This is a genomic window from Oligella ureolytica DSM 18253, assembly GCF_000373745.1.
Classification (GTDB): Bacteria; Pseudomonadota; Gammaproteobacteria; order Burkholderiales; family Burkholderiaceae_B; genus Oligella; species Oligella ureolytica.
The window spans coordinates 57,672-158,824 of record NZ_KB892279.1 but is presented as its reverse complement, the minus strand read 5'-3'; the positions used below and the strand labels follow the sequence as shown (position 1 = coordinate 158,824).

The window sequence follows — 101,153 nt, the reverse complement described above, 5'->3', positions numbered from 1 at the left end:
CGATAATGCATTGGCTGAAACGGTTAACGGGCTTTATAAAACAGAGGTGATTGAATATTTAAAACAGCAGTGGCGGGATGCGTGTGATGTTGAATTAGCAACCCTTGAATGGGTCGATTGGTTTAACAAAACTCGCATTCATAGTACGATTGGTTATGTGTCGCCTTTTGAGTTTGAGAGACGATACTATGATAGTCTTACTGAGTCAGACAAAGTTGCCTGACTCAAGCAATCCACTCTCCGATATACTCGGGGCGGTTAATATATTATGTCACCGGCTTTAATTACGATACTCATACTTCTGCTTGCAGCGATTCTGTTTCTAACAGAAAAGCTCCCAGTGGCGGTTACTGCAATGCTTACAACGGTTCTTTTGTATGTGACCGGGGTGATTGATGCGAAAGTTGCGTTTTCAGGATTTACCAATAATGTGGTGATTTTAATTACCGGTATGTTTGTTATTGGTGCTTCCTTATTTGAAACGGGGGTTGCCAAAAAGATTGGTGGTTTAATCATCCGGTTTGCTAAAACTGAGAAGCAGCTGCTGTTTGCGATTATGCTGATTACAGCGTTGTTATCTGCGTTTTTATCAAATACCAGTACGACTGCAGTGATGATGCCCATCGTGATGGTCATTGCAGCAAGTGCAGGCTATTCTAATTCCCAATTTTTAATGCCTTTAGCCTATGCATCGGCATTTGGTGGAATGATTACCTTAGTAGGTACCAACGGTAACCTCGCAGTACAAGGAGTGATGGAAAATCAAGGGGTCGAAGGATTTGGATTCTTTGAGTTTGCCTATGTAGGGATACCATTAACCCTAATTGCTACTATTTATATGATGACCATCGGTCGTAAATTGATTCCTGATCGCAAGGGCGAGCTGGATGTTGAGATGTTCAAGGCAAGTAGTGAAGAGGGTGAAAACAATCCTAACCACACGCCAGTAAAGCAAATTATTTCCGTTTCCGTGCTTGCATTAGCCGTGTTTTTCATGGTTTTTGAAAAGCAGATCGGTATCCCACTGCATATTGTTTCTGTGATCGGAGCGCTAATTATTGTGATCACCGGTACGATGACAGAAAAACAGGCCTTTCAGTCATTGGATTTATCGACCATCATTCTGGTCGCTGCCATGATGCCATTGGCAACCGCTTTGGATCAAACGGGCGCGGCAGTGATGATTGCTGACTTTGTCCTGGGTTTAATCGGTGAAACGGGCGGGCCTTATGTGATTACTGCGGTTATCTTTGTAGTCACTGCGCTATTGACCTCCATTATGTCTAATACTGCCGCAGCCGCATTAATGGCACCGATCGGTTTGGTGTTGTCAGTTAGTCTGGGAGCTGATCCAAAAGCTATCTTGATGACTGTGTGTATTGCCGCCAATGCAGCCTATGCATCGCCTGTAGGATCACCGCCTAACACCATGATCTATGGCCCGGGTAATTATAAATTTACTGACTATATCAAAAATGGTGTGCCAATTTTAATCATTCAACTCATACTTTGCGTATTTGTTGTACCTATGATTTGGCCTTTTTATTAGTTAATATCTCAACGCTCCACTTTAAATCGATTATACCGACGGTTTAGAGTGGAGTTTTTTTAAACTTGAATATGCTGTGATTTGGCCCACAAACTATCGACCAATGACTGGGTGTTATGGTAGTTTTGTTTAGCTATCCAAGCAGCCACCTCTTCGGCTACCGATGGAAAAATCGCACGCGGGTGATTAGGGCGTGCTAGCCATTCCTCGAGTGGTGCCGTCTCAAATTCAGTAAACACAACGGCGCGGTTTAAGTCTTCCAGGATCCTGCCGTTTGAGTACTGCTCAACTTGCTTAGCCAGTGCTTTAGTGTATATTTTTTTGCCCAACACCATGGCTTCACTACATAAACCAAAGCCGGTGTTACAGATGACGCCGGAACAGGCGCGTAGATCGTTAGGGAAATTTGTACGGCTCAGAGGTTTTAATAAAACGTTTTTGTCCTGTACGGCTTCGTCTGTCTGGCAATAATATATAAACTGCTGTTGTGGGATTTTTTGTAGCCAATTGACGACGGTTGTGATGTCTTCAAACGGCAAATACACCATGATAAAGTCTTCTTCGCTCGTTGCCTGCTCATGATTCATAGAGATGAGCGGAGGAATGATCGGGGCATTATAAGCGGCCCAGTGTACGCCTAAATAGTATTTGGCCGGCGCGAAGCTTTTGATGGCCGGCGCTAAGAGTGGTGATTTCTCCGTACCGGGGATAGGGTAGCACAAGGCATATTGATGTGCTAAACCGATGGACGGAACTCCTTGCAGTCTGGCAGCCCATGCGCTTAGCGGTTCAAAATCGGTGAGCACTAAGTCATAGCTTTTGACATTGAGATCTTTCAGGTCGGTCAAGTAGCGAACCGGAGAGGCTTCTGTGACTGTTTTGAACCAATCCACTGAGCCTTGGTGACTATAAAATGAAAAGCCCTTATAAGCTTGATAATCACCGAACATGTCCATATCGAAGTAAGCGTCTTGATCGCGACCACTAAATATAAAATCAACCTCGCAACCGGCTGCTTGTAGTGCGGGTAGCATCACGCGTGCACGTGTAATATGACCGTTGCCCGTACCCTGTACACCATAAAGAATCTTCACTTGAACAACCCAGAATAAAAATTATTATCCAATCACCAAGGCTAATGCGGCCCATGAACAGGCTAAGCCCAACACCATACCGGCTAAAATATCACCGGGATAATGTACGCCCAGCATGACTCGGGAGAGGCCGACTAAGGTTGCAAAAAGATAGAGCGGTATGGACAATGAGGGGAAAAATGCCACGACAATATTGGCAAATACAAAGGCTGCGGCTGTATGACCCGAAGGAAAACTAAACTTGTCGGAAGGGGTGATTAGACTGACAACATCGACAATCTTATAACAAGGGCGATCACGTTTGATGCTGTTTTTGAGTATGTAGTAAATCGGCAGTTCAAAACAATAAGCGATAACACCGGCGTAAAATAAAGTTTTGCCACTATCGCCACCCCACATCCACAAGCTCATACCGATGAGTGCGTAGAGCGGACCATTACCCATGGTAGAGAGGATCTGGCTTAAGACAGCGATGGCTCTTTTTTGGTTATGTGCCGATAGCCAAAAAAACAACCTCGTGTCTGTGTCACCCAGTAACTCCAGTTTGCTCAGCTTCATTAAAGACTCCTGTCATGTTGACTAATGCCCATTAATAGAGAAGATAATAGCATTATGTAATGACAACTTCATGACATCTATAAATTGTAATAAAGTGAGCCCGGCAAAACAACTAATCTTCTAACTGTCCGTGGTATTTGGTTTTTCCATCGTCATTGTTGGTAAATCGCACTTCTTCAGGGTATGGATAGAAGTCATCCATTTGGCCGAGCATGATACGCTCTTTTTTGCTTTGCCAAAACTCAGCAGTGAGGAGGTCACGATGATGCTGCATAAATGTCTTGCGAACAACCGGATCCCCTAATAAAAAGGTGCCAAACTCTTCCGGAAAAACATCATTTTTATTGACCGGATACCACACCTCGCCGGACATTTCTAATTCAGGATAGGGGGCAGGAGGAATTTCTCTAAACTGACAGTCCGTCATGTATTCAATTTCGTCATAGTCATAGAAAATCACTCGACCAAAACGAGTGAGACCGAAGTTTTTAAAGAGCATATCACCGGGGAAAATATTGGCTGAGGCAAGCTCTTTTAACGCATTACCGTAATCGATAATGACTCGTTCTTTTTCAGTATCCGTAGCGTCCAGTAAGTAGAGATTAAGTGGCTTGAGGCGTCGCTCAACGTAGCAATGCTTAACAATAATAAACTCGTCTGTCTCCTCTAATTGTGAGGGGGCCAATTGGCGCAGCTCCTCAATCATTTCTTCGCTGCAGCGATGGCGGGGAATAGCGACATTAGAGTACTCCAGAGTGTCAGCCATACGACCGACACGGTCGTGTTTTTTGACTAAGAGGTATTTGTCACGTACATAAGCTTGGTCAAAATTTTTATTTGGTCCAAACTTATCTTTGATCACTTTAAATACAAACGGAAATGATGGCAAAGTAAAGACCGTCATGACTAGACCCTTAATTCCGGGAGCTAATATAAATTGATCTTCAGAATAATGTAGATGCTGTAAAAAATCGCGCCAGAAGATGTTTTTACTCTGCTTATGTAAACCCAGCATGGCGTACATATCTGCTTTGTTACGCATTGGCATCAATTGCAGTAAAAAATTCACATAACCTGAAGGCACATCCATAGACACTAGAAAATAAGCCCTAGCAAAGGAGAAAAGCACAGAAATGTGTTGGGGGTCAAAGAGTACCGCATCGACAATTAATTGACCCTCAGCGTTGTGCATAATCGCAATAGCAAAAGGATGTCGAGCATGACCATTAATGATTTGCCCCATGATGTAGGCGCATTTATTACGGAAAAAGGGTGACTGTAAAACCTGTACATGCAGATTGAGCTCATTTAGGAGGTAGTTATTGCCTAAATGATTTAAAAGTGCGTCGTTAATTTTATTAACATCACTTTCCTTGTGTGCAAAGGGCACCTGCCAATCAAAGAAATCTATCGCTTGGCTAAAGCAGCAATGTAATTGACTGCTTTGCGGATAAAAGGATTTAAACGTACCGCGATCAGAGTCAATGTATTCTGTGGCTGCTGCAGGTTTTACAAAAATAAACTGATTGCGGTAGTAGGCTTTGTCTAGGAGCTTGGTAGATACTGAATTAAAAAAGGTTTCAGCAAGTTCCGGTTGGTGGTGATCAACTAACAAAGCGATATAAGCGGTCTTCGCAAAACGCCAAGTCTCTTCGTTTAGAATAACCTCCGCAAAATTTTCCCGTAATTCAATAATCGTCTCGGCAACGCGCTGATCGTAGATTTGGATCCGGTCGGCGACCAAGCGTTGGATATACTGCCAGTCTTGTGCTTCAAAAGCCTCCTTAGCGCGCGCCGAAAACGATCGAAAGATACGATAGTGCTTATTAAAGCCACGCATCATTGTTTCGGCAATCTCATGCGTCGTGTTTACAAACTCAGGATCAGCGGTGCAGTGTTCGGGTAATGTTTTGATAGGCATATAACCACTAATAAGAAAAGCTGGTTTTTAATCATAGGTATTTAATGTAAGTCATCATAGTAGATCACATCGGCTAAGCCAATTAGTATTTGTCTGTACTGCATTGCACCAAATTTATCAAAAGAACCGGTGATGGCTTGTTTTTACTGCGCTCAGTGATTGAAAAAAGTACGACGATAGGCAGAAGGGGAAGTGCCGAGTAAGCGTGCCATGTGATTTGCCACCTCAGGGCCATGTCGTTGTCGCACCAAATGCAGGCAACAATCAATGGCAGCGACAGTGCCGGCAGAGGTCACGATATTGCCGTCGTCTATATAAAGAGCATGAGAAAGAAATAAGGCGTTTGGAAAGCGTCGGGCAAAGGCCTCTCGTGCAGCCCAATGGGTTGTGGCCTGTTCTGGATCGCTCCATGCAGGGATAATGACGATATCCGCATCTGCTACTACCTCTAATCCGTGATTGACCTAAATTTATCGTAGTGATGGTTTTGTGTCAATTAAACATAGTCGATAGTTAGTTAAAGGTACCGGAGGAGGGTAGTCAGTGTCATGCTCTCACCATCGATAATGGCGCAAAATGATTTATTAATGGCTTATAGGCCACTTTTTATACTTCTCTGCCGTGCTTAAAATACCTCTATGCTTATGATTTTGTGTTAAGCAACTTTTTAAAGAACGATAGGAGTGATGAAATGAAAATTAAAAAACTAATGGGTCTGCTAGCCTTAGGTATGAGCTTGATCTTTACCGGGGTGTCTTCTTATGCGTCAGACAGACGCCGCACCGGCAGCAACTGAGGAAGTGCAGTTGCAACAGATTCGCAATGCGACCGTAAAAATTACCTTCGGTGATACAACTTTTTTGATTGTCCCGTTGCTATCAGTCAAGGGTGCCTATCCTGGCTTTGATGATACCTACCGCAGTGAGTTGCGGAATCCGCTCGTGGAGCTGCCCATGTCTGTTGACGAGGTAATAGATGGTGTGGATGCTGTGGTGGTTACGTATACGCATCTTGACCACTGGGGTGATGCAGCATAAGAAGCCTTGCCTAAAGATATTCCACTATTTGCACAACGCCAGGCGGATGCCGACCTGATTTGTAGTCAGGGCTTTACTGATGTTCGCTATTCCTGAACTAGCCGGATTCTTAGTTGAGGCCATGGGCGTAGTGTTTGAAGCACCGACGTATAAGTCATTGTATCTTGTGGGTGATACGAACTGGCGTAATGAGGTGGATCAGGCGTTGGAGTAGTACACCCCCTGAGGGTTTTGTGTCCAATAAACTCATAATAGATCACTGCCATCTAAAGAAGTTTTTACAAACGACAAATCGTTATATCAATACATTAAGTGTTTTTTAATAAATCAAGGTTCAGATTTAACATGCTTGAAGAGATTTAAGGCACTAAAGACTAAATGATAAAAACGTCGATTCTCAGCAAAGAGCTTCTCTATAATCCACCAATCTCCTCTAATTTTGATAGACTACTGTTGATTAAAGATCCTTTTGTCCACCTCTTCATTTTTCGGAGTATTTATGGCTATTTACGAAGTAAAGCATCCTCTAGTTCAGCATAAACTTGGTTTGATGCGAGATATTAATTTAAGTACAAAGAGTTTTCGTGAATTAGCAGGTGAAGTAAGTACGTTACTGACTTATGAAGCGACTAAGGATTTCCTTTTAGAAGAAACCGAAACCCAGGGTTGGAATGGCCCGGTTAAAGTACAAAAGCTTAGTGGTAAAAAAGTGACTGTGGTCCCGATTTTACGTGCAGGTATCGGTATGTTAGATGGTGTTTTAACCTTGATTCCGAGTGCTAAGGTGAGTGCGGTTGGTATTGCCCGTGATGAGACAACATTTGAAGCTGCCACGTATTTAAAAAAGCTAGTAGAAGACTTAGATCAGCGTTTGGCTATTATTATTGATCCGATGCTGGCGACAGGCAGCTCAATGGTGGCGACGATTGATATGCTTAAGCAAGCCGGCTGTAAAGATATCCGTGCCCTAGTATTGACAGCGGCTCCGGCTGGTGTTGATGCCGTGCTCTCTAAGCATCCGGATGTACAGATTTATACCGCTGCTATCGATGATGCCTTAGATGAAAATAACTATATTTTGCCGGGTCTGGGTGATGCTGGTGATCGTATTTTCGGTACCCGCCAAAAGGATTAATTCGTTGCCTTATTAGCATGTCAGTAAATATTGCCAAGGGTAATAAAATCATTAATTACTTGATAAGTTAAACGATTCTGCGTTACAACTATAACTGTAGTCATTTACATTAAACTTCTAAGGAGAGTAAAAATGACCAAACAAGATGTACGAGCAACTGTAGAAGATATGAAAGACACTGTTAAGCAAACAGAAGAAGAGCTCTTGGCAAACTTACAAAATGCGATTAAAGACGCTGAAAAAATTCTTGTCCAAGCTAAAAAGTCTAATGAAGAAACAGCGAGAGAGTTACGTCAACAGGCACGTCAAACCTTAGAGGCTGCTTATCAGAGTTTTGATGGAGCCAAGGAGAACCTCTTGGACCAAGGTAAGGAATTGGTAGGCGAAGGAAAAGAGTGGGCCGAAGGGCGTTATCAGCGCGGTCGTCAGGCGGCTCAACGACTTTACGAACAGGGTCATGACTATGCCGATGAGGTTTATGAGCATGCACTGGAGTTCAAAGATGATATGGTTGAGCGCGGTCAGTATTTAGCCCAAGAGGCTGATGAATACGTACACCGTAACCCGTGGTCAACTATTGGTATTGCCAGTGTTGCCGCTTTGTTATTGGGCGTGATTATCGGTCGTCGCTAATCTTTTTTACTAGATTCAGGTAGCTATACTGAAACAAAATAATTAGATTTCCGTAGATAGCTAAAAAAGCGCCTTAGTAGGTCTAGGTTTCTCTAGATAGACTTGGCGCTTTTTTAGTACTTTAGAAAGAGTTAGTGATTATGTCTCTAGGTCAGAATTCAAAAGAATTGTTAGGTACCGTGGCAGCCATGCTTAGTAATCGGGTGGAGTTGATTAGCCTAGAGCTTGCTGAGGAGCGTGAGCGATTAGTATCGGTTGTTATGTATGCGATTGCGACAGCAATCTTAGCGGCTTTTTTTCTCTTAGGCTTATCCTTTTTAATCTTGATGTTGGTCTGGGATAGTCCTTATCGTTTTGCTGTAATTGGCGGAATGACAGTGTTTTATGCTATTGTCGCCATGTTTTGCGTGGCAAGGGTGAAGAGTTTGTTTGCTGAAGCAATCCCATTTGCCAGTAGCATCCAAGTGTTTAAAGACGATGCCGCAAAAATTAAAGGTGAGTTGTTGACAGCACCTCCATTTACAGAAGACTCTCCAGCTGCTAGATCAACTTCAGCGTCATCAAGCAATGACAATCGTTCTAAGGAGTTTTAGTTATGTCTAATAATTCTACCCTTAGTCCCCAAGAGCAGAGAGCCAAGCACAAGGCTTTGTTGGTAGCAAAAATTTACGCAGAGCGTGAATTGATCAGCTTGCAGGCGCGAAGAATTGTCAACGATGTGAAGCCATCCACAATCAAACAGAATGTCATTGATGCGGTAGTGGCCAAGGTACAGGGAACGAGTATTTCGCATGGTTTATTTTCATATATAGAGCGCCACCCTAAAGTGAGTTTATTAGTGGCTCAGTTCTTAATGCGTGGGGTTAAAAAGTCAAAGTATTCGCGTTCTTCACCTTGGTGGGCACCTTTGGTTATCGGAGCTGCAACTTGGTTTGTTACGAATCGTCGAAAGCAAAAATGGTCGTCGTATCACCAAGCGAGTGCTCGACCTAAACCTAGATCTCAGCCTGAACACAGGTATCGAAGCAAGTCTCCGCTTCAAGCTAGGGCTCCAGCCCAATCCACGGCTAATCCTCAAGCAATGAAACGCACACGAGTTAGAGCACAATCGAGGCCGGTAAAGTTTATTGTTGATGGCCCTAGTCCTACGATGATAAGAAGGGAATCCCCAAAAAAATCGCCACCAAGAAGGGACCGCCGTCCATTGCGTCGCCATATGTTTTAGATTGCGGGCCAAATAAAACAGCTGCTAAAAATACTTAGCAGCTGTTTTTCTTATATCACTTTATGTCACTATATCAATGCTTTATTGATTATTAGCCAATCACTTCAACCTGTGCTTCGCGCTTAGGCTCATCCGGAAGGATGCGAGCAATAAGGGCTTTTTCTTTGCCCATCATACCCGGAATTTGTACGAAGATACCGCTACCTGCAGCAACATCGGTAGGCTCACCATTACGTAGCATTTGCTCTAGGCGGACGGTTTGATTACCGCTAGGGTGGATGATCTCGATTTCATCGCCCACGCGGAAGTGGTTTTTGACATCAACCAGCGCCCAACCCTCATCATTGATCTCAGTGACTTGACCAACGAATTGACTACGCTTGGAGCGCGAGTGACCGTCTAAGTAGTTTTGATAATCTTGCGTTTGGTGACGCTCTAAGAAGCCGCTGGTATAACCACGGTTGGCTAAACCCTCGAGATCAGCTAATAAGCTGTAATCAAATGGTTTGCCGGCGATCGCGTCATCAATTGCGCGGCGATATGCTTGGGCTGTTCGAGCGACGTAATACACTGATTTTGTGCGCCCCTCAATTTTTAGAGAATCTACACCAATTTCCGCTAGCTTAGCGACGGTTTCGATAGCGCGCAGATCTTTTGAGTTCATGATGTAGGTGCCATGCTCATCTTCCATGATGGGCATGTAGGAACCGGGACGGTTTGTCTCTTCGATAAAGTAGACATTGTCGGCAAGCGGGTGACGCTTTTGGCCATTAATTCCTTCAAACTGGCTATCTGCTTCTTCTTTGGCTTTTTCAAAGTCAAAGCCTTCAAGGGCGGCTGGTGCCGGTGTACCCGTATGATCATTTTCAGAGTCATACATGGTGTAATTCCAACGACAGGCATTGGTGCAGGTACCTTGGTTAGGATCGCGGTGATTGAAATAACCGGATAATAAACAGCGACCGGAGTAGGCGATACAGAGAGCACCGTGCACAAACACTTCCAACTCCATATCAGGCACTTCCTGACGAATTTCAGCAATTTCTTTGATCGATAACTCACGCGATAGAATAATGCGCTCAATACCTACATTTTGCCAGAAGCGTACACCCCAATGGTTGGTGGTGTTGGCTTGTACTGATAGGTGAACGGGCACCTCGGGCCAACGCTCGCGCACGGTCATGATGAGGCCGGGGTCAGCCATAATTAGGGCATCAGGCTTCATTGCAATAAGGGGTTCCATATCGCTGATGAAGGTTTTTAATTTGTTGTTGTGCGGAAGCGTATTGACCGTTAGGTAAAACTTTTTACCACGCTGGTGCGCTTCTGTAATCGCTTGCTCTAACACGCTTAGTTTAGCGAATTCGTTGTTGCGCACACGCAAGGAATAACGTGGGCTACCGGCATAAACGGCATCAGCGCCATAGTCGTAAGCTGCACGCATGCGCTCTAAACCGCCGGCGGGTAATAATAATTCAGGTGCTTTCATGTGTTTGAGATTGTCGCTTCTTAGGTGACAAAAATTTATCTATTATGAGGTTCTTGGGGTAAAGCATAAAAGCGCTTGGTCCCTAAGATGAGTTTTTAGGTGCTAAGCGCTATATTTTAATTTATGCTGACGCTGGTTTTGGTCTAAGCTCTTGTTTTTAATAAAAATAGTTTAAAAACCGAGCTTCTGCCAAAGGTCGTCGACTCGATTTTTGACCTCTTGATCCATGGTAATGGGGATGCCCCATTCTCTATCGGTTTCACCAGGCCATTTGTTGGTGGCGTCCATACCCATTTTACCCCCAAGTCCCGATACAGGGGAGGCAAAGTCCAGATAATCAATAGGGGTATTTTCAACTAACAGTGTGTCACGAGCAGGATCCATTCGTGTCGTCATTGCCCAAATGACTTCCTTCCAGTCACGAGTATCGACATCCTCATCGACGATCACAATAAATTTAGTGTACATAAATTGACGTAAAATACTCCATACTCCGAACATAACGCGTTTGGCGTGTCCCGCATATTGTTTGCGGATGGAGACAACAGCCATACGGTAACTACAGCCCTCGGGTGGTAGGTAGAAGTCGACAATTTCCGGTAGTTGCTTACGCAATAAGGGGACAAAGACCTCGTTTAAAGCAACCCCTAAAACAGCAGGCTCATCAGGCGGTTTGCCGGTATAGGTGCTGTGGTAGATAGGCTCTTTGCGCATGGTGATGCGGTCAACGGTAAACACAGGGAACCAGTCTTGCTCATTGTAATACCCTGTGTGATCACCATAAGGCCCTTCTAATGCCACTTCGTATTCAGACAAGAAACCTTTGTTTGGCATGGGCGGCATGCCCTCAGTCCACTCTGGCGTGACAGCGTCGGGGTGATTGCGTGGTAAGATGTGACCCTCTAAAACGATTTCGGCGCTGGCAGGAACATGTAAGTCGTTGCCAATGGATTTAATCAGCTCTGTACGTGAGCCCCGCAATAAGCCGGCAAACTGATATTCTGACAAGCTGTCAGGGACAGGTGTGACGGCGCCTAAAATAGTCGCCGGATCAGCACCTAAGGCAACGCTAATAGGAAAAGGTTTACCCGGGTTGGCAAGTGCATGATCTCTAAAATCCAGTGCGCCACCGCGATGTGATAACCAGCGCATAATGAGCTTGTTGCGACCAAGTTGCTGCTGTCGATAGATGCCAAGGTTTTGACGTTTCGCATTGGGGCCTTTGGTGATGACCAATCCCCATGTGATGAGTGGTGCCGCATCGCCGGGCCAACAGGTCTGAATAGGGATTTGACTTAAATCGACCTGATCGCCTTCGAGAACGACTTCTTGACAAGGCGCCGAGCGCTGTACTTTAGGAGCCATATCCCAAAGCGCGGATTTAAGCATGGAGACTTTAGAAAAGGCATCTCTAAGACCTCGTGGAGCTTGAGGTTCGCGTAAGTCGGCTAACAGCTCCCCGACCTCACGTAGAGCTGTGGTGTTATCGGCACCCATGCCCCAAGCGACTCGCTCCGGTGTGCCAAATAGATTGGTCAATACCGGCATGGTGGCTTTTTGTCCGTCGTGTTCAGCGTGATTAAATAAGAGGACCGGCCCTTCAGCACGTAAAACGCGGTCACTGATTTCTGTCATTTCCAAATGAGTAGAAACGGGAATATCAATGGTTTTTAATTGACCACGTTGCTCTATTTGTTTAAGGAAGTCTCTGAGATCTTTATATTTCACTTAAAAAGTCCTCTAGTCGTTGAACAGCTATTTTTAATTGCTCAATACTGGTTGCATAAGACAGTCGTAGCATTGTTTTAGCATAGGTTGGGCCAAAGTCCAGACCGGGAACGGTGGCGACACCGGCTTTTTCCAAGAGTTGATTCGCAAAATCAACGCTATCGTCGCTGTATTTACTAATGTCACAGTAAATATAGAAAGCACCGTCAGGTTTCACCGGAACATGTAGGCCTAAGCGCTCAAGTTCAGGGAGTAAATAATCACGACGCTCTTTAAAGGCTGCGCGTCTTTTATTGTAAAGTGCAATAGATTCAGGTGCGAAACACGAAATGGCGGCATGCTGTGCCAATGTGGGGGCGCAAATGGTCAGACTGCTGGATATTTTTTCAAAGGCAGGCACTAATGACTCCGGTGCGATAATCCAGCCTAAGCGCCAGCCGGTCATATTAAAGTATTTTGAGAAGCTATTAATGACAATGATGTCAGGATCAAAGGCCAAACCCGATTTGGCTTGACGGTCATAGCTTAGGCCCAAATAGATCTCATCCAAAATCACGATACCGCCGAGAGACTTGACGGTCTTACAAATCTTTTGTAATTCCTCATCGGTGATGCTGGTGCCGGTCGGATTACTGGGCGAAGCAATTAAGACCGCGCGAGTATTGGGCCCCCAGTTGGCTTTGATCTTTTCAGCTGATAATTGGAAGCGCTCTTCGGGGGTGCAAGGTATTAATTTAGTGCGCCCCCCGGCCGTCAGGATAAAGTTGAAGTTAGCCGGATAATAGGGATCCGGCATGAGTACCTCATCGCCCGGGTTTAACAGTGTTTGGGCAGTTAGTAACAGCGCACCGGAAGCGCCGGTAGTGATGATTACTTGATTATGACTAATATTTGCACCGAATTGCTCATTGTAATAATCAGCAATGCATAAACGCAAAGGCGCTAGACCAAGCGTCGGGCTATAGCCGCTAAGTCCACTTTGTGAGGCCTTTGCCAAGGTCTCACAGACTAGTGGAGGAGCAGTAAAGTCAGGCTCCCCAATACTTAAACTAACGATATCGCGTCCGGATTCACGTAATAACTGGGCTTTTTTTGCAAATTCAACCGCATGGAAAGTGACGGATTCTGCAACACGATTAGCTGGTTTCAACATATTAATATGCCTGATGGTAAATAAAGATATACTAGAACTAGTAACAGTATGACATTTTTAAAACAAAAGCAAAAAGGCATTATACTTCTTAGTCTAAATGCTTGGCTTTAGATGGCTTGTTTTAACGATTTGATTTACAAAGCAGATGGATCGACGCTCCTTTTTTAATCTCAAAAAAAACTTATCAGACGACCCTTGGTCAATGTTTTGTACACGCTTGCGGCGTTTTGCCCAAGGGCAGTGGGAGGTTTTGCCGGATAGTGCAGATGGCTTTCCCCAAGCTAGATTACAGCTGGAGCGAGAGATTGAGTTTGAGCATGCCAGAGCGCTAGCCGCTGAGTATGATATTGCTTTGGTGCTCGACGGTACATTACCTTTTGGTCGTTTGACCGGTCGCCCCGGCCTATGGCTAATACATTCACCTGATTTAGAGCAGGTGGATTTCTTTAGTGAGGAAGCTTGTTTAGCTCAAGCAGGCACCTTGGTCGGTACCTTGGTTGCACAGGGTTATGAGCAGTTTATAGGTGTGCCGTCGCATCTGCGTTTGGCTCAATGGTTTGCTGACCCGCAATATCATGACGCCCGACCGGGACTTAGCTTTTTATCCGGTGTGGAGCGTATTCAGGGTGTTTTTAGTAATGGTGATGCGGCGGTTGTTGGCGGCTTCGGCGTCAATGATGCATCGCCATTAAGTATCCCGTTACTAAACAAGGCCATTCCACAGCTATTTGAATTGTTGCAAAAAAGATCTGTGCAAAATGCATTAACTGCCAGCTATTGGCCTTATGTCTATCGATTTGATGCGCTGCATAAAAGCATAGTCGATCCAAATATCGCCAGGGTATTTTTAGGTCATCGAGGAAGTTTGCTATGGGTGCAGTCGTTGGTTATTCGAAAAATACCCAAAACTGAGCGTTTTTTGTTGACGTCTGAGCAGTGGAACGAGGTTTATGATAGTGGTGCTTGCGGCAATGCAAAGGACAGCGACATCAAGAGTTTATTCGATCCTTCAGGACAATACCCCTACTTAGACGAGCTGTTTAAGCCATTTTAGCTGTAATCGAGTGAAGAATCAGTTAGTATTAGAATTCATTAATTCGATCGACTTAAATTGCTCGATACATAAGAAGCAGACGGTTGATGCGTTTTTTTAAAGTTATCACTCAATCATCCAAAGGTATTTAAAGGAAAGTCAATGGACGAGAATTTACGGGAAGCGGCGTTGCGTTATCACCGTCAAGGTAAACCGGGCAAAATTTCAGTTGAACCAACCAAAAAGCTAGCTAATCAACGAGATTTGGCTTTGGCTTATTCGCCGGGTGTTGCTGCAGCTTGTGATGAAATTGTTAAGGATTCAGCTAATGCCAGTTTGTACACGGCTCGTTCTAACTTAGTCGGGGTAATCACCAACGGTACAGCAGTACTTGGTTTAGGTGATATCGGTGCTTTAGCCTCAAAACCGGTGATGGAAGGTAAGGCCGTATTATTTAAGAGCTTTGCGGGCATTGACTGTTTTGATATCGAGATCAATGAAAAGGATCCCGAAAAGCTAGTTGAAATTATTGCTGCCTTAGAGCCGACTTTTGGCGGTATTAACTTGGAAGATATTAAAGCACCGGAGTGCTTTATCGTTGAGAAAAAGTTACGTGAGCGTATGAAAATTCCGGTTTTCCATGACGATCAGCATGGTACGGCGATTTGTGTTTCTTCTGCTTTTATTAATGGTCTTACCGTTGTCAATAAAAATATCAACGAGGTCAAGCTGGTTGTTTCCGGCGCCGGTGCTGCTGCTTTGGCATGTTTGGACTTGTTAGTAGATTTAGGCCTACCCCTAGAAAATATCTGGGTGAGTGATATTGAAGGTGTGGTGTACAAGGGCCGTACCTTGCTCATGGATGAGAAAAAAGAGCGCTATGCACAGGACACTCCGCTCAGAACCTTAGATCAAATTATTGACCAAGCGGATGTTTTCTTGGGTCTGTCAGCAGGTGGTGTACTGAAGCCTGAGATGGTCAAGAAAATGGCCGAAAATCCATTGATTTTAGCGCTGGCCAATCCTGAGCCTGAAATTTTTCCTGAGCTGGCTAAAGAAGTGCGTCCTGACGTGGTCATGGCGACTGGTCGTTCTGATTACCCTAATCAGGTAAATAACGTGCTTTGTTTCCCATATATTTTCCGTGGAGCATTAGACGTCGGTGCGATTGCTATCACCCGTAACATGGAAATTGCGTGTGTGCACGCTATCTGTAATTTAGCTAAAGAAGAGCAAAATGAACGTGTAGCTGCGGCTTACGAGGGCACAGAGATTTCTTTCGGTCCGGAGTACTTGATTCCTAAGCCACTGGATCCGCGTTTGATTACACGTATTGCCCCGGCGGTTGCTAAAGCTGCGATGGAAGATGGTGTGGCGACTCGTCCTATCGAGGACTTTGATGAGTATATCGGCGTTCTCAAAGAGTTCGTTTACCACTCTGGTGCCTTTATGCGTCCATTGTTCGCCATGGCCCGTGAGTTCAATATCGAAGAAAATAAAAAATCTCGAATTGTCTTTACTGAAGGTGAGGATGAGCGTGTTTTACGTGCAGTACAAGTGTTGCTGGACGAGAAAATTTGTGCGCCGATTTTAATTGGACGTCCGGAAGTGTTGGCCAAACGCATCAAACGCTATGGTTTACGTATTGATCTGGAAAAGGATGTTGAAGTCGTGAATCCTGAGATGGACGAGCGTTATAAGCGTTACTGGCAAGCGTATTGGGAGATGCGCAAACGCCTGGGCGTCAGCAAGGATTTGGCACGTGTAGAAATGCGTCGACGAATGACCTTAATTGGTGCTATGCTTATGCACTTTGGTGAAGCAGATGGCATGATTTGCGGTACATCCGGTCATTATGCCGGTCATCTGTACTGGATTGATCAGGTACTCGGCATGGATGAGAGTGTCACCACTTATGCTGGTTTAAACCTGTTAATTCTACCCGAGCGTATGATAGCGATCGCTGATACGCACGTTAATCCTGATCCTAGCGCAGAAGAAATTGCCGAGATCACTCTAATGGCGGCAGAAGAACTGAAGCACATGAAAATCGAGCCTAAGGTGGCTTTATTATCTTCTTCAGATTACGGTACAGACTATCCTGTGTCCGGTTCTAAAATGCGAGAAGCCTTAGAAATTATTCGTGAGCGCGCACCTGATCTTGAAATTGATGGTGAGATGCATGGTGATATGGCGCTTGACGAGCGTTTGCGTTTGGAGCGTATGCCTGATTCTCCACTAAGCGGCAGTGCGAATCTAGTGATTTGCCCTGATATGCAAAGTGGTAATATTGCATATAATTTATTGAAATCTTCTGTTGGCAGCAATGTTGCAATCGGACCTTTCTTACTAGGTTGTAAAAAGCCGGTGCACATTTTGACATCAAGTGCTACAGTCAGAAGAATTATTAACATGACGGTCTTAGCCGTAGTTGACGCCAATACGCGTTAATCTACTTGGCGTTTCGCTGCTGGGTCGTTTTTAATTTAAACTATCTTGTAATTTGTATGTTTGAGGAGATAAGATGGTCAAACAAAAGGCGACAAACTTAGAGCAGGTCTTTGAGGTTGGCGGCGAAATCCCGGAGTCGCTTGCGATGCTTGATGCTGTTAGTGAGCTAGCAGCATCAAAGGGCATTGCCTTTTTTAATGTGGATTGCGATCGGGCGCGTAATGTCTCCGCCGTATTGCGAGCGATCGCTAAAACGGTAGATTATCCTTCTTTTTTCGGATCGGATGTCGAAGCTTTACTTGACTGTCTTAATGAAACTAATTCAGATCAGAGAAAAGGCATGGTGCTTTGGTTAAATCAATTACACTCCGCTGATGAGGCCTTAAAAGAATTTGCTCAGCAACTGACTGTCATTTTGGAAGATTCAACTAAGTTTGCTAAAAGCAAAGGGCTTCAGTTTGTCTATTATGTTGAGCACGTAGGACCTCATGAAGCGCCTGAGCCCGGCAAGGCCCCTGCGCGTTACGGTGAGATTAGCGAAGATTAAGTGCCAAAGTAGTAAATATAACTAGCTATTATTTGATTCGTAAGCGTCTTAGTTCCAGTCAAATATAGCTAAGCATGCTGAAGCAAGGGCGAGGGCCGCCGTTTCTGTTCTGAACACCCGTTCTCCCCAAATGACTTTTTGTAGCGAAGCTGGGTGTGTAGAGGCGTGGCGTTCAAATAAATTTAACTCATTATCAGACCAGCCACCTTCGGGGCCTATCACTAAGCAAATATTGGGCTGTTGAGATATGCCGTTTTTTAGGTGGTCAGCCAAATAATCCGTGAGTTTAGTGCCATTTTCATGGTGGCATACGAGTACCAGATCGTAGCTTTGCTGTTCTAAAAATTGAGCTACTGAGCTTAAGTCGTTTACTTTTAGTGGAATGTTACGACCGCATTGTTCGGCAGAACTATTTGCGATCGCTTGCCAGCGTTGTAAGCGCTTCTCCAGTCGATGACCGCTGAGTTGGAGTATGCTGCGCTCGGCTTTAAGAGGGTGGATGGAGTGAAGCCCCAGCTCGCTGTTTTTTTCAATAATCCAATCCATTTTATCGCCGCTTGGCAGTGCTTGAGCAATACTGATATTTCCCTGAGGTAATCGATTGCATTGTGTGAAATCAATAATTTTTGCCATGGCAACGCCATCATCGAAAAACAATTCAGCATTGTATTCACCACCCGAACCATTAAATAATGTGATTGTGTCGCCATCACGCAAGCGTAAACTACGACCGGCATGATTGGCGATTTCTCTTGGTAATTCAACGACTTGTTCAATAGCTAAAGAGACAGGGTAGAAAAAGCGAGGGAAAGACATAAAGCTCCAAGCAGTAACCTATAAATGATAGAATTATAAGTCAATTTAAAGAACGAAATTTCTGAATTAGGATGGATATGAACTCTTCCTCAGGTATTCAACCGACGGATTTAGCAAACGCAATTCGCGCGCTTTCAATGGACGCTGTTCAGCAGGCCAATTCGGGACACCCCGGCGCCCCTATGGGTATGGCAGAGATAGCTGTAGCACTCTGGACACGTCATCTTAATCACAACCCCAATAATCCACTTTGGCCTAATCGCGACCGTTTTGTTTTATCAAATGGTCATGGCTCAATGCTGATCTATTCATTGTTGCACCTCAGTGGTTATGATTTGCCAATTGATGAAATTAAAAACTTCCGTCAATTGCACTCCAAAACGCCCGGTCACCCCGAAAATTTCGTGACTGCAGGGGTCGAAACGACGACCGGTCCTTTGGGGCAGGGCTTAAGTAATGCGGTCGGCTTTGCGTTAGCCGAGCAATTGCTCGCTAAAGAGTTTAATCGTCCACAGCACAAGGTTGTTGATCATAGCACCTATGTGTTTGTGGGAGATGGTTGCCTTATGGAGGGTATTTCTCACGAGGCCTGCTCTTTAGCCGGTACGCTTAAGCTGAGTAAGCTTATCGTACTCTACGATGATAATGGTATTTCTATTGATGGTGAGGTGCAGCCTTGGTTTAGCGAGGATGTCGCCAAGCGTTTTGAGGGCTATGGCTGGCAGGTAATTCCTGAGGTCGATGGTCATGATGTCGAGGCGGTCAGTGCTGCGATTGAGCAGGCTAAAGCTTGGGCAGCCGAGGATGATCGCGGTCCTACGTTGATTTGTTGCCAAACAGTGATTGGTAAGGGTTCACCTAATGTAGCCGGTACAGCTAAGGTGCATGGCGCGCCGTTGGGTGCTGATGAGATTCAGGCGACCCGCGAAGCGATTGGCTGGGATGCAGAGCCATTTGTGATCCCTGAAGCAATTCAAAGCGCTTGGGATCAACGTGCCAAGGGTGAGCAGCAGGAAGCTCAATGGGCTGGTGTTTTTGCTGATTATGCTAAAGCTTACCCGGAATTGGCCGCTGAGTTTGAGCGTCGCACCAAGGGCGAGCTGCCTACTGATTTTGCTGAGCGTTTTCAGGTTTTCCTTGATGAAACAATTCAAAAAGCCGAAACCGTTGCTACACGCAAGGCATCTCAATTCGTGATTCAGTCTTTGCAAGACATCTTGCCTGAGATGTTGGGCGGTTCAGCAGACTTAACCGGCTCTAATTTTACTGATTGGAAGGGTGCTGTTGCGGTGCGAGCGGGCAAAGATTCACCGGTTGGTCGCCATATTAATTACGGTGTGCGCGAGTTTGGTATGGCCGGCGTGATGAACGGTCTTGCCTTACACGGCGGTTATTTACCCTTTGGCGGTACATTTTTAACTTTCTCTGATTACTCACGCAATGCCATTCGTATGGCCGCTCTGATGAGACAGCGTGTGGTTCATGTCTTTACGCATGATTCAATCGGTTTAGGCGAAGATGGACCGACCCACCAATCAATCGAACATGCCAGCAGTTTGCGACTCATTCCAAACTTAGATGTATGGCGTCCATGTGACACGGTAGAAACTGCCGTAGCTTGGCAGTCCGCTGTGACACGTCCGGTGACCATAGGCAATGAGGTTAAGCAGGGTGGTCCCAGCGCCTTATTGTTATCTCGTCAAAACTTACAGTTTATGTCACGTGATAGCGAGACTGTGGCTCAAATCGCCAAAGGTGGCTATGTGCTGAGCGATGCTGACAATGCTCAGGCCGTTATTGTAGCGACAGGCTCTGAGGTTGAGATTGCTAAAGCAGCTCAAGATCAGTTGGCGGCTGAAGGTATTTCTGTGCGTTTAGTGTCAATGCCTTCAACTAATGTGTTTGATCGTCAAGACAAAGCCTATCGTGACAGTGTTCTGCCTAAGGCATTACCGACTGTTGCAGTGGAAGCCGGAAGCTCTGACCTTTGGTATAAATATGTCGGTCGTGATGGCGCTGTGGTGGGAATTGATACCTATGGTGCTTCAGCACCCGCCGGTGAGCTATTTAAATATTTTGGCTTAACTGCTGAAAAAGTGGTTGAAGCCGTTAAGAATCTTTTACAGGGAGAATAATTAAAATGACTATTCGTGTTGCTATTACAGGTTTTGGACGTATTGGCCGTAATGTCTTACGTGCCCACTATGAAAACAACAAAAAGCATGATATTGAAATCGTAGCTATCAATATGTCGGGCGATTTTGAAACTAATGCTCATTTATTAAAATACGATACAACTCATGGTCGTTTTAATGCGGATGTGCAATTAGACGGTGACCATTTTGTGATTAATGGCGATCGTATCCGTTTGTTTGCGACGCGTGATCCTAAGGAATTACCTTGGGGTGAGCTTGATGTTGACGTCGTGTTAGAGTGTACGGGTGCTTTTACCAGCAAGGAAAAAGCTCAAGTTCACTTAGCATCCGGTGCCAAGAAAGTGATTATCTCTGCTCCGGGTGGTGATGATGTTGATGCAACAGTGGTTTACGGTGTTAACCATGACGTATTAAAAGCTGAGCACACCGTGATTTCTGCGGCTTCGTGCACCACTAACTGCTTAGCACCATTGGTCAAGCCTTTACAGGATGCTATCGGTATCGAAAGCGGTTTGATGACGACGATCCATGCGTATACCAATGATCAGGTGTTATTAGATGTACGTCACAAAGATCTACGTCGCGCTCGTTCTGCTACCATGAACTTAATTCCAACTAAAACCGGCGCAGCTAAGGCTTTAGGTCTCGTGTTGCCTGAGTTAAACGGTAAGCTTGATGGCTATGCTGTACGTGTTCCAACCATTAATGTATCCATGGTTGATTTATCTTTTATTGCTAACCGTGATACGACCGTTGAAGAAATTAATCAGGTCCTCAAAGGGGCTTCTGAAGGGGCACTAAAAGGCGTATTGGGATTTAATGACGAGCAATTGGTTTCGAGTGACTTTAATCACTCTAATGAGTCCAGTGTCTATGACTCAACCTTAACCAAGGTGTCGGGTCGTTTGGTCAAAGTATCAGCTTGGTATGATAACGAGTGGGGCTTTTCACAGCGCATGCTCGACAATACTGTAGCCTTGATGAATGCTAAGTAATCAGGTTTTGTTTTGTTGGTGATATAAAAAATCACTCAATTAAAAGCGGCATTTCAATGCAATGATTGAATGCCGCTTTTGTTGTATTGGAGCTTTTGATGTTTAAAATTAAAACACTTTCTTCCTTAGCTGAACGTGGCGAACTCAAAAATAAGCGTGTTTTTATCCGCGCTGATTTAAATGTACCTTTTAATGACAAAGGGGAGATTACTGAGGATACGCGTATTCGTGCTTCAATTCCGGGGATCAAATTAGCCTTAGATGGTGGTGCTGCCGTCATGGTTAACTCTCATTTAGGACGACCTACTGAGGGTGAAGCGGTCCGTGCCGAAGACAGCTTGGCGCTGGTAGCTGAGCATTTGGCTATGTTATTAGGCCAAGAGGTGAAGTTGGTGCAGGATTGGGTCGATGGTGTTGACATTGCGCCCGGTCAAGTGGTCGTTTTAGAAAACTGTCGTGTCAATGTCGGTGAAAAGAGCAACTGCGATGAGCTTTCTCAAAAAATGGCTCTACTTTGTGATGTCTATGTTAATGACGCTTTTGGTACGGCTCATCGTGCTCAGGCATCTACCCATGGTATTGCCAAGTATGCTCCTGTTGCATGTGCCGGTCCGTTATTGGAGGCTGAGTTGACTGCACTGAGCGTTGCCTTAGAAAATCCTAAGCGACCATTAGTGGCTATTGTAGGCGGTTCTAAGGTGTCGACTAAGTTGTCTGTGCTTGAAACGCTGGCAGACAAAGTGGATCAACTAATTGTTGGTGGTGGTATTGCCAATACATTTATGTTGGCAGAAGGAATGGCCATTGGTAAGTCATTGGCTGAACCCGCTCAGATTGAGCAGAGTGTGTCTGTGATTCAGAAGATGCGTAGTCGTGGTGCTGATGTGCCGATTCCTGAAGATGTTGTGGTCGGCAAGGAGTTTTCCGCTGATACACCAGCGACCACTAAGGCGGCAAATGAGGTAGCGGAAGATGATATGATTTTCGATATTGGTCCCAAGACAGCCGCGACATTAGCCGGTATTTTGAATAATGCAGGTACTATTGTTTGGAATGGTCCGGTCGGTGTGTTTGAATTTGATGCCTTCGCCGGTGGTACTGAAGCTATTTCAAAAGCAATTGCCGAAAGTGATGCTTTTTCAATTGCCGGTGGCGGTGATACATTAGCGGCCATAGCTAAGTTTGGTGTGGCTGATAAAATCAGTTATATCTCTACCGGTGGCGGCGCCTTTTTGGAATTTTTAGAGGGCAAAAAGCTACCCTCATTAGAGATTTTAGAGCGTCGTTATGAGGACTAATCCTCTTTAGTGATTACTCATTCAAAAGAGCAAAAAGCCTGATAATCATGATTATCAGGCTTTTGTCGTTTGCTTTAGAGAAAGTTAGTTGTTGTGCGTCATATCAATAGGCACAATGTACTTATCAAACTCCTCATTGCTTAGATACTCTAAGGCCAAAGCAGATTCGCGTAAGCTGAGCTTTTCTTTGTGCGCTTTTTTAGCAATTTCAGCCGCTTTGTCATAGCCAATGTGCTTATTTAGAGCAGTAACAAGCATTAGATTCTTGTCGAGATTTTGTTGAATCTTTTCCAGTTCCGGCTCAATGCCGACAGCGCAATGGTCATTAAAGGCCAAAATAGAATCACTCAAGAGTTGAATGCTTTCAAGTACGTTATGAACCATTACCGGTTTATACACATTTAGCTGGAAGTTACCTTGGCTATTAGCAAAGGCGACGGCCGCGTCATTACCAAAGACCTGTACGCAGACCATGGTTAGAGCTTCAGCTTGTGTAGGGTTGACCTTGCCGGGCATGATGGAGGAGCCGGGTTCGTTTTCAGGAATGCTGATCTCGCCAATACCACAACGTGGACCACTCGCTAACCAACGTACGTCGTTTGCCATTTTCATCAGGCCGGTTGCGAGAGTACGTAAAGCGGCAGACGTAGAAGTAAGCGCGTCATGAGCAGATAGGGCAAAGAACTTGTTTTCTGCACTATGGAAAGGATAATTGGTTGCTTCAGCAATTTTAGCGGCACATAGTTTGCCAAATTCCGGATGTGCATTTAAGCCAGTACCAACCGCAGTACCGCCAATCGCTAGATCATAGAGACCTTTCATATTGCGTCCTACAGAAGCCATACCATAATCAATTTGCGCAACCCAACTGGAAATTTCTTGGCCCAAGGTGATGGGCGTGGCATCTTGTAAATGGGTACGGCCTGTCTTAACAATATTCTTATAAGCCTCCGCTTTGTCAGCTAAGGTATCACGCAACACCTTAATTGCCGGGAAAAGCTTTTCATTTAGCTCCAGCACGGTAGCAATATACATTGCTGTAGGAAAAGTGTCGTTGGAAGATTGACCGCGGTTAACGTGATCATTAGGGTGTACAGGTGACTTAGAACCCATCTTGCCACCGGCTAATTCGATGGCTCGATTAGAGATGACTTCATTGGTGTTCATATTTGACTGAGTGCCTGAACCCGTTTGGAAAACGACTAGTGGGAAGTGCTCGTCTAATTTGCCCTCAATGACCTCATCAGCGGCCTGGACAATAAGGTTGGCGATGTCTTTGTCAATTTCCCCTAATTCGCCATTGGCCAACGCAGCAGATTTTTTAAGAATGCCGAGAGAGCGAATCATGGTACGACCCCACTTGAATCTCTCTACGCCAATGGGGAAGTTATGAATAGATCGCTGTGTCTGCGCTCCCCAATACTTGTCTTCAGATACCTCGATACTGCCCATCGAGTCAGTTTCAATTCTCATGTTTTCCTCTCTATCTTAAGGGTTTCAAGGGTTGGAATAATAATTGTTACCGATCAGTGTACTCCTTTTGAACGCTTTAGGACTAAATTAACCCTTAGTGAATTACGTAAATGTTGACTGTAAGTGTTGATTTTTACAAAATATTAGTGCTTTCCCTAACTGTAATATATAGAAATATAACGTATAGTACCTACATGCAGGTGAGGAGACGCGCTCTGCATGAGCATAAATCCCAATCGTAGTATTTTGGGTCTGCGTTACTAAGCATATAAATACAGGAAGTACGAGACAGCTTCAGATAAGTTAGTAGTGCGGTAGAATAAAAAACATTATAAAAATAAAAGGCGGATTCATGTGAGTCCGCCTTTTGTTTTTTAGCTTTATTTTTTAGCTTTATTTTTGACTTGTTAACTGTCAACCTTCTATTTGTGCTGAAGCAACACAATGACAGCGCCGGCGCCACCGATATTTTCCGGTGCTGTGATATAAGCAGTAACAGCTGCAAAATCACGTAACCAGCTACGAACAGCATCCCTGAGTACGGGTTTGTTGTCTTTGGATCCAAAGCCTTGTCCATGAATAATACAAACACAGCGCACTCCATGCTCAATACAGGTATGGATAAAGCGGTCAAAGCGCTCAGCTGCTTCGTCCAAGTTGGCGCCGTGCAAATCTAAGCTAGCTTCAACCGGCCACTGGCCTCGTCGGAGCTTTTTGATGATATCCGCTGCGTCGGGGTTACGTAAAAAAGCACCATCGTCAAGGTGTTGGCCAAGTTTGCTTGCATGAGCTGCTTCAATTCTTGTTGATGCCTGCGCATGAGCGGGGAGCGTGCGGCCAGCGGTAGTGTCTGCATGACTGCGACGACGTTCGCTGGCTAATATATCTCTGCCCTCGGCCTGTGCGCGTTTTTGTTTGAAAAACTCTGCCTCTCTGGAGTTGAGTGGAGCAGCAGAGGATTCAATGCGATTGGCGCTTGCTAGGCGCTTGGTGCCACGTATTGAGGCTAAGAATATCTTACGATCCTCGTCGGTGACTGCTGACTGAATGCGTTGACGCTGTTTTGCGGCAGTTTGCTTAGCCTTTTGTTGACTGGCTTGCTCTTTGGAAAATTGCTTGCTGAGCTTTTTTAAGTCTTGAAGAGAGCCTTTAAGATTACTTTTCACCTTCTGTATCCAACCAACGTTGAGCATCCAGTGCAGCCATACAACCAGTACCCGCACTCGTGATTGCCTGTCTATAAATATTATCGGCCACATCCCCCGCAGCAAAAACGCCGGGAATTGAAGTCATGGTTTGTAGCTGAGGGTTGGATTTAGTAATAATAAAACCGCCGTCCATCGCTATCTGACCTTCAAAGATGTCGGTATTTGGATGGTGACCAATCGAGATAAACACACCATTCACAGCGAGCTCTTTTTCTTCACCGCTCTGTGTGTTTTTTAAACGTACGCCGGTCACACCGTCGTTTTGATTGCCTAGCACTTCTTCCAGTGTGTGGAATAGCTCTAATTTGATATTGCCACTTTCGACTTTTTCCATGAGCTTGTCGACTAAAATCGGCTCTGCGCGGAATTGATCGCGGCGGTGGACTAAGGTGACCGTTGAGCAAATATTAGAGAGATAAAGAGCTTCCTCAACTGCTGTATTACCACCGCCAACAACGACCACCTCTTGGTTGCGATAAAAGAAGCCATCACATGTGGCACAAGCAGAAACACCTTGACCTAAATAGCGTTGCTCGCTCTCTAATCCCAGGTATTTGGCTGAAGCACCGGTTGATATAATCAGGCTGTCACAGCTATACTCATTACCCATATTGGAGTAGAGTTTAAACGGACGCTCCGAAAGATCGACTCGATCAATTTGGTCAAATACAATGTTGGTGTTAAAACGCTCAGCATGCTTAAGAAAACGACTCATTAGCTCAGGGCCGGTGACACCATCCCAGTCGGCAGGCCAGTTATCTACATCAGTCGTGGTCATTAATTGACCCCCTTGGGCATGGCCGGTGATTAGCATCGGCTTAAGATTTGCCCTTGCTGCATAGATGGCAGCAGAGTATCCGGCGGGGCCGGAACCTAAAATAATTACTTTTGCGTGGTTATCGTTATTCATCTTTAATATCATTAAAATGGATTTTTTAAAAAAATAGAATAAACCAATTATAATATACGGCTATGGCTAAAACTTCTAAATCCCCTATAACAGGACGCGGTAAGCGTAATGTTCGCATGCGTTCTCCAGAGCAGGTGTTGATGAACTCACGCTTTGTGATGATGTTGCGCGAAGCACGTTGGGTGCTTTATTTGATTGCAGGTTTATCGTTGGCAGTGATGCTATTTACGTGGCATGCCACGGATCCGGGGTGGGTCAGTACCTCCGGTTCCGGTGAGATTCAAAACGCGTTTGGCGCTTTTGGTGCTTACTTTTCAAGTATTTTACTGTATTTATTCGGCTTTTCAGCGTGGTGGTTCGTTGTTCTTTGCTTGCAACGTTTGTATGTAGGCTATAAGACATTAATGAGCCGCTTTGCTAAAAACTTAGATCCTGAGCTGGTGCTGCCGAGTATTAAGTGGCAGGTTCCGGTAGGTTTTATCATGTTACTGCTGGGCTCGGTTGGCTTAGAGAGTACGCAGATGCAAGGCATCGGGCAGCAGTTGCCGGGCCAAGCCGGGGGCGTTTTAGGGCAGTTGTTTTCCGGTTTGTTAGCTCGTTATATTGGTGCGACACCAACCATGTTCCTGATGGTGGCCATGCTTTTCTGGGGCTTTAGCCTGTTTTTTAATTTTTCATGGTTACATATCACCGAGCGAATCGGTGGCGCTATTGCCGGTATATTTACTAAGCTTGATAGGCTGAGAGCGGAGCGTGTCGACCGACGTATTGGTGAGACTGCTCAAGAAGAAATGGCAGAGCAAATTACTGCCCATAAAGAGCAGTTGCCGCCGTCTGACCGATCACTAAAAATTGAGCCTGCCATTAAAGCGTTTCCGGTATCTGAAAAAGCTGTCGCAGCTAAGCAAGCTAAACTGTTCGAGCCTGAGCCGAAAGTAGTGCGCAAAGCAGGTACAAAAGTTGTTATTTCCGGTGATGTTCCGGGCCTGGAGCTTTTAGACCCGCCTTCAGACTATGTAGAGCCTGTGGGTGAAGATGCTATTGAGTACAATTCGCGCTTAATTGAGAAAAAGCTGAGTGATTTCAATGTCCAGGTCGAGGTTGTAGCGGCACAAGCAGGTCCTGTGATTACTCGCTATGAAATTGAACCCGCGTCAGGGGTCAAAGGTGTACAGATTGTTAATCTGAGCAAGGATTTAGCCCGAGCCTTAAGTTTGATTCGTTTGCGTGTGGTTGAAAACATTCCGGGCAAAAATCTCATGGGTATTGAGTTACCTAACCCGCGTCGCCAAGTCGTGCGTCTGTCTGAGATTATCGGTTCACAAGCGTATGATAAAAGCAATTCACTGTTAACCGTTGCTTTGGGTAAAGACATTGCCGGTAATCCGGTGGTAGCTGACTTGGCAAAAATGCCTCATTTATTGGTAGCGGGTACGACCGGGTCGGGTAAGTCGGTTGGTATTAATGCCATGATCTTGTCTTTGCTGTATAAAGCAGATCCTTCTCAAGTCCGCTTAATTTTAATTGACCCTAAGATGCTTGAAATGAGTGTTTACGAGGGCATCGGTCACTTGTTGGCGCCGGTGGTCACTGATATGCGTCAAGCCTCAAATGCACTAAACTGGTGCGTTGGTGAAATGGAAAAGCGCTATAACTTGATGAGTAAAATGGGCGTACGTAATATCGCCGGTTTTAATAATAAGGTCAAAGAGGCAGAAGCACGTGGTGAAACGATTGACAATCCATTTAGTCTGACTCCTGATTCACCGGAGCCCTTAACAACCTTGCCAATGATTGTGGTGGTCATTGATGAATTAGCCGATCTCATGATGGTGCAAGGTAAGAAAATCGAAGAGTTGATTGCGCGCTTAGCACAAAAAGCGCGAGCTGCGGGTATTCATTTGATTCTTGCGACCCAACGACCGAGTGTGGATGTGATTACCGGTTTAATTAAAGCCAATATCCCAACACGTATTGCTTTCCAAGTCTCTTCCAAGATCGACTCTCGTACGATCTTAGATCAAATGGGTGCGGAGTCTTTATTAGGTATGGGTGATATGTTGTATATGCCGCCGGGATCAGGTTTTCCTCAGCGAGTGCATGGCGCTTTTGTTTCTGATGATGAGGTACACCGAGTGGTGGATTATCTCAAGGAACAGGGAGAGCCGGATTATATCGATGGCGTCTTAGAGGGGGGCGTGCCGGGTGAAACCGGCGATGGTTTAAGCAGTGTGACCGGTTTTGCCGATCCTGAAGCAGACCCGTTATATGATCAAGCCGTAGATATTGTATTAAAAACACGTCGCGCTTCTATTTCTTCAGTACAGCGTCAGCTACGTATTGGCTATAACCGTGCTGCGCGTTTATTGGAGCAAATGGAGCATGCAGGGATTGTTTCTCCAATGGGCTCTAATAATAGCCGTGAAGTTTTAGCTCCGGCCAATACTGGCGCTGATGAAGCGGATCTTGAGGCTTAGCAGTCACTTTGAATCCATCACGGTGTTCTGAAATTTACTTTACGCTTGGTTACCAATAGTTCAAGCTTAGGGTAAATAGTAGTGTTACAAAGTGAATGAATTCAACCATTAATTATCATGGGTTTTAAAATGAATAAATTCAAAAAATTAAGCTTACCTATCGTGTTTGCCTTGTCTTTTGGTAGTACTGCTGCGCTGGCACAATTTACCGTTAGTCCTGATGCCTTCAAAGGGGGCGTCGGAGAGGCCATTGATCTTAGTAATATGCAGTTTACTAAAATCCCTGATGTTAAAAACACAACGCAAAGTGACGCTAAGCAGCAGCTGCGTGATTTTGTTAAGAATATCAAGTCGGCTACCGGTCAATTCGCACAACAAAGTGGTGGCGGCGCTCAAGGCAAGGGAGTCCAGTCCGGTACCTTCAGTTTTGAACGTCCGGGGAAGTTTGTGTGGCATATTAGCAAGCCCTATGAGCAAAAAGTTATCTCTGATGGTCAAAAGGTCTATCAGTATGATCCGGATTTAGCGCAGGTAACTATCCGCAATGTGCAGGATTCAGTCGGTGCTTCCCCGGCGTCGATTCTGTTTGGTAATAATGATTTAGACGATACCTTTAGTGTTGAGGTATTACCCGAACAAGATGGTATGGTTTGGTTAAGAGCAACGCCCAAAGTAGCAGATCAGGGCATGAGTTATATGGATATTGCCTTTGCCAATAACTTACCGGCTGAGTTGAGAATTCGTGATTCTTTTGGTCAAACCACGACCATTAAATTACGAAATTTTAATGCCAATGCCCGCATCTCGGCGAGTGAGTTCAGTTTTACTGCGCCAAAGGGCGTTGATGTCGTTAATATGTGATTAATCTGGATGTATCTTGTCTGATTTATTAACAGAAGCCTATGCTAGCCTTCATGCTCCCTTAGCAGAGCAAATGCGCCCAACCACCTTAGATGAGGTCGTTGGGCAGCAGCACTTATTGGGAGAGGGGAAACCTCTACGTGTTGCCTTCGAGTCGGGTCGACCGCACTCAATGGTGTTTTGGGGGCCCCCGGGTGTCGGTAAGACGACGCTTGCCCGTCTGATGGCGAATGGCTTCGATGCGCAGTTTATTGCCATTTCTGCTGTTTTAGGCGGAGTTAAGGATATTCGGGAGGCAGTAGAAAAAGCACAGATCGCTCAAAGCCAAGGCCGTAAGACCATTCTTTTTGTTGATGAGGTGCACCGATTTAATAAGGCGCAGCAGGATGCGTTTTTGCCTTATGTAGAAAGCGGTTTATTTACCTTTATTGGTGCCACGACTGAAAATCCTTCCTTTGAAGTTAATTCAGCTCTGTTATCGAGGGCGCGTGTTTATGTGCTAGAGGCGATTGCTGAAGCAGACTTAAATGAGCTGTTAACTAGGGCGTTAGCGATTTTTAATCGACGATTAGTAAATGATTCTCAGGACGACGGTATCGATTCTTCTATTCTCATAACACCTGAAGCAGCTGAGCAGATGGTGGCTTGGGCGGATGGTGATGCCCGTCGTCTGATTAATGCAGTAGAAATCGTGCTGGAATCTGCAGAAAATGCGCAGATCTCTCTCATTGATGAAGCTTGGTTGGAGCAGTCGTTACCTAAAAATCTTCGACGATTTGACAAGGGTGGTGATGCTTTTTATGACCAAATCAGTGCCTTACATAAATCAGTTCGGGGGTCCGATCCGGATGCTGCTCTTTACTGGTTTTGCCGTATGATTGATGGTGGTGCCGATGCGCGCTATTTGGCGCGGCGAATTGTGCGCATGGCGTGGGAAGATGTTGGTTTAGCGGATCCCCGTGCCATGCAGATTTGTAATGATGCTGCTGCAACCTATGAGCGTCTCGGGAGTCCTGAAGGCGAATTAGCCTTGGCTGAGGCAGTGATTTATTTGGCGATTGCCGCTAAGAGTAATGCAGCTTATATGGCTTACAACAAAGCAAAAGCCTTTGTTCAACATGATAAGAGTCGACCTGTGCCGGTTCATTTGCGTAACGCACCGACTAAGCTGATGAAGGAGCTTGGCCATGGCAGACAGTATCGATATGCGCATGATGAGCCTCATGGTTACGCCGCCGGAGAGCATTATTTTCCTGATGACATGAGGCCACCCGCTTGGTATCAACCGGTCAATCGTGGCTTAGAAATTAAGATTGCTGATAAATTGGCGTTTTTACGCGAATTAGATCGAGAGCATCGCCGTAAAAAAGATAAAAAATAACTGAATAGCCCTGTTAAACTAAGCCGTTAGGACTCATTTAATTTATATGCATTCTATGTTTAATATCAAAAATCTTAAGTTTTTACTGCTCGGTGCCGTGCTTATATTGACAGCCTGTTCAAGTAGTCCAAGACACGGGTTCTTCGACAAAGGAAGTCGCAAGCAGGTTGAGCGTGTGGCTTTTAATCCGGCTGACATAAAGCAGGGCTCGGCTTATGCGCAGCTTGTGGGGCGCGCCTATATTAGCGACTACAAAAGCTTTGGTGAACGCACCGGCGCATTGGTTGCTGTGATATTAAATCCGGTGTCGGGGACCAGCACCCAATGGTTCGAAGAGGTTTGTCGACGTGGTAATGTATTAACCGGGCCGGCAAATGAGCATTATCGTTCTAAAATTCGTACGGTCAAGACCAATCAATACGGGCAGTTTGTTTTTACCAATGTGCCTAGGGGTGAGTATTATCTTTCTGCCAGGATGTATTGGTTAGATACTCAGCCTTTTAGTGGGCCGGTGGAGTATGGTGGGTTAGTAGCCAAGCGAATTAAGCTGGATAGCTCGATTCATACGATTGATTTAAATGATTTTGATCGCTGTGAGCATTACTTTAATTAATTATTTTTATTGATTTAAAGGGTCAAAGTAAAAATTTATGTTGATTTTCTTGGCTTTCTTGTATAATTCAATTCAGTTAAGGTAAAGATTTAATATTGTCGTCTAACTAATTGAAATTTAAACTATTTTTTTGTTCTAATAACTTTAGAAGCTGTAGAGAGGATAAACTGATGTTTTCTAAAAGCGCTTTAAAAATTGCTGCACTATCAATGGCATTGTTTGGTTTAACTGCTTGCGAAACCTTTGCACCTAAGACCAATGGAGCATCCAACACAGAACAGTCGACTGTCGCTGCTAACGCGCAGCAGACCGCAGTGCCAGTGCTTGTTAAGCGTCGCGGTGAAAATGCCTTGGAAATTTATGTCGGCAGCACCGACGCTAAAAAGCTTGATAAAGAGCAGCGACTTAAAGCGGGAGATATCCATTATTACACCAATGGCATTACTTTAAAGCGCGAAGATATCCAAAATGCGTTTGTTGCTAAGACAATGGATGATCAGCCTGCCTTGGCATTGCGTCTAAAGCCTGATTCCATCGCTAAGTTATCCCAAGCTCGCAAGGGCTATAGTCACATTTTAGCCAGCATTAATGGCAATGTTGTTTCAACCGTTGAAGGTCGTCAGGGCGAATTGATGGATGGCGTTTTACTCATGCCAATGCCTACACTAGTCAGTGCGCGTGATGCAGCCGATTTGATTCGTCAGTAATCATTAGTGGACTTCGGCAGTTGTGTCGTTATAATGAGTTTAACGGTCTAAGCGGTAGTGGTCTGGCTTAGGCCGTTAAACTTTGAACACATTGTTTTATCATTCTTAACTTGAATAAATATTTTGGATGATGTAACTTTAAATTGTTTTGGTGTTACTGCAGCGATTAGAGCAGGCCAAACTTTTTAGTCTATAAAATCAAAGAGGACGCTTATATTATGAAATTATCTCGCAAACTAGGATTAGCGATTTTGCCCTTAGCTGTTGTTTTAGCTGGTTGCCAGACGACAGGTTCGACTTCTGGCTCAGCTGCTGATACGCAAGCAGTAGTTGAAGCCCAAGCCGCTTTACAAGTATACCAAGCCTCTGTGACTCCAGTTCAAGGTTTCCGTCCTGTACAAATTAGTGAGCAGCAAACTATCTATGTTTCAGCAGCCCCTGTGTTCACAGCTGCTGACGTTACTTCACACGATATTGTTGCCGATCAAAACAATAACGTCTACGTTGCTCTTAACGTGAGCGAGCAGGGTAAAGTAGCGTTAGATGCAGTGCCTGCAAATCGTGGTTACGCCGTTGCTGCTCTTAACCGTGCTTCTAATCAAACAGAAGCCGTTTCTTTCAGCGGTATCCGCCAAAGCGATAACTTATTCCTGTTCCGCGTAAATAGCGAAGAAGTTGCATCTGCTGTCGTAAATTCTGTATGGCCAGAGGCCAAACAAGCTGCTGCACAGTAATTTACACATTGCTCAGTTAGCAAAACAGCCTGTCAATTTGATTGAACAGGCTGTTTTTGATTGTGTATCAACGGCTCTATGGTTGGTTTAATTAGATAGGGCAGCTTCGCATTGCAATCTAAATTGTTCGACCATTTCTTGACGTGGTAAAAGCTGATCGCTTGGCGCATCTTCAATGCTTTGAGCAATCTGACTATACATTTCTATTTCTGTTTGACTATAGGCATCCAGCCCTGCTAAGTATTGACTGATCTCAGTTGTAGACTTGCCCTCGATGTGCATATCGTAAATTGCTCCAATCGTCTCTCCTGCGTTTTCACAACTGATCTCAGCGTCTTGCGCTGCCATGTTGTCTGATGTCGTGCCAAACGCTTCCTCAGGGCTGATTGCTATCGGTGCTTCAGGAGTCGGTTGTGGCGCTGCCGGTATGCCTGTTTCTTCTTGTGGCGGTACTTGTTGTTCGGCATCAGCGAAAAGGGTTTTGTCGAGAGCTGACCAACCCAAAAATCCTAAAATAGCGACAATTAGGACCAGAATTAGGAAATTGATAAGGGACTTCATGGGGTATCCTGTGAACTATATTTATAATATGTGTGCAAGCGTTGTGCAAACTTTGCTAGATTATAAAGTATGCTTAGACGCTATGGCTACGGTTATGAATAAAAATCATTACAACCTATGAGACAGCCTATCTAAATAATAATTCCCATATTTAAATTAAATTACAGGTTACAGGATAATGTCACAGTCTATTATTTTCAATAGGATTTTCTTAATTTTTATCAGTCTATTTATATTTTTTAATATGAGTAGCACCTATGCGATGGGGCGAGTGCAGTCTGATTTTGACGGAAGTGATTTGCCTTCATTAGAAGAAGCGAATCAGCGTTGCGAGGTCGTGTTGGCGATATTTAATCTTGAGAAATTGGATGGTCTGATTAATGTCATCGAGCTAAGCGGTATTGTCCGCTCACTGAGAGATGAGAATAAGCTGCCTGCTAAGTTTGTCACTAAGAATCAGGCACGAGAGTTGGGATGGCATCCGGGGCAGCCGTTTAATGAGATTGCCAAGCTTAGGGGCAAGTCTATCGGTGGTGATCACTTTGGAAATTATGAAAGACGCCTACCTGAGGGCAATTACCGTGAAGCTGATTTAGATTATTTGGGTTTAAAGCGTAATGCTAAGCGTTTGGTATATCAAGGGCATGAGGCTATGTATGTCACTATTGATCATTATGAGAGTTTTGAGCAGGTGCCGGTATGTTATTAAAATTATCGACAAAAAAAGCGCGTCGCTATAATGCACGTCAACTTAAAAAATGGCATGCGAAGAATCAAGCGGTCGCTGCCTATATAAAAACGCGTCAACAGGATTTAAAGTCAGATAGTGCCACGAAGTCAAGTGAGGATAGGGTGGCAATTGATTTAGACGGTATCCAGTCGCTAGATGATTTTTATCAGCGCTTAGTGGCTAAGGTTAAATTGCCAACTCATACCGCTATTAATTTGGATGCCTTGCATGATGTCTTGCTGGGTGATGTTGCAGAGTCGCTAGAGTTTCAGTGGGGGTCTGTTAGCGAGGATATGACTCGGACATCCGGGGCTTTAGAGGGTTTGAAGCGTATGCTGGATGATCTTACTAAAGCCCGAACAGATATCACGATTAATTATAAGGGCTATTCAAGCTAAAGCGACCGGCACCAATTAGCATGAGGCACAGTGCAGATGCTAAAAACATGTACTCGAGCCCAATGACTGCGCCACCGCTACTATTCAAGGCGGTGAGTCGCGGTGTGTGTACAAAGAAAATGGCTAATAACATACTAAAAGCAATGACTCCTGCTGCAGGTCGGGTGTAGAGACCGATGATAATCATGAGTGGAGCAATTACTTCGCTAATGTATACGCCATAGGCCAGAAATGGCGGTAGGCCGTATGAGTTGAGTGTATGGGGGATATGTCCTAAGCCGTATTTAACCTTATGGAATCCATAAAGTAATATTAAAATACCTAGTGTGACTCTAAGGATTAGTCTTCCCAAATCATATCCCATCTCAGTTTTCCTTTAGTTTTTCAAATGGCTTTAAAAATAAAACAATACAATAATAAACAAAAGAGGACCATAACAGGTCCTCTTTTTTGTCGTTACAGCAAAATTGAACGAGCTCTTATTTGCTATAAGTCCTAGATATCTTCAGCTTTTTTGCTGACAGACTGTAGCTTAGAGTCTACTACGCCTTCGGGTACTTTAGTTTCTCCCTGTGCGTCAGCCGCTGCTAATGTAGCCATATTAATAATGCGACGTGTTGTGGTGCTCGTGGTCAGAACGTGAATAGGCTTATTGCTGCCTAATAAAACGGGACCCAACACAATACCGCCACTCGTCATTTTGAGTAAGTTATAAGTGATGTTGCCGGCATCAAGGTTAGGCATGACTAAGACGTTGGCTTTGCCGCTAAGCGTACTATTTGGCAGTGCGGTGTGACGGATGCTTTCGGAAAGTGCAGCATCTGCATGCATTTCACCATCTACCTCTAAATCCGGTGCGATATTGGCAAGAATTTCTCGTGCCTTGGCCATTTTGATTGAGGAGGCAGTGCGGTGGTTACCAAAGTTAGAATGTGAAACTAGCGCAACTTTGGGTACCATGCCGAAGCGTTTGACCTTTTCAGCGGCCATCAAAGCAATTTCAGCAATTTGTTCTGCTGTCGGGTCTTCATTAATGTGGGTGTCACATAAGAAGAGCGTGTAGTCTGTCGTGAAAATCACGTTCATGGCTGCCATGGTGCCACTAGATAAAGTACTGCCATTGATGTCGCGAATGAAGTTGACTTGATTGTTAAAATCAGTACTGACGCCGCAGATCATGGCATCAGCATAATCAAGATCAATCATCAGTGCACCAATGATTGTATTGTGCTTACGGACCATGGCTTTGGCTACGCTCGGTGTTACGCCGGAACGTGCGCGCAGTTCGTGATAACGAGGCCAAACTTGGTTAAAACGATCGTCTTGTTCAGGGTCAACAATCTCTAAATCTGGGTGACCTAAATAGCGTAATCCTAGTTTTTTGGTGCGCATACGGATAACCTCCGGGCGACCAATTAAAATGGGTTTGGCAATTTTCTCATCGAGTACTGTTTGGACTGCGCGTAGTACTCGCTCATCCTCACCATCGGCAAAAATCACGCGTTGTGCCTGATTTTTTGCGATTTTCATTAGAGGGCGCATTAGTTGACTGGATTGATAAACGAAGGCGTTTAAACGTACCTTGTAGGTTTCCATGTCATCAATAGGTCGGGTGGCAACACCGCAATCCATTGCCGCTTGAGCGACTGCCGGGGCAATGGTAATAATTAAGCGAGGGTCAAACGGTTTGGGAATAATGTACTCGGGCCCAAAACTTAAATCCTCACCGGGATAAGCGCCGGCTACCTCATCATTGACTTCGCTCTGAGCTAATTCAGCAATGGCATGGACACACGCCATTTTCATTTCTTCGGTGATGCGAGTGGCGCCGACATCAAGCGCACCGCGGAAAATAAACGGGAAGCAAAGTACGTTATTAACTTGGTTTGGATAGTCGGAACGACCGGTTGCGACAATACAATCAGGGCGAACTTCCTTAGCGTCTTCCGGTGTGATTTCAGGATCGGGGTTAGCGAGGGCTAGGATCAATGGTTTGTCAGCCATCGTCTTAACCATGTTTTGTGTTAGAACGCCTTTTGCAGAACAACCTAAAAAGATATCGGCACCAGCAACCGCATCACCCAAGGTACGTAGTTCGGTTTGTTGGGCATAGCGCGCTTTGTTTTCTTCGAGGTTTTCTTCACGTCCCTCATAAATAACGCCGCGAGAGTCACAAACGAACATGTTTTCTTTTTTCAGTCCCAGTGCCACTAATAAGTCTAAGCAGGCAATGGCGGCTGCACCGGCACCGGAAACAACCAACTTAACCTCTTCGATGGACTTCTCTACTAATTTAAGACCATTCAATATAGCTGCAGCGGAAATAATGGCGGTGCCGTGCTGGTCATCGTGGAACACCGGAATATGAACACGCTCGCGCAATGCTTTTTCAATATAGAAACACTCAGGTGCTTTGATGTCTTCTAGGTTAATGCCTCCCAGTGTAGGCTCTAGCGCAGCGATAATATCAATTAATTTATCCGGATCATTTTCATTGAGTTCGATATCAAATACATCGATGCCGGCAAATTTTTTGAATAAACCGCCTTTGCCCTCCATCACTGGCTTAGCGGCTAATGGGCCGATATTACCAAGGCCTAGAACGGCAGTGCCGTTGGTCACAACACCGACTAAATTGGATCGTGAGGTAAAGCGTGCGGCTGCCTGGTCGCCGTCATGAAAAATCGCCATACAAGCAGAAGCAACACCAGGAGAGTAGGCAAGAGACAGATCGTCTTGGTTGGCGAGTGGCTTTGTAGGGACCACAGAAATTTTGCCCGGACGTGGAAATTCATGATAGTCCAAAGCCATTTGACTTAGTTTGTTTTTCTCAACCATAAAACTGACTCCTAGTAAATAATCCGCTAATGCATGAATACAGTATCTTACATAAGATTATAAGCTTTGTGTTAGGCTTCGGAATATTGGGGTAATCATAAGCAGTTGGTACAGTAGACAAGGTCGTGCCGAATAGATTTGTCGAAAACCCTATATTGGCATAGCTGATTTTTATTTTTATAGTATCAAATGGGACATATTTTGTGTTTTTTGCTCTGTGTGACTGTGCAACAACTATTTAGAGTGATCTGGTCATAGAGTGCGATTTATAAAGGTTCACCATCTTTTTTTATAGGAAAAAAATATTAGATTGATCTATACTACTATGAAGTATGTGTGCGGATAGTATCACTATATCCGCGCTAACTCTTGTTATGGCTTTATTTAATAAGGGCTAGTCCCTCGGGATACTTGCTATCCGCTTATCGGTGCAGGCCGTACGCGGAAGGTTAGATTAAAATCTGCATCCTTTTAGGGTGAAACACTCAAAACGGTGAGGCATAATGTCAACATTTTTAGAAAAAAATAACTCTTCTTACTTATTCGGTAGCAATGCTGCCTATGTAGAAGAGCTTTATGAGAACTATTTGGCCAATCCAAATAGTGTCGAGGAGTTTTGGCGTGATTACTTTGATCAGTTACAGCATCAGCCGGCGACTGACGGTAATTCAGAGACACGCGACCAAAACCATACAGCAGTGATTGCATCTTTTGCACAGAGAGCAAAAGAAAATCGTTTAGCAGTCAAAGCTGATAGGCAACTTTGCCTCGAAATGGCTAGTAAGCAACTTAAAGTCCAGCAGTTAATTGCTGCTTATCGTTCTTTAGGTTTGCGTCATGCACAATTAGATCCGCTGAAGCGCGCAGAGCGCCCCGAAATCCCGGAGTTAGATCCGGCGTTTTACGGTTTAACTGAGGCAGATGCCGAAGAAACTTTCTCAGCAACCAATACTTACTTCACAAAAAAAGAGCATATGACTTTGCGTGAGCTTTTAGAAGCTTTACGCAATACATACTGCCGTAGCGTGGGTGTTGAGTATATGCATGTCTCTGATCCTCAGAAAAAGCGTTGGATTCAGGAGCGTGTAGAGGCTTCTCAGTCCACAGAAAAATTAAACAATGACGACAAGAAGCGTATCCTTCAGCAACTAACAGAAGCAGAGGGTCTTGAGCGTTATTTACATACTCGCTATGTAGGTCAAAAGCGATTCTCCCTAGAGGGTGGTGAGAGCTTCATCTCTGCTATGGACGAGTTGGTAAACCACGCAAGTACCAAAGGCAGCCAAGATATCGTAGTCGGTATGGCTCACCGTGGTCGTCTAAACCTATTAGTCAACATCATGGGCAAGATGCCGAGTGATTTGTTTGCCGAGTTTGAGGGCAAACAGGACGGTGATCTGACTGATGGTGACGTTAAGTACCATAGCGGCTTCTCCAGTGATTTGGATGCCCGAGGCGGCCCAATTCATATGACCCTAGCGTTTAACCCGTCTCACCTTGAGATTGTTAATCCGGTCGTTCAGGGTAGTGCCCGCGCTCGTCAAGAGCGTCGTGGTGGCAATACTGAGCAAGTGATCCCTGTGTTGGTTCACGGTGATGCTGCTTTTGCCGGTCAAGGGGTGGTACAAGAGACGCTTAATATGTCTCAGACTCGCGGTTACTCTGTTGGCGGTACCATTCATGTAGTGATTAACAACCAGATTGGTTTTACTACGTCCGACCCACGTGACTCACGTTCTACGCTTTATTGTACTGACGTCGTCAAGATGATTGAGGCACCAGTATTTCATGTCAATGCCGATGACCCAGAAGCAGTGACTTTTGTTACTCGCTTAGCCGTAGACTACCGTCAGGAGTTTGGTAGTGACGTCGTGATTGACATTATCTGTTTCCGTAAATTAGGTCATAACGAGCAGGACACACCGTCTTTGACTCAACCGTTAATGTACAAAACCATTGCGAAGCACCCGGGTACTCGTCAGCTTTACGCTGATAAGTTATTAAACCAAGGCGTACTCGAAGAGGGTGAGTCCGAGGCGATGGTCAAGGCCTATCGTCAAATCATGGAAGAGGGCAATCGTACCGTTGAGCCTGTACTAACTGACTACCACAGTAAGTTTGCGACTGACTGGACACCATTCCTAGACGCTAAGTGGACTGATCATGCTGAGACTGCCGTTCCAATGGCTGAATTAAAGCGATTGGGCGAGGCTATTACCACCATCCCTGAGAATTTTGTTCCGCATCAGCTGGTTAAGCGACTGCTTAGAGACCGTCGTGCGATGATCGATGGTGAGATCGATTTAGACTGGGGTATGGGTGAGCATTTGGCCTTTGCCAGTTTGCTTGCCAATGGTTACCCAATCCGTATTACGGGTCAAGACTCCGGTCGTGGTACGTTTACGCACCGTCATGCAGTATTTCACGAGCAAAATCGTGAGCGTTGGGACGAGGGATATTACGTTCCATTAAGTAATATTTCCGAAAAACAAGCCAACTTCACCGTGATTGACTCTGTTTTGTCAGAGGAGGCAGTCTTAGGTTTTGAGTATGGTTATGCAAGCGCAGAGCCAAATACTTTGACCATCTGGGAAGCTCAGTTCGGTGACTTCGTCAACGGTGCACAGGTAGTGATTGACCAGTTTATCGCGTCCGGTGAAGCGAAGTGGGGTCGTCATTGCGGTTTAACTCTGATGTTGCCTCACGGTTATGAGGGTCAGGGTCCTGAGCACTCTTCTGCACGTATCGAACGTTTCTTACAGTTATGTGCTGACCACAATATCCAATGTGTACAGCCTACCAATGCTGCACAGATTTTCCACTTGCTTCGTCGTCAGATGATTCGCAAGTTCCGTAAACCTTTAGTGATCTTCACGCCAAAATCTTTATTACGCAGCAAAATTGCTACGTCACCGCTAAAGGACTTCACCGAAGGTGAGTTTAAAATGGTGATTGGCGAAACTAACACCGAGATTAACAAAGATAAAGTTAATCGCTTGTTGGTTTGCTCTGGCCGCGTTTACTCTGATTTAGTAAGCAATCGTGCAGAGCGTGAGATTGATGATGTGGCTATTATCCGTGTTGAGCAATTGTATCCTTTCCCTCACAAGGAGTTTGAGGCAGAGTTACAGCAATACCCTAACCTTAAGGAAATTGTTTGGGTACAAGATGAGCCGCAGAACCAAGGACCTTGGTTCTACATTCAGCATCATATTTACCAAAATATGTCAGCAGGTCAGAAGTTGAGCTATGCCGGTCGTGCCGCGTCCTCTTCACCTGCCGTAGGATATCTAGCACTGCATAATGAGCAGCTAAAATCATTGCTCGAGCAGGCGTTTAGTCCGCGTTTACGTGGTTTTACGCTCACTAAGTAATATTCGGCACAGGCCTTAAAAAATCTTAAGGCCTGTTGATGATTTAAAAATTTAAAAGCACATTATTAAAGTTATTAACATCGCTTAAAGGAACAAAATTATGTCAATCGTAGAAGTTAAAGTACCGCAGTTTTCTGAATCCGTATCCGAAGGTACGTTGATGGAGTGGAACAAGCAGGTCGGTGAAGCAGTGTCTCAAGATGAAACGCTGATTGAAATTGAAACGGATAAAGTGATCATGGAAGTACCATCTCCAGCGGATGGTGTGTTAGTTGAGATTATTGTAGAAGGTGGTTCAGACGTAGAGTCTGAGCAGCTATTAGCTAAAATTGATACTGCCGCTTCTGCTACTGCAGCCGCTCCTGCCGCTGAAAAAGAAGAAGCTGCTCCAGCGCCAACAGCTGCCGTTGCTGCTAATAAAGGTGATGTTGCTTCTCCTGCTGCTGCAAAAATCTTATCTGAAAAGGGTCTAAGCGCTTCTGATATTGAGGGCTCGGGTAAAGATGGTCGTGTGACTAAAGCTGATGCCCAATCAGCTCAAAAAGCTGCTCCAGCGGCAGCACCGGTAGAAATCGCTCAGTCTCTAGACGGCCGTCCGGAGCAGCGCGTACCAATGACACGTTTACGTGCTCGTGTTGCTGAGCGTTTATTAGCATCTCAACAAGAAAATGCGATCCTAACTACGTTTAACGAAGTCAATATGAAGCCGGTGATGGACTTACGTGCTAAGTACCGTGACCAATTCGAAAAAGAGCATGGCGTACGTTTAGGCTTTATGTCTTTCTTTATTAAGGCTGCCGTTGCTGCTCTTAAGAAGTACCCTCTACTCAATGCTTCTATTGATGGTAACGATATTGTTTACCACGGTTACTTTGATATCGGTGTGGCGGTTAGCTCACCACGTGGCTTAGTGGTACCGATTGTTCGCAATGCAGATCAACTATCTTTAGCTGACATTGAGAAGACAATCGCCGAATTCGGTGTTAAAGCACGCGAAGGCCGTTTGAGCATCGATGAGTTAACCGGTGGTACCTTCTCTATCTCTAACGGTGGCGTCTTTGGTTCAATGATGTCTACTCCTATTATCAACCCGCCTCAGTCTGCCATTTTAGGTGTACACGCAACAAAAGAGCGTCCGGTTGTTGAAAACGGTGAAATCGTTATTCGCCCAATGAACTACTTAGCGCTTTCTTATGACCATCGTCTGATTGACGGTCGTGATGCTGTGTTAGGTTTAGTAGCGATGAAGGATGCATTAGAAGATCCTGCTCGTTTACTATTAGACCTATAAACCATAGAGGTTAATTATCAAACGCCCCACTAAGCCTTGTGCTTTCGGGGCGTTGTTGAATAGAGATTAGGATAGAGTAATGAGTAAAGAGTTTGATGTAGTAGTTATTGGTGCAGGTCCCGGTGGTTATGTTGCAGCGATTCGCGCAGCACAATTAGGCAAAAAGGTTGCTTGCGTAGATTCATGGGTTGATGAGTCAGGCAAACCGAAACCGGGTGGTACGTGTACGAACGTTGGTTGTATCCCTTCTAAAGCTTTATTGCAATCTTCTGAGCATTATGAGCATGCCAAAGAAGGTTTTAAAGAGCATGGTATCGAGGTTTCTTCCGTTAAGATGAAAATCGATCAGTTCTTAGCACGTAAAAACACGGTAGTTCAACAAAATAACGACGGTATTTTATTTTTATTCAAAAAGAATAAAATTGATTTCTTCTCCGGTCGTGCATCTTTTGACGGTAAAGCCGATAACGGTCGTTATAAGATTGCTGTTGAGGGTAAAGACAACGCTGAGCTTACAGCTGAGCATGTCATTATCGCGACGGGTTCTGAGCCACGTGCTTTGCCCGGTGTAGAGTTTGATGAGAAGCAAATTTTATCTAATACCGGTGCTTTGGATATTCCGGCAGTGCCTAAGCGTTTAGGTGTGATTGGTGCCGGTGTCATTGGTCTTGAGTTAGGTAGTGTGTGGCGTCGCTTGGGTGCCGAAGTCACCGTACTAGAGGGCATGCCTAAGTTCCTAACCGTCGCTGATGAGGGTGTTGCCAAGGAAGCTGCCAAGATCTACAAAAAGCAGGGCTTGGAAATCGAAGTTGGTGCCAAGGTTGGTGGGGTCAAAAAGACGGCTAAGCACGTTACCGTTAGCTATGAAAATGCTAAGGGTGAGGCTCAGACCTTGGAAGTTGATAAGTTAATTGTGTCTATCGGTCGTGTGCCTACCACTGAGGGTTTAAATGCTGAGTCTGTCGGTCTTAAGATGGATGAGCGCGGCTTCATTGAGGTAGACGATAATTGTCAAACTAACTTGGCTAATGTTTGGGCAGTCGGCGACGTTGTCCGCGGTCCGATGCTTGCGCACAAAGCTGAGTCTGAGGGTGTTGCGGTAGCTGAACGAATTGCCGGTGAGCATGGTCAGGTTAACTACAATACCATTCCTAGCGTTCTTTATACCTCTCCGGAAATTTCTTGGGTTGGTAAAAACGAGCAACAGCTTAAGGAAGAGGGTAGAAAATATAAAGTCGGTCAGTTCCCATTCTTAGCTAATGGTCGTGCGCGTGCCTTAGGTGATACCAACGGTTTTGTTAAAGTGATCGCTTGCGCTGATACTGATGAGGTGTTGGGCGTTCATATCATTGGTCCACAAGCGTCTGAGCTAATTGCAGAAGCAGTTGCCATTATGGAGTTTAAGGGCGCAGCGGAAGATATCGGACGTATTTGTCATGCTCACCCAACTCTATCTGAGGCACTTAAAGAAGCTGCTTTAGGGGTTGATAAGCGTAGCGTTAACTTCTAATCTTTTAACTATTGATTGTCACATTGATCGGTATTGGTGGACCTGTTTCACCAATACTCGATAGGCTGATAGTTACTGTGTGCAATAGATGCCCTATATTGAGTAAGCTTAATTAGGGCATTTTTTTATTATTTATAAAATTTTATGAATGTTATTCATCATTATCGTAAGGCTCTAGCTGAGAAAAACTATGTTGCCGATGCTGCTCAAGAAAAAGCGATTATGCGTCTGCAGGATCTTTTTGAAGAGTTAATCGATTTTAAAGATCAGCGTAATGGTTTTCTAAAGCGTATGATCAATCGTCCGAATGTGCCAAAGGGTGTGTATTTATGGGGCGGTGTAGGGCGCGGTAAAAGTTTCTTGATGGATTCTTTTTATAATTATTTACCGTATAAGCGTAAGGTGCGTATTCATTTTCATGAGTTTATGCGCAGTATTCATCAGCAAATGCAGGCGATTAGAGGGACAGAGGATCCCTTAGGCGTGGTGGCTAAGCGTACGGCAGAAAAGTATCGTTTGATATGTTTTGATGAGTTTCATGTGTCTGATATTGCTGATGCAATGATTTTACACCGCCTACTTGAAAAGCTTTTTGAGTACGGCTGCACCTTTGTTATGACCTCAAATTATGAACCATCGACTCTTTATCCGGATGGTTTACACCGAGACCGTATTTTGCCGGCGATTGCACTGATTAAAAAGAAAATGGATATTATTAATGTCGATACGGGTGTTGATTATCGCCGCCGTACTTTAGAGCAAGTGCCGCTTTATTATCGACCGCTGACTGCTGAAAATCGACAGGCGATGGAAGATTTATATAAAAAGATTAGCGGGCAGTCCCTTCAGGAGGCGATCTTAACGATTGAAAATCGACCGATGAAGGCCTTGGGTGTTGCTGAGAATGTTGCTTGGTTTGATTTCAAAACACTCTGTGAGGATAATCGCTCACAAAATGACTTTTTAGAATTAGCCACTCGATTTGAGACCATTTTTTTATCAGATGTTCCAAAAATGACTGCTGCGCAAGCGTCACCGGCACGTCGTTTTACTTGGTTGATTGATGTACTGTATGACTACAATGTAAAACTTGTCATGAGTGCTGAGGTTGAGGCAGCTGAACTGTATACAGAGGGTGTATTATCTAATGAGTTCTTCCGTACCGAGTCGCGCATCACTGAAATGCAATCTAAAGAATATATGCAGCGCGAACGTCGTAGTTACGTTAAGCTTTAATATTAAATTACATAACGGAGTCTGTTTCCAATGAGTGCTAAGACAGAGCAAAGCAAAGTTCAACGAGTATTAACCGGGGTGACCACCACAGGCACACCTCACCTTGGTAATTATGCGGGAGCTATTCGTCCTGCGATTGATATGAGTAATCAACCGGATGTTGATGCTTTTTTCTTTTTAGCGGACTATCACGCCTTGATTAAGTGTGATGACGCGGATCGCGTTGAGCGTTCACGTTTGGAAATTGCTGCCACTTGGTTAGCAGCCGGTTTAGATACCGATCGAGCGACCTTTTATTGCCAGTCGGATATTCCTGAAATTCCGGAGCTTTCTTGGATTCTGACGTGTTCTACCCCCAAAGGGGTGATGAATCGTGCGCACGCATACAAGGCCAGTGTTGATGCCAATGAAGCAGCGGGTGTTGAGCCGGACGATGGCGTGACCATGGGTCTTTATTCTTATCCTATCCTGATGGCAGCTGATATTTTAATGTTCAATGCACATAAGGTGCCGGTTGGCGCAGATCAGATTCAGCACATAGAAATGGCTCGTGATATTGCTCAACGATTTAATTACCACTACGGCAAGGGCAACGAGTTCTTTGTCCTGCCCGAAGCGCAAGTTGATAATGAGGTAGCTACCTTACCGGGCTTGGATGGTCGTAAAATGTCTAAGAGTTACAATAATACCATTCCACTATTTGAAGGGACGGCCAAAGATTTACAACAAGCCATTGCGCAGATTAAAACAGATTCTAAGTTACCGGGAGAACCTAAAAATCCGGATGATTCTAATCTGTTTGCCATTTATCGTGCTTTTGTTGAACCGGCTAAGGCTGAGGCCTTTGCTCAAGAGCTGCGAGAGGGCTTAGGGTGGGGTGAAGCTAAGAAAATGCTTGGCAATGAACTTGAAACAATTATTGCGCCAATGCGTGAGCGCTATGTAGAGTTGATGGCGAAGCCTGAGCAAATCGAAGAGATTTTATTAGCCGGTGCGGAAAAAGCCAGAAAAATTTCTCAACCATTTATTCAAGAAATTCGTCAAGCCGTAGGCCTAAGACGCTTCCATGCCATTGGCAGTGAAACACCAAATAAAGTCAAAGAGAAGACTACCAAGAAATCCGTTAAGACGCCGCGTTTTGTCAGTTTTAAAGATGACACAGGGCAGTTTATGTTCCGTTTAATCAGTACGGAGGGAGAGGAGCTGTTGCGTTCGGTTTCTTTCCCTAACCCACAAATTGCAGGTCAAGAAATTAAAGCACTGCAAAGTGACCCTGGTGCAATTGAGTTTACGCTGGTCAATGATCTTTATCAGCTATCGCTTAATGGGCAGTTAGTGGCAGTCGCAGTCGATGAAACCGAGGTAGGTGCCGAGGTTTGGAAGGCTAAACTGTTAAATCAACTGGCTTTATTTAGCGCTGAATAAGCAGTCATTGCAGGGTTGGGATGAGTTCTAAAAACATACAATTAACGGCTCAGGAGACTTGGGTAGCATTTAAGGAAATGCTACCCATTTCCGTGTTTGTGCTGATTTTTGGACTGGCGTTTGGGCTGGCTTCCATACAGACCGGTGTCAATGGGTTCAATACGGTGTTGATGAGTGCCTTAGTGTTTGGAGGAGCTTCGCAATTTGCTACCTTGGAATTATGGGGGCAGTCTATTTCCGTGATGCCACTTGTGGTGACGGTGTTTTTTATTAATGCACGTCATATCTTAATGGGCGCTTCACTCTATCCTTGGCTTAAGGACATTCCGACGGTTAAGCGCTATTGTTATATGCTGGTCATTTCTGATGCGAATTGGGCTAAAGCATTGCCTAAGTATCAACAAGGTCAATCCGGTTTAGCCGATATTGTCGGTGGTGGTTTAGCTTTGTGGTTAATGTGGATTATCGGCACCTGGTTAGGTATTTACTTTGGCTATTTAATTGAAAATCCACGAGTTTTCGGTTTGGATATGGTGATGGCTTGTTTTTTATTAACCATGGTAATGAGTGGCCAAAAGAGCTTAAGGATCGTAGTGGTTTGGATTGTGGCCGCGATCGTTGCTATCTTAGCTTATTGGTATTTACCGGAAAATATGCACGTGGTCGTCGGTGCACTTGCTGGTGGTTTAGTGGGTGTATTTTGGAAGGAAGGTGTTAAGTCATGAACTGGGAAATAAGTACGACACATGCTCTCCTTATTGTCCTGATTATGGCGGTGGTGACATTAGCGACACGTTGGGGAGGTGTTTTTATTATGTCTTTTGTGCCAATTAGTGATGGAGTACGTCGCTTTATTGGTGCTATGTCCGGTTCCGTATTAATTGCCATCTTGGCTCCGGTCGCAGTAGAAGGGGACCTGGGAGCAAGGCTCGCTCTGTTGACGACCTTAGTATTAATTTTAATAGTAAAAAGACCGCTCATCGCTATCTCCTCAGGCTTTCTGATGGCTGCGTTGGTGCGGTATTTTATGGGCTAAACGGTAAGTCCTAACGCTAATCAAAGCCGTTAACCATAACAGGTGTAAAGCCGTATAGTAATAAGTTATGTTGCTGGGTACAATTTTAGGCTTTAAGTCTGATTAAAAACAAAACGAGACCATGAATGCTTAAAGACATTTCTCTATCTGCTGTTGTTGCGGGCTTATTAGCCGTAATCATTGCCTACGCTGGCCCATTAATTATTGTCTTCCAGGTAGCAACACTGGCAGGTGTCTCCACCGACATGATGATGAGTTGGGTTTGGGGTATTTCTATGGGGGTGGGCATTAGCGGAATTTTTCTCAGTTATGTCTCTAAAATGCCAATCATGACCGGTTGGTCAGTTCCCGGTACGGTTTTATTACTCTCGCTTTTTCCCACTCTGACAGTGCCGGAAATGGTCGGCGCCCATATGTTGGCCGGACTGATTATCGTGTTAATCGGTATCTCCGGAAGTTTCGATAAATTGATGGCTTGGATACCGCAGGGTGTCGCCGGAGGAATGTTGGCCGGTCTATTATTCCAGTTCGGCGCGGCCGCGTTTAATACCATCGGCAGTTCACCGCTGTTGTTAGTTTTGATGTTAAGCGTGTACTTATTAGGTAAGCGCTATTTTTCACGTTATAGCATTGTGGCGGTGTTTGCTACCGGACTGCTCTTTGTTATTGTCACCGGGCAGCTACATACTGAGCAATTTAATTTACAGTGGGTGACGCCTCAATTGATTGTGCCGGAGTTTAGTGTTTTCAGCATTTTGAGTTTGAGTATCCCCTTGGTCTTAGTGAGCTTAAGTGGTCAATATTTACCCGGTATGGCGATTTTACGGGTGGATGGTTATCGCAATGTGAAGTCCAGACCCATCATGGTCGTCACGGGTGCCACTTCCGCGCTTAACGCCTTAACAGGTGCGCCGAGTATTGTTTTAGGAGCAATTAGTGCGGCGATTGCGACAGGACCCGATAGTCACCCTAATCCGGATAAACGCTACATTGCAGGTATCAGTAATGGTGTCTTTTATATTATCGGTGCATTTTGTACCAGTGCAATCGTGACCTTATTTGCCGTTTTTCCGGCAGAGTTAGTGGCTATTCTCGCCGGTTTGGCGTTGATGAGCTCAATCAATGGCAATATTGTGTTGGCGGTTGAGGATAAAGAAAACCGTGAAGCAGCGTTACTGACCTTTATCGCAACAGCCTCAGGGATGAGTTTTTTAGGATTGGCTTCGGCATTTTGGGGGATAGTGATTGGTATGGCGGCGGCCTTATTGTTTAATCCTAAACTGAGAGCAGGGTTCAGACCTTTGTTGTTCAAACGTTAGGGCGCTATAATTCCTCTCATGGAAATTATTCAAGTTGACTCAATTGATATTCAATTACACCGTAAAGCGATAAAGAACCTTTACATACGTGTTAAGCCGCCTGTCGGGCAGGTAACTGTATCTATTCCTAAGCGACTGAGTGATAGGGTAGTGATGCAGTTTATCACTGAGCGTCTGCCATGGATTCGGGAGCAGAAGAAAAAGTTTATCCATTATGAAGTACCGCTAGCATACAATTATATAGAGGGCGAAACGCATTATTTATGGGGTGATGCCTTAAAGCTAAAGATCATTGAACGTCACGCTAAGCATGAGCTCATCAAAAGGCAAGATACATTGCATTTGTACGTACGCCCGGGCACGACCACGGCAAAGAAGGCCTTGGTCGTAGAACGTTTTTATAAAGATGCTATTACTGAGCAACTAGGGAAGCTAGTCCCTAGGTGGGAAGAGAAAATGTCGATAGCGACGCCGGAAATTCGTCTTCGCACCATGAAAACGCGCTGGGGTAGTTGTAGAGTCGATGGCAAAAGGATTTGGCTTAATACAGAATTGGCCAAAAAGCCGCTGGAAAGTTTAGAGTACGTACTGGTTCACGAGATGGTTCATTTATTTGAGCCCAGTCATAATCATCGCTTTAAGGCGTTGATGGATAAGTTTTTACCGGATTGGCGTGATCGTCAGCGGAGATTAAATCATCATGCATTGTAAGTTTTGGCGTTCACAATAAGGCAACTTACAGGTATCATAAGCCTCTTATTTAACGAATATCAAGGATATTTTATAGACATGGCCTTAACTTCCGTTTCAACCGCTTTAGTTGTTTTGGGCGTGATTGTCGCCTTTTTTGGGGTGTTTTGTTTTGCTACTTTATACGTAAAGCCCAGTGGTAAAAATAAAGAGCAGCTAGAGCGACTGACACCGGAACAAATCGAGCAAGGCATGAAAAAAGCAAAACAAGCTTTTATAATTTTCATTGCGGCCGGTGTTTTGATCTTACTGATTGGCTGTGTGTTAAAAGTTTTTAGCGGTCACAGCGCCGGTGTTTAAATGCTAAAAAGCAGGCTATCAGCCTGCTTTTTAGTTATTAGTCTTTTGAGGTCTTAGCGACTCAAATCTACTTTTTTAGTTTGGCAAAGGCTGCTGCCATCGCACCCATTGGTTCGGCTTCGCGGCGTCTCTGTCTCTGGCCACCCTGATGAGAGCCTCTAGGATTGCCTTTATTGGTACTGCTGCCTTTGCTATCACTGCGGGCAGAGCGATGATGATTATTGCCGACTCCCGGCTCGTCATCTAAGCGCATACTGAGGTTAATACGATTGCGCTCTACCTCAACATCCATGACTTTGACTTTGACTGTTTGACCGACACGGACCACTTCCCGAGGATCTTTGACAAACTGGTCAGATAAGGCAGAGATGTGAACCAGGCCGTCTTGACCTACGCCAATATCAACAAAGGCGCCGAAAGCAGCGACGTTGCTTACGACACCCTCTAAAACCAGACCGGGGATCAGATCGCTAATAGACTCGATACCTTCTTGGAAATTGGCGGTTTTGAATTCTGGGCGAGGGTCGCGACCGGGTTTTTCTAATTCATTAAAAATATCTTTTACCGTCGGTAAACCAAATTTCTCATCGGTAAAATCAGTCGGTGAAACGCCTTGAAGGGCCGCTGTTTGACCCATAATATCTTTAATGTCGCGCTGGATTTTTGCTAGAATACGCTCAACGACGGGGTAGGCTTCAGGGTGAACGGCCGAGGCGTCCAGTGGGTTATCACCTTGTTGGATACGCAAGAAACCGGCAGCCTGTTCAAAAGTCTTTGGACCAAAACGAGCCACATCAAGCAGCTGTTTGCGGTTGTTAAAGGCGCCGTGATTATCACGCCATTCCACAATGTTTTTGGCTAAGGTACTGTTTAAACCTGATACACGGGCCAATAGTGCTGCAGAAGCAGTATTGACATCGACGCCAACGGCGTTGACACAATCTTCGATGACTGCGTCCAGAGAGCGAGCGAGTTCGCGCTGGTTCACATCATGCTGGTATTGACCGACACCAATGGCTTTAGGCTCAATTTTGACCAGTTCAGCCAAAGGATCCTGTAAGCGACGGGCGATTGAGACCGCACCACGCAAGCTGACATCTAAATCTGGAAATTCTGTGGCCGCTAGTTCAGACGCAGAATAGACTGATGCACCGGCTTCTGACACGACGATCTTTTTGACTTTATTCAGATTAAAGTCTTTGATTAATTCATTGACTAAACGTTCAGTCTCACGCGACGCTGTGCCGTTACCGATCGCGATTAAATCAATATGATGTTTAGCGACTAACGCAGCCAGGGTATTCAGGCTGCCTTGACGATCTTTGCGTGGTTCAAAGGGGAAAATGGTGGCTGTATCAAGTAGTTTGCCCGTGGCATCAATTGCGGCTACTTTCACCCCGGTACGAATGCCGGGGTCAAGACCGAGAACGGATTTAGGACCGGCAGGTGCGGCTAATAATAAGTCTTTTAAGTTGTCGGCAAATACCTTAATGGCCTCTTCTTCGGCGCGTTCGCGTAGTTGGGTGATGAACTCGCTTTCAAAGGCAGTCAATAGCTTGACACGCCAAGTCCAACGAGCAACGTCAGCAAGCCACTTGCCGCGAGGAGAAGCCATCGCTTCAAACTCAGCATCTAAATCTAAGTAGTCGGCGATACGCGCAACACAAGGATGGGGCGTTTGCTCCTCATCTTCCACCTGAAGACCAAGGCGGAGATCTAAAAAGCCTTGTTGGCGACCTCGCAGCATCGCTAAAATACGATGTGAAGGCAGCGTAGCTAAGCGTTCACTAAAGGCGTACCAGTCGCGGAACTTATCACCTTCCTCCTCTTTGCCTTCAACGACGCTCGAATATAAAAGACCTTGTGTGGAAAGGAACTCACGCATCTGTGCCAATAAATCGGCATCTTCGGAGAAGCGTTCAGCTAAGATATCGCGGGCACCGTCAAGCGCTGCCTTAGTATCAGTGATCTTATGCTCTTCGTTGAGGTAGTCGGCAGCTAGGGCCTCAGGAACAGCGTTTTTATCTGCTAAAATAGCATCTGCTAATGGCTCGAGGCCTGCTTCAATCGCGATTTGAGCACGTGTGCGTCGCTTAGGCTTGTAGGGGGCGTATAAGTCCTCTAGGCGCTGCTTGGTATCGGCAGCCATGATGGCAGAATACAGCGCAGGACTGAGCTTTTCTTGAGTATGAATAGATTCTAAAATAGCCAAACGGCGCGCTTCCAACTCACGAACATAGAGTAGACGAACCTCCAGTTGTCGTAAGACCGTATCATCTAAACCGCCGGTTATTTCTTTGCGATAACGAGCAATAAAGGGAACGGTAGCGCCTTCATCCATTAATCCGACGGCAGCAGACACTTGGTTGGCTCTGACCGATAGTTCATCAGCTAATTGCTGAATAATACGGCTACTATCAACTTCCTGTGGAATGTCCAATGATGAATTTTCAGGGCGTTGGCTTACAGATTCTGTCATTTCACTCTCAAGTATTTAATTTAGTAAAGCTAGTCATTTTGCCATAATTAGGTAGCCAAATATATTCATCAAGCAGGATTGCTACAATTGCTTGTGTCAATATAAGAATAATTTGTTCTAATCACCCTTTAGGAAGTTCCTTTGAGTTTTAATGTAAGTCGGTTTTTTTCTGATGATGGTCCTTTTGCCGGAGCAGTGTCTACGTTTACCAAGCGCAATGCGCAAACCGAATTGGCACAGGCGATTGAAGACACCTTTAGCAAAAAAAGTATTTTGGTGGCTGAGGCCGGTACAGGTACGGGCAAAACATGGGCTTATTTAGTACCTGCATTACTGGCGCCGGGTAAGGTGATCATCTCTACGGGTACCCGTAATCTACAAGATCAAATTTTTAATAAGGATGTGCCACAGGTCTGTAAAGCGATGGGCATACCGGCGTTGGTGTCGGTGCTTAAAGGACGCTCCAATTATGTGTGTCATCACTATCTAAAAGAACTTGAGGATTCAGAGACCGGTTTACGCTCTAAAAGTGAGGCCCCTCAATTGCAGGCGATTCGCCGCTTTACCGACGCTACCTCTACGGGTGATAAGGCGGATTGTACTGCGGTACCTGAAAATGCGGATATTTGGCATCGCGTGACGTCGACTGCTGACAATTGCTTAGGATCAGATTGTCAGTTTTTTGAGGAGTGCTTTACTAACAAGGCCCGCGCTCGTGCTCAAGAAGCCGATGTTGTCGTGATTAATCACGCTTTGTTTTTAGCCGATATGGCGTTGAGACAAGAGGGTATTTTTGATTTGTTGCCGGGAGCTGATGCCGTGGTCTTTGATGAGGCACATCAACTACCTGACTATGCAACCCGTTTTTTAGGTGAACAAATTAGTGGTCAAAAAATTTCGGATTGGGAGCGCCGAAGCTTAGCAGTAGTGCGTTTGCAGCTTAAGGGCGTGAGCAAGGAAGTCGAAGCATTGCTGCAAGCGGTGAATAGTGCCTTGCTGGAGTTTCGCCTGCAATTAAAGCCACTTGAAGAGATGCAAAATCAACAGTCCTTGGTACAAAATTTACCTAATTACGATCGGGTGATGGGGCGTTTTGATGAGTTGACCGATGCAATCCAACGGGTGGTAAAAGCCTTATTAAAGTATCAGGAAAAGCATCCGGACCTTCAAGCAGCGACCCGCGAAGGGGCGACAATTTATGATACGCTGATGCGCTGGTCTCGTAGCCACAAGCAAGATAGTGCGTCGGATTCTGACGTACAAGCGAGTGATAAAGAATCGACCCAAGCCAAGGTAGATCCTAAAGAAGATCAGCAGGCTCAACCATCGGATAGCCTCAGCGTGTTAGTCGCTAAGGAGATGGAAGAAGAAATTAACACGGTGACTGAGTTTAAGGAGACACCGTATGTATGCTGGATTAACCTAACCCAGCATGCCTTTCAATTACAACGGGCTCCGCTCAGCGTACGTCATTTCGGTAAATTTAGACGTTCGGATCAGGCATGGGTATTTACTTCCGCCACGCTGTCAGTCAATGGCAATTTTGATCATTTTACAAAAAACCTGGGCTTGTATGACGCTGTTGAAAAGGTTTGGGACTCGCCTTTTGAGTATCAAGATAATACGATTATGCTGATACCGAAGCTGCCATTACCTGATGATTTCTCATTTAGAGATAAGTTTATTGATGTGTTAATACCCCTCATTAAAGCCACTCATGGCGGTGTACTTATTTTATGTACTTCCCTAAGAGCGGTAGATGATTTTGCTGAAAAATTCTTAGAGCGACTGGATAAAGAAAATATCGATCGACCATTGCTCAAGCAGGGCGAGAATTCTCGTGCTTATCTAATGGACAGGTTTCGTGAAGAGGGTAATGCGATTCTCATCGGCAGTGCCAGTTTTTGGGAGGGAGTGGATTTCCCGGGTGATTTACTAACCTTGGTAGCTATCGATAAGATTCCTTTTATGTCTCCCGATGATCCGGTCCTTGATGCACGTATCAAGGATTGTGAGGAGCGAGGAGGCAGCCCCTTTTTTGAAATCCAAATTCCTCACGCTGCCATTACCTTGAAGCAAGGAGCGGGGCGTCTTATCCGTAGTGAAAATGATGCCGGTGTGTTGGTGATTGGTGATGTACGCTTAGTAGAAAAGGGCTATGGCAAAAGATTGTGGAAGGGTTTGCCCAATTTTTATCGAACACGTGAACCGGCAGATGCCTTACAGTTTTTGACGTACTTAGCTAACCACAAAAAATAAAGGCTTAGTTAAAAAACTAAGCCTATTAGCAATCGAGCGCTACTAGTTGAACCAACTTGATGGTTTCACAAAGTCATACCACTTACCGTCTTTGTTTAAACCATTGGTAAGATACTCGGAGTTAGGGTAGTTTTGCATAAAGACACGCTCTGCATCGCTAGCCTGATCCTGTAAGCCGAGCGCTTCATATGACTTCATCATGATGTATAAAGCGCGTTCGGTGGCACTCACTCCGGAGAAGTCGCGCAATACAACTTGGGCACGATTAATTGCTGCTACATAGCCATAACGCTCATAATAGTATTGAGCGACGTTAACCTCATTTTCGGCAATGGTATTAACTAGCCAGTTAAGGCGTAGCTGAGAGTCTTCGGCATAACGACTTTGCGGATAACGCTCAACTAATTGACTAAATGCCTCATAGGATTCACGCAGGCCCTTAGGGTCTCGTTCACTCGGATCCTGACCCGTGTATCTGCTTAGAAAAGCGCTCGGAGGGGTAAACGTAATTAACCCCTTGAGATAAAGCATGTAGTCTGCGTGAGGGTGATTAGGATACAGACGGTTAAAACGATCAATAACCACTAAGGCCTGCTCCGGCTCATCATCACGCCATAAAACATACGCCTCATCGATCATCGCCTGCTGTGCATGGCTGGAATATGGGAAACGCGTGCTAAGCGTATGTAGGTAGGTACTGGCTGTGCTCCAGTTTCTACTACGGACATTGTCACGAGCTTCCTCATAGAGTTGAGGTGCCGACCAGCCGAGTGTCTCATCGTTAATTTTATCTTGGGTGCTAGTGCATGCTGCCAGTAAGCTAACACCGAGAATTAGCATAAGGGACTTTAAGGTTTTTTTCTGCATATGGTCAATTTAAAATGAGAATGCTTGCGTGATATTATGCATTATTCTAATAAATACAGATAATGATAACAGCCTTTTTGCATTGCATAGCAACAGTTGCTGATTATCATTGAAAAATCAAAGTGATTATTTTAGTGTTAATCAAAAAAATCTACACATCGTCAATTATAAAGAGAGTTAAATGAACGATAAATCCATTGAATCAATTGAAGGGTTTGATGAAAGCTCGACAGAATGGGAAGAGCAAGAGTTCGAAATGCCACTGAGTTTTAGCAGTGAGCGTTTGGACAAGGTGCTGGCGACGCTATTGCCGGAGCATTCGCGTGGGCGCTTGCAGCATTGGATTGCAGATGGTTGGGTTAAGGTCAATGATCAAGAAGCTAAGGTTCGTCAGACGATACGAGCCGGGGATAGGATTTGGGTGCAACCACAACCTTCACAAGAGCAGACTGCATTTAGTCCGGAGGCGATGGATTTAGAGATAGTCACAGCGACCGAGCATTTTATTATTGTTAATAAAGCGGCAGGCATGGTGACCCATCCGGGGGCAGGTAATTGGGGTGGTACTTTACTCAATGGTCTCTTATATCATTTTCCTGAATTGGCACAGATACCACGTGCGGGGATTGTGCATCGTTTAGATAAGGATACCTCAGGCTTATTAATGATTGCCCGAACAGAAATTTCTCAAACACATCTCGTGCGACAACTTCAGGAGCGTTCCGTGGGTCGTCAGTATGTGGCGTTAGCAAAAGGGCATGTAGGAGATAAGGGAGTGATTGATGCGGCGATTGGGCGCGATAGACGGGTTGCTGTACGTATGTCCACAGACGCACCAATTGCTGCCAAAGAGGCACGAACACACTATCGATGTGAGGCCAGAGGCCAGTGGGATCATCATTCAGTCAGTCTTGTTGAGTGTCGCTTGGAAACAGGCAGAACGCATCAGATTCGGGTGCATTTAGCCAGTCTGGGTCACCCGCTTATTGGTGACAGTATTTACGGAGGGCCTACTTGGGTAGGTGCAACTCGACAAATGTTGCATGCTCAAAGCCTTTCTTTTATTGACCCTGCTGATGGTAGTGAGCAGCAGTTTGTCGCTCCTATACCGGAAGACATGCAAGGTGTCGTTGATGCTATTAATTGGTCCTAATATTTAAAACTTGGAGATGAGTCTGATGAGTGTTCTGCAACAAACCCCTAAACCCTTTGCCGTTTATGATGAACTCCAAACATTACCGATTATCAGCGGGCCGACCTTTCCCGGTCTGAATTATTTTACAACGACAGCAAAAAGCGGCAGAAAGGATGTCACTTCGACTTCCGGTGATGAGGATGCCTTTACTGAGGCCGGGTTTAATTTAGGCTTATCAACAGGGGCAGAGAGCAGCTTGGTGTTGGCTAATCGAGCTCATCTTAGGTCAAGGCTGCCATCAGAGCCGGTATGGATTTCACAGGTTCATGGGAGCTCAGTTTTTGATGCGGACAATTGGCAAGTGGGTGATGATCTTGCGATTGCTGATGCCTCGATTACAACAAAAATCGGTCGTACTTTAGTCGTGCAAACAGCGGATTGTATGCCCATTGTTTTGTTGGGTGCTGATGCCAAAGTCTTAGGTGTGGTTCATGCCGGGTGGCGTAGTTTGTTACTTGGGGTGATCGAAAATACGATTGAGGCGATGCTGAACAAATATGCCGGTGCTATTTGTTATGCCTGGATTGGTCCATCGATTGGGGCTGCTGTATTTGAAGTAGGGGCAGAGGTACGAGCAGCGTTTATCGAATCAAACCCCGCCTATGAGCGCTTTTTTACCATTAAAAAAGATCACACAGACAAATACTTGGCAAATTTAGTGGCTATTGCGAATCACAAACTTTGCCGTTTGAAAGTTGTCGGGAAAGTCGATGAGAATTGCCAAATATATTTTTCAGGGCTTTGCAGCTATTCGCTCGCTGATTGGTTCTATTCCTACCGCCGTAACCCTAACACAGGGCGCTTAGCGACAGTGGCCTACCTCAAATAGAGATATACCAAACTTGAATAATACTATAGCAAAGTAGGTATTAGTGTTTATCAGTTCGGTATGTTAGTTTGATAGATAGTGTAAATAAGTAAAAGTAAGAATTGTTAAATCTTTTATAATGATAGTTGCCTAGGCAGATTATTTGCACAAAAATGTAACACTTTTATATTATAATGAAATAATACCATGATGTGACAGATGGAATTCTTAGGAATTGTATGTGCGCGCCGATAAACTGAAAAGGCCGACAGAGGATCAAAGGGAGATAATTGATGCAGCAGTTTGATTTAAATAACAATCCATGGCTTGCTTCATGGAAGGAGTTGACTAGCTCAAGTGATTGGAAGGTGTTAAAAACAGATTTTTTAAGTAAGTATCAGGAGTTAATCAAACTCAGCCAAGAGGGTGAACTGCCTGCACTTAAAGATCGTCGTTTTAGCAATGAATCATGGCGTGAAAATACTCAGCTACATCTGTTAGCTCATTTGTATGCCTTGTCGTCAGAGACAGTAGAAAAGATGGCTACGCAATTTGATTTGCCGGAAAAGCTACAAAACCGTCTGCAATTTTCCGTTGAGCAATGGTTAGCCGCCGTTGCCCCATCTAATTTCTTTGCACTTAATGCTGAAGCGCTTAAGGTACTCCAAGAGACTTCCGGTGAGTCGTTGCAAAAAGGCATGAAGAACTGGTTAGCTGATATGCGCAAGGGACGCATGACGCAGACTGATGAAACGGCTTTTCAAATTGGTGAAAATATCGCAACGACAAAAGGCTCAGTTGTTTTTGAAAATAAGCTGTTTCAGTTAATTCAATACCAGCCAACGGCTGATCAGGTATTTGAAACTCCGTTGCTGGTTGTGCCGCCTTGCATTAATAAATACTACATTATGGATCTGCAAGAAGATCAATCAATGGTTCAGTATTTGGTTGAGCAAGGCCACAACACCTATCTAATTTCATGGCGTAATCCTTTACCAGATGATAAGGATGGTATTTTGGAAGCGACGTGGGATGATTACATCGAAGACGGCATCATTCAGGCGATGAATATTGTTCATGAAATCAGCGGTAAAGAGCAGCTTAACTTGGCAGCTTTCTGTGTTGGCGGCACGATGTCCGCAACTGCAGTGGCGATACAAAAAGCCCGTGGCATTGACAATGTCAAATCACTCACGTTATTAACCACCTTCCTGGATTTTACCGAAACCGGCGTGATGGATGTCTTTATCGACGAGGGGATGGTACTCAGAAACGATCTACAACTGGGTAAAAGCGGTTTAGCGACTGCGAATATGCTTAACAGCACGTTCTCTTGGTTAAGACCTAATGAATTAGTTTGGAACTACGTGGTGAGCCATTACTTCAAGGGTGAAGCACCAAGCGCTTTCAATATTCTTTTTTGGAATGCCGACAGTACCAACTTACCGGGACCTTTCTACGCATGGTATTTGCGCAATACGTACTTAGAAAATAACTTAGCTAAGCCGGATCATATCAGCGTCTGCGGTGAGAAGATCAACTTTGGTCGTATCAACATCCCTTCTTTTGTTTACTCATCCATTGCGGACCATATTGTGCCGTGGGAATCAGGCTTTGAGTCAGCCAAGCTCTTACCTGGTCCGGTCCGTTATGTGTTGGGAGCTTCCGGACATATTGCCGGGGTCATTAATCCACCGCAAAAAAATCGTCGCAATTATTGGGTTAATGAAAGTCAAACTGATGACATTGATCGTACACAAAGCGCCGGTGATTGGCTTGCAGGGGCCGAGGAAAAGCCCGGTAGCTGGTGGCCGGTCTGGGCAGAATGGCTAGAGCAACAAGGAGGCAAAAAAATCCGTCCTCGTAAAAACATGGGTAGCAGAACGTACCCTGTGATTGAGGAAGCGCCGGGGCGCTACGTCAAAGTAAAAGCATTAGATTGATTAAGCAAACGCTTAATTTCAGTTTAGTTTCATCCTAATTGCTTTGAATTAATTTTCTTTCAGCTGCATTGGTATCTAATACAGTCAGTGTTTTGTAAGCTTTTATATTAGGTTTTACCTGATAGACAAATTGATACCATACAGTTACATTTATAACTAAAGTCATTAAAATCTAAAGGAGAGTGGCTTATGAACTCAGCAAAAAAAGTTGCCTATGTTACGGGCGGTATGGGCGGTATAGGAACAGCTATTTGTCGTCGTTTGGCTGATGATGGATTTACCGTTGTCGCAGGTTGCGGTCCTACTCGTAACTATCAAAAATGGCTAGATGAGCAAAAAGCAGAAGGCTATGAGTTTCATGCTTCAGCCGGTAACGTTGCTGATTGGGAGTCGACCGTTGTTGCATTTGAAAAGGTTCGCGAAGAAATCGGTCCTATTGATGTGTTAGTCAATAACGCCGGGATTACTCGTGATGGTGTTTTCCGTAAAATGTCGGTTGAAGATTGGTCAGCGGTGATGGATACAAACCTTAATAGCTTGTTTAATGTAACTAAGCAGGTTATTGAGCATATGTATGAGCAGCGCTGGGGACGCATCATCAATATCAGTTCTGTTAATGGTCAAAAGGGTCAGTTTGGTCAAACTAACTACTCGACAGCCAAAGCAGGTATTCACGGTTTCACGATGGCTTTAGCCCAAGAGGTTGCGAGCCGCGGTGTGACTGTCAATACAGTATCTCCGGGTTATATTGGTACAGATATGGTACGTGCTATTCGTCCTGAGATTTTGGAGCAGATTGTCGGTACTATCCCGGTACGTCGCTTAGGTGAGCCTGAAGAGATTGCTTCAATTGTCGCCTGGTTGGCCTCTGATGAGTCAGGTTTTTCGACTGGCGCTGACTTCTCTGTTAACGGTGGCCTACACATGGGCTAATATATCATCAAGTTTTTTGGTGAATTGGTAATAAATAATGTCAGAAGTTAAGCAAGATAATTCGCGTGTAATTAAAAAGTATCCTAATCGTCGTTTATACGATACGGCGACCAGTTCGTATATTACGTTGGCCGATGTTAGGGAGTTAGTGGTAGCGTCAGAGCGCTTTACGGTCGTCGATGCGAAGACTAACGAAGACATCACGCGAAGCATCTTGCTGCAAATTATTTTAGACCTTGAGAGTGGTGGTGTACCTATGTTTAGCACCAATACTCTCAAACAAATTATTCGCTTTTATGGGCATGCGATGCAAGGGGTGATGGGTAATTACCTTGAGCACAATATGCAGGCCTTTACAGAAATACAGCAGCAGCTTAGTAAGCAATCTGAGGAACTGTACCAAACTCAATTCAAGCCCGAAGCCTGGGCTGAATTAATGTCAATGCAAAATCCTATGATGAGTCGCATGATGAATAATTATGTGGACCAAACCAAGGATCTTTATCTCAATATGCAAGAACAGATGCAGAGTCAAACACAACAGCTTTTTAATGTCTTTAATCCATTAGCGACAAAAAAAGACATCAAAAAAGATAAATAGTCTGTGTGACTTGTTTTTCATCTTTCTATGTCGATTGATCGACTGTTTTTTTGTTGTAAATAGCTTGTTTTAAGCGCTTTTAAAAGTCATAATATCAAAGAGACCTTATACATGTAATGGGTATATTGTTACTTTTTGGTTACATATTTGTGTTTTAAGGGCTTATATTACGGTCTTAAACGGGTGAAAAGAGTGTTTTTTGAGGGTTAACGCTTACCTAGCTTGATTAGGATCAACCCCAAAGCTAATCATCTTATATATCATAGTAATTAAGTTACAACATCCTACAATTCTAGGGGGAATTTATGAAGAAATTGACAGCTGCATTACTAGCCTGTGGCGTTTTCGGTTTTATGGCGACGCCTGCGTTAGCTCAACAAGCTGAGGGTGAACGTTACAAACCTAGCAATGAGTTAATCCAACCAATTGAGCCACATGTTGTTGAAAATCAGGCTGAGGTTGATTTAGGTAAAAAGCTTTGGTTTGATCCTCGCTTATCGCGTTCAGGTTTTATTTCCTGTAACTCATGCCACAACTTAATGCTGGGCGGTGCTGACCACTTAGTCAGTTCTGTTGGTGACTATTGGGCTCAGGGTCCAATTAACTCACCGACCGTTCTTAACTCAAGCTTGAACTTTGTACAGTTCTGGGATGGTCGTGCGGCTGACTTACGCGAACAGGCCGGTGGCCCGATTGCGAACCCTTTAGAGATGGGTTCTACTCACGAGTTAGCGGTGAGCGTATTAAAAACAATTCCGGGCTATGTTGATGAGTTTGAAGCAGTTTATGGCGACAGAGAGATTACTATCGAAGAAGTGACCGGTGCTTTAGCTGCTTTTGAAGAGACCTTAGTTACGCCTAATGCGCGTTTTGACCAATGGTTAAAAGGCGATGATGATGCAATTACCGACCAAGAGTTAAATGGTTACTTACTATTTAAAAACAGTGGTTGTGTCGCTTGTCACAACGGTCCTAACTTAGGTGGTAACTCGTTCCAGCGTATGGGTCTAGTTGAACCGTATGTTACTGACAATGAAACGGCGGGTCGTGCCGGTGTGACCGGTCAGGATATCGACCGTATGAACTTTAAGGTACCGACTTTACGTAACGTTGAGTTAACCTACCCGTACTTCCACGATGGTGGTGCTAAGACCTTGAGTGAAGCTGTTGATATCATGGGTCGTTTGCAGTTAGGTAAAAAGTTTGAAGCCAATGAGATTGAAGACATTGTTGCTTTCTTGAAGACCCTAACTGGTGATCAGCCGGAGTTTACTATCCCTGTTTTATACCCTAACAGCGATGAAACACCTCTTGCTAATCCATGGGCTCCACAAGAGTCAGCTGAAGGCTAGTTTCGAATTTCAATTAAATGCTTTTAGTTCATGTTAAGCAGTAAGCAAAAGGTCGTGAATATCATATTCGCGACCTTTTACTTTGCTGCGTTAATACTCAGTAGCTGAGCTTTACTTCATCGCAATGGTGGTATTAACATTTCGGTCATGGTGTGACCAACGCGCGGTTACTGTTTTGGTTTGGGTCCAGAAGCTGAAGGCCTGCTTACCGTTAGGACCTAAATCACCGAGTTTGGAGCCACGTGAACCAGTAAAGCTGAACCAGGCCACAGGTACCGGAATAGGAATATTAATACCTACCTGTCCCACATCAATATTGTTCTGGAAGTGACGAGCAACACCACCATCTTGTGTAAAGATAGCGACACCGTTACCGTTAGGGTTGTCATTGATAAACTCGATGGCTTCATCAAGTGTATCCACATTGACAATAGCCAAAACCGGACCAAAGATCTCTTCGTCATAGATTCGCATGCCCTTCTTGACACCGGTGAAAATGGTAGGCCCTACGAAGTTGCCATTTTCATAGCCGGCGACCACGCAGTTACGACCATCCAGTACCAAGTTTGCGCCCTCATCAACGCCTGATTGAATGAGTCCTTCGACGCGTTGCTTAGCTTTAGGGGAGACTAGAGGACCTAGGTCGGCTGTGGTGTCAGTACCGACATTGACTTTTAAGCCTTTGGTTCTTTCGACTAACTCATCGACCCATTGGCTGCTTTCACCCACCATCACGGCGACAGATGTTGCCATACAACGCTGACCGGCCGCACCAAAGGCCGCCCCAACCAATTGATTAAGGGCAACTTCTTTGTCTGAATCAGGCATGATCACGCAGTGGTTTTTGGCTCCCATCATTGATTGGCAACGTTTGCCGTTATCAGACGCTCGTTGATACACCTCGGTACCGACATGCGTTGAACCAATAAAGGACACAGCTTTGATGTCAGGGTGTTCGCATAGATGCTGCGCCACATCCGGACCGCCATGGACCACGTTTAAAACACCGGGAGGCAAACCGGCTTCCAGTGCTAATTCGGCTAAAAATAAGGAAGCGCTCGGATCTTGCTCAGAAGGTTTTAAGATAAAGGTATTACCTGCAGCGACGGCATAAGGGAACATAAAGCAGGGCAGCATCACGGGGAAGTTAAAAGCGGTAATGCCGGCCACAACACCGAGGGGTTGGATAAGGGTGTAGACATCGACACCACTGGCGGCGTTTTCTGAAAACTCACCCATTTGCATACTGGCGACAGAGCAAGCGTGCTCAATGGCCTCTAGCCCACGGCCGACTTCACCAACTGCATCGGGTAAGGTTTTGCCATGCTCTTTGGTGATCATGGCGGCGAGCTTGTCCGTGTTGTCACGGACTAATTCTTGTAGTTTCAGCATGACTCGCATGCGACGATTAAGCCCTGAGTTCCGCCATGTTTTGTAAGCTTCTTTGGCATTGGCAATGGCTTCATCAACCTCATCGATACCGCATAGAGGTACCTTAGCCACGACCGATTGGTCGGCAGGATTTAATACATCCAGATATTTATTACTTTTAGATTGGACTTTTTGACCGTTAATTAATAAAGGAATAATGGGTGTCTCGCTCATCTATGTCTCCTGTCAGTAGTTACATTTTTTTATTACTTAATTTTGAAGCCTAAAAAAATAAAAATCAATATAATAAATGCACAATCATTGTTTATTTTTGCACCAGTTTTTATAAAAGAGAATGTGATGGATTGGGATGGGATACGTTATTTTTTAGCGGTCGCGAGAACCTCAAAAGTGTCTGAAGCAGGGCGTCGATTAGGAGTTGAGCATAGTACAGTATCGCGGCGCATTCGCCAATTAGAGCAAGAAATGGGGACGGTGCTTTTTGATAAGTCGCGTCGCTATGGTTATCTATTGACGGAGGCGGGCAGAAATTTGCTGCAGCATGCGGAGAAGATGGAAAGTGAGCTGCTCAATGCGCATCAGACCATTAGCGTGTTTGAAGAGGATTTAAGTGGAGATATTCGGGTCGCTGCAACCGAGGGCTTTGGTGTTTATATGCTGACGCCTTTAGCAGTGGATTTTCAGAAGCAATACCCAAAGACCAGTCTAGAGATCATGGCCTTTCAGCACTTTGTTGATCAATCTCGTCGAGAAGCGGATATCTTCATTACGATTGATCGGCCGTTACGAGGCAACTATGTGTACCGATTATTGAGTGATTATAAGTTGAGACTTTATGCGTCACCACAATATTTAAAGCGCCATGCGCCAATCAATACTCCTCTTGATTTAGCAGAGCATCATTTTATTGATTATATAGACGAGTTTATTATTAGTGAGGAATTAAAATACCTTGGTGATTTGATACCGGGTGCCAATGTGGTGTTTAAATCTAATAGCTTGGTGGCACAGTTGCAGGCCTGTTTGGCAGGCCAGGCAATGGCGGTATTACCGTGTTTTATGGCGCATCAAAATCCTGACTTACAAGTCGTTCTTCTCGATGAAATAGCAATTAAACGTAGTTTTTGGATGCTGTATCATGAGGATTTGAGGCAGCTAAAGCGCATCGAGCTATTTTCTAATTTTTTAAAAAATAAGCTCGAACAGCGCCAAGCGATGATGATGGGCGAATAAAAGCCCAAGGCCAGTTAGTTAAACACGACGGTGCGATGACCGTTTAATAAAATACGGTGCTCTACAAAGCTTTTAACGGCACGTGACAGGACAAGTGATTCGATGTCACTACCGACTTGTGTCAGACGTTCTGCGCTGAGGCGGTGATCGACATGCTGTACATCCTGCTCGATAATCGGGCCTTCATCCAGATCGGCAGTAACATAATGAGCTGTTGCACCAATGATTTTTACGCCACGTTGGTGGGCTTGGTGATAGGGTTTAGCCCCCTTAAAACTCGGTAAGAAGCTATGATGAATATTAATTGCTTTACCTTCCAGTGCTTCTGATAGCTGATTTGAGAGGATTTGCATATAACGTGCCAGTACAACAAGATCGACCTCAAGATCGTCAACTAACTTAAGTATTTCTGCTTCCTGCTCTACTCGGTTGTCATTGCTGACGGGTAGGTAGTGAAAGGGGATACCATAGCTTTCTGCCAGTTTTTCATGATCACGATGGTTTGAAACAATGCCGACAATATCCATGTGCAACAAGCCGCTATGGGTGCGGAATAATAAGTCATTTAAGCAATGCCCTTGTTTACTGACAAGAATGAGTACACGAGATTTTTGCTCAGCTGAAACGATCTTTAAATCCATATTAAAACTGTCTTTGATGGCTGCCAGTTCAGCTTCAATCTGTGCTTGTTTGATGTTGGTGGGCACACTGAAACGGATTCTCAGGAAGAACTGCTGAGTATCTTCATCGCCGAATTGCTCAGAGGTGAGGATATTACCACCGAGTGTAAGCAGTGCGCCGGAGACGTTATGAACAATGCCGATTTGATCGGGGCAAGAAATGGTAAGAATAAATTGGTGCGTATTCGTAGTGTTCATTTTAATGATTAAATAATTGTTTTTTTTAAATAGATTATTATAATTGCTGAGCCACTTCGTCGGCAATCGCCAGTGCAGCGGTTAATCCGGGGGACTCAATACCAAATAAGTTTAACAAACCGGCCACCCCATGTTCTGCCTTAGAGCTGATGACAAAATCAGCTGCCTGTTGGTGAGGCCCACTCAGTTTTGGTCTAATGCCGGCGTAAGCTGGGTGTAGCGTATTGTTTTTTAGTGAAGGCCAATAGCGTCTGACTGCTTTGTAAAAGCTGTCTACCTGCTCCTGTGCAACATCGTAGTTTTCTTCTTGGACCCAAGTGACATCCGGGCCGAATTTGATTTGACCGGCTAGATCTAATGTCAAATGTACACCTAAGCCGGCACGAGTTGGCATAGGATAAATTAAATGCTTAAAGGGTGATTTTCCAGTGTATGCAAAATAACGGCCTTTACAGTAATAATAAGCTTCAGGAATGTGTTGTGCATCCAGGCCTTTGATAGCTTTTGCTAATTCAGTTGCATGTAGCCCTGAGGCGTTGACTAGGTAGGCGCAGCTTATAACGCTTTGATCGGCATCGTCAAAATAGCATTGAAAGTGATTAGGACCTTTAATATCGACCCCTTTTAAAGGGGTATTAAGTACTATTTGTGCACCTGCTTGCTCGGCTTCACCTAATAACGAAAGCATCAGCGCATGACTGTCTACAATCCCTGTAGAGGGGGAGAGTAGGGCTAACTGACAGTTTAATTCGGGTTCTAATTGCTTAACTTCTTCTGCAGATAGGATGCTTAGATCATTAATACCGCATTGCTCCGCATTGTCTTTGATCGCCATCAGCTGAGCCGTCTCTGTATCATCGGTAGCGACGAGTAACTTGCCAAGACGTTGGTGCGGGATATGCTGTTGTTGACAGTAATCATATAAAAGCACTTTACCACGTAGGCAAAGCTTAGCCTTTAAACTATCAACAGGGTAATATAATCCGGCATGAATAACTTCGGAGTTACGGGAGCTGATACCTGAGCCGAACGAGGACTCAGACTCAACGATCAATACTTCTTTGCCTTGTTGTGTCAATGTACGGGCAATCGCTAAGCCAATGACGCCGGCACCGATAATGACGCATTCTATATCGACAGGGGGATGCATTTTATTTTGCAAAACGACTGGTAGGTGTTAGGTCAAAGGTGCCGGCATGGAAAACCAGTGGTAATTTATTGGTATGCTGACAGCGCTCTACATAACCCACCATGATCAAGTGATCGCCGGCGACATGGTGTTGCTCATTGGCACATTCAAACACGGCAGAGCAGTATTCGGAAGAAAGTAGAGGTGTGCCTGTCTCGCTAAATTCCCAATCAATACCTTCAAAGCGATTAGGTACCTTGGCAGTCGAGAACTGCATGGCTAAGTCAATTTGGTCATTAGCTAAAATATGAATGTTGTAATGCTTGCTGTTTTTAAATAACTCAAGGTTTTTGGAAACCAAACGCAGACACCACAAAACCATGGGAGGATTGAGAGATACCGAGTTAAAGGAACTGACGGTGAGTCCCACAGGAGTATTGCTCTCAGGATCTGTTGTGGTAACGATTGCCACACCGGTAGCAAAACGGCCTAGGGCCAGTCGGAAATCTTGTTCGCTAAAATCAGCTTGACGTTTAATAGACATAGTTAAATTTAATTGATTGACAAGGTATTATAGGCTTAAGGTGCTAAGCGTGTCATTGACCACTTGTCATTTTCTTTATTGTAGAGTAATCGATCATGCATACGCGACGGGCGACCTTGCCAAAACTCTATTTTTGACGGCACAACTAAATACCCACCCCAGTGCGGAGGCTTAGGCACTTGGTCAGGATACATAGCAGAGAAGTCGTCAAAACGTTGGCTGAGCTCTTTGCGACTGAGGGGTTGGCTTTGCAATGAGGCCCAAGCGCCAATGCGTGAACCATAGGGACGGCTATTAAAATACTCAGTTGAGTCTGCCTCTGAGAGCTTGTGAGCAAAGCCATTAATCCTGACTTGACGCTCTTGTTTAACCCAGAAAAATAACAAACTTACGTGTGGGTTGTATGCAATGGCTTCACCCTTGGGCGAGTCATAATTGGTAAAGAAGACAAATCCCTTATCGCTATATTCTTTTAGGAGGACCATGCGAGCTTCAGGCTCATTAGCCGAGTTAACGGTTGCTAAGGTCATCGCATTGGCTTCGCGCTCAGTGTCTTGACAGGCCAGCTGAAACCAACGGTCAAAGAGTTCAAAAGGGTTTTGTGTGGTATCTTGCTCCAGTAATTCAAGCTTTTCATAGCGATGGCGCATGTGCGCTGTTGAACCCATAGCTTTTTCTTCCAAAATATACTTTAAACTAAAGTTATATTTTACACTGAAGCGTAGCTAACTTCAGCGCTTTAGTCGCCCGTTGATGCTGCCGGTTGAATCGACTCATAGGTGTTGACGAATGAGATCGGCAAGGTGGTAGAGTTCAGGATCATCGATATTTGCTTCTTTGAGGGCATCCGCTGTCTCCAGCACATATTCCGTACAAGGGCCGTAGATGCCTGTTGCACCTAACACCACGTGAAGAGTTTCTTCAGGCGAGAGGTCACCAACGTAGGAGTAATCATCCGGATCCATGACAAAAGCCAACGCTTTGACAGTGCCTTCGGAGGTTTCACAATCCAGCCACATGGGGATATAGGAGCTGTTTGGCATTTCTCGTTTCCACAAGCGACGCATTGTATTGAGTAGATCCTCATTAGGAAGTTTGTAGACGGCGCCTTCACAGTGCCCGGATTCTGCTAGACCAAACACCAGACCGGGACGCTCTGGGGTCCCACGGTTAACGCTGGACCAAAGACACAGCGAACGGTGGTAGCCCTGTATCACGCAACGGCGATTCTCTACGTAGTCAAACTCAGGACGCCAAATAAGCGAGGCATAACCAAAGACCCAGATATCTTTTAGTTCATCCAGTTGGGCTAACGCTTCTTGTAAGGAAGCTTCTCGCTCTTCTTCGGTCCACAGACGAAAGTGCTTAAAATGTAGTTCTGCCTTTGCCAATAGACTTGGACTTAAGTCAATATACTTACTATTCACGAATTTATTTGATTAAAAAAGTTAAAATAGACCCTTGATTGTAGCATTGACTGTTTTTTGTAGATGCATTAAAACCTGCTTGCAAAGGGATTTAGGGAGTGAGCTTGACGATGGCTGAGTATGATTTAGAGCGACGTTTTGGTGGTCTTAAGCGTTTGTATGGTGATGAGGCGCTGAATATCATTGGTTCTAAATCTGTGATGGTGGTTGGCATAGGTGGTGTCGGCTCTTGGGCAGCTGAGGCGTTGGCCCGGAGCGGTATAGGACGTTTGGTGTTAGTGGATTTGGATGTGGTCTCTGAATCCAATATTAATCGTCAGATTCATTCACTTACCAGCACCTTAGGTCAGAGCAAAGTCTACGCAATGGCTGAGCGTCTGCGTGACATTAACCCTCAATTGCAGCTAGAGATTATTGATGATTTTGTTGATACTGGCAATGCTCGTACAGTGATAGAGTCAGCTGCGGTTGATGTGGTGTTAGATTGCGCTGATCAAGTAGCGGCTAAAATTGCCATGGCGGTCGTATGTCGAGATTTAGGAATACACTTTATTATGTGTGGGGGCGCAGGTGGTAAGTCTAATAGCTTGGCCTTAAATTTTACTGATTTGAGTCAAGCACGCAATGATGCCTTACTCGCTAAAATACGTCAGCAATTACGTAAGCAGCATGGCTATGCTAAGGGGAGTGATGGACAAGGCAAAGCTTTAAAAAAAGTGCCGAGCATGGGGGTGCCTTGTGTGTGGATTAATGAGCCGGCGTTATTGCCTTGGGGTCCGGAGAGCGAAGTGGAAGGTGAGGGAGTCTTGCGCGGACCGCAGGGACTCGCCTGTGCCGGTTATGGTTCATGCGTAACAGTCACTGCTGCGATGGGGTTGGCAGCAGTGAATCAGGTACTGAGATATTTTTACCGCTAAGAGTTTACCTCTAAGCGTGTCAAGCTGAGCTTACGCTTTGTCTAGGAGACGTTTTTTGAGTGCACGCATCCCCTCAGAAGCGCCTAATTGGTAGAAGTTCTCCTGATGGGTAAAGTGATTCTCTAATCCCTTATCAATCACATATAGCTCACAATGAGATGGGATAAAGTCAATTAAGCCCGCTGCCGGGTAAACCTTCATCGAGGTCCCGATGACCAAAAAGATATCAGCTTGACTGGCGATTTCTGCCGCTTCTTCCATGGCCGGGACCATCTCACCAAACCAAACGATATGGGGGCGAAGCTGTACACCGCGTTCGTCCACGTCGCCGATATTTAAATCACCGGTCCATTCTATGATACCTTCTTCTTCAGAATCTACCGGACGAGCCTTACAGAGCTCGCCATGTAAGTGGAGTACCTTGGTAGAGCCTCCGCGTTCGTGGAGGTTATCAACGTTTTGGGTAATGATATATACGTCAAACTCATCTTCTAAAGCAGCCAGAATTTTGTGAGCATCATTGGGTTCAACCTCCTGAAGTTGTGCTCGGCGTAAATTATAAAAGCGCATCACTAATTCGGGGTCACGCCTAAAGGCCTCGTGCGTTGCGACGTCTTCAACGCGATGATTTTCCCATAAGCCATTGGAGTCTCTAAACGTTTTTAAACCACTTTCAGCGGAAATGCCGGCGCCGGATAAAACAACCAATTTCTTTTTGCTCATTAATAATCCCTCTAATTATTTCTTTCCATGAATTGCTTGAGTGCTGCGCCGGTGTGCGAGTGTTCGTGTCGGTCCATTAAATGCTCTGGCGTACCGCTCGCAACTAATTGACCGCCTTCAGTGCCACCTTCAGGACCTAAGTCTACAATCCAGTCTGCTTCAGCCATAATGTCTAAGTTGTGCTCAATAATAACAACAGTGTTACCGGCATCGACCAGACGGTGAATGACTTGAATGAGCTTTTTCACATCAGCCATCGATAAACCGACGCTCGGTTCATCCAAGACATATAGTGTATGCGGTGCGCTGGAGGCACGACCGGTTTTATGAATGCCCTCATCTAAGCGTGCTTTGAGTAACTCAGTCACTAGCTTAATGCGCTGAGCCTCACCACCTGATAGGGTAGGCGATGGCTGGCCTAAGGTCAAATAGCCTAAGCCGACATCTTGGAGTAACTTTAAGCCTCGATGGATTTTTGGATGAGCGGTAAAGAAATCAATCACCTCATCAACTTCTAAGCTGAGGACATCACCGATGTTTTTATCGCGAACTTTAACCGCCAAGGTTTCGGGGTTGAAGCGTTGACCTTCGCACAGCTCACAGTTGACTTTCACATCAGGTAAAAAGCTCATTTCGATGGTTCGCATACCTTGGCCGTCACACATTGGGCAACGCCCATCACCTGTGTTAAAGGAAAAGCGTGAGGCATTCCAACCCTGAAGCTTCGCCATGCGCGTCTGAGCAAATAGACGTCTCACATCATCCCAAATACCAATATAGGTAGCGGGCGTTGAGCGTGGCGTTTTGCCAATAGGTGTCTGATCAACTTCCAGGATGCGTTCTAATTTATCCCAGCCGATAATGTCTGCACAGCCCTTAAAATTGGTGGTAGGCTCTCGCTGACCGACTTTACCGCGAAGATTTTCTAATAAGACATCGCGAGCTAAGGTGGATTTACCGGAACCGGATACGCCAGTGACGACGGTTAGTCGACCGATAGGAATGGCGGCATCAACCTCTTGCAGATTGTGCAGTGTTGCCTTTTTAATTTCTACCATTGGGTGGTTTTTAGGGATGTCACGGCGAGGCTGCATTGGATGTGACATTGGATTACGTAAAAACTCACCGGTCAGTGATTGCGGTGAATTTAAAATATCCTCATAACTGCCCTGGGCAATGACAGTGCCACCGCGCGTGCCGGCGCCCGGGCCCATATCAATAATATGCTGGGCACGCTTAATGGTGTCTTCGTCATGCTCGACGACGACCAAGGTATTGCCGTTGCCTTCTAAATGGCTGAGAGCATTGAGTAAAATCTGATTATCCCGAGGGTGAAGACCAATTGTCGGTTCATCCAATACGTAACAGACGCCTTGAAGGTTAGAGCCCAACTGTGCCGCTAGGCGAATACGTTGAGCCTCACCGCCCGATAAGGTGGGAGCGGCTCGGTCTAGGCTTAGATAGTTTAGCCCTACGTTGCGCATGAATTTTAAGCGACTGCGAATTTCATGGAGTACATCGCGAGCAATTTGTTGCTCTCGTTCAGTCATCGTTACCGTTAAGAAGAAATCCTCTAAGTCCTCGACTGAGTATTCACTGAGTTTATGGATAGGTAGCTTTTGCCAGAGTACATTACGTGCTACTTCATTAATACGCGCACCGTGACAGCTTGGACAGGTACTGTCACCTTCTTCTGTCTCACGATTTAACCATGATGTTTCTTCTCCGGTCAGTTCTTCTTTAAAGTCTTTCAGTTTTAAACCGGTACCAAAACAGCTTTCGCACCAACCGTGCTTTGAGTTATAAGAGAACAACCGTGGGTCCGGTTCAGGGAAGCTTCTTGAACAAGACGGGCAGGCACGTTTAACAGAGAAATGCTTTTGTTCTAAATAATCAGGTGTGAGTGGTTTCTCAGGATCCAATTCGTACAAGATGCTGAGTTGTCCTTGACCGTGAGTCAGTGCAGTATTGATGGCCTCACGCAGTTCGGACTCATTGGCAGGGTCAATAATAATATCAAGCACAGGGAGTTCAATGGTATGTTCTTGGTTGCGGTCAAGGCGCGGCCATGGGTTGACCGGAATAAACTCATTATCTACCCGCAAATGAGTGTAGCCTTTATTGTCTGCCCATTTAGCGAGATCGGTGTAATACCCCTTACGAGCAACGATTAGGGGAGCCATTATACCGATTCGCTGACCGCGATGATGGGTCATGATATGAGCCAAAATTTGATCGGGCCTTTGTGGTTCGACCGGTACTTGGCAGCAAGGACAGTATTGAGTGCCTAGCTTGACGTATAGGAGTCGCAAGAAGTGGTGAATCTCCGTCATCGTGCCCACGGTCGATTTGTAACCACCCCGACTGGTTCGTTGCTCAATAGCGACCGTAGGTGCGATGCCATAAATAGCATCAACATCAGGTTGGCCTGCCGGTTGAACAATGGAACGAGCATAGGCGTTGAGTGATTCTAAATAGCGACGTTGGCCTTCTTGGAAGAGAATATCAAAGGCTAAGGTGGATTTACCGGAGCCGGATACGCCGGTAATTACGGTAAATTTGTCTCGTGGAATTTCTACATTAATTCCCTTTAGGTTGTGCTCGCGTGCGTTGAGAATCTCAATGTGATTGCTTGCTGAGCGGCGCTGTGCTTTGCTGTTTGCTTTGTACGCGTCTGCTGAGACGATGGCTTTGTCCGCAGCCATGAGCTGGGTTGGGTGGTTAATGTGTGCCTTACGGACGATATCGTCCTCATACTCATTTAATGCTTGCCCTGTATACGAATTAGGAAGTTTCTTTAATGTGTCGGGTGTGCCTTGGGCAAGTACTTTACCCCCATGTTCACCACCGCCGGGGCCTAGGTCAATCAGCCAATCCGCTGCGCGTACCAGATCCAGATTGTGCTCAATAATAATCAGCGAATGCCCCGCTGCGAGCAGCTTCCTAAAGGCCTGCATCAGGCGTGCGACATCATCGAAGTGTAGGCCGGTCGTTGGCTCATCAAATAAAAATAATGAGCCTTTGAGGGCTAACTGCTTGCCCTTGGTGCGGCTTCGAGAAGCTTCTGCTAAGTGACCCGCTAATTTGAGGCGCTGTGCCTCACCTCCGGATAAAGTGGGTACCGGTTGACCCAGCTTGACATACTCTAAGCCCACATCAATGAGTGGTTGTAATGCAGTCTGCACTTCTCTTAAGCCTTTGAAGAACTCTAAAGCTTGATAAACTGTCATTTCCAGTACATCATCGATGGAGGCGGATTGGCCTAGGTGCTCAACACGTACCTCACACACCTCATCTCTAAAGCGTTTGCCGTGGCAATCCGGGCAACGTAAATACACATCCGACAGGAATTGCATTTCAATATGCTCAAAGCCGGTTCCTTTGCAGGTAGGGCAGCGACCATCACCACTATTAAAGCTGAATGTGCCCGGTTTGTAACCGCGCTCAAGACTCATGGGAGCTTGAGCAAAAAGATTACGAATGGCATTAAAGGCGCCGACATAACTGGCCGGGTTCGAGCGAGCAGTTTTGCCGATCGGACTCTGATCGACCATCACTACGGAGGCGAGTTGCTCTGCGCCTAATAAGTGTGTGTATTCACCCGGAGACTCAGTGGGCTCTCCGAAATGCTTTAGCAGCGCAGGGTAGAGCACATCTTGGATGAGGGTGGATTTCCCTGAACCCGATACGCCGGCAACACAAACAAGGCGATTAAGCGGAAAAGCAACATCGACATTTGTTAAGTTATTATGGTTTACGCCTTCCAGTATAAGCTTTGGCGTTTGAGCGCTGACCTTCATCGGTAGCGGTGCTTCGACTCTTAACTGGTTTCCTAGGTATTTGCCGGTCAGGGTGTCGGCACTGCGTAGGTCGTCGGGGGTGCCGTCAAAGACAATATGACCGCCACGTTCGCCGGGACCGGGGCCAATCTCTAAAATGCGATCAGCCGCAACCATCACTTGGGGGTCGTGCTCAACGACAACGAGAGTGTTGCCGGCGTCACGTAGACGCTGCATGACCTCAACAATACGACCCATGTCGTGAGGGTGTAAGCCAATAGAGGGTTCGTCCAGCACAAATAAGGTATTGACCAAGGAGGTGCCAAGCGCTGTGGTAAGGTTTATCCTTTGTACCTCACCACCTGAAAGCGTCCGACTCTGTCTATCGAGTGATAAATAATCCAGTCCGACATCACATAAATAGCGTAGGCGATGACGAACTTCTGTCAGCACTAATTCACTGGCTTTATCTGAGTGCTCATCAAAATAGGGGCTATTAAAATAATCTCTTAAATGACCTATCGGCAACTGCATAAGATCATGAATGGCTAAGCCGGGTAGTTGCTCCAGGGTGTTTGTTGACCAGCGGGCTTCGACCGGCATAAAGCGCTTATAACGACCCTCGGCATAGTCAGCTTGTTGACCATCGCCTAAGCGCCACAAGTTAGCATCGGCTTTTAGACGCGAACCTTGGCATACAGGGCAGGGCGTATAGCTTCTGAATTTTGACAATAAAATACGCACATGCATGCGATAGGATTTGCTTTCCAGCCAATCGAAAAAACGCTGTGCACCATACCATTGGGTGTCCCAAGCGCTTTTTTTGCCGGTCCATTCAGGATCTCCCTCAATCACCCATTGCTTCTCAGCCGTATTAAGATCACGCCAAGCGGTATCGGTGCGAATACCTGTTTTTTTGGCATACTTCATGAGGTCATCTTGCTGTACCTTGAAACTAGGTGTTTGCCAAGGGCGTATTGCGCCCTCTGCGAGGCTCAGGCTTTCATCAGGGATCACTAAGCCATAATCAATCCCCATACTTCGGCCAAAACCACGGCAATGATCGCAGGCACCGGCAGGGGAGTTGAAAGAGAAAGTGCTGGCATGTGGTTTTTGATAAGAGATATCACACTGTGCGCAGTGCAGTTGCTGACTGAAAGGCCATACTACCTCCTCGCTATTTTCCAGCAGAGCATAAACATAAACAAAGCCTTGCCCATGATTCAGAGCGTGTTCCAACGCTTCAACTACGCGTTCAGGCTCAGCTTTAGAAAAGCGGAACCTATCCTGCACGACGTAGAGCCTTTTCATCACCTCAAGTTTTGTTTTTTTGGTTTTTTTATCATTGATTTGACGTGTGGTTTCCTCCTCGCGATGAATACGAGTATAGCCCTGCTGCTCTAGGAAAGCTTTGACTTCGTCATCACTAAAATTGGCCGGTACGAGAATAGGGAAGGTCAATACCAGTCTGGGATCATGATGCTTTTGACTGAGCTCGGCGAGTTGCTGTTGAATCGATTGAGTCGTATCTTGGCGTACAGGAGCTGCACATTGCCTACAGAATAAATGCGCAGAATGTGCATACAGTAACTTAATGTGATCATTGAGCTCCGTCATGGTTCCTACCGAGCTGCGTGACGTCCTGACAGGGTTTGTCTGGTCAATCGCAATGGCGGGTAAAATTCCTTCGATGCGTTCAACCTGAGGCTTATCCATGCGGTCCAGAAATTGACGCGCGTAGGGCGAGAAGGTCTCAACATATTTGCGTTGACCTTCCGCGTATAGGGTATCAAACGCTAATGAACTTTTACCCGAACCTGACACACCGGTTAATACTGTAATTTCTTGAGTATTAATTGTGAGGTCTAAGTTTTTGAGATTGTTTTGTTGGGCGCCAAAAATACGGATTTGTGATGACATAAATTATTTAATTCAAAGCCAAGAGACAACCAAGGGAGTCAAGGCGAGGATGGAATAGTAAGAGATTCTTGAGCAGAACTTATAAATGAGGTCGAAGAGACTCTTTTCAAGCTATTTTGCTTTTAAAAAGAGCTAAATGCTATTGTAATATGAATCATCTTTTGCGTTAAAGACGACATATTTTTTAATGTGTTATTAAAAATCAAGCCTTTTCTAGAGCATATCAATAAAATATGGTAGGATTAGAGATTACCCCCGGTATTGATAATATATACATACCCTATATCCTAGGGTTAGAGTTTAATAATTTTAGAGGCGAACATGGCAGAAATTAAGCGTACAAGCCGTAACACGTTAGAGCGTCGTTGCATTAGCAAAGAGTTGAAGCGTTTATATTCAAACTCTCCAAAAGGTGTTTGGAAGATGCTAGAAAAGGTTAACCAAGCAAATAAGCTTAAGTAGTACTTTTTTGAGCTTGAGCTTATTCAAGCTAGCAATAATAAATAATAAAAGGCCGCCGTATTTTATGGTGGCCTTTTATTTTATAAGTCTATTACTTATTGATTGATTGTGCCTAAATGGTTGAAGTTCGTGGTATTTAAGGGAAATATTTTGTTAATAATCGTTCCTTTTTGCTAGGCCATAAACCATTAGACTAGAGATTATTTGATAATCTAGCATTTATTTTTAAGAACATAACATGATGAGTCAATACGGTTTTACCGTGCTCACCCCGACCTATAATCGGGCTGACACCTTGCCACGGGTATATGAATCACTCAAAGCTCAAGACTTTGGTGACTTCGAGTGGCTTATTATTGATGATGGTTCGACAGATGGTACCGCCGAGCTCGTTGCCGGGTGGAGTGATGAGGATATCATTCCTATTCGCTATGCTTGGCAACCTAATCAGCACAAAAAAACAGCCTTTAACAATGGCGTGTCAATTGCTCAAGGTGAGTTGATTGTCGCTTTGGATTCAGATGATACTTTGCTGCCTGATGCTTTGTCCTCGATGTGGGCTACGTGGTACAGTATTCCGGAGAAGCTGCGCGTAGGGTTTATTGCGGTGACCGGTTTGTGTCAGCGGCCTGATGGCAAGGTAGTGGGTGATCGGTTCATTGATGATCAGATGGATATGACCTCAATCGAGATGTATTTTAAGCATCGCCCTCGGGGTGAGAAGTTTGGCTGTTTAAATACGGAGATTTTGCGTCGCTTCCCATTTCCTGAAGAGTATGATGGCTTTGTACCGGAGAGCATTGTTTGGCGCAAAATTGCTCGTGCAGGTTATTTAACTCGTTTTGTTAATGACGTGTATCGGGTTTATTATGATTCGAGTGACTCCTTGAGCCGTCAGGGCTCAACAAATGTTGGGCAGCATGCCATGGGTTTATTGTTGTTAGCTCATGACACGCTCGATAAAAGTATCGCTTGGTTTTTTACGAGTCCATTGGAATTTGTAAAATCAGCGATTCGCTATACACGATTTCGTCTGCATCTTAAGAGAGATAGCCAATCGGTACCGCCTACGGTTCGTCTAAAAAGTCCTGCAGCCTGGGCGCTGGTGGCATTGACCTATCCGATTGGTTGGGGTCTTTATTTAAGAGATCGCACCTGTGCGCTTAGCGGCTGCAAGACGTCCTAAGATAGATATACTAGTTTTTTAGTGCGTGCTGTCTTTGTCGTCAGGGGGTAGGCGATGTCGTTCGAGCCATTCTTCTTCGCTGAGCGCATCATCATGTTCGCCATCCTGATCACCACCGTCATCATCCCAATCCTCGTCCTCCCAGTCGTCAAGATCATCAACTTCTCTAAGACTGAAGGGGACTAAGTCCTCAATGTTATCGGAGGTGGTGACGAGCTCAAACTCATCATTGACAAGCAGAAAGCGCTCTTCAAATTGTCCTTCTTCAGCGTTAAACATAATGCTAAAAAGAAGTCGACATTCGTAGATTTGGGTGTTGATATCTGTGAGGCCGCCGGCATTGCCGAGGATACTTGAATCAGCGCCACCTAGCAGCAGGAACTGTCCTTCTTCTTTGTCTTCAATGGCATGAGTCTCGACACTTTCATCGGCGTCGGCAGGGTTTTTGGTTGCTTCATTACTGTCTAAAACCTGGGCGAAGATGGCAACTTCAAGGCCTTCATCCGTGATGTTTTTTTCGCACAATATGCACTTGCCGGTCCACGCACTCAGTACATCGGCAGTTTTGGCTAAGGCGTCTAGTTCTTCTTCTGTGAATAATTTCTTCATATCAATTTTTGCTGTAAGCAAAGGTCACTCTATAAAACGATTAATATTAATATGTCATACTGCTTAAGTCTAAGTCATTTTGGGCAGAATAAGTATCTAAATGGCTGTCTTTACAACAGATTTAATCTGTATTGATTACAATTAGCTGGTATTTTAAAACTATTTTATTTTAATTATTTATGGCGCAATTTGTTTACACAATGAATCGTGTGGGTAAAACAGTCCCACCCAAACGTCAAATCTTAAGAGATATCTCCTTATCATTTTTTCCGGGCGCAAAAATCGGTGTGCTTGGTCTCAATGGCTCCGGTAAATCGACTTTACTTAAAATTATGGCCGGCCTTGATAAAGAGATTGACGGTGAGGCTATCCCCATGCCGGGCATTAGTATTGGCTATTTGCCGCAAGAGCCTCAGCTTAACCCGGAGCATACTGTTCGTGAGTCGGTTGAAGATGGATTAGGAGAGGTGTTTGCCGCTCGCAAGCGTCTTGATGAGGTATATGCTGAATATGCCGAGCCCGATGCGGATTTTGATGCCTTAGCGGCTGAACAGGCAGAGCTGGAAGCGATTATTTCTGCAGCCGCAACTGCCGGTAGCGACGATCTTGATCATCAATTGGAAATCGCTGCAGATGCCTTACGCCTACCCCCTTGGGACGCTAAAGTTGAGCACTTATCCGGTGGTGAGAAGCGTCGCGTGGCGCTTTGTCGTTTATTATTGTCAAAGCCGGATATGTTGTTGTTAGATGAACCAACCAACCACCTAGATGCGGAGAGTGTTGAGTGGCTGGAGATCTTCTTGCAAAAATTCCCGGGTACAGTGGTGGCTGTTACGCACGACCGTTATTTCTTAGACAATGCAGCGGAGTGGATTCTTGAGCTTGACCGCGGTCATGGTATTCCATGGAAGGGTAACTACACCTCTTGGTTAGAGCAAAAGGAAGACCGTTTAAAGCTTGAAGAGGCGGCGGAGAGTGCGCGTCAGCGTACGATTAAGCGAGAGTTAGAGTGGGTTCGTCAAAACCCTAAAGCTCGCCAAGCAAAATCCAAAGCACGTCTTGCGCGTTTTGAAGAGTTGTCTTCACATGAGTATCAGCGTCGTAATGAAACCCAAGAGATTTTTATACCGGTAGCAGAGCGCTTAGGCCAAGAGGTTATTGAGTTTGTTAATGTTTCTAAAGGCTTCGGCGACCGTCTATTGATTGATGACTTAAGCTTCAAAGTGCCTGCTGGTGCGATTGTTGGTATTGTCGGCCCTAACGGTGCCGGTAAATCCACGTTATTCCGTATGATTGCAGGCCAAGAGCAGCCGGACAGTGGTGAGGTCAAAATTGGTCAAACGGTCAAGTTGGCTTATGTTGATCAATCACGTGACAGTTTGGAAGATGGTAAATCGGTATTTGAAGTGATCTCTGACGGTCAAGATATTTTGACTGTCGGTCGGTTTGAGATGTCATCCAGAGCATACTTAGGACGCTTTAATTTCAAAGGCTCAGATCAAAGTAAAATTACCGGTGAGTTATCCGGTGGTGAGAGAGGTCGCTTGCACTTAGCTAAGACACTCATTAGTGGCGGTAATGTCCTTTTACTTGATGAACCATCTAACGACCTGGATGTTGAGACGCTACGAGCGCTTGAAGATGCCTTACTTGAGTTCGCCGGTACAGTGATGGTGATTAGCCATGACCGTTGGTTCTTAGACCGTATTGCTACACATATCTTGGCGTACGAGGGTGATTCACAGCTGTATTTCTTTGAGGGTAATTATCAGGAATATGAAGAAGATAAAAAGCGTCGATTGGGTGAAGAAGCTGCCAAGCCTAAGCGTATTCGTTTTAAATCTTTAAAATAAAATACAGCGCACGGTATTTTTTCATATAGATACATTTATATAAGTATTTAAATAGTATTTACTTGTCACTTGGGTTAACTTACTGGTAATAAGTTGTCGCAGTGGCCTTTGAACTCACTGTGCAAGTTTAGATTTTTCAGTTTTGAAAATTATAAGTATTAAATTATAAGAGGTGTGTTATGAAAGTCACAATTGGTAAATATCTTGTATTAGCTGCACTCGTTGGTAGTCTTAGCGCCTGCGGCCATATGTCTACTCGTGATAAGAGCACGGTTGCCGGGGCCGCCATTGGCGGTGGTGCCGGAGCTATTTTAACCGGTGGTAGCGGTTGGGGTACGGTCGGTGGTGCAGCGGTCGGCGGCATCATTGGTAACCAAGTAGGTAAATAGTATTTTTATGGCGCTATCTATAGATAGCGCCGAGTATTATATTAGAGGGGTCAGTTGTGAAGAATAAAATTGGCAAATATGTTGTTTTAGCTGCACTTGTTGGTAGTTTAGCGGCCTGTGGGCATATGTCCAGCCGTGATAGAAGCACAGTTGCCGGGGCTGCCATTGGTGCCGGTGCCGGTGCGTTAATTACTGACGGTGACGGCTGGGGTACCGTGGGAGGGGCTGCTGTCGGTGGCCTTATCGGTAACCAAGTCGGCAAGTAATAAACTGGCAATTAGCGCTAAGTTAAGTTTTAAAAACAATAGCCGGATAATTAATATTATCCGGCTATTGTTGTTTGAGAGCTAACTGCTTCGGTGTAAGCAACGCGACTAAGTTAGGTGGTCGATTCGTTTTTAGCCTCTTTGGCTGCGTTAATCTCTTCTTGACTCATTTCTATCTTGACTTCTAATACCTCTAAGTTGTCTTGCTTATCAAGGGAGACTTTAATATCATCCTGATTGACTTTGACGTATTTAGAGATGACTTGAATCAGTTCTTTTTGTAGCTCGGGTAAAAAATCCGGGCCGTCATTGGCATCACGTACTAAAACAAAGCTAATACGCTCCTTGGCAATTTTTGCCGAGTTGGACTTTTTTCTTTCACCTAATAATAATTTAATTAAAGACATCAGCTATTTACCTCCGAAAAGGCGCTTAAATAAACCGGCTTTTTCATGAGTTGTAAAGCGCATTGGTTTCTCTGTGCCCAAGTAGCGGTCAACAATATCCTGATAGGCTTGAGCGACGACACTTTCCTTGAGATGAATGACGGGCGAGCCTGTGTTGGACGCTTGGATAACATCATCAGATTCCGGAACGACGCCAATTAATTTGATACGTAAAATATCCTCGATGTCCTTGATTGACAGCATATCGCCTTCTTCTACGCGTCTTGGGTTGTAGCGCGTGATGATGAGATGCTCCTTAATGGGCTCTTCAGAGGTTTCTGCACGCTTAGATTTAGAAGATAAAATACCAAGGATGCGATCGGAGTCACGTACTGAGGAAACCTCAGGATTGGTCACGACCAGGGCGTCATCAGCATAATAAGCAGCCATCAGCGCTCCGGCTTCAATACCGGCAGGAGAGTCACAAACAATATACTCAAAATCCATGGTTTTTAAGTCGTCTAAGACCTTACCCACTCCCTCGATGGTGAGCGCGTCTTTATCGCGAGTTTGTGACGCTGGCAAAATGTATAAATTGTCTAGTAACTTATCCTTAATGAGTGCTTGATTGAGGGTGGCTTCACCGCTAATCACATTAATGAAGTCATATACTACACGACGTTCACAACCCATAATTAAGTCTAGATTACGTAAACCCACATCGAAGTCGATAACGGCAGTTTTGTGACCGTGCATGGCTAAGCCAGCTGCAAAGCTGGCACTTGTGGTGGTTTTACCTACGCCACCTTTTCCAGAAGTTACAACAATAATACGTGCCATAAAGGTTCCTATTTATAAAAATTTGGATATTATCTTAACTGAAAATTAAGCTGTGTGTATATGCTTCCATGTACTTGTAATACATTATTGCATATGGTCTATTTGCTTTTTTAGTTTAGATCGTCACCTTGATGAAAGAGTAGCGATTCATGTTCTAATTCAATAATTACTGGTTGCTTATGAATTTCTGTTGAGAAGTCCTGGTCAATCAAACGATAAATACCAGCAATTGCTACTAACTCCGCGTCTAAATGTGATGTGAAGATACGAGCGCTTGTGTTGCCACGAGCACCAGCGATGGCTCTACCACGTAAAGGGCCATAGACGTGGATATTGCCGTCGGCAATAATTTCTGCACCGCGACTGACTGCACCAATGACAATTAAATCGGCGTTACGCGCATAAACTCGCTGACCTGAGCGTAGTTGACGCTTGAGGACCATGGTCGGACTGACTTGTTCCTCCAGCGCTTGCTTTTTATGATCGGGGTCTTGAGAAGCGGGTTGCGGACTTGCTTCTAGGACTACCGGCTCATCCGTAGGGCTAGGCTCAGGTGCTTCCCGGCTAGGTAGGTTGTCTACATCAATAATATAGAGTCCGCGACCCTTAGCTTGCTCTAAGAGCTCACCCTGTGCGCTAACGCCAATGACGGGAAGATTTTTACTTTCTAAAAAATCAATGAGCTCTGCCCATGCTAAGGGCGCTTCGATTCCATTAACATCAATGATTAAGGGTTCGTTTAAAAAAAGACTGCCCGTGTTGGCTAGCCTTTCTTCTAGCGATTTCTTAATTTCTTCAATGTCATTACTTTGCAAAATCAATCGCAGAGTATAGATAAATCCGCCTTTGAGTTGTAAAACCGATGCTGCTTGATTACTCACGCTTGTGTCCATTTAAAAATTAAATAAAACGTCTGCTCTATACCCAATTATCACGTAGGGTAGTGCTACGGTTGATGACCATCTTGCTTGTGTCTTGTGGATCAACATCAACATAGAAATAACCTAATCGCTCAAACTGCCAGCGAGCGCCCGGCGTGATCTCTGTGCCCGGCTCAATAAAAGCTTGTACCGTTTTAACTGAGTTCGGATTGAGGAGTTCGAGGAAATCCTGGTCACCGGCATCGGGGTTTTCTACCGTAAATAGACGGTCATAGAGTTTGACCTCGACAGCTTGTGCGTGCTCTATGCTGATCCATGTGATGTTGCCTTTGACCTTGACGCTGTTGGCTCCCGGTGTGCCGCTTTTTGTGTCAGGTAAATACTCAGCATAAACCTCAAGGATTTGACCGTTTTCATCTTTTTTAAAGCCGGTACATTTAACGATGTAACCGTACTTTAAGCGAACCAGGTTGCCCGGGAAAAGGCGGAAGTACTTTTTGGGTGGATCTTCCATAAAGTCTTCACGTTCAATCCAGAGCTCACGACTAAATAAGAATTCGCGGGTACCTTGCTCAGGGTTGTGCGGATGCTTTGGTGCACGACACAACTCTGATTGACCCTCCGGGTAATTGGTAATAATCAATTTAAGCGGATCAAGCACGGCAACGCTGCGATCGACTTTAGGGTCTAAGTCGTCACGTAATGCTTGTTCAAGAATATTATAGTCAATACGAGAATCTGCCTTTGATACACCGATACGTTCGCAGAAAAGGCGAATAGATTCCGGCGTGTAACCACGACGACGTAAGCCCATGATTGTCGGCATACGTGGGTCATCCCAGCCGCTGACGAGGTTTTCATCGACCAATTTCTTGAGTTTGCGCTTACTGGTGACGACATGATTTAAGTTTAAGCGAGCGAACTCATACTGATGAGGTCGGTGCTTAGGTAAATGGCCAAGCGCAATAAGTTTATCAATCACCCAATCGTAAAATGGGCGTTGATCTTCAAATTCCAAAGTACAAATACTATGCGTGATCATCTCTAGCGCATCCTCTAGGGGGTGCGCGTAGGTGTACATAGGATAAATTGGCCAATCTGAACCGGTACGATGATGAGCTTCATGACGAATACGGTAAATGACTGGATCGCGCATGTTGATATTTGGTGATGCCATGTCAACTTTGGCGCGCAAGCATAGGCTGCCGTTGGGATGTTTACCGTCACGCATTTCAATAAAGAGCTTTAGTGACTCTTCGACAGGACGATTACGCCATGGTGAATCGACGCCGGGCGTAGTAAGGGTGCCGCGGTTTTCGCGAATTTCCTCTTGCGTTTGCTCGTCGACATAAGCATCGCCACTTTCGATGAGGGCAAGAGCGAACTCATAGAAGTACTGGAAGTAGTCACTGGCGTAGTATAAATGCTCGCTATCACCGTAGTTCCAATCAAAGCCTAACCACTTGACCGTATCGATAATACTGTCAACATAGGCTTGCTCCTCTTTTTCGGGATTGGTGTCGTCAAAACGTAGGTGACACTGACCGGCATAGTCGCGCGCTAAACCGAAGTTAAGGCAAATACTTTTGGCGTGACCAATATGTAAAAAGCCGTTAGGCTCAGGCGGGAAACGTGTGCGAATACGCGCAAGATCTTTTGGAGCATCTTGTTGCATAGATAAAGGCCCAGGTTTCCCGGCCCAACGCTTATTTTGAAATTTATTTGCGCTTAGATCTTTTTCAATAATAGTGCGCAGAAAATTTGAAACAGGTACGTCTGAATTAGATGCACTCATAGATGATAAATACAGATTAATTAAATTTAAATAACACCCTACATTGTGCCATACTCGGAGGGTATACACGTTCAATTAAGATAGTGGAAAGTAAATATCGACACGTAATCCACCGGATTCATGATCGTTTAATTCCAAGCGGCCTCCATGAGAAATGACAATTTGCTCTACTAACGCCAGACCGAGTCCTACACTACCGGTTTTGGTGCGTGCTTTGTCCAAACGAGAAAAGGCTCTTAACGCTTCCTCTCGCTGCTCTGCAGGGATACCTTTACCGTGATCGCTCACGCTGATATAAAGTGTTTTGTTATCAGGCATAACCCTAGCCTCGACCTCAACAGGCGCTTCACCGTGCTTTAGTGCATTGCCGATGAGATTGTCGAGTAGGCGATCGAGGGCTAATTTATCAGCTTTAATAGCACAAGACTCAGGTGTTGGTAGCTGTAATAGCTGTACATCTGCACCTGCATCTTGCCAAGAATTGATACGCTCGCTAAGCCATTGACAGATGTCTAGGCTGACTAATTGGTAGCTGGTAGGATCGGAGCCCCGAACATAAGTGATAAATTGGTTGATAATCGCTTGCATTTCTTGAAGATCTTTGCGCATGCCCTCTTTGAGGTTTTCGTCCTCCGTCATTTCAAGGCGTAGCCAGATACGTGCTAAGGGACTTTTTAAATCGTGTGGTAAACCGGCAAGCAGTGTTTGTTGAACCTCTTTAGATTCGTTGAGGCTATGCTGCATGCTATTAAACTGTAAACCTAATTGCTGTGTTTCACGTGGTCCGGATGGTTTTACATAGGCTGTTTGTCCTTTAGCTACCTGTTCAACTGCTTGGCTTAAGCGTGTAAGAGGTCGGGTGAGGTACCAACTGAAGCACAAGCTAAGTACGAGAAGGGCGAAAGAGACAGCCAGCCACAATAGATAAAGGTGAGAGGTGTCGGGCGCTTCAATACGGTTAAGAGGCACGACTAACCAATCTCTGGTTTGACCCAGCTGACCGGGTTCGGCAGTGGGAACAAGAGAAATAAATAAGGCCGGGCGTTCACCTCGACTGAGGGCAATCCGTGTGCCGTCATTAAACTCTTGGTTGAGCTGGCGAACCATTTTGGCCAATCCGGAGGGTTTATTGTGAGGAGGTTTGCGTTTTGGTTTTTCCAGTCTGCCACCTTCATGGCGTCGTTTGCCGCGCGCCCAAGATGTATAGCTGTCTTGGGGGAGCGGACGCTCCAAATACTCCCACTGGCCCAAGGAAGCGGTGTGCACAAATTCCTTTCGCCGTTCTTTTGGGGTATTGTCTAATGATGCCCGTAGTACTCTGATCGTTGAGCTAAGGTGGTTAACGATGACATTTTGGGAGTAACTCTCTCGCAATTCCTGAGCAATGTATAAATTCATCATTTGTACACTAATGATGGTAAATAAAATTAATAAGATTGTTTGGAAGCGTAGAGAAAAAGGCCAGGCCTTTTTTAAACTAAAACGCTTTTTAAGTTTGTTGCTCATTAATGCGACGAGAGTTGTGTGTTAACACGTCATTTCTAAAATTAAGGGGAAAATCGATAGCCTACGCCCCACACTGTTTGTATCCAACGTGGGTTTTTAGGGTCGCTTTCGATGGCTCTTCGTAAACGCAAAATGGCGATATCAATGGCGCGATCATTGCGTTCACCGGTTTCGTCGTCACGTGCTAAGCTCAGTAAGCGGTCGCGACTGAGCGGTTTGCCGGGGCTTGTGACCAGCGCTTCTAATAAATTAATCTCACCACCGGTTAGTTTGACTGCGTTGCCATCTTTGCTGAGTTGGCGGCGCTGCGGGTCAAAAATGAAAGGACCAAAGTGAACCGGTTGGTCTTTGGTTAGGGCAGAAGGGCCTTCTTTGCGGCGCAGTACTGCCTCAATGCGAGCTAAAAGTTCGCGAGGATCAAAGGGCTTGCCCACGTAGTCATCAGCGCCGGATTCGAGGCCAATAATACGATCAATGGGTTCATCTTTTGCAGTTAGAAGGATAATGGGAATATCCTCATCGACAGCACGTAGGCGACGGCAGGCGTCAACCCCATCACCGCCCGGCATCATACGGTCAAGAATCACTAAGTCAGGCGCAAAGCGAATGATAAGTTGCTCTAGGCCTGTCGCATCTTCAGCTAATAACGAATCATAACCATGACGGTTTAAATAGTCAGATAATAATTGACGTAAATCAGGATCGTCATCGACAACAAGAATTTTTTTCACAAGCTTACTCCTTACTTTCTACTATTATGGGGATTTGAGAAGGCTTAGACAAGCTTGCGAAATCAATTGAAATGGCTTAGTTGACGTTAAAGGTGCGACGACCCAACACTTCACCGCTGTTACTGTCTTTGACAGTGAACGTGACAACGGTGGCGGTTAATGTGCGCTGTGGCTCCGGGTATTCAAGTTCACCGGCAAGTTGACTCATGCTGCCAACGGTGGCTGTAAACGGTTCCGGCGTAGCTCGACCTAAGCGGCCATTACGATAGCGTCCTTCAACATTCGCTTCGATAGTAACATGAAAATCTTGTGCATTTTCATCGCGTTTCATCAACAGCAAATCATAGTGCAGTTTTCCTAATTCTGCTTCTAAGGTGGCATGGCGTAAGCCGACCGGTGTGCCGCTTGGGTCTTGGGGAATAGCGCGTTTTAATAAATCGATTTCTTCTTTGAGTGAGGTGATTTGTTGTTGATTTTGTTCGTGTTGCGCCAGTAAGCGACTATTTTCATTTTCGGTTTGCTGCAAGTTCTGGCTCAGCTCTTCGCCACGAGCTTGTAGGGCGTATTGCTCTTGGTTCAGGTTGGTGATTTGCTGGTTTAGTTGCTGTGACTCTTCTACTGTAATGCGCGTTGGGCCATAATTTGTTTGTAAAAACCAAAATCCGCCTGCGCCTATAATGACTCCTGTAAAAAGTACGACCATCCAACGTGGCATCCCACGCTTGCGACGGCTGCCGGTTTCATAAACAGAAGGTTTAAAGGCTCGATTTGACGATCTAAACATAAAGATTTTTCCTATTTCCTACTTAATTTTCCAGTTGGCTGAGTTTGTTGTTAAGTGATGCTAAACGCTCAGGGGTTCCAACATCTACCCATTCGCCTTGAAAATGTTGGCCTGCTACCTGTTGTGTCATCATTGCTACCTTGAGCAGGGGCGCTAATGGTGCTTTTGTTCCAGGTGTAATGCCTTTAAATAAGCTCGGGTGATACACTCCGATGCCGGCGAAGGTTAGTGCGTCAGTTGCATCAGTCAAAGCGTTTTTTGGTTGTACTTTGGCATTGGGCTTTAAAACAAAATCACCGGTGGGGTTATGCTCAGGATTATCCACTAAGAGTAACCAAGCTTGGGCTGCACCATTGTCGATCGCATTGACATGGGCCATTGCTTCCAGTGGATTCCAATCGCACCAGACATCGCCGTTAATCACTAAAAAAGCATAGTCACCAAGCAAAGGTAGGGCGTTAACAATACCCCCGGCGGTTTCTAAACCCTCCTCACCTTCGGGAGAATAAACAATGCTCACCCCATATTGAGAGCCGTCACCTAGGTAGTCTTCTATTTTAGAGCCTAGCCATGCATGATTGATGACAATATCAGTAATGCCTACTGCTTGTAGTCGTTCGATGTGATGGACGATAAGCGGTTTGCCGGCTACCTCAAGTAAGGGCTTGGGTGCGTGGTCTGTCAGAGGGCGCATGCGCTCGCCACGACCGGCTGCCAATATCATTGCCTGAATCAAAACGTGTACCCCGCTTCTAGAGTGATGTTGTCAAGACGATCTAAGATGCGAGCGATAATTGCGTACTCATCATAGCGATTGGCAACTTGCCTAATATAGGCTGTTACGCGGGGGATATGGTCAAGGTAATGCTGCTTATTGTCGCGTAAGGCTAAGCGTGCGAAAACGCCTAAAATACGTAGATTACGCTGTAGGCTCATTGCCTCATAGTGGCGATGAAACTGACCGAATGATTCCGGTACAGGCAAACCGGCAGCACGCGCCTTTTCCCAATAACGAATAGCCCAATCAAGTTGCTGAGGTTCCTCCCAAGTAGTACGAGCATCCATCACTAGAGAAGCCACATCATAAGATAGGGGGCCATATAGCGCATCTTGGAAGTCGATCACAGCGGGGTTGCTTTTGTCGGCACTTGACTCAACAAGCATCAAATTAGGTGAATGGAAGTCTCTATGTACGAATACTTGCGGTTCCTTAGCGTTGAACTCAGCGAGTGCATCTAGTACGGGGTAGAGCCTTTGTTTTTCTTTTTCAGTCAACTCGTTTTCTTTGTGTTTTTTAACATACCACTCTTCGAAAAGATTCATCTCTTCGCGCAGACGTGGCGCATCATAAGGAGGTAGATGCGCTGCTGGGGTTTGCTGGATGAGCACCAAGGCATCTAAAGCTTCACGGTAAATAGTTTGTAGCTTATTGTCATCAAGGCCGTTTTGTATGGCTTGATAATAGGTGCAATCACCAAGATCGGACAGTAGTAAGAAGCCAAGTTGCTGATCTTCTTCGAGGATTTTTGGCACATTGACACCGTGCTGGTCGAGTAAACGGGCGATATCACAAAATGCAGCACAGTTTTCTTGTGCCGGAGGAGCGTCCATAATAATAAGGGTTTTGTTAAACGCGTTACTGACAATGCGATAGTAGCTTCTGAAGCTGGCATCTGCCGAGGCGACGCGGAGACTTTCGATGTCAAATAGGTATTTGTCAGTATGCTGAGACAACCATTGGTGTAATTGTTCTGAGCGTTTATCAGTGATATTTAAGGTCATAAAACTATAAATAAATGTATTAGGAGAAAGAATTCAATTCAACCGAAAGACTTGCTATAAAATAAGCGGTTGTGTCAGTAAAATATCACTAATTTTAGAACATACTGAGCTTTTATGTCTTAGAGAGTGACTTTTTTTACTTTTAGCTTTTATCGGGTTTTATCCTAGTCCAATTGGAATAAGTAGTGTTTAAACGCAGCGGTTTGCTTCTCATTATTTTAGCCGTTAGTATTCAGGCGTCTGTGCATGCACAGACTGACGGTTTGCGCGTGCCTTTGCTGGCATCTCCTATGTTGAGAAATGTGCCAACAGCCAAAGACGATATCGTGACCATTACCGACAGTGCCACCTTAGATGTGATAGAGGATACCAATAAGCTGATCTTAGAAGGTGATGCTCAGGTTCGACGCTCAGATGCCATTTTGAAGGGTGACCGTATCACGTATGATAGAGCACTGGGACAGGTTCGCTCTGTGGGCAATGCTCGTCTTTACCAAGAGGGTAACTTAGTCACCGGTGAGGAGCTTGAGTACAACGTAGATAAAGAAACCGGCGAGTTCTTGGGGCCTGTTTACTCTTTCGCAGACGGCGGCTCCGGAGAGGCTGCTTTTGCCGATATGATTGATGACAATCATTTGCGACTTTTTGATGCTACCTACGCCGCTTGTCCTTGTCCATCACCTTCTTGGTATATATCAGCGGATCAGGTCGATATTTATAATGACGAAAATAAAGGGGTTGCGCGCAACGCCACCATTCATGTGGCTGATGTGCCGGCTTTTTGGTCTCCTTATTTTACTTTCCCGGTAAGACAAGAGAAGAAAACCGGTTTTTTGGCGCCGACTTTTGGCTACTCTTCACGTAGTGGTGCTGATTTGGTGGTGCCGTATTTTGTCAATTTGGCGCCAAATTATGACATGACCTTTTATCCGCGTTGGCTCTCTAAGCGCGGCCTGATGTTGGGTAGCGAGTTTCGTTATTTACGACCAAATTATTCAGGCCAAATTACTGGCAGCTACATGGATAAAGACGATAAATTTGGCGATAAGCGCTGGACTTATGGTATTGTTCACCGTCAGCGATTAGGACAGGTGCTGGGTTTTAATCTCGGCTTAAATGTTGATTGGAATAAAGCCTCGGATGGTGATTACTTTCGAGATCTAACAAATTTAGGTCTTAATGAGTCGGACAATAGTTATTTAAATCAGAGTGCCTCGCTAACGTTTTCAGGTTACAAGTACTGGAGCGGGTTTTTACGTTGGCAACAGTATCAGGGCTTGCACGATTTACAACTCAACCGGGAGACGCCGGGTCGTGGTATTTATGCTCAGTATGAGCGTAAGCCTGAGCTATTAGTTCGTGGCGCGCGGTATGATTGGAATGGTTTTGACGTTAATACGGTCAATACACTAACGCGCTTTGAGTTTCCAAAGTTCCCTGCGCATTTAAATGGCGGGGAATCTATTTGGCAAAACTATGATGGCCATCGTCGTCATGACGGTACACGATTTACTTCTTACAGTACGATCAGCTATCCAATTATAAGACCCGGTTGGTACGTCACGCCTAAGGTCGGTTTGCACTTTTCTCACTACGATACAGATTGGATTGGCCCGACGAGTGCTCAAGACGGTACGCGAGTGCGTGGGCAGAGTCGTACTTTACCGATTTTTTCTATTGATTCGGGCATGACTTTTGAGCGCGATACGACCTTTTTTGGTAATGCGGTAAAGCAAACTTTAGAGCCCCGTTTGTACTATCTTTATATTCCGCATAGGGATCAGTCCAGTATTCCTGTGTACGATACCTCAGTGAGCCAATTCGGCTTTGGTACTGCGTTTACTGAAAACCGTTATGCGGGGGGCTGGGATAGAATTAATAATGCCAATCGCGTGACCATGGGTCTAACGTCTCGTTGGCTGGAAGCAGATAGTGGGGTTGAGCGATTAGCCTTACAAGTAGCGCAAAGCTTTTCTTTTGAGCCGCAGAAAGTGACGCTTTCTAATAATGAGCAGTTAGCCAATAATCGTTCGGAGTTTTTGGCTGGCTTGAGTGCTCGCTTAACAGATACGTTCAATACAGAAGCCGCGATACAATATGACCCTTATGCCAAGAAGATCGCTCAATCGATGGTCTCATTACGTTGGAATCCTAAGCGTTTAACTTCAGTCAGTTTATCTTATAGATATCAGCGCGAGCAGTATGAGAATCCTGAAACAGGTGTCATTTATCCCTATCAGTTACCGGCTAAAGAAAATGTCATTGTCGCCGGTCAATGGCCATTTACTAAGCGACTCAATATGGTAGGACGATTGGATTATTCGATTAGAGAAAGCCGCTCCACTCAGTCTATCGTGGGCTTAGAGTATAAGGGTGAATGTTGCTGGGCGGCTCGCATATTATTCCAAAGATATGCAGTTGCACGTGAAGAAACAGATTCGCGTGTGTATTTCCAGTTAGAATTAAGTGGTTTAGGTGCCTTGGGCTCTGACCCAATGTCAACGATTAGAGATACGATCCCGGGCTATGAATCAACAGAAGTTCCAATGCCGGTACGTTCTATATTTGAAAGGTATGAATAAATGCGTAAACAAGTAACATTACGACAGTTTGCTTTAAAAGCATTACCTCTAGTTCTTTTGGCTTTGCCAATGAGTTTTACTCAGGTTCAAGCACAGGGTGCCAGAGCCACTCAGCCAGGGCAGTTTGCTGATGGTATTGCCGCCATTGTGGGCTCGGAAGTCATTACCATGCGTCAGCTGCAAGAGCGTATGAATGCTAATCGTATTTCCGGTAATGATGGTCGCGGCCAAGCGCAAATCCTGCAGGGCATGATTGATGAGCTATTGGTTGAGGATGAGGCGCTGCGTTTAGGTTTGCGAGTGTCTGATGGTCGTTTGAATCAGGTCATTAGTGAAATTGCAGGCAATAACAATATGACGCCTGAGCAGTTACGTGAAGCGGCTAATCAATACGGCATTAATTGGGAAACTTACGTCGAAGGCATTCGTCAGCAAGTTTTATTAGATGAGGTGCGCAGTCAGGTGCTCCGCTCGAGAATCAATGTGACTGATGCTGATATTGAGGCGTATATTAAGCAAAATCCGACGGGTGTATCCCCTACGTATGAGCCGCAGTTGATTCAGCCTGACGCGCCACCGCCGGAAAAACGCATTGTGGTAGAGCAGAGTTTTGAGCCCAAGGCCATTGCTTTACAACACATTCATGTTCGAGTGCCTGATAATTCTCCTGAATCGGTTGTTGAGGCAGCGCGCGCGCGAGCAAACGAAGCACTGCGCAAGATCCGCGGAGGAGCAAGTTTTGAGTCGGTAGCGGCTGAGTATTCGGATGCGCCGGAAGCGGCACAGGGTGGTAATTTAGGTATTCGCTTATTTGAAGACTGGGCAAAACTATTTGTTGATCAAACGCGTAATGTTCGTGATGGTGGTGTGACCAGCGTATTTAGTGCAGCCAACGGCTTTCATATTTTAAAAGTAGTAGAGCGCCGAGGTATTATTCATGAGCGTCAACGTGAGGTGATGGTACAACCACCGCGACCGGCACCGGTTATCGTGCATGATCCTCGTGTTGAAGTAGCCCGTCAAGAAGGGCCCGTCGAAGTGACCGACTCACATATTCGTCATATTCTCATTCGCTTTACGCCGGTAGTTACCGATGAGATGGCGCACGAGCGTATTCTAGAGGTGCAGCGAGCGATTCAGGGCGGTATGAGTTTTTCTGATGCTGCTGAGAAGTTTTCTCAAGATTCTTCGGCTCCTATCGGTGGTGATATTGGCTGGGTGACACCCGGTCAAGCGGACCCGGCGTTTGAAGCAGCAGCTAATAACTTACAAATTGGTCAAATTAGCGAACCGGTACGAAGCTCTTTTGGTTGGCATTTAATTGAGGTCATGGATCGCCGTACCGAGGATAAGCAGCCTGAAATTCGTAAAACCTTAGCTAATGAGGCGATTTTTGAAGAGCGTGCAGAAGCGGTATTAGATGATTGGCTAGAGCAATTACGCGGTCGCACCTTTATTGATAATCGTCTTGAAAATACGAGAAATCGTTAGTTTAATTTTTAGTAGGTAGAGAGCATTGGCACATCAAGCTCGTAAACGTTTTGGTCAAAATTTCCTTATCGACAACTATGTGGTTGAGGAAATTGTTCGTGCGATTAATCCTCAAGAAAATGAATTGATGGTGGAAATTGGTCCCGGTCAATTGGCCTTGACTAAGCCATTGTTATCGCATTTAAAGCAGCTGACTGTCATTGAGATTGATCGAGACTTAGTACAACGTTTAAAGCAGAGTTATCCATCTGAGCGACTCAGAGTGATTGAGGGTGATGCCTTAGAGATCGATTTTGCAGAGGTTTTTGAGCTACATAGTTCGAAGCAAAAGTTACGTGTCGTCGGAAATCTCCCCTACAACATTTCGACGCCCATTTTGTTTCACCTAATGGACTTTGCCGATCTGATGGTTGATCATCATTTTATGCTGCAAAAAGAGGTGGTGATGCGTATGGTCGCAGAGCCAGGGACTAAGGACTATGGGCGCCTTTCTGTGATGCTGCAGCAGCGCTATCATATGCAGGCTTTGTTTGAGGTTGGGCCAGATGCCTTTGATCCACCTCCACGCGTAGATTCAGCGATTGTGCGGATGATTCCTTTGGGGGATGATCGATTAAAGCCACAGAATTATCAGCTGTTTTCGGCTGTTGTGGCGCAAGCATTTAATCAGCGTCGCAAAATGATTCGTCGCAGTCTACAGCAATGGGAATTTGATTTTTCAGCCTTAGGGATTGATGAAACCGCTAGGGCAGAGGATTTGAGTTTGGCGCAGTTTATTGCCCTGGCTGATATGGCTCATACTAAGCCATAGTTCGCGCATCTTAGTATGGTCTGAGAGCAAAAAGCCGCAGTTTATTTGGTTGACAAACTGCGGCTTTTTAGCGCGAGCACTAAATCTTATCTCAGTCCGCTACCGGGAGCGTCCATGTCTTTTCTTTCGATGAACTCGATTTTATAGCCATCGGGGTCTTCGACAAAAGCAATCACCGTCTCACCGCCAAGCACCGGACCCGCCTCACGAGTTACCTTGCCACCGGCTTTTTTAACTTTTTCACAGGCTTCATAGGCATCAGGAACACCAATGGCGATATGGCCATAAGCAGTGCCCATATCGTATTCTTCAACGCCATAATTGTAAGTCAATTCAATCTCAGCTTGCTCTGGATTAGAAGCGTAGCCTAAAAAGGCGAGAGTGTATTTGTATTCAGGATTGTCAGAAGTGCGAAGCAACTTCATCCCTAATACGTTAGTGTAAAAATCAATAGAACGTTCTAAATTACCGACGCGCAACATAGTGTGCAGTAATAACATAAGATCTCCTAACTGGTTAATCGACAGGGTTAGCTGCTGCTATTTTACCCTTTTTTACGGGCAGTGTAGACTGGCGTATCAGCAGGGTCGCTGCTTGGGTAGTCTTCAGGATTGATACGGATCATTTCAGATTCAATCCAATGCTCGACTTCTGCAGTAATTTCTTCGCTGCTACGACCTGCCGGTTTGATTGGAGCGCCGAAAGACAGCGTCACTAAACCCGGTTTTTTGATAAAGGAATTTCTGGGCCAGAGCTTACCGGCATTGTGTGCCACCGGGATGATCTCTGTGTCGCTTTGCATAGCTAAACGCACGCCGCCGGGTTTGTAGCGACCTTTGTAGCCGACCGGAATCCGCGTGCCTTCAGGAAACAGCACGGGGGAGCGCCCCTCTTTGATACGTTGTGAGCCTTTGCGAATAACTTGGCGTAGCGCTTCAGATGCTTTTGAGCGATCAATAGGAATGTTGTTTAAGCTTGCTAAAGCCCAACCAAAGAGGGGGATATACTCTAATGTTTTTTTATAAACAAGAACGACAGGGTAGGGGGTAAACCAAGGCATAAACAAGGTCTCATAAGCAGACTGATGCTTGATTAAGTAAATTACCTGACGGTCTGTCGGGATGTTTTCCTTGCCCTTAACTTCATAACGAATACCCAGTATGATTTTAGCTAAATAAATTTGGAGGCGAGGCCATTGGACAGCAAATTTATAGCGTTTATACAAAGGCAAGGGACGAGCCAGTACGATTAAAGGCCCCAGAGTAAAAGCAAGAACGATAAAGCAAATGGTGTAGATTAAGGAGCGAATAAAATTCATAACAATGTCCTTTAATCGTGTTGCGAACTGAGAATGGAATCAACAGCAGCGGCAAGTGTCTCGCTAATCGGTGTGTCCTGATTAAACGCAGGATCCTGTCTTGTTTTTTGACCGTTGCCTGTCAGGACTAGCCATGGCTGGAAGCCGGCACTGGCGGCTGCTTGCAAATCACGTAAAGAATCACCAATCGCATAAATTCCTGAGACGTGTTCAAGGTTATAGCGTCGTTTGATTTCTTCGAACATACCGGGTGCCGGTTTACGACAGCGACATCCATCTTCGGGTTTGTGAGGACAAACAAAAATCGCATCAATGATGCCGCCTTTCTCTGCCAGTAATGAGCGCATCTTTGCATTCATTTCAGCTAAGGCGTCGATAGTAAAATAGCCGCGACCCACACCGGATTGGTTAGTCGCGATGACTACTTTATAGCCGGCAGAGGTCAGGCGCGCAATGGCTTCAAGACTGCCCGGAATAGGCTCCCACTCATCCGCATGCTTAATATAATCAGCAGAATCCTGATTAATCACGCCATCTCTATCGAGAATAATTAATTTAAGCATCTTGAAGCTCCTTGAGGCTTAAATCACTTAGGCTAAGCAGGAAATATCTGCAATCAAATTCATGGTGCTGTGTAGGCGGCTGAGTAATGATAAACGATTGCTACGGATTGCCGGATCATCAGCCATCACCATGACCTCATTGAAAAATTTATCGACGGCAGGACGAGCGGTTGCCATCAAGCTCATGCTGCCGGTGAAATCCTTGGAGGTAAACAGAGCATGAGCTTTGGGCTCCACGGCTTGTAACATGCTGAAAAGCTCTTTTTCTGCCTCTTCTTGAAGTAGCGATTTATCCGGTTTAACAAGCTCGCCTTCGACCTTACGTAATAGGTTAGTAATACGTTTATTGGCGGCTGCTAGGCTTTCAGCTTCTTCTAATTGCGAGAAGGTTTCGATGGCTGCAATGCGCTCCGGAATTTGATCTAAAGGTGGATTGACTGCCAACACAGCATCAATGACTGCTTTGCTATGTTCATGTTGAAGTTGGTTGCGATAGCGCTCAAGGATAAACTGGTAAACCTCATTAGGCGTGTCAGGGCTTAATTGGCTCTCAGCATCAAATAACTCAAGTGATTTATTTAAGATAGCCGGTAAATCTAATTGGCTACTATTTATATCACTTAAGTTGGCTTTTTTTAGCCATTCATAGGCGCTGATGATGCCTAAAGCGGCACGACGCAGACCATAAGGGTCGCGTTCGCCGGTGGGGATGGAGCCGATACCCCAAATGCCGACAAGTGTTTCTACTCGTTCAGCGACAAACAGAAGGAGGGCAGTCAGGCCGTCTTTGTTTGGTGCTAAGTTAAAACGTACATCGTACTGGTGAGCTAAGGCTTGGCAAATCTCATCGGATTCGCCTTCGTGTGTGGCATAGTAAGCAGCCATCACCCCTTGAAGTTCAGGGAATTCGCCAACCATCAATGAGCTGAGATCGGCCTTGGCCAGGTAAGCTGCGCGTTTAGCCAACGCTGTATCTGCACCGAGTTGAGAAGCAATCAGAGCGGCTAACTGCTGGACGCGTTCAGTTCTTTGTAACTGAGAGCCTAGTTTGTTGTGATAAACCACATTAGCTAGTTGCTCAACACGATCGTTTTGAGATGTTTTCTTATCTGTATCAAAGAAGAACTTGGCATCTGCTAAGCGAGGACGCACCACACGCTCATTCCCTTCAATGATGTTTTTAGGGTCTGCGGGTCGCATATTACTGACAATTAAAAAGCGGTGATCGAGCTTGCCACTGGTTTTGTCAAAAAGCGGGAAGTACTTTTGATTTAAGCGCATGGTTAAAATCAAGCACTCTTGGGGTACTTCTAAGAACGCTTGATCAAATTGACCAACATAGACGGTTGGATGCTCAACTAAGGCAGTAACTTCATCTAATAGGGTGGCTACTTCCGGATCATCGCCAATGGTGCTGTTTAATGACTCAGCAGTTTCTAGCAATTGCTTTTGAATATCTGCCTTACGCACATCATAGTCAGCGATCACCATGCCCTCCTCGGCTAAGCGCCGCTCATACTCTTCGGCGTGATTGAGTGTCAGCGTGCTGGCGCCCATAAATCGGTGACCTTCAGTGATACGATCAGCGCTCAGACCTAAGGCCTCAGCAGCTAATATCGTATCGCCATGTAAAACCACTAGACGATGGGCCGGACGAACAAAGCGTACGCTGCTTTGACCGTCTTGTAGCTGATAACGCATGACTTTAGGAATAGGCAACTGATTGATGCTGTGCTCGATAACTTCCTGAATACGGTTTTTTAAAATGGCTCCCGGCGCTTTGCCTCGAGCAATGAGAAAGTCTTGCTTGCCGTCAGACTCGACCACTAAATCAGCTGCTGTTAGGTGACCTAAGCCTTTTGCTTCAAGGCGTTTGTTAAGAGCGGCGGTGGCATTGCCATGCGCATCTAGTCCCACTTTGGCAGGCATCAGCCTTTCGGTAAAGTCTTGTTCGGGTGCTTGCTCTAATACCTGATCAATCAGAATCGCGAGGCGCCTTGGTGTAGCAAAGCGACGGCTTTTGTAGCCGGTTGGTAGTAGGGCTAATTTATTTAAATCTGCTTCAATCGAATTGGCAAATGCATCGCTTAGGCGTTGTAAGGCTTTGGGTGGGAGCTCCTCGGTTAGGAGCTCAATCAATAGGGCGTGATTAGTCATATTACTTAGCCTCCTCAGTTGCTGCTTGTCTTAGCATTGGGAAGCCTAATTGCTCTCTGGAATCGTAATAACATTGGGCGACACCGCGTGATAAATTGCGGATACGTGCAATATAGGTGGCACGTTCGGTCACGCTAATGGCACCACGGGCATCTAGAAGGTTAAAAATATGGGCAGACTTTAGCACCTGCTCATAGGCCGGTAAAGCTAGCTTAAGCTCAACGAGTTGTTGAGCATTGCTTTCGTGATCACTAAAGTGACGGAACAGGGTCTCGACATTGGCAATCTCAAAGTTATATTTAGATTGCTCAACTTCGTTTTGGTGGAATACATCACGGTAGTAGACAGGGTTGCCTTGTAAGTCGGTATTCCAAACCAGGTCATAAACACTTTCTACGTTTTGTAAGTACATTGCTAAACGCTCTAGACCATAGGTAATCTCGCCTGTCGTCGCAGAGCAGTCTAGACCGCCAACTTGTTGGAAATAGGTAAATTGGGTCACTTCCATACCATTGAGCCACACCTCCCAACCAAGACCCCAAGCACCGAGTGTCGGATTTTCCCAGTCATCTTCGACAAAGCGAATATCATGCTCTTCGGGGTTAATGCCTAACGCCCGTAGAGAGTCCAGGTAGAGGTCAATAATATTGCGAGGAGCAGGTTTGAGAGCCACCTGGTATTGATAGTAATGCTGTAGGCGGTTTGGATTTTCGCCATAACGACCGTCATTGGGACGTCTGGATGGCTGTACATAGGCAGCGTACCAAGGTTCAGGGCCAATCGCTCTCAAAAAGGTAGCAGTATGAGAGGTGCCGGCACCTACTTCCATATCATAGGGTTGTAGTAGGGTGCATCCCTGAGCGCCCCAATACTTTTCTAACGTAAGAATAATTTGCTGAAAGCTAAGCATGCTAAGACATTTACCAAAAATTTAATTAACTCATAATTTTAGGATATTTAAGCTGATAAAACAGAGATTAAGTACAGGAAGCGTAATTTCATCTGTGCAAAAGAGAATCATTAGCAATTTGTGGATAGCTGTTAGTGATTGGACTTGATAAATAGAATTCGCAGTAAAATCAGGAGCGATGTAGTTCAATAATAAATAATTAAGGAGATAAGCATGTCAGAGGCTTTAGTGATGACTGAGAAAAAAGGACGGGTACTGATTATTACCATCAATCGTCCGCAAGCACGCAATGCCTTAACCTATGAAACCTCATTTGCTTTGGCTGATGCCATTGATCAGCTGGAAAATGATGATGAGGTGTCATTAGGTATTTTACGTGGTCAAGGCGAGCATTTTTGTGCGGGCATGGACCTCAAGGAGTTTGCTAAAACACAGCGTCGTGCGGTGGTGCCGGGCCGTGGTTTGGGCGGTTTGTGCGAGGCGTTGCCTAAGAAGCCTTTAATTGCAGCGGTTGAAGGCTATGCGTTAGCGGGTGGGTTTGAGTTGTGTTTGGCTTGTGATTTAATCATTGCGTCTAATCACGCTAAATTCGGTTTACCTGAGGCTAAGCGCGGTTTGGTTCCGGGTTCCGGTGGTATGTTGCGTCTGCCACATCGCGTACCTTATCCGGTGGCCATGGAGATTTTATTAACAGGTGACATGCTAACTGCCGAGCGGGCTCATGCGCTTGGTTTAATCAATCAGTTGGTGGAACCGGGTCAGGCCTTAGAAGCTGCTTTAGTCATGGCTGATAAAATTGCCGCAAATGGTCCTTTGGCTTTGCAAGTCATTAAGCAAGTGGTAAACGAGGGCCGCACTTGGAGCAATCAAGATATGTTTGCATTACAGCAGCCTCGCATGCAGCATATTTTCAGCTCCGAAGATGCGAAAGAAGGAGCGACTGCTTTTGCTGAAAAGCGCGATCCGGTCTGGAAGGGTAGGTAAGGTTTTTAGCAAAGAGGCCTTGGCTTGTCACATGGTCTCTTTGTTCGATTGTTGATTTTTATTGAAGGATTAAGGAATTTAAGAATGTCCATTGTTATTAAAGAAGCTGATTTAGTTCAGTCAATTGCCGATGCCGTACAGTTCATCAGTTATTATCATCCGCAAGACTATCTCCAGCATTTGGCGCGCGCTTATGAGGTTGAGCAAAGTCCTGCCGCTAAGGATGCCATTGCACAAATACTGACCAACTCCAAAATGGCGGCTGAAGGGCATCGTCCTATTTGTCAGGATACGGGTATTGTCAATGTCTTCTTAAAAGTGGGTATGGATGTTAAGTTCGAGATTAGCGGTTCACTTCAAGAAGCCTGTGATGAAGGGGTGCGACGAGGCTATTTAAATCCTGATAATAAATTGCGTGCCTCTGTGCTTGATGATGCCATTTTTGAACGTAAAAATACTCGTGACAATACCCCCTGTATTCTGTCGGTTGAGCTTGTACCGGGCGACAAGGTTGAGGTTCAAGTGGCCGCTAAAGGGG

At 45.2% G+C, this 101,153-nt stretch carries 90 protein-coding genes (1 of these 90 only partly in view); 51 read left to right on the top strand and 39 right to left on the bottom strand.

From position 1 onward, the window contains the following. Together B092_RS0100690 and B092_RS0100685 are read left to right on the top strand one after the other, a co-directional pair. On the top strand, positions 1-223 hold a 223-nt coding region (locus tag B092_RS0100690; RefSeq protein ID WP_018573321.1), incomplete at its 5' end, for an integrase core domain-containing protein. A gap of 45 nt (positions 224-268) precedes the next feature. After that, positions 269-1,549, top strand: coding sequence for an SLC13 family permease (locus tag B092_RS0100685; RefSeq protein WP_026253501.1), 1,281 nt, complete (start codon positions 269-271; stop codon positions 1,547-1,549). A gap of 59 nt (positions 1,550-1,608) precedes the next feature. On the opposite strand, the gene B092_RS0100680 is transcribed toward B092_RS0100685, so the two are convergent. The 4 genes from B092_RS0100680 to B092_RS15800 form a co-directional block, all read right to left on the bottom strand. Further along, positions 1,609-2,643, bottom strand: coding sequence for an MJ1255/VC2487 family glycosyltransferase (locus B092_RS0100680; protein ID WP_018573319.1), 1,035 nt, complete (start codon positions 2,641-2,643; stop codon positions 1,609-1,611). 24 nt (positions 2,644-2,667) lie between these two features. Continuing rightward, the gene (locus B092_RS0100675) at positions 2,668-3,201 is read right to left on the bottom strand and encodes a phosphatase PAP2 family protein (protein WP_018573318.1); all 534 of its coding nucleotides are present in this window, start codon (positions 3,199-3,201) and stop codon (positions 2,668-2,670) included. 112 nt (positions 3,202-3,313) lie between these two features. Further along, on the bottom strand, positions 3,314-5,122 hold the full coding sequence (gene aceK, locus B092_RS0100670; protein WP_018573317.1) for a bifunctional isocitrate dehydrogenase kinase/phosphatase: 1,809 nt from the start codon (positions 5,120-5,122) through the stop codon (positions 3,314-3,316). 152 nt (positions 5,123-5,274) lie between these two features. Continuing rightward, a complete protein-coding gene (locus B092_RS15800) occupies positions 5,275-5,418 on the bottom strand; it encodes a hypothetical protein (protein WP_232244249.1) in 144 nt (47 codons plus the stop codon). Between the two features lie 465 nt (positions 5,419-5,883). Here B092_RS15800 and B092_RS15680 point away from each other — a divergent pair, with 465 nt between their 5' ends. From B092_RS15680 to B092_RS0100640, 6 genes are all read left to right on the top strand, one after another. Further along, a complete protein-coding gene (locus B092_RS15680) occupies positions 5,884-6,159 on the top strand; it encodes an MBL fold metallo-hydrolase (protein WP_026253499.1) in 276 nt (91 codons plus the stop codon). A 79-nt stretch (positions 6,160-6,238) separates the two neighbouring features. After that, a complete protein-coding gene (locus B092_RS15970; RefSeq protein WP_255313347.1) occupies positions 6,239-6,373 on the top strand; it encodes a hypothetical protein in 135 nt (44 codons plus the stop codon). 285 nt (positions 6,374-6,658) lie between these two features. Further along, a complete protein-coding gene (gene upp / locus B092_RS0100655) occupies positions 6,659-7,294 on the top strand; it encodes a uracil phosphoribosyltransferase (RefSeq protein WP_018573316.1) in 636 nt (211 codons plus the stop codon). Between the two features lie 132 nt (positions 7,295-7,426). Next, entirely contained in the window at positions 7,427-7,927 is a 501-nt protein-coding gene (locus B092_RS0100650) for an ElaB/YgaM/YqjD family protein (protein WP_018573315.1), read from the top strand. Positions 7,928-8,067: 140 nt separating this feature from the next. Further along, positions 8,068-8,520, top strand: coding sequence for a phage holin family protein (locus tag B092_RS0100645; protein ID WP_018573314.1), 453 nt, complete (start codon positions 8,068-8,070; stop codon positions 8,518-8,520). Between the two features lie 2 nt (positions 8,521-8,522). Then, entirely contained in the window at positions 8,523-9,152 is a 630-nt protein-coding gene (locus B092_RS0100640; protein WP_018573313.1) for a hypothetical protein, read from the top strand. A gap of 91 nt (positions 9,153-9,243) precedes the next feature. On the opposite strand, the gene trhP is transcribed toward B092_RS0100640, so the two are convergent. From trhP to B092_RS0100625, 3 genes are all read right to left on the bottom strand, one after another. Next, positions 9,244-10,641: a prephenate-dependent tRNA uridine(34) hydroxylase TrhP gene (gene trhP, locus B092_RS13405; protein WP_018573312.1), complete on the bottom strand. Its 1,398-nt coding sequence runs from the start codon at positions 10,639-10,641 to the stop codon at positions 9,244-9,246. 171 nt (positions 10,642-10,812) lie between these two features. Beyond that, positions 10,813-12,369: a UbiD family decarboxylase gene (locus B092_RS0100630; protein WP_018573311.1), complete on the bottom strand. Its 1,557-nt coding sequence runs from the start codon at positions 12,367-12,369 to the stop codon at positions 10,813-10,815. Further along, positions 12,359-13,522 (bottom strand): pyridoxal phosphate-dependent aminotransferase, encoded by a 1,164-nt coding sequence (locus B092_RS0100625; protein ID WP_018573310.1) that lies wholly within the window; start codon positions 13,520-13,522, stop codon positions 12,359-12,361. Before B092_RS0100625 ends, B092_RS0100630 begins: the two co-directional genes overlap by 11 nt. Positions 13,523-13,667: 145 nt before the next feature. On the opposite strand from B092_RS0100625, the gene B092_RS0100620 reads away from it, so the two are divergent. From B092_RS0100620 to B092_RS0100610, 3 genes are all read left to right on the top strand, one after another. After that, complete coding sequence (locus B092_RS0100620) at positions 13,668-14,576, top strand: hypothetical protein (RefSeq protein ID WP_018573309.1); 909 nt, start codon at positions 13,668-13,670, stop codon at positions 14,574-14,576. Positions 14,577-14,717: 141 nt separating this feature from the next. Continuing rightward, a complete protein-coding gene (locus tag B092_RS0100615) occupies positions 14,718-17,006 on the top strand; it encodes an NADP-dependent malic enzyme (RefSeq protein WP_018573308.1) in 2,289 nt (762 codons plus the stop codon). A gap of 73 nt (positions 17,007-17,079) precedes the next feature. Next, positions 17,080-17,553 (top strand): barstar family protein, encoded by a 474-nt coding sequence (locus B092_RS0100610; protein ID WP_018573307.1) that lies wholly within the window; start codon positions 17,080-17,082, stop codon positions 17,551-17,553. A 48-nt stretch (positions 17,554-17,601) separates the two neighbouring features. On the opposite strand, the gene B092_RS0100605 is transcribed toward B092_RS0100610, so the two are convergent. Continuing rightward, positions 17,602-18,369, bottom strand: coding sequence for a 16S rRNA (uracil(1498)-N(3))-methyltransferase (locus B092_RS0100605; RefSeq protein ID WP_018573306.1), 768 nt, complete (start codon positions 18,367-18,369; stop codon positions 17,602-17,604). Positions 18,370-18,446: 77 nt separating this feature from the next. Between B092_RS0100605 and tkt the strand changes: the two genes are divergently transcribed. The 3 genes from tkt (at position 18,447) to B092_RS0100590 (ending at position 22,818) form a co-directional block, all read left to right on the top strand. Continuing rightward, entirely contained in the window at positions 18,447-20,504 is a 2,058-nt protein-coding gene (tkt, locus tag B092_RS0100600) for a transketolase (RefSeq protein WP_018573305.1), read from the top strand. A 5-nt stretch (positions 20,505-20,509) separates the two neighbouring features. Continuing rightward, the gene (gene gap, locus B092_RS0100595) at positions 20,510-21,520 is read left to right on the top strand and encodes a type I glyceraldehyde-3-phosphate dehydrogenase (RefSeq protein ID WP_018573304.1); all 1,011 of its coding nucleotides are present in this window, start codon (positions 20,510-20,512) and stop codon (positions 21,518-21,520) included. 98 nt (positions 21,521-21,618) lie between these two features. After that, complete coding sequence (locus B092_RS0100590) at positions 21,619-22,818, top strand: phosphoglycerate kinase (RefSeq protein ID WP_018573303.1); 1,200 nt, start codon at positions 21,619-21,621, stop codon at positions 22,816-22,818. Positions 22,819-22,902: 84 nt separating this feature from the next. Here the strand turns inward: B092_RS0100590 and fumC are convergent, their stop codons facing one another. The 3 genes from fumC to trxB all read right to left on the bottom strand — a co-directional run bounded on the left by fumC (position 22,903) and on the right by trxB (position 26,409). After that, the gene (gene fumC / locus B092_RS0100585; protein WP_018573302.1) at positions 22,903-24,291 is read right to left on the bottom strand and encodes a class II fumarate hydratase; all 1,389 of its coding nucleotides are present in this window, start codon (positions 24,289-24,291) and stop codon (positions 22,903-22,905) included. Positions 24,292-24,713: 422 nt separating this feature from the next. Beyond that, on the bottom strand, positions 24,714-25,457 hold the full coding sequence (locus B092_RS0100580; protein ID WP_018573301.1) for a Smr/MutS family protein: 744 nt from the start codon (positions 25,455-25,457) through the stop codon (positions 24,714-24,716). Further along, positions 25,447-26,409, bottom strand: a complete 963-nt coding sequence (gene trxB / locus B092_RS0100575) for a thioredoxin-disulfide reductase (RefSeq protein ID WP_018573300.1) — start codon at positions 26,407-26,409, stop codon at positions 25,447-25,449. The genes B092_RS0100580 and trxB overlap by 11 nt, the downstream gene beginning before the upstream one ends. Before the next feature lie 62 nt (positions 26,410-26,471). Here trxB and B092_RS0100570 point away from each other — a divergent pair, with 62 nt between their 5' ends. From B092_RS0100570 to B092_RS0100545, 6 genes are all read left to right on the top strand, one after another. Continuing rightward, complete coding sequence (locus tag B092_RS0100570; RefSeq protein WP_026253498.1) at positions 26,472-28,886, top strand: DNA translocase FtsK; 2,415 nt, start codon at positions 26,472-26,474, stop codon at positions 28,884-28,886. 129 nt (positions 28,887-29,015) lie between these two features. Beyond that, positions 29,016-29,747: an outer membrane lipoprotein periplasmic chaperone LolA gene (gene lolA, locus B092_RS0100565; protein WP_115064458.1), complete on the top strand. Its 732-nt coding sequence runs from the start codon at positions 29,016-29,018 to the stop codon at positions 29,745-29,747. A 73-nt stretch (positions 29,748-29,820) separates the two neighbouring features. Then, positions 29,821-31,128 (top strand): replication-associated recombination protein A, encoded by a 1,308-nt coding sequence (locus tag B092_RS0100560; protein ID WP_083907435.1) that lies wholly within the window; start codon positions 29,821-29,823, stop codon positions 31,126-31,128. Between the two features lie 55 nt (positions 31,129-31,183). Next, positions 31,184-31,741: a prealbumin-like fold domain-containing protein gene (locus B092_RS0100555; protein WP_018573295.1), complete on the top strand. Its 558-nt coding sequence runs from the start codon at positions 31,184-31,186 to the stop codon at positions 31,739-31,741. A 170-nt stretch (positions 31,742-31,911) separates the two neighbouring features. After that, a complete protein-coding gene (locus B092_RS0100550; RefSeq protein WP_018573294.1) occupies positions 31,912-32,448 on the top strand; it encodes a hypothetical protein in 537 nt (178 codons plus the stop codon). Between the two features lie 218 nt (positions 32,449-32,666). Beyond that, positions 32,667-33,182, top strand: coding sequence for a hypothetical protein (locus B092_RS0100545; protein ID WP_018573293.1), 516 nt, complete (start codon positions 32,667-32,669; stop codon positions 33,180-33,182). A gap of 87 nt (positions 33,183-33,269) precedes the next feature. On the opposite strand, the gene B092_RS0100540 is transcribed toward B092_RS0100545, so the two are convergent. Further along, positions 33,270-33,743 carry a hypothetical protein gene (locus B092_RS0100540; RefSeq protein WP_018573292.1) on the bottom strand — a complete coding sequence of 158 codons (474 nt, stop codon included), beginning with the start codon at positions 33,741-33,743 and terminating at the stop codon, positions 33,270-33,272. A 244-nt stretch (positions 33,744-33,987) separates the two neighbouring features. On the opposite strand from B092_RS0100540, the gene B092_RS0100535 reads away from it, so the two are divergent. Next, positions 33,988-34,452, top strand: a complete 465-nt coding sequence (locus B092_RS0100535; RefSeq protein ID WP_115148616.1) for a ribonuclease domain-containing protein — start codon at positions 33,988-33,990, stop codon at positions 34,450-34,452. Further along, positions 34,443-34,871, top strand: coding sequence for a barstar family protein (locus B092_RS13400; RefSeq protein ID WP_018573290.1), 429 nt, complete (start codon positions 34,443-34,445; stop codon positions 34,869-34,871). The genes B092_RS0100535 and B092_RS13400 overlap by 10 nt, the downstream gene beginning before the upstream one ends. Here B092_RS13400 and B092_RS0100525 read toward each other — a convergent pair. After that, positions 34,846-35,235, bottom strand: coding sequence for a DoxX family protein (locus tag B092_RS0100525; RefSeq protein ID WP_018573289.1), 390 nt, complete (start codon positions 35,233-35,235; stop codon positions 34,846-34,848). The genes B092_RS13400 and B092_RS0100525 overlap by 26 nt on opposite strands. A 131-nt stretch (positions 35,236-35,366) precedes the next feature. Then, on the bottom strand, positions 35,367-37,709 hold the full coding sequence (locus tag B092_RS0100520) for an NADP-dependent malic enzyme (protein WP_018573288.1): 2,343 nt from the start codon (positions 37,707-37,709) through the stop codon (positions 35,367-35,369). A gap of 503 nt (positions 37,710-38,212) precedes the next feature. Here B092_RS0100520 and B092_RS0100515 point away from each other — a divergent pair. From B092_RS0100515 to B092_RS0100470, 10 genes are all read left to right on the top strand, one after another. Next, positions 38,213-41,083 carry a 2-oxoglutarate dehydrogenase E1 component gene (locus B092_RS0100515; protein ID WP_018573287.1) on the top strand — a complete coding sequence of 957 codons (2,871 nt, stop codon included), beginning with the start codon at positions 38,213-38,215 and terminating at the stop codon, positions 41,081-41,083. Positions 41,084-41,183: 100 nt separating this feature from the next. Next, a complete protein-coding gene (odhB, locus tag B092_RS0100510) occupies positions 41,184-42,374 on the top strand; it encodes a 2-oxoglutarate dehydrogenase complex dihydrolipoyllysine-residue succinyltransferase (RefSeq protein ID WP_018573286.1) in 1,191 nt (396 codons plus the stop codon). A 79-nt stretch (positions 42,375-42,453) separates the two neighbouring features. Further along, positions 42,454-43,884: a dihydrolipoyl dehydrogenase gene (gene lpdA, locus B092_RS0100505; RefSeq protein ID WP_018573285.1), complete on the top strand. Its 1,431-nt coding sequence runs from the start codon at positions 42,454-42,456 to the stop codon at positions 43,882-43,884. Positions 43,885-44,028: 144 nt separating this feature from the next. Next, positions 44,029-45,120, top strand: coding sequence for a cell division protein ZapE (gene zapE / locus B092_RS0100500; RefSeq protein WP_018573284.1), 1,092 nt, complete (start codon positions 44,029-44,031; stop codon positions 45,118-45,120). 30 nt (positions 45,121-45,150) lie between these two features. Further along, entirely contained in the window at positions 45,151-46,545 is a 1,395-nt protein-coding gene (locus tag B092_RS0100495) for a tryptophan--tRNA ligase (RefSeq protein ID WP_018573283.1), read from the top strand. Between the two features lie 20 nt (positions 46,546-46,565). Beyond that, positions 46,566-47,270, top strand: coding sequence for an AzlC family ABC transporter permease (locus B092_RS0100490; protein WP_018573282.1), 705 nt, complete (start codon positions 46,566-46,568; stop codon positions 47,268-47,270). Beyond that, entirely contained in the window at positions 47,267-47,581 is a 315-nt protein-coding gene (locus B092_RS0100485; RefSeq protein WP_018573281.1) for an AzlD family protein, read from the top strand. Before B092_RS0100490 ends, B092_RS0100485 begins: the two co-directional genes overlap by 4 nt. 125 nt (positions 47,582-47,706) lie before the next feature. Beyond that, complete coding sequence (locus B092_RS0100480) at positions 47,707-48,900, top strand: benzoate/H(+) symporter BenE family transporter (RefSeq protein WP_018573280.1); 1,194 nt, start codon at positions 47,707-47,709, stop codon at positions 48,898-48,900. A gap of 18 nt (positions 48,901-48,918) precedes the next feature. Continuing rightward, a complete protein-coding gene (locus B092_RS0100475) occupies positions 48,919-49,611 on the top strand; it encodes a M48 family metallopeptidase (protein ID WP_018573279.1) in 693 nt (230 codons plus the stop codon). Between the two features lie 78 nt (positions 49,612-49,689). Next, on the top strand, positions 49,690-49,950 hold the full coding sequence (locus B092_RS0100470; RefSeq protein WP_018573278.1) for a hypothetical protein: 261 nt from the start codon (positions 49,690-49,692) through the stop codon (positions 49,948-49,950). A gap of 67 nt (positions 49,951-50,017) precedes the next feature. Here the strand turns inward: B092_RS0100470 and B092_RS0100465 are convergent, their stop codons facing one another. Then, positions 50,018-52,429 carry a Tex family protein gene (locus B092_RS0100465; RefSeq protein ID WP_018573277.1) on the bottom strand — a complete coding sequence of 804 codons (2,412 nt, stop codon included), beginning with the start codon at positions 52,427-52,429 and terminating at the stop codon, positions 50,018-50,020. Between the two features lie 141 nt (positions 52,430-52,570). Between B092_RS0100465 and B092_RS0100460 the strand changes: the two genes are divergently transcribed. After that, positions 52,571-54,688 (top strand): ATP-dependent DNA helicase, encoded by a 2,118-nt coding sequence (locus B092_RS0100460; RefSeq protein WP_018573276.1) that lies wholly within the window; start codon positions 52,571-52,573, stop codon positions 54,686-54,688. Between the two features lie 42 nt (positions 54,689-54,730). Here the strand turns inward: B092_RS0100460 and B092_RS0100455 are convergent, their stop codons facing one another. Beyond that, on the bottom strand, positions 54,731-55,555 hold the full coding sequence (locus B092_RS0100455) for an outer membrane protein assembly factor BamD (protein WP_018573275.1): 825 nt from the start codon (positions 55,553-55,555) through the stop codon (positions 54,731-54,733). Positions 55,556-55,736: 181 nt separating this feature from the next. Between B092_RS0100455 and B092_RS0100450 the strand changes: the two genes are divergently transcribed. From B092_RS0100450 to B092_RS0100425, 6 genes are all read left to right on the top strand, one after another. Further along, complete coding sequence (locus B092_RS0100450; RefSeq protein ID WP_018573274.1) at positions 55,737-56,708, top strand: RluA family pseudouridine synthase; 972 nt, start codon at positions 55,737-55,739, stop codon at positions 56,706-56,708. Between the two features lie 25 nt (positions 56,709-56,733). Continuing rightward, entirely contained in the window at positions 56,734-57,579 is an 846-nt protein-coding gene (locus B092_RS0100445; RefSeq protein WP_018573273.1) for a purine nucleoside phosphorylase YfiH/LACC1 family protein, read from the top strand. Positions 57,580-57,851: 272 nt separating this feature from the next. After that, positions 57,852-59,501 (top strand): PHA/PHB synthase family protein, encoded by a 1,650-nt coding sequence (locus tag B092_RS0100440; RefSeq protein ID WP_018573272.1) that lies wholly within the window; start codon positions 57,852-57,854, stop codon positions 59,499-59,501. A gap of 189 nt (positions 59,502-59,690) precedes the next feature. Then, complete coding sequence (phbB, locus tag B092_RS0100435; RefSeq protein ID WP_018573271.1) at positions 59,691-60,434, top strand: acetoacetyl-CoA reductase; 744 nt, start codon at positions 59,691-59,693, stop codon at positions 60,432-60,434. Between the two features lie 37 nt (positions 60,435-60,471). Next, positions 60,472-61,035 (top strand): polyhydroxyalkanoate synthesis repressor PhaR, encoded by a 564-nt coding sequence (phaR, locus tag B092_RS0100430; RefSeq protein WP_018573270.1) that lies wholly within the window; start codon positions 60,472-60,474, stop codon positions 61,033-61,035. A 305-nt stretch (positions 61,036-61,340) separates the two neighbouring features. After that, entirely contained in the window at positions 61,341-62,387 is a 1,047-nt protein-coding gene (locus B092_RS0100425; RefSeq protein WP_018573269.1) for a cytochrome-c peroxidase, read from the top strand. 111 nt (positions 62,388-62,498) lie between these two features. Here the strand turns inward: B092_RS0100425 and B092_RS0100420 are convergent, their stop codons facing one another. After that, positions 62,499-63,992, bottom strand: coding sequence for a CoA-acylating methylmalonate-semialdehyde dehydrogenase (locus B092_RS0100420; RefSeq protein ID WP_018573268.1), 1,494 nt, complete (start codon positions 63,990-63,992; stop codon positions 62,499-62,501). Between the two features lie 123 nt (positions 63,993-64,115). Between B092_RS0100420 and B092_RS0100415 the strand changes: the two genes are divergently transcribed. Next, entirely contained in the window at positions 64,116-65,012 is an 897-nt protein-coding gene (locus tag B092_RS0100415; RefSeq protein ID WP_026253496.1) for a LysR family transcriptional regulator, read from the top strand. A 14-nt stretch (positions 65,013-65,026) separates the two neighbouring features. Here the strand turns inward: B092_RS0100415 and purU are convergent, their stop codons facing one another. The 5 genes from purU to B092_RS0100390 all read right to left on the bottom strand — a co-directional run bounded on the left by purU (position 65,027) and on the right by B092_RS0100390 (position 68,990). Then, positions 65,027-65,890, bottom strand: a complete 864-nt coding sequence (gene purU, locus B092_RS0100410; protein ID WP_040607931.1) for a formyltetrahydrofolate deformylase — start codon at positions 65,888-65,890, stop codon at positions 65,027-65,029. A gap of 37 nt (positions 65,891-65,927) precedes the next feature. Beyond that, positions 65,928-67,040 carry an NAD(P)/FAD-dependent oxidoreductase gene (locus B092_RS0100405; RefSeq protein WP_018573265.1) on the bottom strand — a complete coding sequence of 371 codons (1,113 nt, stop codon included), beginning with the start codon at positions 67,038-67,040 and terminating at the stop codon, positions 65,928-65,930. Between the two features lies 1 nt (position 67,041). Continuing rightward, positions 67,042-67,563, bottom strand: a complete 522-nt coding sequence (locus tag B092_RS0100400; protein WP_018573264.1) for a flavin reductase family protein — start codon at positions 67,561-67,563, stop codon at positions 67,042-67,044. Positions 67,564-67,598: 35 nt separating this feature from the next. Beyond that, complete coding sequence (gene pdxH / locus B092_RS0100395; protein WP_018573263.1) at positions 67,599-68,231, bottom strand: pyridoxamine 5'-phosphate oxidase; 633 nt, start codon at positions 68,229-68,231, stop codon at positions 67,599-67,601. A gap of 105 nt (positions 68,232-68,336) precedes the next feature. Beyond that, on the bottom strand, positions 68,337-68,990 hold the full coding sequence (locus B092_RS0100390) for a gamma-glutamylcyclotransferase (RefSeq protein ID WP_018573262.1): 654 nt from the start codon (positions 68,988-68,990) through the stop codon (positions 68,337-68,339). 110 nt (positions 68,991-69,100) lie between these two features. On the opposite strand from B092_RS0100390, the gene B092_RS0100385 reads away from it, so the two are divergent. Continuing rightward, positions 69,101-69,907, top strand: a complete 807-nt coding sequence (locus B092_RS0100385; RefSeq protein WP_040607930.1) for a tRNA threonylcarbamoyladenosine dehydratase — start codon at positions 69,101-69,103, stop codon at positions 69,905-69,907. 30 nt (positions 69,908-69,937) lie between these two features. Here B092_RS0100385 and B092_RS0100380 read toward each other — a convergent pair whose 3' ends face one another. Both B092_RS0100380 and uvrA read right to left on the bottom strand, forming a co-directional pair. Then, positions 69,938-70,630, bottom strand: coding sequence for a Sir2 family NAD-dependent protein deacetylase (locus B092_RS0100380; RefSeq protein WP_018573260.1), 693 nt, complete (start codon positions 70,628-70,630; stop codon positions 69,938-69,940). Positions 70,631-70,641: 11 nt separating this feature from the next. Next, positions 70,642-76,329: an excinuclease ABC subunit UvrA gene (gene uvrA, locus B092_RS0100375; RefSeq protein ID WP_018573259.1), complete on the bottom strand. Its 5,688-nt coding sequence runs from the start codon at positions 76,327-76,329 to the stop codon at positions 70,642-70,644. 321 nt (positions 76,330-76,650) lie between these two features. Between uvrA and B092_RS15560 the strand changes: the two genes are divergently transcribed. Together B092_RS15560 and B092_RS0100365 are read left to right on the top strand one after the other, a co-directional pair. Further along, positions 76,651-76,791 (top strand): hypothetical protein, encoded by a 141-nt coding sequence (locus tag B092_RS15560; RefSeq protein ID WP_018573258.1) that lies wholly within the window; start codon positions 76,651-76,653, stop codon positions 76,789-76,791. Positions 76,792-77,029: 238 nt separating this feature from the next. Beyond that, the gene (locus B092_RS0100365; protein ID WP_018573257.1) at positions 77,030-77,977 is read left to right on the top strand and encodes a glycosyltransferase family 2 protein; all 948 of its coding nucleotides are present in this window, start codon (positions 77,030-77,032) and stop codon (positions 77,975-77,977) included. Positions 77,978-77,995: 18 nt separating this feature from the next. On the opposite strand, the gene B092_RS0100360 is transcribed toward B092_RS0100365, so the two are convergent. Further along, complete coding sequence (locus B092_RS0100360; protein WP_018573256.1) at positions 77,996-78,586, bottom strand: hypothetical protein; 591 nt, start codon at positions 78,584-78,586, stop codon at positions 77,996-77,998. Between the two features lie 179 nt (positions 78,587-78,765). Here B092_RS0100360 and ettA point away from each other — a divergent pair, with 179 nt between their 5' ends. The 3 genes from ettA to B092_RS0100345 all read left to right on the top strand — a co-directional run bounded on the left by ettA (position 78,766) and on the right by B092_RS0100345 (position 81,094). Next, positions 78,766-80,439: an energy-dependent translational throttle protein EttA gene (ettA, locus tag B092_RS0100355; protein ID WP_026253492.1), complete on the top strand. Its 1,674-nt coding sequence runs from the start codon at positions 78,766-78,768 to the stop codon at positions 80,437-80,439. Between the two features lie 179 nt (positions 80,440-80,618). After that, positions 80,619-80,828, top strand: coding sequence for a hypothetical protein (locus tag B092_RS0100350; RefSeq protein WP_018573254.1), 210 nt, complete (start codon positions 80,619-80,621; stop codon positions 80,826-80,828). Between the two features lie 56 nt (positions 80,829-80,884). Beyond that, on the top strand, positions 80,885-81,094 hold the full coding sequence (locus B092_RS0100345) for a glycine zipper 2TM domain-containing protein (RefSeq protein ID WP_018573253.1): 210 nt from the start codon (positions 80,885-80,887) through the stop codon (positions 81,092-81,094). Between the two features lie 113 nt (positions 81,095-81,207). Here B092_RS0100345 and minE read toward each other — a convergent pair whose 3' ends face one another. The 9 genes from minE to B092_RS0100300 form a co-directional block, all read right to left on the bottom strand. Further along, positions 81,208-81,501: a cell division topological specificity factor MinE gene (gene minE / locus B092_RS0100340; RefSeq protein WP_018573252.1), complete on the bottom strand. Its 294-nt coding sequence runs from the start codon at positions 81,499-81,501 to the stop codon at positions 81,208-81,210. Between the two features lie 3 nt (positions 81,502-81,504). Continuing rightward, on the bottom strand, positions 81,505-82,320 hold the full coding sequence (minD, locus tag B092_RS0100335; RefSeq protein ID WP_018573251.1) for a septum site-determining protein MinD: 816 nt from the start codon (positions 82,318-82,320) through the stop codon (positions 81,505-81,507). 110 nt (positions 82,321-82,430) lie between these two features. Further along, on the bottom strand, positions 82,431-83,201 hold the full coding sequence (gene minC, locus B092_RS0100330) for a septum site-determining protein MinC (protein WP_115148615.1): 771 nt from the start codon (positions 83,199-83,201) through the stop codon (positions 82,431-82,433). Between the two features lie 37 nt (positions 83,202-83,238). After that, complete coding sequence (locus tag B092_RS0100325; RefSeq protein ID WP_018573249.1) at positions 83,239-84,996, bottom strand: glutamine--tRNA ligase/YqeY domain fusion protein; 1,758 nt, start codon at positions 84,994-84,996, stop codon at positions 83,239-83,241. 75 nt (positions 84,997-85,071) lie between these two features. Next, the gene (locus tag B092_RS0100320; protein WP_018573248.1) at positions 85,072-86,502 is read right to left on the bottom strand and encodes an ATP-binding protein; all 1,431 of its coding nucleotides are present in this window, start codon (positions 86,500-86,502) and stop codon (positions 85,072-85,074) included. A 41-nt stretch (positions 86,503-86,543) separates the two neighbouring features. Beyond that, a complete protein-coding gene (locus B092_RS0100315) occupies positions 86,544-87,233 on the bottom strand; it encodes a response regulator (RefSeq protein ID WP_018573247.1) in 690 nt (229 codons plus the stop codon). A gap of 76 nt (positions 87,234-87,309) precedes the next feature. After that, positions 87,310-88,017: a coiled-coil domain-containing protein gene (locus tag B092_RS0100310; protein WP_018573246.1), complete on the bottom strand. Its 708-nt coding sequence runs from the start codon at positions 88,015-88,017 to the stop codon at positions 87,310-87,312. A 22-nt stretch (positions 88,018-88,039) separates the two neighbouring features. Beyond that, the gene (murU, locus tag B092_RS0100305; RefSeq protein ID WP_026253491.1) at positions 88,040-88,750 is read right to left on the bottom strand and encodes an N-acetylmuramate alpha-1-phosphate uridylyltransferase MurU; all 711 of its coding nucleotides are present in this window, start codon (positions 88,748-88,750) and stop codon (positions 88,040-88,042) included. After that, complete coding sequence (locus B092_RS0100300) at positions 88,750-89,799, bottom strand: aminoglycoside phosphotransferase family protein (RefSeq protein WP_018573244.1); 1,050 nt, start codon at positions 89,797-89,799, stop codon at positions 88,750-88,752. Before B092_RS0100300 ends, murU begins: the two co-directional genes overlap by 1 nt. 185 nt (positions 89,800-89,984) lie before the next feature. On the opposite strand from B092_RS0100300, the gene B092_RS0100295 reads away from it, so the two are divergent. The 3 genes from B092_RS0100295 to rsmA are packed head-to-tail and all read left to right on the top strand — an operon-like array spanning position 89,985 to position 94,683. Further along, on the top strand, positions 89,985-92,381 hold the full coding sequence (locus tag B092_RS0100295; protein ID WP_018573243.1) for an LPS-assembly protein LptD: 2,397 nt from the start codon (positions 89,985-89,987) through the stop codon (positions 92,379-92,381). Further along, the gene (locus B092_RS0100290; RefSeq protein WP_018573242.1) at positions 92,382-93,872 is read left to right on the top strand and encodes a peptidylprolyl isomerase; all 1,491 of its coding nucleotides are present in this window, start codon (positions 92,382-92,384) and stop codon (positions 93,870-93,872) included. A gap of 25 nt (positions 93,873-93,897) precedes the next feature. Continuing rightward, a complete protein-coding gene (rsmA, locus tag B092_RS0100285; protein WP_018573241.1) occupies positions 93,898-94,683 on the top strand; it encodes a 16S rRNA (adenine(1518)-N(6)/adenine(1519)-N(6))-dimethyltransferase RsmA in 786 nt (261 codons plus the stop codon). 86 nt (positions 94,684-94,769) lie between these two features. On the opposite strand, the gene gloA is transcribed toward rsmA, so the two are convergent. The 5 genes from gloA to glyQ are packed head-to-tail and all read right to left on the bottom strand — an operon-like array spanning position 94,770 to position 99,631. Next, entirely contained in the window at positions 94,770-95,183 is a 414-nt protein-coding gene (gene gloA, locus B092_RS0100280; RefSeq protein ID WP_018573240.1) for a lactoylglutathione lyase, read from the bottom strand. A 44-nt stretch (positions 95,184-95,227) separates the two neighbouring features. Continuing rightward, positions 95,228-96,001, bottom strand: coding sequence for a lysophospholipid acyltransferase family protein (locus B092_RS0100275; RefSeq protein WP_018573239.1), 774 nt, complete (start codon positions 95,999-96,001; stop codon positions 95,228-95,230). Between the two features lie 11 nt (positions 96,002-96,012). After that, complete coding sequence (gmhB, locus tag B092_RS0100270) at positions 96,013-96,564, bottom strand: D-glycero-beta-D-manno-heptose 1,7-bisphosphate 7-phosphatase (protein WP_018573238.1); 552 nt, start codon at positions 96,562-96,564, stop codon at positions 96,013-96,015. A gap of 27 nt (positions 96,565-96,591) precedes the next feature. Next, on the bottom strand, positions 96,592-98,721 hold the full coding sequence (gene glyS / locus B092_RS0100265) for a glycine--tRNA ligase subunit beta (protein WP_018573237.1): 2,130 nt from the start codon (positions 98,719-98,721) through the stop codon (positions 96,592-96,594). A 1-nt stretch (position 98,722) separates the two neighbouring features. Then, entirely contained in the window at positions 98,723-99,631 is a 909-nt protein-coding gene (glyQ, locus tag B092_RS0100260) for a glycine--tRNA ligase subunit alpha (protein ID WP_018573236.1), read from the bottom strand. Between the two features lie 213 nt (positions 99,632-99,844). Here glyQ and B092_RS0100255 point away from each other — a divergent pair, with 213 nt between their 5' ends. Then, positions 99,845-100,615, top strand: a complete 771-nt coding sequence (locus B092_RS0100255) for a crotonase/enoyl-CoA hydratase family protein (RefSeq protein ID WP_018573235.1) — start codon at positions 99,845-99,847, stop codon at positions 100,613-100,615. An 84-nt stretch (positions 100,616-100,699) separates the two neighbouring features. Beyond that, positions 100,700-101,153, top strand: partial view of a fumarate hydratase gene (locus tag B092_RS0100250; protein WP_018573234.1) — the beginning only. The gene runs 1,067 nt beyond the window's last position; only the first 454 of its 1,521 coding nucleotides appear in the window; it begins with the start codon at positions 100,700-100,702; its stop codon lies beyond the right edge, outside the window.

Coding starts and splice junctions, on each gene's coding strand:
- B092_RS0100685 (WP_026253501.1), top strand. CDS start 269: ATGTCACCGGCTTTAATTACGATACTCATACTTCTGCTTGCAGCGATT.
- B092_RS0100675 (WP_018573318.1), bottom strand. CDS start 3,201: ATGAAGCTGAGCAAACTGGAGTTACTGGGTGACACAGACACGAGGTTG.
- aceK (WP_018573317.1), bottom strand. CDS start 5,122: ATGCCTATCAAAACATTACCCGAACACTGCACCGCTGATCCTGAGTTT.
- B092_RS15680 (WP_026253499.1), top strand. CDS start 5,884: ATGCGTCAGACAGACGCCGCACCGGCAGCAACTGAGGAAGTGCAGTTG.
- B092_RS15970 (WP_255313347.1), top strand. CDS start 6,239: ATGTTCGCTATTCCTGAACTAGCCGGATTCTTAGTTGAGGCCATGGGC.
- upp (WP_018573316.1), top strand. CDS start 6,659: ATGGCTATTTACGAAGTAAAGCATCCTCTAGTTCAGCATAAACTTGGT.
- B092_RS0100650 (WP_018573315.1), top strand. CDS start 7,427: ATGACCAAACAAGATGTACGAGCAACTGTAGAAGATATGAAAGACACT.
- B092_RS0100645 (WP_018573314.1), top strand. CDS start 8,068: ATGTCTCTAGGTCAGAATTCAAAAGAATTGTTAGGTACCGTGGCAGCC.
- B092_RS0100640 (WP_018573313.1), top strand. CDS start 8,523: ATGTCTAATAATTCTACCCTTAGTCCCCAAGAGCAGAGAGCCAAGCAC.
- trhP (WP_018573312.1), bottom strand. CDS start 10,641: ATGAAAGCACCTGAATTATTATTACCCGCCGGCGGTTTAGAGCGCATG.
- B092_RS0100625 (WP_018573310.1), bottom strand. CDS start 13,522: ATGTTGAAACCAGCTAATCGTGTTGCAGAATCCGTCACTTTCCATGCG.
- B092_RS0100620 (WP_018573309.1), top strand. CDS start 13,668: ATGGATCGACGCTCCTTTTTTAATCTCAAAAAAAACTTATCAGACGAC.
- B092_RS0100615 (WP_018573308.1), top strand. CDS start 14,718: ATGGACGAGAATTTACGGGAAGCGGCGTTGCGTTATCACCGTCAAGGT.
- B092_RS0100610 (WP_018573307.1), top strand. CDS start 17,080: ATGGTCAAACAAAAGGCGACAAACTTAGAGCAGGTCTTTGAGGTTGGC.
- B092_RS0100605 (WP_018573306.1), bottom strand. CDS start 18,369: ATGTCTTTCCCTCGCTTTTTCTACCCTGTCTCTTTAGCTATTGAACAA.
- tkt (WP_018573305.1), top strand. CDS start 18,447: ATGAACTCTTCCTCAGGTATTCAACCGACGGATTTAGCAAACGCAATT.
- gap (WP_018573304.1), top strand. CDS start 20,510: ATGACTATTCGTGTTGCTATTACAGGTTTTGGACGTATTGGCCGTAAT.
- B092_RS0100590 (WP_018573303.1), top strand. CDS start 21,619: ATGTTTAAAATTAAAACACTTTCTTCCTTAGCTGAACGTGGCGAACTC.
- fumC (WP_018573302.1), bottom strand. CDS start 24,291: ATGAGAATTGAAACTGACTCGATGGGCAGTATCGAGGTATCTGAAGAC.
- trxB (WP_018573300.1), bottom strand. CDS start 26,409: ATGAATAACGATAACCACGCAAAAGTAATTATTTTAGGTTCCGGCCCC.
- B092_RS0100570 (WP_026253498.1), top strand. CDS start 26,472: ATGGCTAAAACTTCTAAATCCCCTATAACAGGACGCGGTAAGCGTAAT.
- lolA (WP_115064458.1), top strand. CDS start 29,016: ATGAATAAATTCAAAAAATTAAGCTTACCTATCGTGTTTGCCTTGTCT.
- B092_RS0100560 (WP_083907435.1), top strand. CDS start 29,821: ATGCGCCCAACCACCTTAGATGAGGTCGTTGGGCAGCAGCACTTATTG.
- B092_RS0100555 (WP_018573295.1), top strand. CDS start 31,184: ATGTTTAATATCAAAAATCTTAAGTTTTTACTGCTCGGTGCCGTGCTT.
- B092_RS0100550 (WP_018573294.1), top strand. CDS start 31,912: ATGTTTTCTAAAAGCGCTTTAAAAATTGCTGCACTATCAATGGCATTG.
- B092_RS0100545 (WP_018573293.1), top strand. CDS start 32,667: ATGAAATTATCTCGCAAACTAGGATTAGCGATTTTGCCCTTAGCTGTT.
- B092_RS0100540 (WP_018573292.1), bottom strand. CDS start 33,743: ATGAAGTCCCTTATCAATTTCCTAATTCTGGTCCTAATTGTCGCTATT.
- B092_RS0100535 (WP_115148616.1), top strand. CDS start 33,988: ATGAGTAGCACCTATGCGATGGGGCGAGTGCAGTCTGATTTTGACGGA.
- B092_RS13400 (WP_018573290.1), top strand. CDS start 34,443: ATGTTATTAAAATTATCGACAAAAAAAGCGCGTCGCTATAATGCACGT.
- B092_RS0100525 (WP_018573289.1), bottom strand. CDS start 35,235: ATGGGATATGATTTGGGAAGACTAATCCTTAGAGTCACACTAGGTATT.
- B092_RS0100520 (WP_018573288.1), bottom strand. CDS start 37,709: ATGGTTGAGAAAAACAAACTAAGTCAAATGGCTTTGGACTATCATGAA.
- B092_RS0100515 (WP_018573287.1), top strand. CDS start 38,213: ATGTCAACATTTTTAGAAAAAAATAACTCTTCTTACTTATTCGGTAGC.
- odhB (WP_018573286.1), top strand. CDS start 41,184: ATGTCAATCGTAGAAGTTAAAGTACCGCAGTTTTCTGAATCCGTATCC.
- lpdA (WP_018573285.1), top strand. CDS start 42,454: ATGAGTAAAGAGTTTGATGTAGTAGTTATTGGTGCAGGTCCCGGTGGT.
- zapE (WP_018573284.1), top strand. CDS start 44,029: ATGAATGTTATTCATCATTATCGTAAGGCTCTAGCTGAGAAAAACTAT.
- B092_RS0100495 (WP_018573283.1), top strand. CDS start 45,151: ATGAGTGCTAAGACAGAGCAAAGCAAAGTTCAACGAGTATTAACCGGG.
- B092_RS0100490 (WP_018573282.1), top strand. CDS start 46,566: ATGAGTTCTAAAAACATACAATTAACGGCTCAGGAGACTTGGGTAGCA.
- B092_RS0100485 (WP_018573281.1), top strand. CDS start 47,267: ATGAACTGGGAAATAAGTACGACACATGCTCTCCTTATTGTCCTGATT.
- B092_RS0100480 (WP_018573280.1), top strand. CDS start 47,707: ATGCTTAAAGACATTTCTCTATCTGCTGTTGTTGCGGGCTTATTAGCC.
- B092_RS0100475 (WP_018573279.1), top strand. CDS start 48,919: ATGGAAATTATTCAAGTTGACTCAATTGATATTCAATTACACCGTAAA.
- B092_RS0100470 (WP_018573278.1), top strand. CDS start 49,690: ATGGCCTTAACTTCCGTTTCAACCGCTTTAGTTGTTTTGGGCGTGATT.
- B092_RS0100465 (WP_018573277.1), bottom strand. CDS start 52,429: ATGACAGAATCTGTAAGCCAACGCCCTGAAAATTCATCATTGGACATT.
- B092_RS0100455 (WP_018573275.1), bottom strand. CDS start 55,555: ATGCAGAAAAAAACCTTAAAGTCCCTTATGCTAATTCTCGGTGTTAGC.
- B092_RS0100450 (WP_018573274.1), top strand. CDS start 55,737: ATGAACGATAAATCCATTGAATCAATTGAAGGGTTTGATGAAAGCTCG.
- B092_RS0100445 (WP_018573273.1), top strand. CDS start 56,734: ATGAGTGTTCTGCAACAAACCCCTAAACCCTTTGCCGTTTATGATGAA.
- B092_RS0100440 (WP_018573272.1), top strand. CDS start 57,852: ATGCAGCAGTTTGATTTAAATAACAATCCATGGCTTGCTTCATGGAAG.
- phbB (WP_018573271.1), top strand. CDS start 59,691: ATGAACTCAGCAAAAAAAGTTGCCTATGTTACGGGCGGTATGGGCGGT.
- phaR (WP_018573270.1), top strand. CDS start 60,472: ATGTCAGAAGTTAAGCAAGATAATTCGCGTGTAATTAAAAAGTATCCT.
- B092_RS0100425 (WP_018573269.1), top strand. CDS start 61,341: ATGAAGAAATTGACAGCTGCATTACTAGCCTGTGGCGTTTTCGGTTTT.
- B092_RS0100420 (WP_018573268.1), bottom strand. CDS start 63,992: ATGAGCGAGACACCCATTATTCCTTTATTAATTAACGGTCAAAAAGTC.
- purU (WP_040607931.1), bottom strand. CDS start 65,890: ATGAACACTACGAATACGCACCAATTTATTCTTACCATTTCTTGCCCC.
- B092_RS0100405 (WP_018573265.1), bottom strand. CDS start 67,040: ATGCATCCCCCTGTCGATATAGAATGCGTCATTATCGGTGCCGGCGTC.
- B092_RS0100400 (WP_018573264.1), bottom strand. CDS start 67,563: ATGTCTATTAAACGTCAAGCTGATTTTAGCGAACAAGATTTCCGACTG.
- pdxH (WP_018573263.1), bottom strand. CDS start 68,231: ATGGGTTCAACAGCGCACATGCGCCATCGCTATGAAAAGCTTGAATTA.
- B092_RS0100385 (WP_040607930.1), top strand. CDS start 69,101: ATGGCTGAGTATGATTTAGAGCGACGTTTTGGTGGTCTTAAGCGTTTG.
- B092_RS0100380 (WP_018573260.1), bottom strand. CDS start 70,630: ATGAGCAAAAAGAAATTGGTTGTTTTATCCGGCGCCGGCATTTCCGCT.
- uvrA (WP_018573259.1), bottom strand. CDS start 76,329: ATGTCATCACAAATCCGTATTTTTGGCGCCCAACAAAACAATCTCAAA.
- B092_RS15560 (WP_018573258.1), top strand. CDS start 76,651: ATGGCAGAAATTAAGCGTACAAGCCGTAACACGTTAGAGCGTCGTTGC.
- B092_RS0100365 (WP_018573257.1), top strand. CDS start 77,030: ATGATGAGTCAATACGGTTTTACCGTGCTCACCCCGACCTATAATCGG.
- B092_RS0100360 (WP_018573256.1), bottom strand. CDS start 78,586: ATGAAGAAATTATTCACAGAAGAAGAACTAGACGCCTTAGCCAAAACT.
- ettA (WP_026253492.1), top strand. CDS start 78,766: ATGGCGCAATTTGTTTACACAATGAATCGTGTGGGTAAAACAGTCCCA.
- B092_RS0100350 (WP_018573254.1), top strand. CDS start 80,619: ATGAAAGTCACAATTGGTAAATATCTTGTATTAGCTGCACTCGTTGGT.
- minE (WP_018573252.1), bottom strand. CDS start 81,501: ATGTCTTTAATTAAATTATTATTAGGTGAAAGAAAAAAGTCCAACTCG.
- minD (WP_018573251.1), bottom strand. CDS start 82,320: ATGGCACGTATTATTGTTGTAACTTCTGGAAAAGGTGGCGTAGGTAAA.
- B092_RS0100325 (WP_018573249.1), bottom strand. CDS start 84,996: ATGAGTGCATCTAATTCAGACGTACCTGTTTCAAATTTTCTGCGCACT.
- B092_RS0100320 (WP_018573248.1), bottom strand. CDS start 86,502: ATGAGCAACAAACTTAAAAAGCGTTTTAGTTTAAAAAAGGCCTGGCCT.
- B092_RS0100310 (WP_018573246.1), bottom strand. CDS start 88,017: ATGTTTAGATCGTCAAATCGAGCCTTTAAACCTTCTGTTTATGAAACC.
- B092_RS0100300 (WP_018573244.1), bottom strand. CDS start 89,799: ATGACCTTAAATATCACTGATAAACGCTCAGAACAATTACACCAATGG.
- B092_RS0100290 (WP_018573242.1), top strand. CDS start 92,382: ATGCGTAAACAAGTAACATTACGACAGTTTGCTTTAAAAGCATTACCT.
- gloA (WP_018573240.1), bottom strand. CDS start 95,183: ATGTTATTACTGCACACTATGTTGCGCGTCGGTAATTTAGAACGTTCT.
- B092_RS0100275 (WP_018573239.1), bottom strand. CDS start 96,001: ATGAATTTTATTCGCTCCTTAATCTACACCATTTGCTTTATCGTTCTT.
- gmhB (WP_018573238.1), bottom strand. CDS start 96,564: ATGCTTAAATTAATTATTCTCGATAGAGATGGCGTGATTAATCAGGAT.
- glyS (WP_018573237.1), bottom strand. CDS start 98,721: ATGACTAATCACGCCCTATTGATTGAGCTCCTAACCGAGGAGCTCCCA.
- glyQ (WP_018573236.1), bottom strand. CDS start 99,631: ATGCTTAGCTTTCAGCAAATTATTCTTACGTTAGAAAAGTATTGGGGC.
- B092_RS0100255 (WP_018573235.1), top strand. CDS start 99,845: ATGTCAGAGGCTTTAGTGATGACTGAGAAAAAAGGACGGGTACTGATT.